This window comes from Streptomyces barringtoniae (assembly GCF_020819595.1).
GTDB lineage: Bacteria > Actinomycetota > Actinomycetes > Streptomycetales > Streptomycetaceae > Streptomyces > Streptomyces barringtoniae.
This window is the reverse complement of record NZ_JAJHNP010000011.1, coordinates 54,848-167,189: the sequence shown is the minus strand read 5'-3', so window position 1 is coordinate 167,189 and position 112,342 is coordinate 54,848. Positions and strand designations below refer to the sequence as shown.

Annotated in this window: 102 protein-coding genes, 1 tRNA gene and 3 pseudogenes (2 of these 106 cut by a window edge); 51 read left to right on the top strand and 55 right to left on the bottom strand. The window is 72.8% G+C overall.

The genetic code is table 11. The annotated features are described in order from the left end of the window. Window positions 1-228: the 5' portion of a DNA-binding protein gene (locus LMU33_RS21645; protein ID WP_228622157.1), read on the bottom strand. Its footprint begins 219 nt before the window's first position; only the first 228 of its 447 coding nucleotides appear in the window; its start codon is at window positions 226-228; its stop codon lies beyond the left edge, outside the window. A 77-nt stretch (window positions 229-305) separates the two neighbouring features. Beyond that, window positions 306-1,799 (bottom strand): long-chain-fatty-acid--CoA ligase, encoded by a 1,494-nt coding sequence (locus tag LMU33_RS21640; protein WP_228622156.1) that lies wholly within the window; start codon window positions 1,797-1,799, stop codon window positions 306-308. 160 nt (window positions 1,800-1,959) lie between these two features. On the opposite strand from LMU33_RS21640, the gene LMU33_RS21635 reads away from it, so the two are divergent. Beyond that, a complete protein-coding gene (locus LMU33_RS21635) occupies window positions 1,960-3,126 on the top strand; it encodes a PucR family transcriptional regulator (protein WP_228622155.1) in 1,167 nt (388 codons plus the stop codon). A gap of 76 nt (window positions 3,127-3,202) precedes the next feature. On the opposite strand, the gene LMU33_RS21630 is transcribed toward LMU33_RS21635, so the two are convergent. After that, window positions 3,203-3,946: a class I SAM-dependent methyltransferase gene (locus LMU33_RS21630; RefSeq protein WP_228622154.1), complete on the bottom strand. Its 744-nt coding sequence runs from the start codon at window positions 3,944-3,946 to the stop codon at window positions 3,203-3,205. 151 nt (window positions 3,947-4,097) lie between these two features. On the opposite strand from LMU33_RS21630, the gene LMU33_RS21625 reads away from it, so the two are divergent. From LMU33_RS21625 to LMU33_RS21610, 4 genes and pseudogenes are all read left to right on the top strand, one after another. Next, window positions 4,098-5,069 carry a TIGR01777 family oxidoreductase gene (locus LMU33_RS21625; RefSeq protein WP_228622153.1) on the top strand — a complete coding sequence of 324 codons (972 nt, stop codon included), beginning with the start codon at window positions 4,098-4,100 and terminating at the stop codon, window positions 5,067-5,069. Window positions 5,070-5,115: 46 nt separating this feature from the next. Then, window positions 5,116-5,958, top strand: a pseudogene (locus LMU33_RS21620) (TIGR01777 family oxidoreductase). Window positions 5,959-6,106: 148 nt separating this feature from the next. Then, entirely contained in the window at window positions 6,107-6,976 is an 870-nt protein-coding gene (locus LMU33_RS21615) for a class II glutamine amidotransferase (RefSeq protein WP_228622152.1), read from the top strand. 64 nt (window positions 6,977-7,040) lie between these two features. Beyond that, the gene (locus tag LMU33_RS21610; protein ID WP_228622151.1) at window positions 7,041-7,274 is read left to right on the top strand and encodes a hypothetical protein; all 234 of its coding nucleotides are present in this window, start codon (window positions 7,041-7,043) and stop codon (window positions 7,272-7,274) included. Between the two features lie 48 nt (window positions 7,275-7,322). Here the strand turns inward: LMU33_RS21610 and tatA are convergent, their stop codons facing one another. The 4 genes from tatA to LMU33_RS41450 all read right to left on the bottom strand — a co-directional run bounded on the left by tatA (window position 7,323) and on the right by LMU33_RS41450 (window position 11,317). Beyond that, the gene (tatA, locus tag LMU33_RS21605) at window positions 7,323-7,529 is read right to left on the bottom strand and encodes a Sec-independent protein translocase subunit TatA (protein ID WP_228622150.1); all 207 of its coding nucleotides are present in this window, start codon (window positions 7,527-7,529) and stop codon (window positions 7,323-7,325) included. Between the two features lie 70 nt (window positions 7,530-7,599). Then, window positions 7,600-9,297 carry an LCP family protein gene (locus LMU33_RS21600; protein ID WP_228622149.1) on the bottom strand — a complete coding sequence of 566 codons (1,698 nt, stop codon included), beginning with the start codon at window positions 9,295-9,297 and terminating at the stop codon, window positions 7,600-7,602. A gap of 346 nt (window positions 9,298-9,643) precedes the next feature. Next, entirely contained in the window at window positions 9,644-10,009 is a 366-nt protein-coding gene (locus LMU33_RS21595) for an ArsR/SmtB family transcription factor (protein ID WP_228622148.1), read from the bottom strand. Between the two features lie 195 nt (window positions 10,010-10,204). Beyond that, window positions 10,205-11,317 (bottom strand): TerD family protein, encoded by a 1,113-nt coding sequence (locus LMU33_RS41450; RefSeq protein WP_283844175.1) that lies wholly within the window; start codon window positions 11,315-11,317, stop codon window positions 10,205-10,207. Window positions 11,318-11,570: 253 nt separating this feature from the next. Between LMU33_RS41450 and LMU33_RS21585 the strand changes: the two genes are divergently transcribed. Beyond that, a complete protein-coding gene (locus tag LMU33_RS21585; protein ID WP_228622147.1) occupies window positions 11,571-11,837 on the top strand; it encodes a GlsB/YeaQ/YmgE family stress response membrane protein in 267 nt (88 codons plus the stop codon). A gap of 203 nt (window positions 11,838-12,040) precedes the next feature. On the opposite strand, the gene LMU33_RS21580 is transcribed toward LMU33_RS21585, so the two are convergent. Beyond that, window positions 12,041-12,913, bottom strand: a complete 873-nt coding sequence (locus LMU33_RS21580) for a trypsin-like serine protease (protein WP_228622146.1) — start codon at window positions 12,911-12,913, stop codon at window positions 12,041-12,043. A 99-nt stretch (window positions 12,914-13,012) separates the two neighbouring features. Continuing rightward, on the bottom strand, window positions 13,013-13,774 hold the full coding sequence (locus tag LMU33_RS21575) for a helix-turn-helix domain-containing protein (protein WP_228622145.1): 762 nt from the start codon (window positions 13,772-13,774) through the stop codon (window positions 13,013-13,015). 86 nt (window positions 13,775-13,860) lie between these two features. On the opposite strand from LMU33_RS21575, the gene LMU33_RS21570 reads away from it, so the two are divergent. Both LMU33_RS21570 and LMU33_RS21565 read left to right on the top strand, forming a co-directional pair. Further along, complete coding sequence (locus LMU33_RS21570) at window positions 13,861-14,859, top strand: LLM class flavin-dependent oxidoreductase (RefSeq protein ID WP_228622144.1); 999 nt, start codon at window positions 13,861-13,863, stop codon at window positions 14,857-14,859. A gap of 197 nt (window positions 14,860-15,056) precedes the next feature. Then, on the top strand, window positions 15,057-15,467 hold the full coding sequence (locus LMU33_RS21565; RefSeq protein ID WP_228622143.1) for a hypothetical protein: 411 nt from the start codon (window positions 15,057-15,059) through the stop codon (window positions 15,465-15,467). Window positions 15,468-15,855: 388 nt separating this feature from the next. Here LMU33_RS21565 and LMU33_RS21560 read toward each other — a convergent pair whose 3' ends face one another. Next, window positions 15,856-16,458, bottom strand: coding sequence for an Rv1733c family protein (locus tag LMU33_RS21560; protein WP_228622142.1), 603 nt, complete (start codon window positions 16,456-16,458; stop codon window positions 15,856-15,858). A gap of 394 nt (window positions 16,459-16,852) precedes the next feature. On the opposite strand from LMU33_RS21560, the gene LMU33_RS21555 reads away from it, so the two are divergent. Then, entirely contained in the window at window positions 16,853-17,356 is a 504-nt protein-coding gene (locus LMU33_RS21555; RefSeq protein ID WP_228622141.1) for a pyridoxamine 5'-phosphate oxidase family protein, read from the top strand. 85 nt (window positions 17,357-17,441) lie between these two features. On the opposite strand, the gene LMU33_RS21550 is transcribed toward LMU33_RS21555, so the two are convergent. Together LMU33_RS21550 and LMU33_RS21545 are read right to left on the bottom strand one after the other, a co-directional pair. Continuing rightward, complete coding sequence (locus LMU33_RS21550) at window positions 17,442-18,191, bottom strand: TIGR03943 family putative permease subunit (RefSeq protein WP_228622140.1); 750 nt, start codon at window positions 18,189-18,191, stop codon at window positions 17,442-17,444. Then, entirely contained in the window at window positions 18,188-19,228 is a 1,041-nt protein-coding gene (locus LMU33_RS21545; RefSeq protein WP_228622139.1) for a permease, read from the bottom strand. The genes LMU33_RS21550 and LMU33_RS21545 overlap by 4 nt, the downstream gene beginning before the upstream one ends. A 203-nt stretch (window positions 19,229-19,431) precedes the next feature. Between LMU33_RS21545 and LMU33_RS21540 the strand changes: the two genes are divergently transcribed. Continuing rightward, window positions 19,432-20,256 carry a serine hydrolase gene (locus LMU33_RS21540; RefSeq protein WP_228622138.1) on the top strand — a complete coding sequence of 275 codons (825 nt, stop codon included), beginning with the start codon at window positions 19,432-19,434 and terminating at the stop codon, window positions 20,254-20,256. A 4-nt stretch (window positions 20,257-20,260) separates the two neighbouring features. Here LMU33_RS21540 and LMU33_RS21535 read toward each other — a convergent pair whose 3' ends face one another. After that, window positions 20,261-21,799: a nitrilase-related carbon-nitrogen hydrolase gene (locus tag LMU33_RS21535; RefSeq protein ID WP_228622137.1), complete on the bottom strand. Its 1,539-nt coding sequence runs from the start codon at window positions 21,797-21,799 to the stop codon at window positions 20,261-20,263. 137 nt (window positions 21,800-21,936) lie between these two features. On the opposite strand from LMU33_RS21535, the gene LMU33_RS21530 reads away from it, so the two are divergent. The 3 genes from LMU33_RS21530 (at window position 21,937) to LMU33_RS21520 (ending at window position 24,267) form a co-directional block, all read left to right on the top strand. Further along, window positions 21,937-23,178, top strand: coding sequence for a sensor histidine kinase (locus LMU33_RS21530; RefSeq protein WP_228622136.1), 1,242 nt, complete (start codon window positions 21,937-21,939; stop codon window positions 23,176-23,178). Continuing rightward, window positions 23,175-23,846 carry a response regulator gene (locus LMU33_RS21525; RefSeq protein WP_228622135.1) on the top strand — a complete coding sequence of 224 codons (672 nt, stop codon included), beginning with the start codon at window positions 23,175-23,177 and terminating at the stop codon, window positions 23,844-23,846. Before LMU33_RS21530 ends, LMU33_RS21525 begins: the two co-directional genes overlap by 4 nt. A 190-nt stretch (window positions 23,847-24,036) precedes the next feature. After that, a complete protein-coding gene (locus tag LMU33_RS21520; RefSeq protein WP_228622134.1) occupies window positions 24,037-24,267 on the top strand; it encodes a response regulator transcription factor in 231 nt (76 codons plus the stop codon). Window positions 24,268-24,343: 76 nt separating this feature from the next. Here LMU33_RS21520 and LMU33_RS21515 read toward each other — a convergent pair whose 3' ends face one another. Then, window positions 24,344-26,149: an alkaline phosphatase family protein gene (locus LMU33_RS21515; protein WP_228622133.1), complete on the bottom strand. Its 1,806-nt coding sequence runs from the start codon at window positions 26,147-26,149 to the stop codon at window positions 24,344-24,346. Between the two features lie 244 nt (window positions 26,150-26,393). On the opposite strand from LMU33_RS21515, the gene LMU33_RS21510 reads away from it, so the two are divergent. Next, entirely contained in the window at window positions 26,394-26,807 is a 414-nt protein-coding gene (locus LMU33_RS21510; RefSeq protein WP_228622132.1) for an SRPBCC family protein, read from the top strand. A 165-nt stretch (window positions 26,808-26,972) separates the two neighbouring features. On the opposite strand, the gene LMU33_RS21505 is transcribed toward LMU33_RS21510, so the two are convergent. Next, complete coding sequence (locus LMU33_RS21505; RefSeq protein ID WP_228622131.1) at window positions 26,973-28,547, bottom strand: hypothetical protein; 1,575 nt, start codon at window positions 28,545-28,547, stop codon at window positions 26,973-26,975. A 249-nt stretch (window positions 28,548-28,796) separates the two neighbouring features. On the opposite strand from LMU33_RS21505, the gene LMU33_RS21500 reads away from it, so the two are divergent. From LMU33_RS21500 to hypA, 11 genes and pseudogenes are all read left to right on the top strand, one after another. Then, window positions 28,797-29,897: an FUSC family protein gene (locus LMU33_RS21500; protein WP_228622130.1), complete on the top strand. Its 1,101-nt coding sequence runs from the start codon at window positions 28,797-28,799 to the stop codon at window positions 29,895-29,897. After that, window positions 29,894-31,099: a PP2C family protein-serine/threonine phosphatase gene (locus LMU33_RS21495; RefSeq protein ID WP_228622129.1), complete on the top strand. Its 1,206-nt coding sequence runs from the start codon at window positions 29,894-29,896 to the stop codon at window positions 31,097-31,099. The genes LMU33_RS21500 and LMU33_RS21495 overlap by 4 nt, the downstream gene beginning before the upstream one ends. A gap of 106 nt (window positions 31,100-31,205) precedes the next feature. Then, a pseudogene (locus tag LMU33_RS21490) lies at window positions 31,206-31,448 on the top strand (LysR substrate-binding domain-containing protein); the annotation flags it as partial. A gap of 218 nt (window positions 31,449-31,666) precedes the next feature. Beyond that, entirely contained in the window at window positions 31,667-33,229 is a 1,563-nt protein-coding gene (locus LMU33_RS21485) for a hypothetical protein (protein WP_228622128.1), read from the top strand. A gap of 144 nt (window positions 33,230-33,373) precedes the next feature. Then, window positions 33,374-34,462 (top strand): NADH-quinone oxidoreductase subunit B family protein, encoded by a 1,089-nt coding sequence (locus LMU33_RS21480; RefSeq protein WP_228622127.1) that lies wholly within the window; start codon window positions 33,374-33,376, stop codon window positions 34,460-34,462. A 63-nt stretch (window positions 34,463-34,525) separates the two neighbouring features. Further along, complete coding sequence (locus tag LMU33_RS21475; RefSeq protein WP_228622126.1) at window positions 34,526-36,319, top strand: nickel-dependent hydrogenase large subunit; 1,794 nt, start codon at window positions 34,526-34,528, stop codon at window positions 36,317-36,319. Further along, entirely contained in the window at window positions 36,312-36,872 is a 561-nt protein-coding gene (locus LMU33_RS21470) for a NifU-related iron-sulfur-binding protein (RefSeq protein WP_228622125.1), read from the top strand. Before LMU33_RS21475 ends, LMU33_RS21470 begins: the two co-directional genes overlap by 8 nt. After that, window positions 36,869-37,465 carry a DUF5947 family protein gene (locus tag LMU33_RS21465; RefSeq protein ID WP_228622124.1) on the top strand — a complete coding sequence of 199 codons (597 nt, stop codon included), beginning with the start codon at window positions 36,869-36,871 and terminating at the stop codon, window positions 37,463-37,465. The genes LMU33_RS21470 and LMU33_RS21465 overlap by 4 nt, the downstream gene beginning before the upstream one ends. A gap of 21 nt (window positions 37,466-37,486) precedes the next feature. Next, window positions 37,487-37,693, top strand: a complete 207-nt coding sequence (locus tag LMU33_RS21460) for a hypothetical protein (protein WP_228622123.1) — start codon at window positions 37,487-37,489, stop codon at window positions 37,691-37,693. Between the two features lie 59 nt (window positions 37,694-37,752). Next, entirely contained in the window at window positions 37,753-37,902 is a 150-nt protein-coding gene (locus tag LMU33_RS21455; RefSeq protein WP_228622122.1) for a hypothetical protein, read from the top strand. Window positions 37,903-37,909: 7 nt separating this feature from the next. Next, window positions 37,910-38,266, top strand: a complete 357-nt coding sequence (hypA, locus tag LMU33_RS21450) for a hydrogenase maturation nickel metallochaperone HypA (RefSeq protein ID WP_228622121.1) — start codon at window positions 37,910-37,912, stop codon at window positions 38,264-38,266. 19 nt (window positions 38,267-38,285) lie between these two features. Here the strand turns inward: hypA and hypE are convergent, their stop codons facing one another. From hypE to LMU33_RS21400, 10 genes are all read right to left on the bottom strand, one after another. Beyond that, window positions 38,286-39,365: a hydrogenase expression/formation protein HypE gene (gene hypE / locus LMU33_RS21445; RefSeq protein ID WP_283844174.1), complete on the bottom strand. Its 1,080-nt coding sequence runs from the start codon at window positions 39,363-39,365 to the stop codon at window positions 38,286-38,288. Then, entirely contained in the window at window positions 39,358-40,527 is a 1,170-nt protein-coding gene (gene hypD, locus LMU33_RS21440; RefSeq protein WP_228622120.1) for a hydrogenase formation protein HypD, read from the bottom strand. The genes hypE and hypD overlap by 8 nt, the downstream gene beginning before the upstream one ends. Further along, the gene (locus tag LMU33_RS21435; protein ID WP_228622119.1) at window positions 40,524-40,814 is read right to left on the bottom strand and encodes a HypC/HybG/HupF family hydrogenase formation chaperone; all 291 of its coding nucleotides are present in this window, start codon (window positions 40,812-40,814) and stop codon (window positions 40,524-40,526) included. The genes hypD and LMU33_RS21435 overlap by 4 nt, the downstream gene beginning before the upstream one ends. Before the next feature lie 3 nt (window positions 40,815-40,817). Beyond that, window positions 40,818-43,163: a carbamoyltransferase HypF gene (gene hypF, locus LMU33_RS21430; protein ID WP_228622118.1), complete on the bottom strand. Its 2,346-nt coding sequence runs from the start codon at window positions 43,161-43,163 to the stop codon at window positions 40,818-40,820. Further along, window positions 43,160-43,882 (bottom strand): hydrogenase nickel incorporation protein HypB, encoded by a 723-nt coding sequence (gene hypB / locus LMU33_RS21425; protein WP_228622117.1) that lies wholly within the window; start codon window positions 43,880-43,882, stop codon window positions 43,160-43,162. The genes hypF and hypB overlap by 4 nt, the downstream gene beginning before the upstream one ends. Window positions 43,883-43,955: 73 nt before the next feature. After that, window positions 43,956-44,522 carry a hydrogenase maturation protease gene (locus LMU33_RS21420; protein WP_228622116.1) on the bottom strand — a complete coding sequence of 189 codons (567 nt, stop codon included), beginning with the start codon at window positions 44,520-44,522 and terminating at the stop codon, window positions 43,956-43,958. Next, on the bottom strand, window positions 44,519-46,225 hold the full coding sequence (locus tag LMU33_RS21415; protein ID WP_228622115.1) for a hydrogenase maturation protein: 1,707 nt from the start codon (window positions 46,223-46,225) through the stop codon (window positions 44,519-44,521). Before LMU33_RS21415 ends, LMU33_RS21420 begins: the two co-directional genes overlap by 4 nt. 66 nt (window positions 46,226-46,291) lie before the next feature. Further along, window positions 46,292-46,660, bottom strand: coding sequence for a hypothetical protein (locus LMU33_RS21410; RefSeq protein ID WP_228622114.1), 369 nt, complete (start codon window positions 46,658-46,660; stop codon window positions 46,292-46,294). Between the two features lie 55 nt (window positions 46,661-46,715). After that, on the bottom strand, window positions 46,716-47,063 hold the full coding sequence (locus LMU33_RS21405; RefSeq protein WP_228622113.1) for a hypothetical protein: 348 nt from the start codon (window positions 47,061-47,063) through the stop codon (window positions 46,716-46,718). A 757-nt stretch (window positions 47,064-47,820) separates the two neighbouring features. Then, window positions 47,821-48,351, bottom strand: a complete 531-nt coding sequence (locus tag LMU33_RS21400) for a hypothetical protein (protein WP_228622112.1) — start codon at window positions 48,349-48,351, stop codon at window positions 47,821-47,823. Between the two features lie 240 nt (window positions 48,352-48,591). Here LMU33_RS21400 and LMU33_RS21395 point away from each other — a divergent pair, with 240 nt between their 5' ends. After that, window positions 48,592-49,083 (top strand): DUF1360 domain-containing protein, encoded by a 492-nt coding sequence (locus LMU33_RS21395; RefSeq protein ID WP_228622111.1) that lies wholly within the window; start codon window positions 48,592-48,594, stop codon window positions 49,081-49,083. Window positions 49,084-49,124: 41 nt separating this feature from the next. Here LMU33_RS21395 and LMU33_RS21390 read toward each other — a convergent pair whose 3' ends face one another. Continuing rightward, the gene (locus tag LMU33_RS21390; protein ID WP_228622110.1) at window positions 49,125-49,862 is read right to left on the bottom strand and encodes an MgtC/SapB family protein; all 738 of its coding nucleotides are present in this window, start codon (window positions 49,860-49,862) and stop codon (window positions 49,125-49,127) included. Between the two features lie 248 nt (window positions 49,863-50,110). On the opposite strand from LMU33_RS21390, the gene LMU33_RS21385 reads away from it, so the two are divergent. Further along, complete coding sequence (locus tag LMU33_RS21385) at window positions 50,111-50,554, top strand: DUF2267 domain-containing protein (RefSeq protein WP_228622109.1); 444 nt, start codon at window positions 50,111-50,113, stop codon at window positions 50,552-50,554. A 196-nt stretch (window positions 50,555-50,750) separates the two neighbouring features. After that, entirely contained in the window at window positions 50,751-51,116 is a 366-nt protein-coding gene (locus LMU33_RS21380) for an ANTAR domain-containing protein (protein ID WP_228622108.1), read from the top strand. A 22-nt stretch (window positions 51,117-51,138) separates the two neighbouring features. Here the strand turns inward: LMU33_RS21380 and LMU33_RS21375 are convergent, their stop codons facing one another. Beyond that, on the bottom strand, window positions 51,139-51,285 hold the full coding sequence (locus tag LMU33_RS21375) for a hypothetical protein (protein WP_228622107.1): 147 nt from the start codon (window positions 51,283-51,285) through the stop codon (window positions 51,139-51,141). Window positions 51,286-51,588: 303 nt separating this feature from the next. On the opposite strand from LMU33_RS21375, the gene LMU33_RS21370 reads away from it, so the two are divergent. Together LMU33_RS21370 and LMU33_RS21365 are read left to right on the top strand one after the other, a co-directional pair. Continuing rightward, on the top strand, window positions 51,589-52,266 hold the full coding sequence (locus LMU33_RS21370) for a nitroreductase (protein ID WP_228622106.1): 678 nt from the start codon (window positions 51,589-51,591) through the stop codon (window positions 52,264-52,266). Between the two features lie 266 nt (window positions 52,267-52,532). Next, complete coding sequence (locus tag LMU33_RS21365) at window positions 52,533-53,648, top strand: AI-2E family transporter (protein WP_228622290.1); 1,116 nt, start codon at window positions 52,533-52,535, stop codon at window positions 53,646-53,648. Between the two features lie 90 nt (window positions 53,649-53,738). Here LMU33_RS21365 and LMU33_RS21360 read toward each other — a convergent pair whose 3' ends face one another. Next, window positions 53,739-54,296: a TetR/AcrR family transcriptional regulator gene (locus LMU33_RS21360; protein ID WP_228622105.1), complete on the bottom strand. Its 558-nt coding sequence runs from the start codon at window positions 54,294-54,296 to the stop codon at window positions 53,739-53,741. A gap of 113 nt (window positions 54,297-54,409) precedes the next feature. On the opposite strand from LMU33_RS21360, the gene LMU33_RS21355 reads away from it, so the two are divergent. Then, window positions 54,410-55,567, top strand: coding sequence for an FAD-dependent monooxygenase (locus LMU33_RS21355; protein ID WP_228622104.1), 1,158 nt, complete (start codon window positions 54,410-54,412; stop codon window positions 55,565-55,567). A 194-nt stretch (window positions 55,568-55,761) separates the two neighbouring features. Then, window positions 55,762-56,910, top strand: coding sequence for an FUSC family protein (locus LMU33_RS21350; RefSeq protein ID WP_372478040.1), 1,149 nt, complete (start codon window positions 55,762-55,764; stop codon window positions 56,908-56,910). Between the two features lie 130 nt (window positions 56,911-57,040). On the opposite strand, the gene LMU33_RS21345 is transcribed toward LMU33_RS21350, so the two are convergent. Both LMU33_RS21345 and LMU33_RS21340 read right to left on the bottom strand, forming a co-directional pair. Continuing rightward, window positions 57,041-57,835, bottom strand: a complete 795-nt coding sequence (locus LMU33_RS21345) for an SDR family NAD(P)-dependent oxidoreductase (RefSeq protein WP_228622102.1) — start codon at window positions 57,833-57,835, stop codon at window positions 57,041-57,043. A 60-nt stretch (window positions 57,836-57,895) separates the two neighbouring features. Then, complete coding sequence (locus LMU33_RS21340) at window positions 57,896-58,300, bottom strand: molybdenum cofactor biosysynthesis protein (RefSeq protein ID WP_228622101.1); 405 nt, start codon at window positions 58,298-58,300, stop codon at window positions 57,896-57,898. 109 nt (window positions 58,301-58,409) lie between these two features. Between LMU33_RS21340 and LMU33_RS21335 the strand changes: the two genes are divergently transcribed. Together LMU33_RS21335 and LMU33_RS21330 are read left to right on the top strand one after the other, a co-directional pair. Continuing rightward, the gene (locus tag LMU33_RS21335) at window positions 58,410-58,664 is read left to right on the top strand and encodes an SDR family oxidoreductase (protein WP_228622289.1); all 255 of its coding nucleotides are present in this window, start codon (window positions 58,410-58,412) and stop codon (window positions 58,662-58,664) included. 181 nt (window positions 58,665-58,845) lie between these two features. Continuing rightward, on the top strand, window positions 58,846-59,781 hold the full coding sequence (locus LMU33_RS21330) for an alpha/beta hydrolase (RefSeq protein WP_228622100.1): 936 nt from the start codon (window positions 58,846-58,848) through the stop codon (window positions 59,779-59,781). 32 nt (window positions 59,782-59,813) lie between these two features. Here the strand turns inward: LMU33_RS21330 and LMU33_RS21325 are convergent, their stop codons facing one another. Next, complete coding sequence (locus LMU33_RS21325; RefSeq protein ID WP_228622099.1) at window positions 59,814-60,815, bottom strand: LacI family DNA-binding transcriptional regulator; 1,002 nt, start codon at window positions 60,813-60,815, stop codon at window positions 59,814-59,816. A 186-nt stretch (window positions 60,816-61,001) separates the two neighbouring features. On the opposite strand from LMU33_RS21325, the gene LMU33_RS21320 reads away from it, so the two are divergent. Both LMU33_RS21320 and LMU33_RS21315 read left to right on the top strand, forming a co-directional pair. Further along, on the top strand, window positions 61,002-62,258 hold the full coding sequence (locus tag LMU33_RS21320; RefSeq protein ID WP_228622098.1) for an MFS transporter: 1,257 nt from the start codon (window positions 61,002-61,004) through the stop codon (window positions 62,256-62,258). 464 nt (window positions 62,259-62,722) lie between these two features. Then, the gene (locus LMU33_RS21315) at window positions 62,723-63,358 is read left to right on the top strand and encodes a LysE family transporter (protein WP_228622097.1); all 636 of its coding nucleotides are present in this window, start codon (window positions 62,723-62,725) and stop codon (window positions 63,356-63,358) included. Window positions 63,359-63,598: 240 nt separating this feature from the next. Here LMU33_RS21315 and LMU33_RS21310 read toward each other — a convergent pair whose 3' ends face one another. From LMU33_RS21310 to LMU33_RS21295, 4 genes are all read right to left on the bottom strand, one after another. Further along, window positions 63,599-64,438: a lysozyme gene (locus LMU33_RS21310; RefSeq protein ID WP_228622096.1), complete on the bottom strand. Its 840-nt coding sequence runs from the start codon at window positions 64,436-64,438 to the stop codon at window positions 63,599-63,601. Window positions 64,439-64,525: 87 nt separating this feature from the next. Next, window positions 64,526-66,382, bottom strand: coding sequence for a M1 family aminopeptidase (locus LMU33_RS21305; protein WP_228622095.1), 1,857 nt, complete (start codon window positions 66,380-66,382; stop codon window positions 64,526-64,528). 253 nt (window positions 66,383-66,635) lie between these two features. After that, window positions 66,636-67,322, bottom strand: a complete 687-nt coding sequence (locus tag LMU33_RS21300) for a maltokinase N-terminal cap-like domain-containing protein (protein WP_228622094.1) — start codon at window positions 67,320-67,322, stop codon at window positions 66,636-66,638. A 286-nt stretch (window positions 67,323-67,608) separates the two neighbouring features. Further along, window positions 67,609-68,826: a hypothetical protein gene (locus LMU33_RS21295; protein ID WP_228622093.1), complete on the bottom strand. Its 1,218-nt coding sequence runs from the start codon at window positions 68,824-68,826 to the stop codon at window positions 67,609-67,611. Between the two features lie 497 nt (window positions 68,827-69,323). Between LMU33_RS21295 and LMU33_RS21290 the strand changes: the two genes are divergently transcribed. Beyond that, window positions 69,324-70,241 carry an SGNH/GDSL hydrolase family protein gene (locus LMU33_RS21290; protein WP_228622092.1) on the top strand — a complete coding sequence of 306 codons (918 nt, stop codon included), beginning with the start codon at window positions 69,324-69,326 and terminating at the stop codon, window positions 70,239-70,241. Window positions 70,242-70,501: 260 nt separating this feature from the next. On the opposite strand, the gene pgm is transcribed toward LMU33_RS21290, so the two are convergent. Next, window positions 70,502-72,142 carry a phosphoglucomutase (alpha-D-glucose-1,6-bisphosphate-dependent) gene (pgm, locus tag LMU33_RS21285; protein WP_228622091.1) on the bottom strand — a complete coding sequence of 547 codons (1,641 nt, stop codon included), beginning with the start codon at window positions 72,140-72,142 and terminating at the stop codon, window positions 70,502-70,504. A gap of 159 nt (window positions 72,143-72,301) precedes the next feature. On the opposite strand from pgm, the gene LMU33_RS21280 reads away from it, so the two are divergent. Continuing rightward, the gene (locus tag LMU33_RS21280; RefSeq protein WP_228622090.1) at window positions 72,302-72,922 is read left to right on the top strand and encodes a DUF4328 domain-containing protein; all 621 of its coding nucleotides are present in this window, start codon (window positions 72,302-72,304) and stop codon (window positions 72,920-72,922) included. 10 nt (window positions 72,923-72,932) lie between these two features. Here the strand turns inward: LMU33_RS21280 and LMU33_RS21275 are convergent, their stop codons facing one another. Further along, window positions 72,933-73,775, bottom strand: coding sequence for a chitosanase (locus LMU33_RS21275; protein WP_228622089.1), 843 nt, complete (start codon window positions 73,773-73,775; stop codon window positions 72,933-72,935). Between the two features lie 156 nt (window positions 73,776-73,931). Continuing rightward, complete coding sequence (locus LMU33_RS21270) at window positions 73,932-75,476, bottom strand: MFS transporter (RefSeq protein ID WP_372478039.1); 1,545 nt, start codon at window positions 75,474-75,476, stop codon at window positions 73,932-73,934. A gap of 178 nt (window positions 75,477-75,654) precedes the next feature. Between LMU33_RS21270 and mgrA the strand changes: the two genes are divergently transcribed. Next, on the top strand, window positions 75,655-76,698 hold the full coding sequence (gene mgrA, locus LMU33_RS21265; RefSeq protein WP_228622088.1) for an L-glyceraldehyde 3-phosphate reductase: 1,044 nt from the start codon (window positions 75,655-75,657) through the stop codon (window positions 76,696-76,698). Between the two features lie 160 nt (window positions 76,699-76,858). Then, entirely contained in the window at window positions 76,859-77,038 is a 180-nt protein-coding gene (locus tag LMU33_RS21260; protein ID WP_228622087.1) for a hypothetical protein, read from the top strand. 313 nt (window positions 77,039-77,351) lie between these two features. Here LMU33_RS21260 and LMU33_RS41710 read toward each other — a convergent pair whose 3' ends face one another. From LMU33_RS41710 to LMU33_RS21245, 3 genes are all read right to left on the bottom strand, one after another. Beyond that, entirely contained in the window at window positions 77,352-78,539 is a 1,188-nt protein-coding gene (locus LMU33_RS41710; protein WP_228622086.1) for an ANTAR domain-containing protein, read from the bottom strand. A gap of 291 nt (window positions 78,540-78,830) precedes the next feature. Beyond that, window positions 78,831-80,483: an MFS transporter gene (locus tag LMU33_RS21250; protein ID WP_249814081.1), complete on the bottom strand. Its 1,653-nt coding sequence runs from the start codon at window positions 80,481-80,483 to the stop codon at window positions 78,831-78,833. Window positions 80,484-80,617: 134 nt separating this feature from the next. Beyond that, window positions 80,618-81,040, bottom strand: a complete 423-nt coding sequence (locus LMU33_RS21245; RefSeq protein WP_228622084.1) for a MarR family winged helix-turn-helix transcriptional regulator — start codon at window positions 81,038-81,040, stop codon at window positions 80,618-80,620. A 157-nt stretch (window positions 81,041-81,197) separates the two neighbouring features. On the opposite strand from LMU33_RS21245, the gene LMU33_RS21240 reads away from it, so the two are divergent. The 5 genes from LMU33_RS21240 to LMU33_RS21220 all read left to right on the top strand — a co-directional run bounded on the left by LMU33_RS21240 (window position 81,198) and on the right by LMU33_RS21220 (window position 87,081). Next, window positions 81,198-81,371: a CsbD family protein gene (locus tag LMU33_RS21240; RefSeq protein ID WP_228622083.1), complete on the top strand. Its 174-nt coding sequence runs from the start codon at window positions 81,198-81,200 to the stop codon at window positions 81,369-81,371. A gap of 238 nt (window positions 81,372-81,609) precedes the next feature. Beyond that, entirely contained in the window at window positions 81,610-82,056 is a 447-nt protein-coding gene (locus tag LMU33_RS21235) for an ATP-binding protein (RefSeq protein ID WP_228622082.1), read from the top strand. Between the two features lie 1,301 nt (window positions 82,057-83,357). After that, on the top strand, window positions 83,358-84,374 hold the full coding sequence (locus LMU33_RS21230) for a 4Fe-4S dicluster domain-containing protein (protein ID WP_228622081.1): 1,017 nt from the start codon (window positions 83,358-83,360) through the stop codon (window positions 84,372-84,374). Next, entirely contained in the window at window positions 84,371-85,384 is a 1,014-nt protein-coding gene (gene nrfD / locus LMU33_RS21225; RefSeq protein ID WP_228622080.1) for an NrfD/PsrC family molybdoenzyme membrane anchor subunit, read from the top strand. Before LMU33_RS21230 ends, nrfD begins: the two co-directional genes overlap by 4 nt. A gap of 179 nt (window positions 85,385-85,563) precedes the next feature. Next, window positions 85,564-87,081, top strand: a complete 1,518-nt coding sequence (locus LMU33_RS21220; RefSeq protein WP_228622079.1) for an MFS transporter — start codon at window positions 85,564-85,566, stop codon at window positions 87,079-87,081. A gap of 313 nt (window positions 87,082-87,394) precedes the next feature. Here LMU33_RS21220 and LMU33_RS21215 read toward each other — a convergent pair whose 3' ends face one another. Further along, a complete protein-coding gene (locus LMU33_RS21215; protein WP_228622078.1) occupies window positions 87,395-88,075 on the bottom strand; it encodes a haloacid dehalogenase type II in 681 nt (226 codons plus the stop codon). Between the two features lie 376 nt (window positions 88,076-88,451). Here LMU33_RS21215 and fdh point away from each other — a divergent pair, with 376 nt between their 5' ends. Continuing rightward, window positions 88,452-91,712: a formate dehydrogenase gene (fdh, locus tag LMU33_RS21210; protein ID WP_228622077.1), complete on the top strand. Its 3,261-nt coding sequence runs from the start codon at window positions 88,452-88,454 to the stop codon at window positions 91,710-91,712. Window positions 91,713-91,717: 5 nt separating this feature from the next. Here fdh and selD read toward each other — a convergent pair whose 3' ends face one another. Further along, window positions 91,718-92,737 (bottom strand): selenide, water dikinase SelD, encoded by a 1,020-nt coding sequence (selD, locus tag LMU33_RS21205; RefSeq protein WP_228622076.1) that lies wholly within the window; start codon window positions 92,735-92,737, stop codon window positions 91,718-91,720. Window positions 92,738-92,774: 37 nt separating this feature from the next. Between selD and LMU33_RS21200 the strand changes: the two genes are divergently transcribed. After that, window positions 92,775-92,867: transfer RNA gene (locus LMU33_RS21200), tRNA-Sec, on the top strand. 35 nt (window positions 92,868-92,902) lie between these two features. Here LMU33_RS21200 and LMU33_RS21195 read toward each other — a convergent pair. Both LMU33_RS21195 and selA read right to left on the bottom strand, forming a co-directional pair. Beyond that, a pseudogene (locus LMU33_RS21195) lies at window positions 92,903-94,645 on the bottom strand (SelB domain-containing protein); the annotation flags it as partial. After that, complete coding sequence (gene selA / locus LMU33_RS21190; RefSeq protein WP_228622075.1) at window positions 94,645-95,991, bottom strand: L-seryl-tRNA(Sec) selenium transferase; 1,347 nt, start codon at window positions 95,989-95,991, stop codon at window positions 94,645-94,647. The pseudogene LMU33_RS21195 and the gene selA, both read right to left, overlap by 1 nt. A gap of 451 nt (window positions 95,992-96,442) precedes the next feature. Here selA and LMU33_RS21185 point away from each other — a divergent pair, with 451 nt between their 5' ends. After that, window positions 96,443-96,829 carry a hypothetical protein gene (locus tag LMU33_RS21185; RefSeq protein ID WP_228622074.1) on the top strand — a complete coding sequence of 129 codons (387 nt, stop codon included), beginning with the start codon at window positions 96,443-96,445 and terminating at the stop codon, window positions 96,827-96,829. Between the two features lie 10 nt (window positions 96,830-96,839). Here the strand turns inward: LMU33_RS21185 and LMU33_RS21180 are convergent, their stop codons facing one another. The 4 genes from LMU33_RS21180 to LMU33_RS21165 all read right to left on the bottom strand — a co-directional run bounded on the left by LMU33_RS21180 (window position 96,840) and on the right by LMU33_RS21165 (window position 100,746). Next, a complete protein-coding gene (locus LMU33_RS21180) occupies window positions 96,840-97,862 on the bottom strand; it encodes an MASE1 domain-containing protein (protein ID WP_228622073.1) in 1,023 nt (340 codons plus the stop codon). A 146-nt stretch (window positions 97,863-98,008) separates the two neighbouring features. Further along, window positions 98,009-98,839 (bottom strand): PP2C family protein-serine/threonine phosphatase, encoded by an 831-nt coding sequence (locus LMU33_RS21175; protein WP_228622072.1) that lies wholly within the window; start codon window positions 98,837-98,839, stop codon window positions 98,009-98,011. 122 nt (window positions 98,840-98,961) lie between these two features. Then, entirely contained in the window at window positions 98,962-99,282 is a 321-nt protein-coding gene (locus tag LMU33_RS21170; protein WP_228622071.1) for a hypothetical protein, read from the bottom strand. Between the two features lie 255 nt (window positions 99,283-99,537). Beyond that, entirely contained in the window at window positions 99,538-100,746 is a 1,209-nt protein-coding gene (locus tag LMU33_RS21165; RefSeq protein WP_228622070.1) for a putative hexosyltransferase, read from the bottom strand. 184 nt (window positions 100,747-100,930) lie between these two features. Between LMU33_RS21165 and LMU33_RS21160 the strand changes: the two genes are divergently transcribed. After that, window positions 100,931-102,376 (top strand): glyceraldehyde-3-phosphate dehydrogenase, encoded by a 1,446-nt coding sequence (locus tag LMU33_RS21160; protein ID WP_228622069.1) that lies wholly within the window; start codon window positions 100,931-100,933, stop codon window positions 102,374-102,376. 73 nt (window positions 102,377-102,449) lie between these two features. Here the strand turns inward: LMU33_RS21160 and LMU33_RS21155 are convergent, their stop codons facing one another. The 3 genes from LMU33_RS21155 to proS all read right to left on the bottom strand — a co-directional run bounded on the left by LMU33_RS21155 (window position 102,450) and on the right by proS (window position 107,695). After that, entirely contained in the window at window positions 102,450-104,411 is a 1,962-nt protein-coding gene (locus LMU33_RS21155) for a collagenase (protein ID WP_228622068.1), read from the bottom strand. Window positions 104,412-104,558: 147 nt separating this feature from the next. After that, window positions 104,559-105,512: a LysR family transcriptional regulator gene (locus LMU33_RS21150; RefSeq protein WP_228622067.1), complete on the bottom strand. Its 954-nt coding sequence runs from the start codon at window positions 105,510-105,512 to the stop codon at window positions 104,559-104,561. 770 nt (window positions 105,513-106,282) lie between these two features. After that, window positions 106,283-107,695, bottom strand: coding sequence for a proline--tRNA ligase (gene proS, locus LMU33_RS21145; RefSeq protein ID WP_228622066.1), 1,413 nt, complete (start codon window positions 107,693-107,695; stop codon window positions 106,283-106,285). Window positions 107,696-107,970: 275 nt separating this feature from the next. Here proS and LMU33_RS21140 point away from each other — a divergent pair, with 275 nt between their 5' ends. Continuing rightward, a complete protein-coding gene (locus LMU33_RS21140) occupies window positions 107,971-108,540 on the top strand; it encodes a TetR/AcrR family transcriptional regulator (protein WP_228622065.1) in 570 nt (189 codons plus the stop codon). Between the two features lie 24 nt (window positions 108,541-108,564). Continuing rightward, window positions 108,565-109,731: a GDSL-type esterase/lipase family protein gene (locus tag LMU33_RS21135; protein ID WP_228622064.1), complete on the top strand. Its 1,167-nt coding sequence runs from the start codon at window positions 108,565-108,567 to the stop codon at window positions 109,729-109,731. Between the two features lie 15 nt (window positions 109,732-109,746). Here the strand turns inward: LMU33_RS21135 and LMU33_RS21130 are convergent, their stop codons facing one another. The 3 genes from LMU33_RS21130 to LMU33_RS21120 all read right to left on the bottom strand — a co-directional run. Next, on the bottom strand, window positions 109,747-110,493 hold the full coding sequence (locus tag LMU33_RS21130) for a class F sortase (protein ID WP_228622063.1): 747 nt from the start codon (window positions 110,491-110,493) through the stop codon (window positions 109,747-109,749). A 214-nt stretch (window positions 110,494-110,707) separates the two neighbouring features. Continuing rightward, entirely contained in the window at window positions 110,708-111,538 is an 831-nt protein-coding gene (locus tag LMU33_RS21125) for a hypothetical protein (RefSeq protein WP_228622062.1), read from the bottom strand. A gap of 178 nt (window positions 111,539-111,716) precedes the next feature. After that, window positions 111,717-112,342, bottom strand: partial view of an aminoglycoside phosphotransferase family protein gene (locus tag LMU33_RS21120; protein WP_228622061.1) — the 3' portion only. 274 nt of this gene lie beyond the right edge of the window; the window shows 626 of its 900 coding nt (coding positions 275-900); the start codon falls outside the window, past its right edge; the stop codon is at window positions 111,717-111,719.

The following is a 112,342-nucleotide window of genomic DNA, read 5'->3' as shown; positions in this document are numbered from 1 at the left end:
CTCCGGCTCGCCCTCGTCGGGCAGCGCGGCGCCGCTCAGCAGGAACGTCACGAGCCGCACGGCCTCGTGCGGCGCGAGGACCGACGGGTTGATCTGGCGGCGCCGCTGGCCGTCCGTCGCCGCGTGCCGCTCGGCGATGCGGAACAGCGAGGCGTGGACCCGCTGGGCACGCGCCTGCTCCGGCTGCGGAGGGTTGAAGGGGTCGGTGTGATCGGCGGTTGACGACATACGAGAAGAGTTGCGTGCAACACGACATGACGTCAACTGCATATTGTGAACAGTCCGTTCATGCGGCGAGGGCTGCCTCAGGGCGTCGGCGCGGTGATCTCCCGCTTGAGGATCTTGCCGCTCGGCCCCATCGGCAGCGCCTCCGTCAGCCAGAGCCGGCGCGGGTACTTGTACGCGGCCACCCGGTCCCGGACGAACCGCTGCAACTCCTCGGTGTCCGCCCGGGCTCCCGGCCGCAGGACGACCGCGGCGGCCACCTCCTCGCCGAGCCGCTCGTCGGGCACGCCGAGGACCGCGGCGAGGGCGACGGCGGGATGCTCGTGCAGCACCTCCTCGATCTCGCGCGGGTAGACGTTGTAGCCGCCGCGGATGATGAGGTCCTTCTTCCGGTCGACGATGTACAGGTAGCCGTCCTCGTCCCGGCGGGCCAGGTCGCCGGTGCGCAGCCAGCCGTCGGGGATCGCGGCGGCCGTCTCCTCGGGGCGGTGCCAGTACTCCTTCATCAGGTTCGGCCCGCGCACGGCCAGTTCACCGACCTCCCCCGGTGCCACGTCCCGGCCGGAGTCGTCCAGCAGCCGGACCTCGACGTCGCGGATGGGGGTACCGATGGAGCCGGGCTTGCGCGGGCGGTCGGGGTGGTTGAAGGAGACGACCGGGCTGGTCTCGGACATGCCGAAGCCCTCCAGCACCATGCAGCCGAAGCGCCGCTCGAACCCGTGCAGGATCTCCACCGGCAGCGAGGCACCGCCCGAGACGCACATCCGCAGACTGGAGACGTCGGCCGCGTCGGCGCCCGGATGCTGGAGCAGCGCCGCGTACATGGTCGGGACGCCCTCGAAGACGGTCGCCCGGTCGCGTGCGACGGCGTCGAGCACGGTCTGCGGGTCGAAGCGGGGGACGAGGGTGAGGGACGCGCCGCTGCGGACGGCGACGTTCATGGTGCAGGTCTGCCCGAAGATGTGGAACAGCGGCAGGCAGCCCACGATCACGTCGTCGGAGGTCAGCCGCTGGACTTCGGTGACGTTGACCTCGGTGTTGTGGCGCAGCCCGGAGTGGGTGAGCGCGGCGCCCTTGGGCCGGCCGGTGGTGCCCGAGGTGTAGAGCAGCACGGCGATGTCGTCGCCGGCGGCGGCCGTCACCTCGTACTCCGGTTCCAGGCGGGCCAGTTCGGCGGCGAAGGCGGCCGGTTCGACCGTCAGGTGCCGTACGCCTGCGGCCCCCGCGCCCGCGGCGCCCTCGCCGGGCGCCTGATGCCACTCGAAGAGGACTACGGCGCCGGAGTCCCGCAGGTGGTACGCGGTCTCGCGCTCCTTGAGCAGCGGGTTCATCGGCACCACGATGCCGCCGGCGCGCAGGACGGCGTAGTACAGGACGACGAACTCGGGCACGTTCGGGAGCATCAGTGCTACCCGGTCACCGCTGCGCAGGCCCTCGGTGCGCAGCAGCGCGGCGGCCTGGGCGCTGAGCCGGTCGAGCTCGGCGTAGGTGGTGGTCGCGGTGCCGAGCCGCAGCGCCGGGCGCTCCGGCAGCCGTCGCGCCGTCTCCGCCAGGAATTCCGCCAGATTGGCCATGATGCCTCCTCGCACGCATGCTCCCGCCGCGCTCACGGGTCCCGCCGCGAGCGCTCCCGGCATGGTCGCGTGCACGGTCACGGGCGTCCATGGCGGCGCCCACAGTCCGACCGTGCCGGAGTTGTTCCCGGGAACAATCAGACCGCCGTACGCTGCGGGTATGGGTCTGTCGAATGTGGGCGCCGCCTTGCGTGTGCGCCTTCCGGAGCTGGGCGAGCGGATGGCCGAGCGCATCCGTGCGGAGGTCGAGTCGTACGCGGACGACTCGCTGATCCCGTTCGCGTCGCTCATGGAGTCCTGCCGGGGCAACGCCGATCTGCTCCTGGGGCGTTTCGCCTACGGCGCCGAACCCGATGTGGGGGCAGCTCAGCACACCGGACGGCTGCGCGCCGAGCAGGGCGTGCCGCTCGCGGACACGCTGCACGCCTACCGGGTCGGTTTCGAGCTGCTGTGGTCGGAGATGGTCGACGAGGCACGCAGGCATCCGGAGGTCACGGACGCGGAGCTGGTGGCCGGTTCCTCGGAGATCTGGGCGCTGTTCGGCCGGTACGCGGAGGCCGTCGCGGCCGCCTACCGCGAGGCGAGCGCGGAGCTGGCGCTGCAGCGCGAGGCTCGTCGATCGGCCCTGGCCGAGGCGTTGTTCACGGGCGCGCTCGCGGATCGTACGACGCCGTGGGAGGCGGCCCGGCAGCTCGGCCTGCCGGAGCGCGGCCCGTACGCGGTCGTGGCGGCGGCGGTGCCGGATCCCGGACAGGAGCCGCTGCCCGGGATCGAGGCGGCGCTGCGCCGTTCCGGCGTGCCGTCGGTGTGGCGGCTGCTGCCGGACCAGCAGATCGGGCTGGTCTCGCTGGGGCACCGGGACGCGGAGACGGTGAGCCTGCGCGCGCTGCGCCGCCGGCGGGCCCGGGTGGGTGTCAGCCCGCGGTTCGACTCGCTCCGGGACACGCCGCAGGCGCTGCGGTTCGCCCGGCTCGCCCTGGCCGGACGGCCCGGCGAGGGTCCGGGGGTCACGCGGTTCGACGACAGCCCGCTGGCGATGCTGGTGGCCGCGGCCCCGGCGGAGGCGAGCCGGCTGGTCGAGGTCGCATTGGGTCCGCTCCTCGAACTGCCGGAGGCGGAGCGGGCGCGGCTGCTGCAGACCCTCGGTCACTGGTTCGCCTCGGGCGGTGTGGCCGCCGGTGCCGCGGACGGGCTCTTCGTCCACCCCAACACCGTGCGCTACCGGCTGCGCCGCGTCGAGGAGCTGACCGGGCGACCGCTCACCGACCCCATGGCCCTCGCCGACCTGGGCGCCGCGCTGTACGCGCTGCGGCTGCTGCCTTCCTGAGCGTGCACGGCGACACGGTGGGGATCGGGGTTCACGACGCAGGCTCGACGAGGTACCGGGACGCGCCGTTCCTCGGCTATCGCGTCAGCGGCAGCCGGTACACCGAGACATGAGCACGCGACTCGGCGGAGAACTCGGTACCGGACCAGTCGGCGTGCCTGGACTCCAGCTCGAATCCGGCCAGTTGGCCCATGAGGTCGAGCTCGGAGGGCCAGATGTAGCGGTGTGGGGAGCGGTACAGCCGGGCTTCCTCGGTCTCGTCGAAGCGGAAGTGGTGCGATACGACACGCTGGTTGAGGATGTCGTAGGTGTCCAGCCCGATGTACCCGGCGTCGGTGCGCCACACGGTGGCCGCCTTGCCGGGGGGAAGCGTGCGCAGCTCCGGCACCCACAGCTCGATCACGAAGCGGCCGCCGGGCGTGAGGTGGCGGGCGGCGTTGCGGAAGCACTCGACCTGCTCGGCCTGGGTGAGCAGGTTGGAGATCGTGTTGTAGACGAGGTAGACGAGGCTGTACGTCCCCGGGGCGCGGGTCGTCGCCATGTCGCCCATGACCACGGGGATCGTGGCTTCGCCGGCCTTGGTGCGCAGTTGCTCCACCATCGGCCCGGACAGCTCGATGCCGGTGACGGGAACCCCTCGCCCGGCCAGCGGGACAGCGACCCGGCCGGTCCCGATCGCGAACTCCAGCGCCGCTCCGCCGTCCGCCAGCTCGGCGAGCCGTTCCACCGTTGGGGTCAGAACCTCGGGCGCGAACATGCCGGTACCGGGCGTGTCGTAGCGCCGGGCGACGGCCGCGCCCCAGATCTCCTCCTGCTCCATTGCATCAACACTGGTTCCCGGCAGGGGGAGTTGTCCATCGCATTATCGCCGTGCTCTCCGGCCTCCCGGGTGCACAAGTGACTGCACATCCCCGCTTTTGAACGTGTTCAAATTCAGGGCTACCCTGGAGGTACCGAACCGAGGGGGCTCGATGAAGGTAGTTCTGCCGGGGGGAACCGGACAGATCGGTGCGATTCTCGACCGTGCGCTCACGGCAGCCGGACACGAGGTCACCGTGGTGACCCGGCGCCCGACGCGAGAGCGGCAGATCGGCTGGGACGGGTCCACGCTCGGCCGCTGGGCCGAGGTGGTCGACGGCAGCGATGTCGTCATCAACCTGGCCGGACGCAGCGTGTCCTGCCGCTACACCGCCGAGAACCTGCGGGCCATGATGGACTCGCGGGTGAACTCGGCGCGTGCGGTCGGGCAGGCGATCGCCGCCGCCGCGCAACCACCGCGGGTGTGGCTGCAGATGAGTACGGCCACGATCTACGCCCACCGCTTCGACGCGGCGAACGACGAGGCCACCGGCGCAATCGGCGGCTCGGAGGCGGGAGTTCCGGACTACTGGGCCTACAGCGTCGACATCGCCAAGAACTGGGAGCGCGCCCAGGCCGAAGCGCCGACACCGGCGACACGGAAGGTGGCACTGCGCTCGGCGATGGTGATGAGCCCGGACCGGGGCGGGGTCTTCGACGTGCTGCTGGGCCTGGCCCGGCTGGGGCTGGGCGGGCCGGTCGCCGGTGGGGCGCAGTACGTCTCCTGGATCCATGACGAGGACTTCGTACGCGCGGTGGAGTTCCTGATCGAGCGGGACGACATCGACGGCCCGGTCAACTTGGCCTCCCCCGGCCCGCTCCCGCACCGGGAGTTCATGCGGACACTGCGCGCGGCCCGAGGCGTTCCCGTGGGACTGCCGGCGACCCGATGGATGGCGGAGCTGGGGGCCTTCGCGCTGCGCTCGGACACGGAGTTGCTGCTCAAGAGCCGCCGGGTGGTCCCGGGCCGGCTGTCGGCGGCCGGGTTCGACTTCGGCTATCCCGAGTGGCAGCCGGCCGCCGTGGACCTGGTGCGCCGGGCCAGGTCGTCACGGCCCCGGGCGGGTCGATCCCCGCTTACTTGAAACTGCAAATAATCATTTCCCTTCCCTCCTCGCGGACGGCCACCAGGTGGTCCGCCTGGTCCGCGACCGGTCCGCCGCCCCTCAGGACGGCAGCGAGTCCGCCCCGTGCGACCCGGGCGCGGGCCGAGTCGAGCCCGGTGCACTGGACGGCGTCGACGCCGTGGTCCACCTGGCCGGTGCGGGAGTCGGCGACAAGCGGTGGACCGCCGCCCGCAAGCGGGAGATCCGCGACAGCCGGGTGCGCGGCACCGACACCATCGCGCGAGCCTGCGCCGCGTCCGCCTGCCCGCCGCGCATCCTGGTGCCCGCGTCCGCGACCGGCTACTACGGCGACACGGGTGAACGGACCGTCGAGCAGAGCGAGGCGGCCGGGCACGACTCCCTGTCCTCCGTCTGCGTCGAACCAAGGCGAAGGGGAGGCGGCCGTCGAGCCGGCACGGCAGGCCGGCATCCGAGTGGTCCACCCGCGCACCGGGCTGGTCGTCGCCGCCCAGGGCGGCGCATTCGGCCGGCGCTTCCCGCTCTTCCGCCTCGGCCTGGGCGCCGGCTCGGTTCCGGCGACCAGTACTGGCCGTTCAGCTCCCTGACGGACCACGTCGCGGCTCTCCGTTTCACCCTCGACACCGAGGAGCTGTCCGGTCCGGTCAACTTCACGGCCCCCGAGCCGCTCACGAACCGCGAGGTGACCCAGGCACTGGGCCGCGCCCTGCACCGTCCGGCGCTCGCCGCCGTCCCGGCCTTCGTCCTGCGCCCGGCTCTCGGCGAGTTCGCCGCGGGCATCACGTGCAGCGCACGCGTCGTACCGGCCGCCCTGCGCAGGGCGGTTTTCACCTTCGCCCATCCGACGATCGACGCAGCGCTCGACTCGGTGTTGCGACCGGCCGCTTGACGAAGCCGTCGGCAGGACGAAGGCCCCTGGTGCGGGGCCGGATTCCGCCGGTGGCGCGCGTGCGCGAACGTCCGGCGCGCGGGACCATGGTCGTCCGTGCGGGGCACCGGACGACGGAGCCCGACGGAAGAGGGTGAAGGAGGATGCCGTGTGCCGACTGTTCGGACTGATCAGCTCCCCGCTGCGCACGCAGGCCACGTTCTGGCTGCTGGACGCCCCCGACAGTCTCAGCGTGCAGAGTCGGCGCGAGCCCGACGGCACCGGGCTCGGGTTCTTCGACGCGGACGCCACGCCGGAGGTGCACAAGGCGCCTATCGCCGCGTACGAGGACCGCGCCTTCGCCCGGGAGGCCCGGGAGGTCGAGTCGGCCACCTTCCTCGCGCACATCCGCTACGCCTCGACCGGAGGGCTGGACGTCCGCAACACCCACCCCTTCGACCAGGACAGGCGGCTGTTCGCGCACAACGGCGTGATCGAGGGGCTGGACAGACTGGACCGGCATCTCGGCGAGGACCGGTCACTGGTGCAGGGGGACACCGACTCCGAGCGTTTCTTCGCCCTGGTCACGCGGGAGACGGCGGCGCACGGCGGGGACGTGTCCGCCGGCATCACGTCCGCGGCCCTCTGGGTCGCCGGGAACCTGCCCCTGTACGCCCTCAACATCATCCTCGTCACCGCCCGAGAGCTGTGGGCCCTGCGCTATCCCGCCACCCACGAGCTGTACGTGCTGCGGCGCCCGGCCGGCGGTCACCACGGCACGCGGCATCTCGACCACGCCGGCCGGCACGGTCACATGCGTGTGCGCTCGGCGCATCTGGGTGATCGTCCGTCGGTCGTCGTGGCCAGCGAGCCGATGGACGAGAACCCGCACTGGCAGCTCATGGCGCCCGGCGAGCTGCTGCACGTCGACGCCGATCTGCAGGTGACCTCCCGCATCGCCGTGCCCGATCCCCCGGCCCGCCCGCTGACCCTCTCCGACCTGCGCCCCCAAGCGGCCGCCTCCCAACGGCACACATAGAGCGGCTTCCCGCCGTGACCCGGCTCACGGGCTCGAAACTTGCGCAACCCGTAAACTCTCCGGCGTGGAGACTACCGAGGTGACGGGTTGGGAGACCGCCGTTCTCGACGGCGGGCCGGCGGACGGGCTGCGGATGAAGGTCTCCGACCGGCCGCGGGTGATCCAGGTGACGTACCCCTGCCGGGTCGAGGCCGCACCGCCCGGCGGCGTACGCGCCGAGGCGGTGTACCTGTACCGCCGCGACTACACCGTCACCAGCGAGCCCCTGCGGTACGGCTTCGACATCGCCAGCCCCTGACCCGCGCGGTGGACGCGGTGGGTCGGCCGGCCGCGCGGTGGGCGCGGTTCAGTCCGCCGGCCCGCTCTCGACCGTGGGCGCGGTGGACGGCCGGGCGGCGTCGTCCTCCTTCATGGCCTTGGCCTCGCTCTTCAGGATGCGCATGGACTTGCCCAGTCCACGCGCGGCCTCGGGCAGCTTCTTCGAGCCGAACAGCACGATCACGACGATCGCCACGATCAGCAGGTGCCAGGGTTCCAGTCCGTTGCGGAGCATCGCGCCCACCCCTCCTTAACTTGCAGTCTTGCGCAACTGTACAACCGGGCCCCGGGCACGGTCGCCACGGTCAGGCGTCGGAGTCCGGCTTGCCGCGCGCCGCAGCGTACGCCTGGGCCGGTGTCATGGGGATGCCGTTGAGGCTGACCGTCCGGTACGGGCTGACCTTGGCGCAGGTCTTGGCCTGGTCGGCCGTGGAGGCGTGCGCGCCTCCGACGGCGGCCTTGGTGTCGGCGGGCGCCGGCGAGGAACTGCCACCCGGGTAACTGGTGCCGCTGGGCCAGTCGCTGCCGATGACCAGGGTCAGGCCGGTGCCGGTGCCCTGCTTCAGGTGCGCGGAGGACAGACCCAGCGCCTTGGCGACCGTCTGGGCCTCCGCCTTCTGACCTGTGCCGTAGGTCAGCGTGGTGGTGCTCGCCGGGCTCGGTGCGTTGGCCGTGGTCGTGCCGGAGCCGAAGCCCTGGTCGGTCAGTGCGGTCGCGATGTCCGAGGCACGGCCGGTGACGGTGGTGCCGTTCTCGACGGTGACGGCGATCTGCGAGGCGGGGACGGCCGAGGCCGTCGCGGTCACCGAGGCCGCCGCGGACTTCTTGCCCGAGCCGGTGGTCAGCGACTGGTCGTTGGCGATGGTCGAGAACAGGGTCTTCGCGCCCGGACCCACGACCACCCGGTCCTTGTTGTTCGGGTCGGGGGCCGTCTGCATCGTCGTGAAGGTCATCCGCTTCGTCGGCACCTTGTTCACGTCCGACGCGAGGGAGATCAGCTTCTTCACGCTGCCCAGGCCGTCGTCCACGGTCAGCGCCTTGGTGGCGGCGTCCGCCAGGCCGTAGACGGCGGTGGGGTCGGTGAGCGTGCCCGCGCTCTTGAACTTGCGGATCATCGCGCTGAGGAAGATGTGCTGCGAGATCGTACGGCCGAGGTCGCTGCCGTCGCCGAAGCCGTGCCGGGAGCGGACGAACTCCAGCGCCGCGTCGCCCTTGAGGGTGTGGGTGCCCTTGGACAGCTTCAGGTGGGAGTAGGTGTCGTACACGTTGTCGCTGACACAGACGGAGACACCGCCGATGGCGTCGGACATCTTCACGACGCCGGAGAAGTCGAGCTTGACGAAGTGGTCGATCGGGATGCCGGTGAGCTGGTGGACGGTGGCCACCTGGCAGGCGGGGCCGTACTGCAGAGCGCTGTTGATCTGGCCGTAGTAGCCGGACGTGGACCGGCCCGTCTCGCTGTCCTTGCAGGCCGGGACCTGGGTCATGGTGTCGCGCGGGATGCTCATGACCGTCGCGTTGGAGCGGTCGGCGGATATGTGCAGCACCATCTGCACGTCCGCGTTGCTGCCGGTCTGCACACCGGTCTTGGAGCAGCCGCCGCCGAGCTTGCAGTCGGCCTGACTGGTACGGCCGTCCGAGCCCATGACCAGGATGTCGATCGGGGTGCGGCCGAAGGCGTCGGCCTTCTCGGTGCCGCCCTTGCCGTCGAGGGCGACGCTGTGGATGTTGCCGTTCAGGTGCTGGTAGAACCACCAGCCCGCACCGGCCGTGACCACGATGATCACCGACAGGCCTATCCCGAGGACCTTCAGCACCCTCCTGCCGCGGCCCGCCGGACGGGCCCGGCGCCCCCGCCTGCCGCGGTCCCGGGCGGCGGCCCGCGCCGCGGCCCGGCCACCCGGCCGGTGCGCCCCGTCGGGCTCGGCGGTGCGCTGTCCGGGTACCCGCGCGCTATGGCTGCGCGTGGCCTGCCCGCTCGGCCCGTCCCACGGGTCGCTCATCTACCACTCCCATGAACGGTCGGGCCAGTCAGGCTGGGCCGTGGGGTGTACGGCCCGACCCGCGCGGCGGTGTACGGGCGGGCGGAGCACACCGCTCCACCTTTTGCTTGCGTGGTTGCGCAATCTAACAAATCTGCGGCCCGAACAGCACAGATGCACACATGATTCACAGGTGAGGCATCTCATGGAACAGCCGTGCGAACCCGGGACGGTGCCGGAGCGGGAGTCTACGCGCCTCATATAAGAGCGACATATAGACCTTGTTACAGAACTTCCAGCACGGAGCTTGCGAAGAGCGCCATACAGAGGAGACCGGTGCAGGGCCGGCCGGCTTCCCGCGGTGCTCTCAGCCGCCGATCCCGCGCAGGCCGTGGACCGGGGCGGAGGCGTGCGCCGACCGCACGGTCAGCTGCCCCACCATCACCCTGACCAAGGTCACCACGTCGGGGTCGTCGATGTAATAGACCTGCCGACGGCCCTCGCGGCGCGCGCGGACGAGTCCGGCGAGCTTGAGCTTCGCCAGGTGCTGGCTGACCGCGGGGAGTGCTCCGCCCACCCGGTCGGCGAGATGCGTGACATCGCTCTCCCCCTGCGACAGGGCCCACATCAGATGCAGCCGGGCGGAGGAGGCGAGCAGACCGAACGCCGCGGCGGCCTCGGCGAGCACCTCGGCGGGCGGGTCCTCAAAGCCGGCGGCGCTGCTGTCCGTCACAGTCCTCTCCCGTCCGCGCCCTCGTCACAGCCGACGCACATGCGCCCACCCAGTGTAGGCGTCCGGTTCCGGTGGTCCGGCGCCGCCGGGAGGGCCCGGCCGTCCACGCGGGGACCGGGCGCATGCTCGCGGGGCGGAAGGAAGGGAGAAGTCCGTTTCCTTCCCGGGGACTCAGTCCTCCTCCTTCTCGGGAACTCAGTCCTCGTAGAAGTTGTTGACCACCTCCGGCTCGTCGTCGTCGAACGCCTCGTTGAGCAGCGCGCCGCCGATGAGGCCTGCCGCGCCGGCGCCGATGAGCGCGCCCGCGCCGAAGCGCCGGCCGCCGCCCTGATGATGATGGTCGTGATCCTCGTACGGCTGCCCGTATCCCTGCTGGGGGTAACCCTGCTGCGGATAGCCCTGCTGCGGATAGCCCTGCGGCACGGGCTGCGGATAGCCCTGCTGGGGCGGGGTGTAGAACGGCGGCGCGGTGGTCTGTACGCGCTGCGCGCAGGCGCCGCAGGTCTGGACGGGCCGGGGCACGCCCCACTGCGGGGACCAGGTCACGGTCGTCACGCCAGGGCCGTGGTTGGGGTCGAAGAAGCAGGTCACGCTGGAACTCCCGGTTATTGGTTGCGGGGATGCGGGGAACGCCGGGGCCGGCGGAGCGGCGACCGGCGGCTTCGACGGGACGGGCGGCACTTGGCTCCCGCCATGGGTCTGCGGTGCGGGGACCGGGTCCGGAGCCGGGGTCGGGGAGGTGTCCCTCGGCACGGCCACGCCGTAGTCGGTGGCGATGCCGGCGAGGCCCGAGGCGTAACCCTGGCCGACCGCGCGGAACTTCCACTCCGCGCCGTGCCGGTACAACTCGCCGAAGACGAGCGCGGTCTCGGTCGACAGGGCGCCGGACGCGAGGCTGTAGCGGGCCAGTTCGGTGCCGCCTTCCCGGTCGAGGACACGGATGTGCGCGCGGTGCACCTGCCCGAAGGCCTGGCCGCGGCTCGCACCCTCGTACAGCGACACGGTGAAGACGACCTTCTCGATCTCGTCCGGGACTTTGGTCAGGTCGACCTCGATCCGCTGGTCGTCGCCGTCGACCGGACTGCCGCCGCCCAGGTGGCGGACCGAACCGTCGGGGCTGCTCAGGTTGTTGAAGAAGACGAAGTGCTCGTCGGACGGCACCTTGCCCGACGGGGCGCACAGCAGCGCGCCGGCGTCCGGTTCGTACCCGGCGTTCGCCTGCCAGCCCAGCCCGACCGTCACGGCAGTCAGACCGGGGGCCTGCTTGCTCAGCGACACATTGCCGCCCTTGGTCAGGGACACACTCATCCACGTCCTCCGCAGCCGCTCACACTTTCCGTGTCCATCATGATCGACGCCCCGGGGCCGCTCTGAGTTCCTCGATTGCGCAATGTCTTAATCATGTAGCAGAACCTCGACGGCTCATCACCAGAGGCCCGCCGCAGGCCAACACCACTTGTCCGGCCCCCTCGACCGGCCTCTAGGCTTGCGCAAAGGGGCAATCAAGTGTCGGTCTCCGCCGCACGCGGCGCGGATCCGACCCGACGGGAGGAACAACTCCATGGGCTTCATCGGCTGGATCATCCTGGGCCTGTTCGCCGGAGGCATCGCCAAGATACTGCTGCCCGGCCGCGATCCCGGCGGCGTGATCGGCACCACGCTCATCGGCGTCGCGGGCGCCTTCGTCGGCGGCTGGCTCTCCGCCCACTTCCTCCACCGTTCGGTGGAGAAGCACTTCTTCGACCTCTACACCTGGGGCGCGGCGATCGCCGGCTCCCTGGTGCTGCTCATCGGGTACCGCATCCTGTTCGGCAACTCACGGAACTGACCCGCCCCCTCCCGGACGACCCGCCCGCCCCGCACCGGGACGGAACTCCGTTCCGCGGCCCGGGCGCAGGAGCGCTGATGGTGCTCGGCACGCCCCCGCGAGAGCGAACCACCGCACGAGATCGTCCGCACCCGGGCCTCTCCCCCGGCGGAGCGCCGCGCTCCTCGCTCTGCCCCCGAACGTGCGGCGCGGTGTGTTCAGGGTCAGGGCAGTTTCGCGAACGGTGCCAGGAAGGCTCGGGCTTCGGGGGTGTCGAGGCGGTAGGTGACGTTGGTGGCGTAGCAGGGGGTGTCGCCGGTGATGGTCGTGGCGGCGAGGACGTTCCCGCCGTGGATGACCGCGAAGTTGGGTCCGCCGGAGTCGCCGTAGCAGGCGCCGCCGTTGCCCTGGGGAGCCGTCATGGCGAGCCGGACCCAGGCCGCGTTGAGGGCGTCGAAGGTCACGGGCGCCTTCATGCGGACGCCTCCGCCGGGATGGGTCTGGCCGCCGGGGCCGTTGGCGGCCTCCTGGGTGCCGTACCCGGCCACGAACCAGTCGGTGGAGTTCAGGCCCCGCGGGCCGAGCGCGCCCAGTTGGTTCTCGGTCGGCAGGGTGGCCGGGGTGAAGGACCAGCGGGAGGCGACCTTGCCGGCGGGCAGTTCGATCACCGCGATGTCGTGCGGGTCGGAGGCGGGGCCCGGATAGGCGGGGTGGGTGTGCGCGACACCTTCGACGGCCACGGCGTTCGCCTGGGCGGCCGGGTCGCCCGGGTACTTCTTCGCGGCGGCGTCCAGTCCGGCCTGGACGTCCTGGTCGAGCGAGACATAGAACCGGACGCCGGCCGGCCAGTCGCTGGTGCAGTGTGCCGCGGTCAGGAAGGTGTCGGCGTCGATCATCGTGCCGGAGCAGACCCAGTCGACCCGGTCCGGGGTCGCCGGATCGTTGTCGTCGTCCCAGGTGGCCACGAGCGCCCCGACCTCGGTGCGTTCGGGTGCGGGCGTGGCGTTGTAGGAGTTGATCGCGGAGGAGGGCAGCGCGACGGCGAGCACGGTGGCGCAGGCCGCTGCGGTGACGGCGGTGACGCGTAGGGCGGTCAAGAAGAACCCCTTCACTGGGTGTGTGGGACAGGTGTTCTCCTGTGGGAGGTAGGAGCATTGAAGTGGGTGGGGCGGTCCGGGACAAGACCGCGACAGGCTCTAGCGGGACCCCTGGACGTCCCGGTGTGCCGCGGCCGTTGCCAGGGCCCGCTGGGTCGCCGGGTCGGTCGGCAGGAACGCCTCCAGTTTCAGCTCGGCGAGGGTCACGTCGACGGCGGTGGCGAAGGTCGTGACGGTCGTCATCAGCCGTAGGTCGCCGTACGAGGAGCGCAGGTGCAGGGGGACCGCGAAGCCTAGGTGATCGGCGGACGGTTCCAACTCGGGTATGCAGGCGCGGAGTTCGTCCCGCAGGTCGGGCAGGTGGCCGAGGCGGGCCAGGATGTGCCGGGACCACTCGGCGAGATTGGCGATTCGCGGGGCCAGCCCCCTCGGATGCAGTGCGAGCCGGTAGACGTTCCTGCCCGGGCCGACCAGTTCCGGGGCCGCTCCCTCGGTGAGCACGTCGAACGCCTCGTTCGCGGCGATCAGATCACCGCCCCGGTCCACCACCAGCGCCGGATACGGCAGATGCCCGCGCAGGATGTTGTCGATCGCCGTACGCACCGGGGCCAGTTCGGGGCCGTCGAGGGAGCTCTCGGGGTAGGCGGGCGCGTACCCGGCCGCAAGCAGCAGCTCGTTGCGTTCGCGCAGCGGCAGTTCCAGCGACTCGGCCAGGCGTACGACCATGGTGCGGCCGGGCACGGATCGGCCGGACTCGATGAAGCTCAGGTGGCGCTGGGTGGTGCCCGCCCGCAGGGCCAGGTCGAGCTGGCTGAGGTGACGGCTGGTGCGGCGGGCGCGCAGGGCGCGGGGGAAGTCCACCCGCCCGTTCTAGCGCCCGGCGCGGCTTCCCGGCCATTCCCTGAGGGGAATTGTCGCGCCGCGGCCGCGGCCGGAGCATCGTCGGCATGGACATCGGCGTACTCATTCCGACCGGAACCACGCAGTGGGGTCCGGGCGACGGCCCGCGTGAGCTGCTGGCCTTCGGCCGCCGGGCCGAGCGCCTGGGCTTCTCCTCCGTCTTCGTCAACGACTCCCTGACGAGCCCGCGCATCGAGGCACTGACCATGCTGGCCGCGCTCGCCCCGGCGACCGGGACCGTGACCCTGGGCACGGCGGCCCTGTTGCCCTTCCTGCGCCGGCCGGTGCAGACCGCGCAGACCCTGGCCTCCCTCGACCTGCTGTCCGGCGGCCGGCTCACCGTGGCCGTCGGCGCGGGGTTCCCCGGCCGCTTCGGACGGCCCCTCTACGACCTGTCCGAGGTGCCGTGGACACGCCGCTTCGCCCGGCTGGACGAGACCGTCGCGCTGTGGCGGGCCCTGTGGAGCGGCGCGGACTCCTTCCACGGCGAGATCCTCCGGTTCGACGGCCTCCCGCCGGCGACCGCACCGCACCGTCCCGGCGGGCCGCCGGTCTGGCTCGGCGGCGGAACCCCGGCGGCGCAGGGCCGTACCGGCCGGCTGTACGACGGCTGGCTGCCGTACCCGCCAGACCCGGCCGACTACGCCTCCGGCCTGCTGAACGTGCGCGCGGCGGCGGCCGGCGCCGGGCGCCCTGCGCAGGACGTCACGCCGGCGCTCTTCGTCTCCGTACGGGTCGACGAAGCCGGCGAGGGCGGCGCCCGGCGCGACATGGAGGCGTACGCGCGGGCCGTCTACGGCATGCCGCTGGCGGAGCTGGAACAGATCCAGGCGGTGGTCGCCGGCACCGCTGCGCAGGTGCACGCCCAGCTCACCCGGTTCGTGGAAGCCGGGGCCCGGCACCTCGTCGTCCGCCCGGGCGCCCTCGGCCTGGCCTCCCAGCGCGACCAGCTCGAACGAGTCGCCGACCTGATCCCGGCGCTGAAGGCGTCGGCTGCGGCCGCCGCACCGGCTGTGCCGGGCGCCCAGCGGGACACGGTGGCCTGAGCGGCACGCTCCGCGCACTTCGGGCGCTGTCTTGCACCCTTCGGACGGCCCGTGGGACGGCCAGGCCACTTTTCATCCCTACGGGTGAATCGACGGATGGATGTTCCGGACTCCTCCCGCTCTGTGCGGTGTGCTGAGCCACGGGGCCCTGACGCCACGGCAGGGCCCGGCCGTATGGAGGACAGGGGGCGGGACGTATGGGTGTCTTCGTTCTGTGTGCGTGGCTGCTGACCGCCGGGCTCGGCGGATACCTCGCCACGGTGTGGGTCCGGCACGGCGGACTGCGGCAGCGCACGCCCGGTGTGACGCGGCTGCCGTTGTGGCTCGTGCTCGGACATGTGGCGCTCGCCGTGGCCGGGCTCGCCGCCTGGACCGCCTATGTGGTGGGAGGCGTGCGGCCTTCGGCCTGGGCCGCGTGCGCGGTCGTGCTGATCGTGGCCGCGTTCGGCTTCATGATGCTGTTGCGCTGGCTGCCCAGTTCCGGACGCCACTCCCACGGGGACGCCACGGCCGAGCGGCACTTCCCGCTCACGGCCGTGGTCGCCCACGGCACGACCGCCGGCGCCACCGTGCTGCTGGTGCTCCTCGTCGTCCTGCACAAGGCCTGAGCGGCAGTCCGGTGTCTCGTCGGCCCGGGTCCGGTCATGCCGCGGGGCACCGGCGAGGTGCGGGAACGGCCGCTTCGGGGACGGGCCGGGCCGGGAGTACGTCGGCGGAGGGCCACTGGGCCTGGTGGGACGGCGGTTTCCGTGGTGTGCTGGTAACGGCGGGAAGGACCGAGAACAGACGCGGAGAAGCGGCCCGAAGCCGTGCACCGCGCAATCCGGATCCGCGAGAAGTGGATGGCCCTTCCCGCCCTGTCGCGCAGGTGCCTGGGCGCAGCGGGGGATCGGCCCCGGAGCGAGGTCCGGGCACGGCGCCGTCCGTCCGCCGCGGCCCGGCGTCGGCGGTGAACCCCCGGGGTCGGAACACCGGGCAGTGGCCCGTGTCGCGTGCTCAGCCTCGTCCGCCGCTGAGGTTCCCCCAGCGGGGGCCGATCTGCTTCCACTCCTCGTCCCACTCGGCCATGCGCCGCCTGATGAGCCGGCTGCGCACCACCCAGCCCGCGCCCCAGAGCGCCGCGCCGGCCGACGGGGCGACGAGGACGCCGGTGAGAGCCGACTGCAGATCGGCGGCCGCGCCGGTGACGGGCGCGGAGACCACATGGCCCGCGCGGTTGGTCCACACGGTCACCTGGGATCCGGTGGGGGCGCCCGGGAGGACCTTCGCCCGGTCGGTGTGCACGGTGCCGTGGGTGTCCGTCCAGCGCACGGTGGCCCACACCCGCCCGTCGTCGTAGCCGGTGCCGTAGGCCGGGGTCCGCGCCGCGCCGTCGGTGACCACGGCGGACACGGCGTGCACCTGGGCCTGCCGTGCGGAGAAGGCCGCACCGGCGGTCTGGGCCGCCACGAAACCGGCGGCGGCTCCGCCGAGAACGGCGAGCACCCAGGTCACGAGGACGATCCAGGCCTCGATGACGTCGCTGTGCCGGCGCAGCGGATTGCGTCGCCACCGCCACAGCCGTACCTGGGTGACCGTCATGGGAGGTGTCCGGTTCATTGTCACGGCCTCCTCTCGCGCACCGGCGGCCTCGCCGCACCCCACTCCACGGCCCCCTCGCCGGGCGGGGGGCGGGCGGGCTCGGGGCGGTCACCCGGACCCGGCCGTCGAGTGTCACCACACCATCGTGCACCTCAATCCGGACCTCGGCGGGGTGAGTACGAAAGAGGCCCATGACGACTTCTCGCCCGGCCCCGCCCACCGGCGGAGTCGGGACGTCCGGCCCTGCCGCCGTGGGCCGAACGACACTGGGGGGACGGAGCGGGACGGGTGAGAGTGGGGATCAGGAGCGGCGCCGATTCCCCCGCGGTGTCGCTCCGCCCCCGGACTGCCGCCGTGCCGGCCGGGGGCCTGTGAAGGCGGGGAGAGTCACACACCCGCGAAGAAGCCAGCCATGATCCGTAACGGCAAGCCGAAACAGCGTCGCATCGAACTCGACCCGGTCGAAGCGCTGCGGCTGCTGGACAGCGTGTCCCTGGGGCGGATCGTCTTCACGCGGCAGGCGCTGCCCACCGTGCGCCCGGTCAACCACATCATCGACGGCGGCGACATCGTGATCCGCACCCACGAGGGCGCCGCGCTGACCGCGCACACGCAGCAGGGCGGAGGCGACGGCGTGGTGGTCGCCTACGAGGCCGACGCGATCGACCCGGACACGCATCTCGGCTGGAGCGTGGTGGTCACCGGCTACGCCCGGCTCGTCACCGACCCCGCCGATCTGGCCCGGGTCCGGACGCTGCTCACCCCGTGGGCACCTCAGGAGGGCACGGACCAGGCCGTGCGCATCCGCCCCTCCCTGGTGACGGGCGTGCTCCTCACCGACACTCCGGCCGTGTCCGCGAAGGGCGCCGTGCGGCCGGCGCCGTGGATGCCGGGGTCGTTGCGGTACGACGGCTAGGACCTGTCCGTCGGGCTTCCTCCCCCAGCCTTCGGCCGGCGACCCCGGGGACACCCGAGCACGTTGCCTGCGCCCACACCTGCGCCTAGGACGGTGTGAGCGGCAGGTCGTCGGTGTAGGCGTTCACCGGCTGGGCGACGGGGTGGGCGTCCCTGGCGTCGAGGGCGGCCTGTGCGGTCTTCGTACCGAGGGTGCCCCGGGGGTGCCAGGTGCCGGTCACCGCGAGCCAGGTGTTCGCGGGCGGGGCCTCGGTGCCGTACACGCGGATCTTGACGGTCTGGGAGTCCGCCGCGCAGCACGTGAAGATGATGCGGGTCAGGTACCAGCCGTCGCCGTTCTCGGCCGGGGAGACGAAGCCCGTGAGCTGGACGAGCCTGGTCCTGATGGCCCGGCCGGGGTCCTGTTGGACCCGCTTGGTGAAGTCGGTGAGGGTCAGGGGCAGCGGTGAGGTCGCGGGCAGCGGGGCGAATCCCTTCTGCACGCCGACCGGCTTGGCGTTCGAGCGTGCTGCGGTGTACGCGCCGAGGGCGGGCGGAGCGTAGAAGAGCAGGCTGATCGCCGGGAGGAACAGCAGCCAGGCGATCCGCGGGGCGCCGGAGTGGTCGTGGCCGTGTTCGTGGCTGTGTTCTTGGTCGTCGTCGGCGGCGGCGTGTTCCGGTCCGCTCCGTGCGGCCGCGGCGGCCAGGCCGAGGAGCAGGAGGACCACCCCGGAAGTGATCAGCAACGGCCGCAGACCGGCCTTGACGTAGCGCAGATAGGTGTCGGTGAAGAGGGCAGCGTGCAGCAGGCCGATGCCGGTCAGGGTCAGCAGCAGGGTCTGGACCGGGCGTTTCACAGCAGCGCGCCTCCGATCAGCACGCTCGCGGCGACCGCCACGAGGGTGGTGGCCGTGGAGAACCGCCAGGCGAAGGCCCGCCCGAAGGTGCCCGCCTGAAGGGCGATCAGCTTCAGGTCGACCATCGGCCCGACCACCATGAACGCGAGCCGGGCGACCGGGGAGAACCCCGAGAGCGAGGCGGCGACGAAGGCGTCGGCCTCCGAGCAGACCGCCAGCAGTACGGCGAGCCCGGCCAGGAAGAGCACCGAGAGCCAGGGTGAGCCGGAGAAGGCGTCGAGGACGGAGCGCGGCACCGCGACGTTGAAGGTGGCGGCGGCCATGGCGCCGAGGACGAGGAAGCCGCCGGCGTGCAGGAAGTCGTGCTGGAAGCCGAGCCGGAACTCGTGCAGGCGGCTGCGGCCGTGCCGGTGGCCGCTGTGCCGGTGCCGCAGGACCGGCCGCAGCCACTTCTCCTTGCCCAGCCAGAGCCAGAGCCAGCCCATCACGGCCGCAGTGGCGAGGGAGGCGAGCAGCCGGGCGGCGACCATCGCGGGGTCGCCCGGGAAGGCGACGGCGGTGGCGGTCAGCACGACGGGGTTGATGGCGGGCGCGGAGAGCAGGAAGGCGAAGGCGGCGGCCGGGGTCACGCCGCGCCGGATCAGGCTGTGGGCGACCGGGACGGAGGCGCACTCGCAGCCGGGCAGCACCGCGCCCGCGGCCCCGGCGACGGGCACGGCCAGGGCCGGCCGCTTCGGCAGGACCCTGGTGAACAGGTCGGCCGGCACGAAGGCGTTGATCGCGCCGGACAGGGCGGTGCCGAGCAGCAGGAAGGGGAGTGCCTGGACGGTGATGGCGAGGCACACCGTCCGCCAGGCCTGGACGGCGGGCCGGTTCAGTCCCTGGGTGCCGACGAGGGCGAGCACGGCGACGGCACCGAGCGCGATCACGAGGGCGGCAGCGAGCGGCCACGGCCGGATGCGCCGTACGGACGGCGTACCGACGGGGACGACCGTCACACCCTCGGCCACGCCAACCAGTTCATCCGTTTTTTCCATGATCACTCCGGATGTCGGTGTCCGGCCGACGTTAAGCGAGGCGCGTGGTCCGGCCGCGCGTACACGCCGCCGCATGCCCGAACCGGAGGTGGCAATGCGTCCCATCGGCGGCGCCGGTGGCTCTTCTCACAATTCGCCGTGAAAAGCCCCTGACGTGACCGCCGCCACGTCGCTCGCCGCACGTTTTGCCTACGTTCGACGCCATGCCGTCTCACCCCTCCCCCACCACCGCACGCACCCGGGCCGGAGCCCTTCTGACCTCGGTCGCGGCCCTCCTCTCCGTCGGCGCGCTGCACCCGGCACCGGCCGCGGCGGCCGCCGCTCCGGCCCCCTCCCCGCACGCCACGGCCGCCGTGCTCGACCTGGACGGAGCCGGCCGCACCCCGGTGCTGCACGGGCAGGACAGCGCGTACGACACCGCCAGCATCGTCAAGGTCGACATCCTCGCGGCGCTGCTGCTCCGGGCGCAGGACGCGGGACGGCAGCTCACCGCCGATGAGCGCGGTCACGCCGAGCCGATGATCGAGCGCAGCGACAACACCGCGGCCAACGCGCTCTGGCGGGAGATCGGCCAGGCCCCCGGCCTGGCGGCGGCCAACAAGCGGCTGGGGCTGACCTCGACCACGGGCGGACCGGGCGCGAAGTGGGGGCTGACCCGGACGACCGCGAGCGACCAGATACGACTGCTGCGGGCCGTGTTCGACGGCGACACGACGGCGCGGTCCGGCTCCTCCACCGCGAAGCCGGTCCTGAACGCGAAGTCCCGGACGTATGTCCGCACCCTCATGGGCAAGGTCATCCCCGAGCAGACCTGGGGCGTCTCGGCCGTCGGCGGCTCCGGCACCCCGCGGGCACTGAAGAACGGCTGGTTGCAGCGCAACACCTCGGGCCTCTGGGACGTCAACAGTGTCGGCCAGGTCACCGTGAAGGGGCACCGCTGCCTCGTGGCGGTGCTGTCGAACGGCAGCGCCTCGATGAGTGACGGGATCTCCCTGGTCGAGCGGACGGCACGCGTGGCTGTCGCCTAGCGCCTCAGCGGTCCCCGGGGCGCCGGGGCCGGACGACGGCGGTGACCGTGAGTGCGGCGAGCGCGGCCAGGCAGAGCCAGGCGAAGGTGTCGCCGATGCGGTCGTAGACCGTGGTGACGCCGTGCATGGGGACGTAGGCCACCATGGTCTGCCGGTCGGTCGTGAAGTAGTCCGAGGTGGCGAGGACGTGACCCTCGGCGTCGTAGGCGGCCGAGAACCCTTCCGCGTCCTGGCGGATCAGGGCGTAGCCGTTCTCGACGGCGCGCAGGCCCGCCTTGTCGGTGTGCGCGGCGCCGTACTCCTTCCAGTCGTGCGAGGGGACGAGCATGATGTCGGCCCGGGTGCGCATCAGGGCCGGGAAGTCGGCGTCGTAACAGATGACGCCCGCGAGACGGCCGTACGGCGTGCGGACGACGGGGACACGGCCGTCGCCCGGCGTGAAGCGCTCGGAACCGGGAATGGGATGGGCCTTCTGGTAGGTCCAGAGCACCTTGCCGCGGGGGTCGATGAGCAGTGCCTCGTCGCGCCCGTAGGCGGGCGGGGTGGTGCTGTAGACGCGGACTCCGATCTCCAGGTAGACGCCCGAGCGGCGGGCCTGCCGCTGTGCGGCGGCGATGGCGGCGGCCTCGTCCGGCTCCCGCGTGCGCACGGCGTTCTCCGGCCAGATCACGATCTTCGCGCCGGCGGCGGCCTCGCGGCGGGTGGCCGCGAGCAGGTCGTCCTCGACCGCGGTCATCGCGGGCCGCACCGCGGCGGCGGGGGCGGCGGCGACGCCTCCCGGCCCGCTGCCGAACCGGGCGAGCGTGGCCTTGAGCGTGTCGGTGACACCGCGAGCGGGCGTGACGCCCGCGATCCGTACGGTCGCGCCCTGCGGTGGGAAGAAGGCCGGCCGGGCACCGCCGGCGAGCAGCACGCCGAGCAGGACGGCCGTGCATGCCAGGCCGCTGCGCCAAGAGGCGCGTTCCCAGAGGCGGTTGACGGTGCTCGCGACGTAGGCGATCAGGAAGCCGATGCCCCACGGGCCGGTCACCGAGACGACCTGGAGCAGCGGGAGGTCTCCGTGCTGGGTGACGGCGAGGGAGCCGTACGCCGTGCCGAACGGGGACACCTGGGTGATCAGGAACTCCACGGCGGCCACACCGGCCGGGAAGACGAGGGACGCGGCCGTCGGGTGCAGGCGGACCTGCACCAGCCGGTCGGCGACGAACGGCAGCGTCTGCAGGGCGGCCAGGGCGAGGGCCCCCGCGAGCACCACGGGGTTGAAGCCGATCGCCGACTCCTGGATCCAGAAGACGACCGCCGCGAGGTGCGCCGCCCAGGTCCACAGGGCTCCCGGCCAGGCACGGCTCAGGCGGGTGAAGCGCAGCAGCAGCACGGGGAAGATCCAGGCGGCGGCCGCGACGTCCCACCGGCCGCCGACCGCAAAGAGCATCGCGGCGGTGCCGAGCGGCAGCAGGGGCCAGACGTGCTTGCGGGAAGGTGTTCGGAGCGGGGGCTGGTCCGTCGTCGGCTGGGGCGGGGGATGTACGGCTGTGTTCGACATGTCCGGGACGCTAGGGCGGGCCGGCCCGGCGGCGCCTCGGGCCCGGTGCCGATCCTGGGGGGTTCCGGCGCATCTTTCGATGCGCGCCCGGCGGAGGATCCGCCGGTCTGGCGTGTCGTCTAGCCTGACGGACCGAGATGAGTGCCCAGTTGATCGCCCTGCCCCGAGCCGCGCAACGCTGGCTCGCCGACCGACCGAGGCTGACCGACGCCGGGTGGGTCGGCGGGCTCACGCTGCTCGACATGGCCACGGTGCTGGACCGAACGCCCGCGCCGCCTGCGTGGGGCGTGGCGCTGTGGGGCGCGCAGACCGTGCCGCTGGTGTGGCGGCGGACGGCGCCGCGTGCGGTGCTCGTCGCGATGACCGCCCTGTACGTCCTGTTCCAGACGCTCGGACCGATCCCGTCGAAGGTGCCCGGACCGTTCCTGCTGATGCTCGGTGTCTACGCCGTGGCCCGGTACATGCCGGCCGCGGCGAGCGTGCCACTGACCCTGCTCAGCCTCGCCTCGGCCGCCGTCACGGACGCGCTGACCGGGCGCTGGGAACCGCCGCGGCTCGGTTCGCTGGAGCCCATCAGCCTCACCACGTTCGCGTTCTTCTTCGCCCTGGCCTGGCTGCTCGGGCACGGGCGGCGCCGGATCGACACCGACGCGGCCCGGCTGCGCGAGCTGAACCGGCGGCTCGCGGCCGAGCGGGAACTCAACGCACGCCAGGCCGTGCTCACCGAGCGCGCCCGTATCGCCCGCGATCTGCACGACGTCGTCGCCCACCACGTCAGCGCCATTGCCCTCCAGGCACGGGCCGCCGAGGACGTGCTCACCTCCGGTCCGCCGCAGCCGGAGGAGGCCGCGCACGGGGTCGGGGTGATCGCGCGGACCGCCGACACGGCGCTCGCCGAGATGCGACGCCTGCTCGGGCTGCTGTCCTTCGGCGAACGGGAACTCGCCCCCGAGCCGTCCCTCGCCCGTCTCGACCGGCTCGTGGGCGTCGCGACCTCCGCGGGGTGCCGGGTCACCTGCGCCGTCGAGGTGGACGGGCCGACGGCGCCGCCCGCCGGGATGCAGGTCTCGGCCTACCGGATCGTGCAGGAGGCACTGACGAACGTGGTCAAGCACGCCGGCCCGGTCGCCGTACGGATCGCCGTGCGCGGTGACGACGCCCGCCTCACGGTCGAGGTCGAGAACGATCCGCCGGCCCCGGGCCACCGGCCGGTGCCCGGCACCGGACGGGGGCTCGTCGGGATGCGGGAGCGTGTGGCGGCCTTCGACGGTGAGCTGGACGCCGGTCCGCGCCCGTACGGCGGCTGGCGGCTGCGCGCGGTGCTGTCCGCGCGGGCGGCCGACCCGGCACAGCCTCATGCGGCACAGACGGACCGATGACCGTACGCGTGCTGGTGGTGGACGACCAGGAGATCGTGCGGACCGCGCTGCGGCTCGTCATCGACCGGCGCGAGGGGCTGTCGGTCGTCGCTGAGGCGGGCGACGGCGAGGAGGCGGTCGCCCTGGCCGTGGCGTTCCGTCCGGACGTGGTCCTGATGGACGTACGCATGCCGGGCACGACCGGTGTGGAGGCGACCCGGCGGATCGTGCGGGAGTGGCCGGGGCCGGGGCCGGTACCGCGCGTGCTGGTGCTGACCACCTTCGACCTGGACGAGTACGTCCACGCGGCCCTGCGTGCCGGGGCCGTCGGCTTCCTGCTGAAGAACAGCCGGCCCGAACAGCTCGCCGAGGCCCTCCGCGCGGCGGCCGACGGCGAGTCCGTCCTCGCCCCGACCGTCACCCGGCGCCTCATCGACACCGTCACCGCGCTGCCGCCCGCGCTGCTGCCGACGGCGCCCGCGCCCGTGCCTGCGGGCGTCCCGCTGACCGAGCGCGAGATCCAGGTCCTGGTGCTCCTCGCGCGTGGGCTGTCAAACGCCAGGATCGCCGCGGACCTGGACCTGAGCGAGGCGACGGTGAAGAGCCGGGTCAACCGCATCCTGACCAGGCTGGGCCTGGAGAACCGGGTCCAGGCCGCCCTGTACGCCCACCGGGCCGGTCTCGCCTGACGCCGTCCACACGGGTTCCGGGTCGGCTGCCCCGCACGCCCGCCGCCGGCCCAGTGGTTCAAACCATTCCCCCTTCCCTGTGACGCGCCTGTGACAGTCGGCGGACACGGCCATGACGTCCGCCGAGCAACCTGGAGGAACAAGGGCAAATCGCCCTAAACGGCCAGATGTCTCGCCGGAGGACAGCACCATGAGCGCCACTCTCGTCACACCGCACACCGAAGCCCCCGCCCCCGCGCTGGCTCCGCGCGAGCGGGAGACGCTCCGGCACATCGCCGCCGGCCGCACCTATCTCCAGACCGCCCGCCACATGGGACTGTCCACCCACACCGTGGACGCCTACCTGCGCCGCATCCGCGCCAAGCTCAACATCACCAACACCGCCGAGCTGACCCGCATGGCCATCTCCCTGGGCCTGTGAGCCACGGGGCGTCGCCGCCGCTCTGCGGGCAGTGAGCGGCGGCGACGACATGCTCGTCGTCAGCCTGCGGTTCCGGTCAGCCGACGGTCAGGGGGAACGGGCCGGCCAGGACCGAGTAGCCGTCATTGGCGAGGTAGTACACGTCGTACTTGCCCGCTCCGTTCAGCTTGCCCGTCGAGAAGGTCAGGGCGCCGCTGGCGTTCGGGGCGTAGGACCAGCTCAGCGAGGACTGCTTGCCCGGGGTGACGCCCGCCGGGTAGATGCCGACCCAGTTCTTGGCGTTGGCCTGGGCCGCCGACGGCACCGAGTAGCGGAACGTGACGTTGCCGCCGTCGGAGACCTCGTTCAGGTCACCGGTGAGCGTCGGCGTGCTCGCGGTGGACGGGGCGAACGCGGCGTTGAGCGGGGTCGCGTAGGTGTCGTTGGCCGTGAGGCCGGGCAGGCCGAGGGCGGCCTCGATGGTGCGGCCGATGCCGTAGTGGTCGTAGTGGAGCGGGCTGCTGGTGCCGGCCGGGACGGTGCCCTGGGAGCCGACGACCGTGGTGACCACGTGGTTGTAGGCCTCGCCCGCGCTCTCGTCCCAGGTCAGGATGAGCAGCGAGCGCTCCTGCGTCCAGGCCGGGGAGGCGAGGACCGGGGCGAGGGTCTGCTTCAGCCAGCCGTCCTGGGTCTTCAGGCTGGTGGGGTTGCCGTTGCCGGAGGCCTCGCCGTCGTAGTAGTCGTCGGCGGCGATCCAGGAGAAGTTCGGGGTGGTCGAGGCCGACTTCAGGTCGGTGGTCAGCTGCGTGGTGTCGAACAGGTGGGCCGCGCAGCGGGAGGCGTTGCCGCTGATGTCGGTGTAGTTGATGAAGGGCGCGTCGTCGGGCTCGTAGTAACTGTCGTTGTTGTTCTTGGTGTTGCAGGGGGTGCCCATGCCCTGCTCGTAGGCCTTCCAGGTCTTGCCGGCCGCCTCCAGGGTGTCACCGAGGTTGCGCTGCGGTGAGTTGATGTTCGGGAAGTAGGTGGCGCCCTTGGCGTAGGTGTCGCCGCCGGCTATGGCGAGGTAGTTCTCGTCGCTCGGGTGGTAGACGCCGTGGTAGTCGGTGAGCGTGGCGCCCTGGGACATCAGGCTGTGCATGTACGGCGTGTCCGCCGGGTCGTTCATGACCTCGGAGTAGTCCGTGTTCTCCATCATGACCGTGAAGACGTGGTCGTAGCCCGGGACCTTGGAGACCGGCGGTGCCGGCGGAGCGGGGGCGGTGACCGGGGTGTCCAGGGTGAGGGAGAGGTTGTCCAGGTACCCGGTCTCGCTGCTCGTCGACAGGAACTGCACCTCGACCTGGATGGAACGGGTGCCGGCCGGGACCGCGCCGGTGGTGCTGCGCGAGAGGAACTTGGTGGCCAGGCCCCGGTCGCTCGCGGACACCGTGGGCAGCTTGGCGGGCGAGCCGACGGGACGGCCGCTCGCATCGTGGAAGTGCAGGCTGACCGCGACATGGCCGCTGTAGGTGGTCCAGCCGCCGAGCCAGCCGGAGAGGTTGTAGTGCACTCCCCCGCCGTCGATGGCCGGGGCGGCCGAGGAGACGTCGACGGTCTGCGTCATCGCTCCGTCGCCGAAGTTGCCGGGCCCGAAGAACGCCTTGCCCGGCGTCCGGCCGTCGCTCGGCAGCCCGAAGGAGGCGACCGAGTGGCACATGACGTCCGGGCCGCCTGCCTCGGTGGTCCAGCCGGGGACCGTGGTGGCGGCCGACCAGTCCTGGGTGCAGTAACCGCCGCTCTCGGCGTCGCCGTTGACGATCAGGTTGCCGCTGTTCCCGGCCGCTTGGGCAGGGGCGGGAGCGGCGACGATCAGTGCGCCGAGGAGGGCGGGCAGCCCGCTGAGAGATCTCCAGCGCAGTCGCATACGTGGTACCTCATCCCGTTGAGGAGAATGCCGTGACGGGCGGCACCCGCACGGCCTGACTGTGCGCAACGAACAGGACATGACTACTTGTCGTGGCTGTCGGGCGGAAGAACCGCGGCCAAACTTGACCAGACAAGTTCGCGGAGCATGCGGTCCGGCCGGGCGAGGCGGCCGTCGGCTTTTCGGTCGCCGCGGAAGGGGCACGCGGTCGGGGTAGGACTTCCGAGCGGAGGGCGGTGTCACCATGACCGAGTACGAATGGTCCCGAGCGATGCCCGCACAGCCCGAGCAGGTCTTCGACCAGGCCGCCAACGTCGGCCAGCTCGACGCATGGCTTCCGCGCGACCTCCATGTGGAGGCCGAGGAGCCGCCGTCCGTCACGGTCCACGAGGACCGCTCCGGGCAGGACATGGCCGCCCTGCTCCGGGCCCGGCCCGACCAGATGCGCCTGGAGTGGGGCACTCGGGAGCAGGGCAGCTACACCGGCTGGCTGCAGGTGTCCGGCATCGGCAGCGGGGCCAGCGAGGTGACCGTGCACCTGTCGTTCTTCGACCCCGGCCATGATCCCGGCGAGGAGGCGGTGTTCAACGCCCTGGACGGCAGTCTGCGGCGCCTGGAGGAGCAGGTGCGCATGCGCGTCGACAATACGGCCGGCTGAGGCGCCGGCCCCGCCCGACGTGCACGGGGCCTCCCCTGTCGCTCCGGGCAGTCGCCGTGCCGGACAGGCTGCCGGCAAAACAGTGCGGTCAGGCGCGGGAGCGCTCGGGGTCGTACGGCGCCGGGCTGGGCGGGAACAACCGGCCGGGGCTCTCCGGCCGGTCGGTCAGATACCTGACCCGAACGTCTGGGTCGTGTAGGCGCACTCCGTGTAGATGTAGCCGGGGCGCAGCTTGGCCGTGTCGGAGGCCGGGGACGCGGTGCTGCCGCCGTTCGGCTTGTGCACGAAGTAAGTGGTGCCCGCCGGGAGGCTGATGGTGCGCTGCGGGTAGTTCCTGCCGCTGTCGCTGCACGGCTTGAAGCCGGTCACCAGGGTGTCGGCGAGCGTGTACGCCTTGCAGTCGCCGCAGCCCTTGAGGGTGAAGCTGCCGGTGACCGGGCCGGTGTAGAGCACGGTGATGTCGTGCGGGCTGTCGTTCTTCACCGTGACGGAGATGCTGCCGCCGGAGGCGGTGGTGGGCAGGTTTCTGCCGGCCTTCGGGAGCGTCTGGGCGACCTCGGCGGCGATGGCGATCTTCTTGGCGCGGGCGCGGTTCTCGTCGTTGCCGTTGCCGGCGGCGAACTGCCCCATGGTCTTCTGGGCGGCCTCGAAGTCGCCGTCCTTGTACTGGTCGACGCCGCAGGCGTACTCCCCCGCGTCGCCGCTGCGGCCGGCGCGCCCGGCGGCCTTGGCGAGCGTGCCGTCCGCGTCGCCCGAGGACTTCGACAGTCCGCCGATCCGGGTGTCCAGGTCGCGCAACTGCGCCACGGCCGTGCAGGGTTGGCTCCCGCCGACGGCCTTCTCCGCCCGTTGCACGGCCGCGTCGAGGGCGGTCGGGACCTTGGTCGCCGCCGCGGACCGCGGGAAGGTGTTCAGCAGGTCGCCGAAGCGTGTGTCCCAGTCCGTCCCGCCGGCCGTGAGGCCCTGGGCCCCGCACTCGTACAGGGAGGCCGCGAGCCGGTCGTCCGGCCAGCGGGCCAGAGATCCGAGCTGGTCCTTGGGCATGGTGTCGGGCACCGTGCGCAGGTACTTCAGCGGCTCGATGGCGTCGCAGTACTCCTGGTGGCCGTAGGCCGCGCCGACGGTCGTGTAGTAGGTATGCAGGCTGTCGGGGAGCCGCCGGGCCGCGCGGGAGCCCGAGTGGTGCTCAGCGAGGTCGCGGTAGACCTCCAGCGCCGACCGGTAGTCCGACTCGGCGGCGGTGAACGACTTGTGGCCGCTCGTCGCCACCAGGTGGTCGGCCTTGTCGAGGCGGTCGAGCAGCGCCTGTTCCACGGCCTCGTGGTGGGCGTTCCGGTACCAGAGGGCGCCACCCGCCGGTACGGCGAGCAGCAGCACGCCCAGCAGCAGGGCGAGCGGCGCTCCGGCCGGCCGGGCGAGCCGGGTGCGCAGTCCGGCGAGGGCGCCGTGGAGGGCGGCGAGCAGCAGGACCGCGGCGTAGCCGGCGAGGGCGGCGCCCGGGACGCCGTCGGCGTCGGCGGGCACCGCCACGAGCAGCAGCACGGCGGTCGCCGTCCAGCACAGGGCCATGAGCACCCAGCGCCGCAGCAGCGCGTACCCGAGGCCGAGACCGCTGAGGTTGAGCAGGGCGACCGCGGTGGCGCGCCAGGCGTCCGGGGGTGCGGGTGGCGGGCTCGACGGCATGGGCGGCAGCGGCGGCCCCGCGAATCCCTGGCTCGGGCCGTACGGACTTCCGGACATGACCGCTCCCCCCGTCAGCAGCGCCCCCATGGCTGCGGACCCGCAGTTTACGGGTCGTGAGGCCCGCCTGACAGAGGGTCGAACAAGGCCCGGTTCATTGAGACTTGAACAGGCCACGGATAAGGCACACCACGATCATCTCCACATATCCCTTATTTGCCTCCCGCCCCATTTGTCCGATTATCCTGGGCGGCCTTGCCCGGCCGACGGGATCCGAGCGCGACAGACGGGAATGGGGACGCACGAGGCATGCACAGATCACGGCTGTCCACGCTCTTGGCGCGGATCGGACGGGCCGGCGGCGCCGAGGCCGCACGCGCGACCGTCGCGGCGGGCCTGACCTGGCAGACCTGCGCGCGACTGCTGCACATCCCCGACCCCTACGCGGGCGCCGTCGCCGCTGTCCTCATCGTGGAGACGACGGCGGCGGCCACGGTCTCCGCCGCCACCCGCTACGCCGCCGGATGCCTGATGGGCGTCCTCCTCGCCGTACCCGGCGCGCTGTACGCCGAGCCCGGCATGGCGGGCCTGGCGGTCGTCGTCTTCGCCTCCGTGCTGCTGGCGCGGCACGGATTCCTCGGTCACCACGGCCTGCACGTCCCCACGACCGCGCTGATCGCCTTCGCCCTGGTCCGTGGCCGGCACCCCGATGAGCTCGCCGCCCATCTCGCGGAGATGGTGCTGGGCCTCGCCTTCGGGCTGGCGTGCAGCGTGCTGCTGTTCCCCGCCGTCCGCGTGCGCTCCGCCGAGCGGGCGCTGGAGGAGCTGCGCCTGCTGGTCGCCCGGTCCCTCGACGGCCTGGCCGACGCGGTCGTACGGCAGGAGCGGCCGCGGACCGTACTCGGCCCGGCCTGGGAGGACGACCTCGGCAGGGCGCTGACCCGTGCCCGCACCGCCGTGGGCGAAGCGCACGAGAGCCTGCGCTGGAACGTCCGGCCGACGGCCCGGCGCCGCCGATGGCATCTGGACGACCGGGTGCTGGGCACGCTGACGGACGTGGCCGGGCAGGTGACTGCGACCGGCCGGCTCCTCGACGTGCACCCCGACGCGGCCGAGGACTCCCGCTCCGGCCCGGCGTTCACGCAGCCGTACGCCCGCCTGCTGCGGACGACCGCCCTGTGCGCCTACTCGTGCCGGGGCGGCCGGCCGCACCCCGCCCTGCCCGCCGCACGCCAGGCCCTGGCCCGGCTCGGCGCCCCCGGCTGCGATCCCCCGGACCGGGCCGCCACGGACCGGCCCCTCCTGCGCCCCCTGGAGTCGGCCCTGACGTGCCTGTCGTCGCCCGCGCCCGCTCCGCCCGCCCGATCCCACCGGCTCCTCGACCCGCTACGGCCCTCACCGCGACGATGACCTCTCACACCAGCGATCTCCAGGACCCCACCACCGAGCACCACGCCGAGCCCGCGCACCGGCAGCCGACGCGACGCCCGCCGTCGCCCTGGAGCCGCGCCACCGGTTCCCGCGCCCTGCCGGCCGCGGCCCCCGTGCTGCTCATGGTGGTCGTCGCCCTCACCGATCTGCTCACCCCCGACTGGCTGCACGTCTCACCGGTGATGGCCGCCGTCCCGGTGCTGGCCGCCGCGCTGCTCCCGTGCCGCGCGACGGCGGCGCTCGGCTGCGCCGCGATCGTGATCACGGCGCTGCTCCAGTGGGACGCCGGCAGTTACGGACACCCGGACGCGGGCGTCACCCTCGGCAGCCTGTTCGTGGTCGGACTCACCTCGCTGGCCGCGTGCTCCCTGCGACAGCGCAGGGAACGGCAGCTCAGCCGGGTCCGCTCCGTCGCCGAGACCGCGCAGCGCGCCCTGATGCACCCACTCCCCCTCCGCATCGGCTCGCTCGCGCTGAGCGGTGTGTATCTGCCGGCCGAGTCGGAGGCGCACATCGGCGGCGACTTCTACGAGGCACTGCCCACGCCGTACGGCACCCGGCTCGTGATCGGCGACGTACGGGGCAAGGGTCTGGAGGCCGTCGGCGCCTCGGCGACCCTGCTCGGCGCGTTCCGTGAACTCGCCCACCAGGAGCCCTCGTTGACGAAGGTGGCGGAGCGACTGGACGAACGGGCACGCCGGCACATCGCCGCGCTGGACGGCACACCGGAGGGCGGCAGGACAGGTGGCCCCGGCACGGCCGCCCTGTTCGCGGAGCGGTTCGCGACGGCGCTCCTGGTGGAGTTCCCGCCCGGCGAGACCGTGGCCCGGATCGTGCACTGCGGCCACCCGGAGCCGTACGTCGTCCACTCCGGCGAGGTACGGCCGTACGAGCCCGACCAGCCCGGTGCGCCGCTCGGCCTCGGCGACCTGCTGGCCGTGCCACCCGTGGCCCGGACCGTGCCGTTCGTGCCGGGCGACCGTCTCGTGCTGTACACCGACGGCTTCATCGAGGCCCGCGACCGGAGCGGGCGCTTCCACGACCTGACCGCACACCTGCGTGCGCACGCCGGCCGGCCGCTGGAGGCGATGGTGGCCGCCCTCCGCCGCGACCTGCTGCACCACGTCCGCGGCGACCTCGGCGACGACGCGGCCTTGGTCGCACTGGAGTGGTTGCCGTGACGTCGCCGCCCGCCGGTCACCGGACGGCCGCGAGTGCCGGCGCTCCTGCCGCCGGCGCGAGGAACAGGCCGGGGAAGCCGATGTCGCGGAAGGCCCGCGCCCGCACATGCGTGCCGGGGCGGTCACCGGACAGCCCGACGACTGGCCGAGTGCCGTCGCCGACGGGTACGGCATCGCCCTCGCCCCCGAGTCCGCCGCGCGGTTCCACTCCCGCCCCGGTGTGGTGTACCGGCCGGTCACGGGAGTGAGCCCGACGCGGGTGGGCGTGGCCCGGGCCCCGGCCGACGACCGCAATCCGGCCGTACAGGACTTCGTCCGCTGCTGCCTGGACCTCGCGCGACGGGCGTGACAGGCCAGGGAAGCCTCCCCTGACCGACTTGGTGCGCAGGCGGCCCGACTGGCGGCAGCGGCCGGAGCGCACGGAGTCCCCGTGCCGGAAAGCCCTCTCGGACCCTCGTCGTCCCCCGCGCGGCGCAATCGGCGTGCGCCGGAGGGGCGAGGCTCCGTGACCGGTGTGACGGTGGTGGAAGGAGTGCGCGCAGGAGAGCCCTGCGATGAGGAGGCGGCATGTCCGAGGAAACCGGCGGGGGCGGAGCGGCGAGCCCCGCCGTGCTGGACTGCCGTGGCGCAGAGGTGCCGTTCGGCACGGCCGACGGCGCCTTCGCACAGGTCGGTGCGGTCGCGGACGCCGTGCTCTACGAGGGGTACCTGCTCTACCCGTACCGCCGGTCCTCGCCGAAGAACCGGGTCCGCTGGCAGTTCGGCGTGCTGCTGCCCCGCGACTGGGTGGAGCGGGACGGGCCGGTCGTGCCGGGGATCTCCGGCTCCGCGGACTCCTGGTACCAGCAGACCGAGTGTCTGTTGCGAACGGCGCGCGCCGACGCGGTCGTACGGGTGCGGGTGCGTTTTCTGCAGATGCAGGACAAGCGGGTCGAGGCGGCCGGACCGGACGGACGCTACCACCCGGTCGAGTCGTTGCGGACGGCCGACGGTGCCGCGCATCTGTCGTTCGAGGAGGCGGTGCCGCGCGAGAGCGAACTGGTGCTGCCGCTGCGGGAGTTGCTGCTCGGCGGCCGTACGGCCTCGGTGGGTGCGGCCGCCGGCACGGATGCCGAGGCCCTGCCGGACGGGGCCGGGCGGACGGTACGTCGGCGCGGGGAGGTGCGGGCGGTGACGACGGTCGAGGCCGAACCGCTCGCGCCGGAGCTGTACCGGTTGCGGGTGCGCACCGAGAACACCGGCGAGGCGACGGACCCGCGCGCCCCGCGCACCGAGGCTCTGCGGCAGGCGCTTCTCGCCACGCACACCCTCGTCGGCGGTGACGGCGTGGAGTTCGCCTCACTGATCGATCCGCCCGGTGGTCTGGCACGGCACTCGCGGGGCTGCCGGAACGCGTTCACGTTCCCCGTGCTCGCCGGCCCGCCCCAGCAGGGCACGACGGGCGCCGTCATGCTCTCCGCACCGATCATCCTCCCGGACTGGCCCCAGGTGGCGCCGGAGAGTCCGGGAGATCTGCACGACGCGGCGGAGATCGACGAGATCCTCACCCTGCGCACGATGCTGCTGACCGACGAGGAGAAGGCCGAGGCGCGGGCCACCGATCCACGGGCGGCGCAGATCCTCGACCGGGTCGACACCATGCCCCGGGAGGTCTTCGCCCGGCTGCACGGCACCATCCGGTCCCTGACCCCGGCCGGGACCCGGTCCGGCGCGGAGCGGCCCGCCTGGTGGCGGGAGGACGGCGACGAAGGCCTGTCCCCGGCGACCGACACGGTGCTCGTGGACGGCGTGCCCGTCGGCGGCGGCAGCCGGGTCCGGTTGCGTCCGCGCGTCCGGGGCGCCGACGCCCAGGACATGTTCCTGACGGGACGGACCGCGCAGGTCGCCGCCGTCTTCCACGACGTGGACGGCAGCGTGCACCTGGCCGTCACCGTGGACGACGACCCGGCGGCCGAACTGCACGGCTGGTACGGCCGTTTCCACTACTTCCGGCCCGACGAGCTGGAGCCGCTCACCCCCGCGGACGTGCCCGTTCCGGGTCCGGTGCGATCACCCCGGCCGCAGTCCCCGCGGCCCCCCGAGCGTCCGGCCGACCGGCCGGAGGAGGGACGGTGCGATGGATGCCCCTGAGGCGCCGCGGCAGGACCACCCGACGGTCGAGCGGTTCGTCCGCGATCACGCCGCCGCCCCTGGCCGCCCCCGGGCCCGGACCCCCGTGGTCCCGGCCGTCCCCTACGACCGACTCCCAGACCGGCAGCGACGGAGGCCGCAGCGATGACCACACAGAGCGGTACCACCGATGTCCGCGGCGAGCCCAGCAGGGCCGAGGCGCGGAAGGGATTCGACGAGATCACCATCCTCTGGATCTCGGAGGGCATGAGCTGCGACGGCGACACCGTGTCGCTGACCGCGGCCGGCCAGCCGTCCATCGAGGACGTCGTGCTGGGCCTCATCCCGGGCCTGCCGAAGGTCAACCTCGTCAACAAGGTGCTCTCACCGAGCCTGGGCGGCGAGGACTTCCTCGCTCCCTACCGTGCCGCGGCACGGGGCGAGCTGGAGCCTTTCATCCTCGTCATCGAGGGTTCGATCCCAAACCAGAACATCATTCAGGGCGACGGCTACTGGACGTCGTTCGGCAACGACCCCGACACCGGCGAACCGCAGACCCTGAACTGGTGGATCGACCAGCTCGCGCCCAAAGCCTGGGCGGTGGTGGCCGCCGGGACCTGCGCCACGTTCGGCGGCATCCACGCCATGGCCGGCAACCCGACCGGCTGCATGGGCCTCGCGGACTACCTGGGCTGGGAGTTCAAGGCGCGGTCGGGGCTCCCGATCGTCAACGTACCGGGCTGCCCCATCCAGCCGGAGAACTTCATGGAGACCCTCGTCTGGGTCCTCCAGCACGCGGCAGGCGCCGCTCCCCCGCCGCCGCTGGACCACATGCTGCGCCCGCAGTGGCTGTTCGGGAAGACCGTGCACGAGGGCTGCGACCGGGCCGCGTACTACGAGCAGGCCGACTTCTCGAAGGACTACAACTCCCCCAAGTGCCAGGTGAAGGTCGGCTGCTGGGGCCCGGTCGTCAACTGCAACGTGCCCAAGCGCGGCTGGATGGCCGGCATCGGCGGCTGCCCCAACGTCGGCGGCATCTGCATCGGCTGCACGATGCCCAGCTTCCCCGACGCCTTCATGCCGTTCATGGACGAACCCCCGGGCGGCACGCTGTCGACCATGCTCGTCAAGCCGTACGGAGCCGTCGTCCGCCGGCTGCGCGGCCTGACCAACGACGTGGTGAACCACGAGCCCAAGTGGCGTCACAACAAGCGCAAGCTGACCAGCGGTTACGACCCGCACTGGCGTGCGTGACGCCGTCCGACCCCAACCCGCCACCGATCCGCCCGACCCCAACAGCGAGGGGCAGTACCGCAGATGACCACCACCGAGTCCCGGCCCACGGAGCGCAAACCCGCCCAGATCGTCGACATGTCCTGGGATCCGATCACCCGGATCATCGGCAACCTGGGCATCTACACGAAGATCGACTTCGCCAACCAGGAGGTCGTCGAGTGCCACAGCACCTCGTCGCTCTTCCGCGGCTATTCGGTGTTCATGAAGGGAAAGGACCCGCGTGACGCCGGTTTCATCACCTCGCGCATCTGCGGGATCTGCGGCGACAACCACACCACCTGCTCCAACTACGCCCAGCAGATGGCCTACGGCGTCAAGCCGCCGAAGCTGGCCGAGCACATCACCAACCTGGGCGAGGCGGCGGAGTACATCTTCGACCACACGATCTTCCAGGACAACCTGGTCTTCGTGGACTTCTGCGAGGCCATGGTCAAGGCCACCAACCCCGGTGTCCTGGCCCGCGCCGAGCGCACCGACGCACCCCGCGGGGACGTCCACGGCTACCGGACCGTCGCCGACATCATGAAGGCCTTCAACCCCTTCGAGGGCGAGGTCTACAAGGAGGCGCTGAAGGTCAGCCGGATCACCCGGGAGATGTTCTGCCTGATGGAGGGGCGGCACGTGCACCCCTCCACGATGTACCCGGGCGGCGTCGGCACGATGCCGCAGCCGAACACCTTCACCGACTACCTCAGCCGCCTGATGCGCGTCATCGACTTCATCAAGAAGGCGGTGGCGATGAACGACGACGTCTTCGACTTCTTCTACGAGGCCCTGCCGGGCTACGAGGAGGTCGGCAGGCGCCGCATCCTGCTGGGCTGCTGGGGCGCCTTCCAGAACCCGGACGTCGTCGACTACCGCTACGCGACGATGAACGAGTGGGGCCGGGCGATGTACGTCACCCCGGGCGTCGTCGTGGACGGCAAGCTGGTCACCAACAACCTGATCGACATCAACCTCGGGCTGCGCATCATGCTGGGCAGCTCCTTCTACGAGGACTGGGTGAACGAGGATCCGTTCGTCACCCACGACCCGCTCGGCAACCCCGTCGACATGCGCCACCCGTGGAACCAGACCACTGTGCCGGTGCCGCAGAAGCGGGACTTCGACGGCAACTACAGCTGGGTGATGAGCCCGCGCTGGCACCACCCGGGTACCGGCGAGTATCTCGCCCTGGACACGGGTGGCGGTCCGCTGGCCCGGCTGTGGTCCACCGCGCTCAGCGGCCTGGTCGACACGCCGTACGTCAAGGCGACCGGCGGCGGCATCCGCATCACCCTGCCCAAGGGCGAGAAGCTGCCGGAGCAGACCCTGGAGTGGCGCATCCCGAAGTGGAGCAACACCCTCGAACGGGACCGCGCCCGGCCGTACTTCATCGCCTACGCCGCCGCCATGGCCCTGCAGTTCCTGGAGGAGGCCATGGGGATGCTCAGGAGCGGCGACACCAAGGTGTTCGAGAACTTCGAGGTGCCCGACGAGTCGATCGGCTGCGGCTTCCACGAGGCGGTGCGCGGGGTCCTCTCCCACCACCTGGTGATCCGGGACAAGAAGATCGCCAACTACCACCCGTACCCGCCGACGCCGTGGAACGCCAGCCCCCGCGACAGCTACGGCACGCCGGGCCCGTACGAGGACGCCGTCCAGGGCCAGCCGATCTTCGAGGAGAACGGGCCCGACGACTTCAAGGGCGTCGACATCATGCGCACCGTGCGCAGCTTCGACCCCTGTCTGCCGTGTGGTGTCCACATGTACATGGGCAAGGGCAAGACCCTGACCACCGTGCACTCGCCGACGTACGGGGCCAACCATGGCTGACACCGCCGTACGGCTCTCCGACCCGGCGGTGGAAGCGCGGCTCGCCCGGCTCGACGAGGTGCTGGCCGGGCTGGAATCCGCGCCCGGCCCGGCGCTCGAGGCGGTACGGCTGCTGACCGAGGTCTACGGCGAAGCGCTCGCCCGCGTGCTGGACGGCGCGGACGAGCGGCTGCGGGAGAAGCTCGCCGACGACGACCTGCTCGGTCATCTCCTGGTCCTGCACGAGATCCATCCGGAGTCCCCGGAGCGCAGGGCCGCCCGCGCGGTCGAGAAGCTGCGGCCGGCAGTGCGCGAGCGCGGCGGCGACCTGGAGTGGGCCGGAGTCGACGGGCAGGTGGCGCGGGTGCGGCTGACCTCCGGCGGCGGGTGCGGGTCGGGGTGCGGCGGCGGCTCGGCGGAGGTCATCGAGGCGGTCCGCGACACGGTGCTGGCCGTCGCTCCCGAGCTGACCTCGGTGGAGACGGTGCCCGCCACCGCCGAGCGGAAGCCGGCACCCGCGTTCGTACCGCTGAGCACGATCAAGCGACGGGCCCTGCCCGAGGGGGCGCGGTGAGGGTGGACGGAGCACTCGCCCGGGTCATCCGCTCCGCGGCCGACCGCGCGGCCACGGCCGAGGCCGAGGTCTGCGAGCTGTGCGCCGCCCGCCTGGCCGAGGAACATCCCCACCTGTACGACACGAGCGCCGCCGAGGTCCGCTGCGTGTGCCGCCCCTGCTCGGTGCTGTTCGCCGACGACGGGGCGGGCGAGGGCCGCTACCGGCTCGTGCCCAGGCGACGGCTGCGGCTGCCGCCGGTCGACACGGCCGTGCTGGGCGTCCCGGTGGGGCTGGTGTTCTTCGTGCCGCGCTCCGACGGCACGGTCACCGCGCAGGGGCCGAGCCCGGCCGGGGCCATGCGGTGGGAGGTGGACGCGGCGGCCTGGCAGCGGCTCGCCGCCACGGTTCCGCAGCTCGCCGCCATGGCACCCGATGTGGAGGCCCTGCTGGTGAACACCGTGCGGGGCCTCGACGAGCACTGGATCGTGCCGGTCGACGACTGCTACCGGATGATCGCCCTGGTCCGCCACGAGTGGCGGGGCCTCTCCGGTGGCGGCCGGGTCTGGCCGGCCGTAGAACAGTTCTTCAGGGAGCTGACCGAACGGTCCTGAGGACCCGGAAGGAGAACCGACATGGGCAGCATCCGAGTGGGCCGCCCCCAGGCGAAGCCCGACACACCGAGCCATGTGCGCGGACTGCACCAGGGCAACCTGGGCCCCTACAAGCACCAGACCGGACACCACAAGGACGGCAGCTCCGACGCGCGCCGCTCCACCGGTATCCACTGGAAACGGCATGACGCCCTGGTGCAGGACATGCCGAACATCTCGCCCGGATGAGAGAGCGGAAAGAGAGCGTCATGAAGGTTGGCATGAGAAGAAGGACCACGCGGTCCGGCATGTCCGGACGTCAGCTGCTCGTCATGCAGGCGGCCATGATCGGCGGCCTGGCCATGACACTGTTCGTCAAGGAACTCCCGGGGATCGTACGTGAGTTGCGCATCTACCGGATGACCGGTGGCATGCGGGCCAACCGCCGGTACCCCTGAGCCGGCCGTGCACGAGCTGTCGATCGCGACCGCGATCGTGGAGCAGGCCGGCGAACTCGCGCGCGCGGACGGAGCGGACGCCGTCTCGGCGGTCACCGTCCGCGTGGGCGAACTGGCGGGCGTCGTGCCCGACGCGCTGCACTTCGCCTTCGAGGTGGCCCGGGACGGTACGGCGCTGGCGACGGCCGAGCTGGTCGTCGAGCAGGTCACGGCGCATGCCTACTGTGCGCCGTGCGCGGAGGAGTTCGCGGTGGGCATGCCGCCGTTCTTCTGGTGCCCGCGCTGCGACCGGCCTTCGCAGGAGCTGCGCAGCGGGCGGGAACTGGAGATCACCCGGGTCGAACCGGTCCCGGCCCCGCGCTGACGGCGGGGCCGGGGGCCGGTCAGCAGATGCGGGGCAGCTGCTCCCCCAGCGGCAGGTCCACCACCCGGGTGCCGCCGAGGCCGGTGGCGACGACGACCATGCCCGGGTGCTCGGCCACGCACTCGCCGATGAGGGCGGCCCCGGTGCCCTGCGGGTGTGCCCGCATCGCCGCCAGGACGGCCTCCGCGTGTTCCGGGGGCACGAAGGCGACCAGTCGGCCCTCGTTGGCGACGTACAGCGGGTCCAGGCCGAGGAAGCCACAGGCGTTCGCGACCTCGTCCGGGACCGGGATGGACCGGTCCCGCAGCCGGACGCCGGTGCCGGAGGCGCGGGCGATCTCGTTCAGGGAGGCGCCGAGGCCGCCCCGGGTCGGGTCGCGCAGGACGTGGATGTCCCGCGTGACCGCCAGCATGGCCGCCACGAGGTCCGCGAGCGGTGCGGTGTCGGAGGCGATCTCGACGCCGAACTCCAGGCCTTCGCGCACGCTCATGATCGCCACGCCGTGCAGGCCGATCGGGCCGCTGACGATCACGGCGTCGCCGGGCCGGGCGCGCTGCGGGCGGATGTCGACGCCGTCGGGGACGAGGCCGACGCCGGCGGTGGTGACGTAGACGCCGTCGCCGTGTCCGGACTCCACCACCTTGGTGTCGCCGGTGGCGACGATGACGCCCGCTGCCTCGGCCGCCGCGCCGATGGCCCGCGCGACCCGGCCGACGACGTCGAGTTCCACGCCCTCCTCCAGCACGAAGGCCGTGGACAGGTAGGCGGGCCGGGCGCCGCTCATCGCCAGGTCGTTCACCGTGCCGTTGACGGCGAGGTCGCCGAGGCTGCCGCCGGGGAAGAACAGCGGCCGTACGACGTAGGAGTCGGTGGAGAAGGCCAGCCGGGCACCGCCCAGGTCGAGGACGGCCGAGTCGGTGAGGGTGGCCAGGGTGGGGTTGCCGTAGGCGGGGGCGAAGACCTGCTCGATGAGCTCGGCGGACAGGGCGCCGCCTCCGCCGTGCCCCATGACGACGACCGGCTGGTCGCGCAGGGGGGCGGGGCAGGTCCAGTTCGCGGGGTCGACGGCGGCCGTCCCGGGTGTGGCGAGGTCAGCCAACGGGGTTCATCTCCTCCGGCGAGTCCTGCGAATGCTGCGGGTTCTGCGGGATGCGGGATCCCTGCGCTGCCGGGGTGTTCATCCGGCGGTACAGGTAGTAGGCCGCGCAGGCGCCCTCGCTGGAGACCATGGTGGCGCCGAGCGGGGTGCGCGGGGTGCAGGCCGTGCCGAAGGCCTCGCACTCGGTCGGCTTGATCAGCCCCTGCAGCACCTCCCCGGCGCGGCACACGGCGGGCTCCTCGGTGCGGATGCCGGTGACGTCGAAGCGGTGTTCGGCGTCGTAGGCACGGTAGGCGTCGGACAGCCGCCAGCCGCTGGCGGGGATGCGTCCGATGCCGCGCCAGTTGCGGTCGGTGACCTCGAAGACCTCCTCCAGCATGCGCAGGGCCGCCGGGTTGCCCTGCTCGCGCACGGCGCGCCGGTAGGCGTTCTCCACCCGGTGCTCACCGCGCTCCAGTTGGTGGACGGCGCGGCGGATGCCCTCGAGGATGTCCAGCGGCTCGAAGCCGGTGACGACGATGGGTACACGGTGCTTCCCAGCCAGGTCCGGGTACTCGGCGGTGCCCATCACGCTGCACACGTGACCGGCGGCCAGGAAGCCCTGGACCCGGCATTCGGGTGCCGCCATGATGGCCTCGATCGCGGGTGGCACCCGGACGTGGGAGACCAGCAGGCTGAAGTTGGCGATGCCCAGGCGGTGGGCCTGGTGGACGGCCATGGCGTTGGCCGGGGCGGTCGTCTCGAAGCCGATGGCGAAGAACACGACCTGGCGGCCCGGGTTCCTGCGGGCGAGGTCGAGGGCGTCCAGCGGTGAGTACACCACGCGTACGTCGCCTCCCCCGCCCTTCACCCGGAACAGGTCCCGGTCGGTGCCCGGCACGCGCAGCATGTCGCCGAAGGAACAGAAGATCACCTCGGGGCGGGAGGCGATCTCCAGGGCCTTGTCGATGACGTCGAGCGGCGTGACGCACACCGGACAGCCGGGTCCGTGGATCAACTCGACCTCCTCCGGCAGGAGTTGGTCGATGCCGTGGCGGATGATGGAGTGGGTCTGGCCGCCGCAGACCTCCATCAGCGCCCAGGGCCGGGTGACCGTGGCGCGGATCTCGTCCAGCAGCCGGCGCGCCAGGCCGGGATCGTTGAACTCCTCGATGTACTTCACCGGGCCTCGCTCCCGTTCTCCTGCCGGGCCGCCTGCTCCCAGGCGTCCCCGAACTCCTCCTCCAGCAGCCCCAGTTGCTCGAAGAGCTCCAGGGACGCCCGGGCCGACTCCTCGTCCAGTCGCTGCAGGGCGAAGCCGACGTGGACGATGACGTACTCCCCCACCCGGACGTCGGGCAGGTACTCCAGACACGCCTGTTTGCGCACTCCGCCGAAGTCGATCAGCCCGGTCAGGGGGTCGGCACTCCGGTCGATGGACACGACCTTGCCGGGCACTGCCAGACACATGGGTCACTCCGTCCCGTGGTGGGTTGCTGTTCCCGCGACCATGAGCTGGCCGAGCGCCAGCCCTCCGTCGTTCGGGGGTACTTCGCCGTGCCGGAGCACCGTGAAGCCGTCGCCGGCCAGCAGCGCGGTGCACTCCTCCTCCAGCAGGCCGTTGGCGAAGACGCCTCCGGTGAGGGCGACCGTGGTCAGGCCGGTCTCCGCGCGGGCACGGTGGCAGATCTCTGCGACGGCCCGTGCGACACCCCGGTGGAAGCGGGCCGCGAGGACGGGGGCGGGGGTGCCGAGCCGCCGGTCCTCCAGGAGCGCGCGCAGCATCGGCGCCGGGTCGATCTCCCGCTGCCGGGCGACACCGAAGGGATACGCCGCCGCGTCCGCGTCCCGCGCCTCGGCCGCCGCCGCCTCCAGCTCCATCGCGGCCTGTGCCTCGTACTCCGCGCGATGGCACACACCGGCCAGGGACGACACCGCGTCGAACAACCGGCCCATGCTGGACGTCGGCACGCAGGCCACCTGCCGGTCCAACTGTCTTCGCAGCACCGCGAGTTCGCCCTCGGTGCATGCCCGCACGCTCGGCAGGTCCGGCGCCCAGTCGAGCCCGGCCGCCCACAACCGAGCCAGTGCCAGCCGGCAGGGGTTGGCCACGCCGGCGTCTCCGCCGGGCAGCGGGGCCGGCGTGAGGTGGGCGAAGCGCCGGTGGCCGGCGTAGTCGGCGAGCAGGATCTCGCCGCCCCACACGGTGCCGTCCTCGCCGTACCCGGTGCCGTCGAACGCGACGCCGATCACCGGCGTGGTGCCGTCCAGCCCGTGTTCGGCCATCGCGGAGGCGACGTGGGCGTGGTGGTGCTGGACCAGCCGCAGGGAGCCGCCGGCGAGGCGGGAGGCACGGCGCCGGGCCCAGCCGGCCGAGTGGTAGCCGGGGTGCCGGTCGGCCGCGACCAGGACCGGGGTGACTCCGGTCAGGCGGGTCAGGTGCCGCTCGGCACGCTCGGCGGCCTCCAGGGTGGCCAGCTCGCCCATGTCGCCGATGTGCGGCCCGAACCAGGCCTGGTCGCCCTCGCCGAGGCACAGGACGTTCTTCAGGTCGCCGCCGACCGCGAGCACGGGCGGTACGGGCACCGGGAGCCGCAGCGAGCGGGGGACGTAGCCGCGGGACCGTCTGAGGACCTGTGCGGTGCCGTCGGGGCGGACCCGCAGCAGGGAGTCGTCGCACGGCGAGGCGATGGGCCGGTCGTGGGCGAGCCAGGCGTCGGCCAGTCCGGCGAGCCGGGTCAGGGCCTCGGTGTCGTCGGTGACGATGGGCTCGCCGGAGCGGTTGCCGCTGGTCATGACCAGCACCCGGGGGCCGGGCGGATCGCCGGGCAGCCCGAACAGCAGGGCGTGGACCGGGGTGTAGGGCAGCATCACGCCCACGTGCGGGCTGCCCGGGCAGACCTGGTCCGCGAGGCGGAGGCCGTCCGGCGGAGTGCGCCTGCGCAGCAGGACGATGGGGCGCCGGGCGCTGGTCAGCGCGGCCCGTTCGGCATCGGAGAGGACCGCGATCCGCCCGGCGGTGGCGAGGTCGGCGCACATCACCGCGAAGGCCTTGCCGCCGCGTTCCTTGCGGTCGCGCAACGTGGCCACGGCCCGGTCGTGGGTGGCGTCGCAGGCCAGGTGGTAGCCGCCGACGCCCTTGACGGCGACGATCCGTCCGGCGGCCAGCAGCGCCCGTGCCGTGGCGAGGGCGTGCGCGTCCCGGGCCGGGCGGAGGCCGCCGAAGGCCGGGGTCAGGGTGAGCCGTGGCCCGCAGCCGGGGCAGGCGACCGGCTGGGCGTGGAAGCGCCGGTCGAGGGGGTCGCCGTACTCGCGGGCGCAGGAGGGGCACATCGGGAAGCCGGCCATCGTCGTGGCCACCCGGTCGTAGGGCATCCCGGTGGCGATGGTGAAGCGGGGGCCGCAGTGGGTGCAGGTGACGAACGGGTGCCGGTGCCGGCGATCGGCCGGATCGGCCAGTTCACGCAGGCAGTCGGCGCAGGTCGCGGTGTCGGGCGGCAGCTGGGTGCGGCCGCCTGCGCGCTCGGTGGAGCGGATGGTGAAGGGGCCGGCGTCGCCGGTGGCGGGCAGGTCCTCGCCGGCGATGCCGCTCACGGTGGCCAGGGGCGGCGGCTTTTCGGCCAGCACGGCGCAGAAGCGGTCGACCTCGTCCGCCGGGCCCTCGACCTCCACGATCACGCCGTCGCCGGTGTTGCCGACGAACCCGGCGAGGCCGAGGCCGGCGGCCAGTCGGTGCACGTACGGCCGGAAGCCGACCCCCTGCACGGTGCCGCGCACCGTGAGCCGGCGGCGGACCAGGCCGGTCGCCGGGGCCGTCATACGGCGGGGGCGGGCGCGCTGTGGTGGTGGCCGTGCGGATGCGGCGCGAGCGGTGGCCGGTGGAGGGTGCCGTCCCGGGCGGCCAGGGCGCGGTCCAGGAGGGTGCCGACCCCGACGCCGGTGCGGGCACAGGACCGTACGATCTCCACGCCCGGATTGACCCGGTGCACGTTCGCCCGGAAGGCGGTCTCGTCGAAGCCGGCCGGCTCGGCGAGGTCCGTCTTGGTGATCACGACCAGATGGGCGGAGCCGAACGCGGTCGGGTACTTCAGCGGCTTGTCCTCGCCCTCCGTGACCGCCATCAGCACCACCCGCAGGGTCTCGCCGAGGTCGTACGCGGCCGGGCAGACGAGGTTGCCGACGTTCTCCACGAAGAGCACGGAGGTGTCCGCGGGCAGCCAGCCCGCCAGTCGGGCCCGCACCTGACGGGCCTCCAGGTGGCACAGCCCGTCGGTCAGCACCTGCTGGACGGGAACGCCGGACCGGGCGAGCCGGACGGCGTCGTTCTCGGTGGCCAGGTCCGCGGTCAGCGCCGCCACCGGCACCTCCCGCTGCACCGCGCGGGCCAGGACCCGGCCAAGGAGTTCGGTCTTGCCGCTGCCGGGGCTGGACAGCAGGTTGACGACGGTCACGCCCTGCCGGGCGAGATCGCCGCGCAGCTCCGCGGCCAGGTCGTCGTTCTTCGCCAGGACTGCCTGCTTGACGTCGGACCGGCACATGGGCGCTGCTCCTCGGATACGGCGGTGGAGCCCGGTCCGCGTCCTTGCGGCCCGGGCTCCACCGATGTTCCGCTCAGCCGCCCGCCGTTCCCGGCAGCGCAGCCGGGCAGGGGGGCCCGGATTCCACCGGGCGGCCCAACGGGGGCGCGGGCGCGCCGGGATCGGCGAGCAGGGCCGGGATCAGCGTGTGCAGCGCGTCCACGGCCCGGCCGACGGCCTCCCGGACCGGTGTGCTGAGCCCCGGCAGGAGGTCCTCGTCGCCGCTGGGAAGCAGCTCGGGCTCGCAGGCCAGGACGAGAACGCGGGGCAGGGGCTCCTCGCCGAGGTGCGTGGCGAGGGCGAGCACCTTCGCGGGGTCCATGCCGTGGGCCTCGGGCACGACGCTGCCGTCGGGCGGTTCGGCCTCGATCAGGGACAGGGTGCCCGGGTGGTGGCCGCGGCGCGCGGTGTCCACCAGGACGGCCGTGTCGTACCCGTCGAGCAGGTCGTAGGCGAGGTCCATGCCCCGGATGCCGTAGTCGTGGACCCGCACCTCGGGCGGCAGCGGGCGCGGGCCGAGGGCACGGATCACCTCGGGGCCGAAGGCGTCGTCGGCGAGGAAGATGTTGCCGACGCCGGCCACCAGCAGCCGCGGCGTCAACGGAGGTCTCCGGCGGGCGCGGTCAGGGGCCGGGGCGAGCCGGAGGGCGTCTTGCGGACGAAGGCGGAGCGCAGGGCGTGGTAGGGGGCGGCGGGGTCGAAGAAGATGGCGCGCATACGGTCGAGTTCGGCCTCGCGGTACGCGGCGAGAGGGCGTTCGCGCTCGTCCGCCGCGCGGGCCGCCTTGGCGGCGATCCGCGCGTCCAGGAAGGGTGAGGAGGCCAGTTCGGCCGCCAGTTGCTCGACCTCGGCCGGGAAGTCGCCGGGCGCGGCGGGTACGAGTCGGTCCACGAGCCGCATCCGCTCGGCGGACGCGGCGCTCACGGGCAGGGCCTCGGTGGTCAGGCGCTGGGCGTTCTCCGCTCCGACGCGGCGGGGCAGGGTGTACGTCCAGAACTCCGAGCCGTACAGGCCCATGCGCCGGTAGTGCGGGTTGAGGACGACACCGGTGCGGCACCACACCTCGTCGGCGGCGAGGGCGAGCATCGCGCCGCCGGCCGCCGCGTTGCCGGCGAGGGCGGCCACCACCAGCCGGTCGGTGGTGCGCAGTACCGCCTCGACCAGGTCGTCCATGGCGTTGAGGTTGGTCCACGACTCCTGGGCCGGGTCGGGGGCCGCCTCGATGACGTTCAGATGGATGCCGTTGGAGAAGAAGTCGCGGGCCCCGCCGAGCACGAGGACGCGGGTGGGCCGGGAGAGGGCGTGCTCGTAGGCGGCGAGCAGCCGGCGGCACTGGTCGGTGCTCATCGCGCCGCCCGGGAAGGAGAAGCGCAGGAAGCCGGTGTCGCCGCGCTGCCGGTAGCGGATGTCGGTCCAGGTCCGCCGGTCGGGCGGCAGCTCCAACGGGACGGATGCTTCCGGGAGTTCGAGGGAGGGTTCCCAGGCGGCGAGCACGGAGGCGGCGGGGCGGCGGAAGGGGGCGGGATCACCTGAGTTCCGGCGGGGGCGGAGTTCCGGGATCCAGACGGCGCCGTCGCGGGTGGCCCGGCAGACGGCGCCCGCCCGCCGCGCGAGGAGTTCGCCGGGACGGCCGCGCAGCCGGTCCTCGGGGTGCCCGCCGTGCAGGAACACCTCCCGGCCGTGGAGTTCGTCCAGGACGCCCGGCTGCGAGTCGGCACCGCGGAGTTTGCGCAGGACCGTTTCGGTGTCGTCCCGCTCCCAGTCGATGCGCCGCCGGTCCTGCCGGAAGGCGTCGCGCCAGACCACCGTGACCGAGTCGTCGGTCTGCGGCCGGGGCTTGTAGGCGCCTTCGGCGTAGTGCCGTACGGCGGTGAGGACGGCGGTGACGGCGGCGTCGGAGGCCTCGTTGCGGTACAGGTCGCTCTTGCCGACCGGCGACAGGGGGAACGGCTCGGCCGCCCAGATCGGTCCCGCGTCCATCGCCGCCTCGGCCTGCAGGACCGTCACGCCCCACTCCCGCGCCCCCTCGGCGATGGCCCAGTCGAGCGAGGACGGGCCGCGGTCACCGGGCGGACCCGGATGGACGATCAGGCAGGTGTGGTCACGCCACACATCCTCCGGGATGGCCGACTTGAGCATCGGCGCGACGACCAGTTCCGGCCGCAGTTCGTGGAGGGCGGCCCGGACGGGGTCGGCGCCGTGCGAGGCGAGTACGACGTCCACGTGGTGCCCGAGGTCCGACAGTTCGGCGTACACGCGCTGCGTGAGGCTGTTGAACGCGCTGGCGACGAGCAAAATGTCCATGACATGGCATGGTCGACCCTGACCGGCGCCCCGTGAAGAACCGCCGCGCCGTTTTGTCCGCCTCCGTCAGGTCTCTTCCTCCATCCGGATCGCATTGCGCAGTTCCTCGAAGGCCTGGCTCGTGTCCTCGGCGTGGGCCTCCAGCAGGGCGCCGGCGATCGCGTCGAGCTTGCGCTGGATCGCGTGCTCGGCGCGCATCTCGGCGTTCTTCAGCAGGGCGAGGAGCAGCAGGGTGACCGCGGTCATCGACTCGCCCGCGAGGAGCAGCAGTTCGAGGCGCAGATGCGCGACGTGCGCGGCGACGAAGAAGCCCACGAGGAGCAGGCAGAAGAGGAAGAACACCGGGGAGCTGGTGAAGTTGGAGGCGTACTCCGCGAACTGCTCGAACCGGCCGCGGTGGGCCCCGCCGCGGTCCACGGGATTCTTGAAGGTCATGGCCTGGGCTTCCCTCATGTCCGGCGGCACCGGAACACCGGCCGCCGCCGGACCGTCATACGGCGGCCCGGGCCGCCGCGCGTATCCGGTCGCGGGCCGCCGTCGCCGGGCCCACGGCCCCTGCGGTGCACGCGCCGCTCGGTGCGGCCGCGGCCGTGCGCTCCGGCATGACCGAGCCGGGGGGACGTGGCAGGGTCGGGTGCCCGGCCGCGAGGGCGAGCATCTGGCAGGTGCCGGCTCCGGCGAGCAGTTCGCCCGCCCCCCGTCGCCTCGGCGCGGCCGTGATCTCGTTCCGGACGGCGCCGATCTCCCTGCGGGCCGGTTCGCCGGTGTCCTGGGCCTGCCGGGCCGCCGCGTCCCCGACACCGCCGGCGGCCGGTGCCTCGTCGCCTTGCGCGCGCATCGCCTTCTCCTGCCTGCCGTCGCTGGGGGCCGGCCTCCGTCGGCGAACGACCCACGGATCAGCTCCGCAGTACCCCTGCGGGGGCGTACGACACCGGGCCCCGGGCCGGCGCCGCCCTGCGCACGGAGGTGGAGCATGGCCGCGCCGGTGTCGACGGGTTCCGCACCACCGGCGGCGTGCGCCAGGGCGAGCAGCGTGAAGGCGGCCGGGCGGTCGGCTTCTGCCCGCTGCGGGCCGCGGGCCGCTTCGGTGCCGGCGATCGCCCACCTTGACCCGCACCCGGGCTCAGCCGCCCGCCTGGCGGGACGAGCTGCTATGCGGCCGGGCTGTCGGCTTCTGCCCACTGCGGGCCGCGGCCCGCTTCTGTGCCGCCGAGGGCCGCACGGCCGACCCGCATTCCCAGGGTCAGCCCGCCCGTCAAGGCGCCCGCAAGACCGAGGACGACGACCGCGGGCGGGGCGAGCTGCTGCGCGGCCAGCCGGCCGGGCGATCGGCTCCTGCCCACTGCGGGCCGCAGCCCGCAGCGGCGCCGACGACGGCCGCACGGCCGACCCGCACTCCCGGTCAGCCCGCCCATCAGGGCACCCGCAAGACCGAGGACAACGACCGCGGGCGGGGCGAGCTGCTGCGCGGCCAGCCGGCCGGGCGATCGGCTCCTGCCCACTCCGGGCCACGGCCCGCAGCGGCGCCGGCGATCGCCCACCTTGACCCGCACCCGGGCTCAGCCGCCCGCCGGGCGGGGCGGGCTGCTGTGCGGTCAGGCGGCGAGGGCGCGGCCCGGCCCGAGCCGGTCCACCAGCTGGTCGAGGTGGAGCTCGGCCACCGGGGCGAGGAGGTCGGGGTGGCGCAGCAGTGCGGCGGCGCTCCGGTCACCGTCGTCGGGGGCGAGCAGCCGCCGGAACTCGATCTGGACGTCCGAGGCGTGCTCGCCGTCCGCGAGCGCGGCGACGGCCAGTCCGGCCAGCTCCGGATCAGTGAGCAGGGCGGCCGCCCAGCTGGCCACGACCTCGTCCACCCAGGTGCGCCAGGCCCAGTCGTCGTCCGGGCCGTCCTCGGCCGCCCGCTCGGCACCGGTCATCCAGTCGAGCCGGGCAGCACCGCCGGGGCCGGCCATGGTGACGAGGCCCGCGTCGATGTCGGTGGGGTAGCGCAGCCACGCGGCGACGGTCACCGCCTGCCGGGCCTGTGCCTCGCACAGGGCGGAGGCAAGCGCGCCGCCGCTGGGCGGATAGGCGACCGTCAGCCAGCGCGCCGTCGCGGCGATGAGGGGGGACAGATCAGTGGGCACAGCAGGGCCGTCCGAGACGCACAGGGAAACAGGGGTTCGACGCAACGGTAGTCTCCCGGCAGGCCCGCGGGGAGGGGGTGCGAACCAGGTCATATGTGGCATCGCCCACGTCGACCCGGCCGTCCCCAGAGGCGGCCCACCGGCTCCCCCGGCCCCCGGTGCCGCGCGAGCCCGTGTCACGCCCGGGCCGCGGGGAACTCGTTGCGGGCCACGGCACGCACAGCCACCGGAGGTCAGGGCATGAGGTCGGTTGCCGAGCAGTACGACGACCGGGGCGACGTCCCTCTCGCCGGGTATGCCGCCCTCGCCTCCGTCTTCGCGGCGGGCGCCGGGGCGTACGCGGTACTGGCCCGGCGCCGGGGCGTGCGGCTGCCGCGGGAGGTACCGCCGTGGGACGTCGTGCTGCTGGGCGCGGCGACGTACAAGGCCTCCAGGCTGCTGGCCCGGGACAGGATCACCAGCTTTCTGCGGGCGCCCTTCACCCGCCGGGCGGACGAGGGCGAGGCGAACGAGGTCGTCGACGAACCGCGCGGCGACGGGATCCAGCGGGCCGTCGGTGACCTGCTGTCCTGCCCGTTCTGCATCTCGGCCTGGAGCGCCGGCGCCCTGGTGTGCTCGTACGCGGCCGCACCCCGGTTCACCCGTCTGGTCTCGGGGGGCCTCGGCGCGCTGACGGTCGCGGACGGGCTGCAGTACGCCTGGACGTGGACACAGCGGACGACCGGGGGCTGAGCGGACCGGCGGGCCGGCTGCCGTACCCGCTGGTCGTCGCCCTATTCGTCGTCCGAGGCGGCACTCACCTCCACGTCGAGCACGCCCTCGTCCTGGAACAGTTCGGAGGCCAGCCCCGTCGGATCCGCGGCGCCCTCCAGTTCCAGAGCCACGCGGGCCGCGTCGTCCGTGCGGCCGGGCAGCCGTTCGACCTTGACCTGCACGATCCGGAAGCCGCGCCGGGTGCAGGTCTCCATCAGACGCGGCAGCAGCGCCGACCCCGTGCGATAGGTCAGGCGTGCTTCGAAAGCGGCGGCGGCCGTGCCGGGGATCAGCCGGGAGGTGAATAGCGGATAGCCGCGCACCACCAGGAAGTGCAGGGCCGTCACGGCCAGCGCGAGGATGGGCAGCCCGCCGCCGCAGGCCATGCCGACCGCGCAGGTCAGCCAGATGGTGGCGGCCGTGGTCAGGCCCCGTACGGCATCGCGCCGTACGAAGATCAGGCCGCCGCCGATGAAGCCGATGCCGGAGACGATCTGTGCCGCGACGCGGGAGGGGTCGAAGGAGACGTTCTCCAGCCCGAGCACCGCGGTGAACCCGTGCTGGGACACCTCCATCATCAGCGCGCTGGCGACACCGACCAGTGTGTGCGTGCGCAGTCCGGCGCTCTTCTGCTGCGCCGCCCGCTCCCAGCCGATCAGGCTGGACAGCAGCAGCGCCAGCGCCAGCTCGGTCAGCTGCCGCAACCCCTGGCCGTTGTCGACGTCCCACAACGGCGCCGCCCACCCCATTCCCGCCATGCACACCTCGCAGTCGGTTCCGTCGATGTCCGGCGTCCTTCGCCGGTCCGCCGACCACGCCTACCCCGTGACGGCGCCGCGACTCCACCGGGCCGGGTACCGGCGGCGGCGACCGGGGTACTCGGCCGGGGCCGCGGAAGACCCGGCCCACCCCTGGTGACGGCGCCGAGGGCCGGGGCACGGCTGCTGCCCGCCCCGCGGCGGGGGCGTCGCACCGTCAGGGGCTTCGTCAGGAAGGAGGCGGCCTCATGCACCACGACGAGATGATCGGAAAGGTACAGGCGCTGGCCCAACTGCCGGACCGGGGTTCGGCCGAACGGGCCGTGCACGCCGTCGTGAGCACGCTGTCGGAGCGGCTGCCGTCCGGGCTGGCCCGGCATGTGGCCGCACAGCTGCCGGCGGACATGGCGGCGGCGATGCGGGAGGCGGCCGACGCGTCGGCCGGGACGGACTCCGGCGCGTCGGGCGAGCGGTTCGGACTGACCGTCTTCGCCGGACGCATCGCCGACCGGGCGGGCACCGACGAGGACACGGCCCTGCGGGAGGCCGCCGCGGTGATGGAGGTGCTCGACGCCGCGCTGGCCCCGGAACTGACCGAGCGGATGGCCGGCGCCCTGCCCGCGGACATCCGCGACCTGCTGCCGGTGGGCCGGGCGACCGAGAGCGCCGGCGGCATGGGCCGCAATGCCTGACAGCGGGACGGCAGGGCCGGGCCCGGCGGACCGGGGAGCGGGACGGCAGGGCCGGGTCCGGCGCACGGATGTTCGCGCTTTGCGGCACGGCCCGTGCGGCGTGACGGTGCCGGGCGCTGCTGGTTCAATCGGGTGTGCAAGCGCCCATTGAGGGCAAGCGTGGCAGTGACGCCTCCCACCCCCGCAAAGGTGCTCCATGGCCTTCTTCGCGCTCTCCCGGCGGCAGCCGCTGGTGTTGCTCTCCTCGACGGAACTCGCCGCGGCGTACGACCGGCTGGCGACCGAGAACGAGCAGTTGCGGCGCGCCGTGTCCTCGCACGCGGTGATCGACCAGGCCATCGGGGCCGTGCTCGTCCTCGGGCAGATCGCCCCGGAAGAGGCCTGGCGGGCGCTGCGGGACGTCTCCCAGCGCACCAACATCAAGCTGCGGACGGTGGCCGAGCACATCCTGGAGTACGCCCAGGGCGGCACCCTCCCCGAACCGGAGCGGATCGAACTCGGCAAGGCGATCGACCGCTACCGGCGGTGCGCCGGTCTGGGCGAGGACACGACGGACCGCTGACAGCCTGCCGGCAGACATGGGATCAGCGGCGGCCCAGCTTGACACGACGGTGCCGGTGGGGCCTGGTCTGGCTCGTCGGGCGATGCAGGATCCAGCGGTCCTCGACCTGGTCGAGACCGAAGAGCAGGATGGCGAGGACGGGGAGCAGCAGAACGGCGATAGCGATCACTGGAGGATCCCCTCTGCCGACGATACTCCCCGGGTGCCCCGCCCCGGCCGGGCCACCCGCAGCGGTTGTGAAAGTCCTGTGAGCGCCTTCTGCCGCCCCCGGCCCACGCCGAAGAGCTGTTGCGTGAGCGCGCAGGTGGGGCCACCGTGCCGAGCGGGCGTGCGGAGTGGGAGATGTGGAGGCCGGGCTCGCCCGGCCGGCGGCGGACCCGGCCCTTCACGCGCCGCTGGACGCCCCCGGTCACATCCGCCTGCCGACGTCCGTCAGTACAGCGGACTGCGGAACGGACCCGGAGGTCGTGCGGTGGATGTGTACGAGGCGGTGGCGAGCCGGCGGGCGGTGCGGGCCTTCACGGACGAGCCGGTCCCGCGTGCGGCGCTGGAGCGGGTGCTGACCGCCGCCGCTCGCTCGCCCTCGGGCGGCAATCTCCAGCCGTGGCACATCCATGTGCTCACCGGTGCCCCGCTGGCGGAGCTGAAGAAGCGCACCCTCGAACGTGCCGCGTCCGGCGATCCCGGGGACGAGCGGCAGTACCGGATGTATCCACCGGAGCCGAGGTCCCCCTACCGGGAGCGGAGGTCGGCGGCGGCCGCCCAGCGTTTCCGGGCACTTGGGATCCGGCACGGGGACGCGGAGGCCCGCCGGGCGGCCGTCGCCGCGAACTGGCGCTGCTTCGGGGCCCCGTGTCTCCTGCTGTGCTACATCGACCGGGACATGGGCCCGGCGCAGTGGGCCGACCTCGGGATGTACCTGCAGACGGTGATGCTGCTGCTGCGTGCCGAGGGCCTGCACAGCTGTGCGCAGATGGCCTGGTCGGTCTACCACCGGACCGTCGCGGAGGTCGTCGGGCCGCCGAGGGAGGCGATCCTGTACGCCGGTGTGTCCATCGGCTTCGCGGACCCGTCTGCCGCGTTCGCCCGGATCGACCGCGCGCCGCTCGGGGAGACCGTCACGTTCCTCGATGACGGGGAGACGGGATGACGGGAGATCGGATGGCGGGGTCGGACGGCGGGGTCGGACGGATGACAGTGAGATCGTCCAGGTCTCCCGATGACGGTGGCGCGCCGGGCGAAACGCCGCCGTCGGGGGGAGACCGCACGCGGGTGCACTGCGCGCGCCCCTCTCGCGACGTGCGTCTACGGTTCTAGGTGTGACCGACCGTCATCAGGGGTGACGGAGAGGAGCCGGAAGCGGTGGTGGGCGATGCGCGTCGGCGGGCGGCCGGGCCGGGCGGCCTGCGCCGCAGGATGCGGGTGCTGGGCAGCCGGCCGGCGTACACCGTGCGGCTCCCGGCCGTCCCGCGCACCGAGCCGGTGCCGGCGGCCGAGCGGACGGTGCCGTGGCTGCGGGTCGGGGCGGCCTACGCCTGGCGGCTCATCCTCGTCGGGATCGTCGTCTACGGCGTCTTCAGCATCCTCGGCAGCTTTCAGCTCGTGGCCGTGGCCCTGTTCCTCGCGCTGGTCGTCACCTCCGTCCTGCGCCCGCTGACGGACCTGCTCGCGAGGGTCCTGCCGCGGCCGCTGTCCGTCGCCGTGGCGCTGGTCGGCAGCATCCTGCTCCTGCTGGCCCTGCTCGCCCTCGTCGGCAACGCCGTGGCGGGCGAGTCGGCCAGGCTGACGGGTGAGTTCCGGGGCGGCGTCCACCGCATCGAGCAGTGGCTCCAGCGGCCGCCGTTCCGGCTGAGTCCCAGCCGGCTGTCCGAGCTGGAGAACCAGGTGACGCACTACCTGGCCGCGCACCGGTCCAGCCTGCTCAGCCGTGCCGTCAGCGGGCTGAGCCGCGTGGTCGAGCTGGTCACCGGCGGCGCGCTCGCGCTGTTCGCCTCGGTGTTCTTCATCCACTCCGGTGAACGCCAGTGGCGCTGGATCCGCGACCAGCTGCTGCCGGCCGGCGCCCGTCCGGCGTGGGACCGGGCGGGGTGGGCAGCCTGGCGGGCCTTCGCCGGGTACACGCGCGGCATCATCATCGTGGCCGCGACCAACGCCGTACTCGTCGGAATCGCGCTGCTCGTGCTGCGCGTGCCGCTCGCGCTGCCGCTGACGCTGCTGGAGTTCTTCGCCGCGTTCGTGCCACTGGTGGGCTCGCCGGTCGCGCTCGCCGTCGCCACCATCGTCGCGCTCGCCGGGCGGGGACCGCTGACGGCACTGGCCGTGCTGGCGTTGATCGTCGTGATCGGCCAGCTGGAAGGGCATGTGCTGCATCCGCTGGTCATGAGCTGGGCGGTACGGCTGCACCCGCTCGTCGTGGCGGTGTCGGTGATCGCCGGCAGCATCCTCGCCGGGGTGATCGGTGCCGTGGTGGCCGTGCCGCTGGTGTCGGTGATCTGGGCGGTGCTGCGCGCACTGCGTGCGGTGCCGCCGTGAGCCCTGACCACCGTCAACTGCCGTGCATCCCAAGGGACACGGCGCCGATGGGAACAGGTACGCACCACCGGCGCCCCGTCGTCGTACCGCTCAGCGCAGGGCCGCCGTCACCAGTCCGCGGAGCTCCTCCTCCGCCACGCTCCCGCCGTTCACCAGCCGGTCGAAGACCAGGCCGTCCACGCAGGTCAGCAGCGTCACCGTGCGTTCCTCCGGGTCGGCCACGCCCTGCGCGGCGAGGAAGTCGCACAACGCCTGCCGCGCCAGGTTCTCGCGCGGCACCAGGATCTCGCGCAGTTCGGGATGACGGGCGCTCTCGACGGCGCACGCGTAGCGCGCCAGGGAGCGTCTGCGTCCGTCCCCGGTGAGTCTCGCCGCCGTGAACGCGACGAGCCCGCGGACCACTTCACCGGCGGACCGCAACGGCGGCGTCCGCGCCCCGATCTCCTGCAGCTCGGCCTGGTCGAGCGCCACCAGGCGCCGGACCAGCGCGGTGAGCAGGGCCTGACGGGTGCGGTAGTAGGCGGACGTGGTGCCGGGCGGCAGCTGTGCCGCCCGGTCCACCGCGCGATGGGTCAGCCCCCGCATTCCGGCGTCGGCGAGGACGCCGATGGCCGCGTCGGCGAGGAGAGTACGTCGGTCTGTGGACACCCTCACTTTCTACACCCCTGCTTCTACAGCCGTAGAACGCCGCTGTAGGGTCTTCGCCGGTACTTCTACACCTGTAGAAGTACCGTGCGAACCGAGGTCGAAGGGGGTCCGACATGGGCGGTACGGCGGTGGTGGTCGGCGGTGGCATCGGCGGGCTGGCGGCGGCGATCGGCCTCAGCCGGATCGGCTGGGACGTACGGGTCGTGGAGCGGGCCGGCACCCTCGCCGACGCGGGGGCGGGCATCTCGCTGCACGCCAACGGCCTGCGCGCCCTGGACGCCCTCGGCGTCGGCACTGCCGTACGCGACGCGGCACGCCCGCAGTACACCGGCGGCACCCGCGCCCCCGACGGCCGATGGCTGGCGCGGATGGACGGTGCCGCCCTCGAACGCGCGCTGGGCACGCCGATCGTCGGGATCCGGCGCGCGGTCCTGCACCGCCTGGTGCGCGAGGCCCTGCCGGCCGAGAGCCTGCTGGTCGGCGTCACCGTGCCCGCGCTGGACCGCTCGGCCCCCGGCCGGGTGGGAGTGCCGGCCGGGGCCCGGGTTCTGGACGCCGACCTGGTCGTCGCGGCCGACGGGGTGGGCAGCCGGCTGCGCGGACTGCTGTTCCCCGATCATCCCGGCCCGGTGTACGCCGGCTCGGCGGTCCTGCGGGCCGTGACCGACGGGCCGCTGGATCTGCCCACCGACTTCGAACTGACCTGGGGCGAGGGGGCGGAGTTCGGCCACATCGGCTTCCGCGACGGCCGGGCCGAATGGCACGCGGTGCTCACCGCTGCACCCGGGGTGCGCCACGCCGACCCGCTCGGCATGCTGCGCCGCCGCTTCGACGGCTGGCACGAACCGATCCCCGCCCTTCTGGACGCGACCCGGCCGGAGGCCGTGCTCCACCACGACATCCACGAACTGGCAACTCCCCTGCGGTCGTTCGTCGCGGGCCGGGTGGCGCTCCTCGGCGACGCCGCGCACGCCATGACACCGAATCTCGGCCAGGGCGCCTGCCAGGCCCTGGAGGACGCGGTCACGCTCGCCGCCGCGCTCACCGCGGAGCCCTCCGTAGCCTCCGCCCTGGCCCGGTACGACGCCGAGCGCCGCCCGCGCTCGCAGGCGGTCTCCCGCGCGGCCCGGCAGGCGGGCCGGATGGGCCAGCGACTGTCCCATCCACTGGCCGTGGCCCTGCGCAACACCGCGCTGCGGGTCGTCCCGTCCCGGCTGACGACACGAGCGATCCTCCGGCACGCCGACTGGACACCACCTCACCTGGGCTGACCAACGGCCCATCCTCTAACGCACCTCCCCCAGCCCGCGTACCGCCCGCTGCGGCGCGGGCGGACCGCGGCCGTCGCGCCTGTGGCCAGGGCCTATGGGCGGGGAAGGCGCGTAGGGGATGGGCCGTTGGTCACCCGGGTGGTATGCGATGCAGGCGAACGGTGCGCAGCCGTGTCCGGGGCGGTGCGCGGAGCATGCGCGTGACGTGGCAGGCACTGTGGCATGAGGTGACGGTCGCGGCGCGCGGTGTGGCCCGGGCCTGGGCCGGACCGTGCCGGGAGCGCGATCTGGCCGCCCAGGCGGTGAAGGCGGCCCTGGCCGCGTGGCTGGCCTGGGCGGTGGCGGGCTGGTGGCTGCACGCTCCGATGGCGTTCGTCGCGCCCTGGGTGGCGGTGGTCCTGGTGGAGTCGACCGTGTTCCGGTCCATCGCGCACGGGCTGCAGCAGCTCGCGGCGATCGCGGCCGGCACGGTCGTGGCCACCGCGGTGGCGCTGCCGCTGCGCGACTCGATGGCCGCGATGGCCGTCGTCCTGCCCCTGGCGATGCTGCTCGGCCAGTGGCGGCGCCTGGGCAGCCAGGGCATCTACGCGGCCACCGGCGCCCTCTTCGTCCTGACCGGCGGCTCCGTCACCGTCGCCACCTCCGCGGCCCGGCTCGCCGAGGCCCTGTTCGGAGCCGTGGTCGGCATCGCCGTCAACGCGCTGGTGCGGCCACCGCTGTACCTGCGGGACAGCCGGGCCGTGCTGAAGGGCGCGACCGAGGAGGCCCACGACATCCTGCGGGACGTCGCCGAGGGGCTGACCGAGGGACGCTGGGACGCCGAGGAGGCCGGCGCCCGGCACGAGCGGGCCCTGCGGCTGCGCCGGCTCGTGGAGCAGGCCCGCTCCTCGGTCGAGTGGAGCCGGGAGAGCCTGCGCGGCAACCTGCGCCGCCGGCGCACCGGCGCCGGGCCACCGCCCGGCAAGGGGTACGACGACGCGCTCCTGGTGCTGGACTACGCGGCCGTGCACACGGCGGGCGTGACCCGCACGGTGCTGGAGGCCGCCACGGCGGACCGGGCGGCACCCCGGCCGCATCCCGAACTCGCCCACCGCTACGCCGAGTTCCTGCGCCGCACGGCACACGCGCTGCGGCTCTACAGCCACAGCCGGTTCGGCGACGAGTCCGACGGGCACGAGGACCGGCTGCGCGCGGCCGTGGCCCGGTTGCGCGCGACGCTGGACGATCTGCGCCGGCACCTGGTCGGTGGCACGAGGGACGACCCCGACGAGCTCGCCACGTACGGCGCCCTGCTCGCCCAGGCCCACCGGCTGGCCGATCAGCTGGTCGTCTCCGGCACCTGACCGGGCCCGGTCACCGAACGGCGAGGCCGCCCGCCGGGCGCCGGGCCGGGTGGGCGGGCCGGTCGGCCGGGTGGGCGGGCCGGTCGGCCGGGGTGGGCGGGCCGGTCGGCCGGGTGGGCGGAAACGGGGATCACACCGTCTTGACCTGGCCGCCGTCGATGGTGAACTCGGCTCCCGTGATGTTGCCCGCCAGTGGGGAGGCGAGGAAGAGAGCCAGGTCGGCGACTTCGTGCGCTTCGGTGACCCGCCCGGTGGAGATGCCCATGCTCTGCGGCACGACGACATCGATCGCTTCCTGCGCGGTGGTGCCGGCCTGGGCCGCCATGGCGTCGGCGAAGCCACCCGGGGCGGTCCAGAACGGAGTGCGAACCGGCCCCGGGGCGATCGCGTTGACCCGGACGCCCCGCGGTGCGAACTCCTCGGACAGCGACTTGGTCAGGCTGGTCAGCCCGGCCTTCGCCGCGGAGTAGTCCACGACTGCGGGAAAGGGCAGGCGCGCGTTGATGGAGCTGATGTTGATGATGGAACCGCCGTCCGCGTCCAGCAGGTGGGGAAGCGCCGCGCGGCTGGTCCGGACCGCGCTGAACAGGGTGAGGTCGAAGATGCGTTGCCATTCGGCGTCGTCGATGTCCAGGAAGCTCTGCCGGGGCGTAGCGGCACCCAGGTTGTTGACCAGGATGCCGATCCTGCCGTACTGCTCCACCGCGAGCCGGACGAGTGTGTGGGGTCCGTCCGCGGTGGCCAGGTCGACCGGGACCGCGGTGACGCCGTACTTCTCGTGCAGCCCTTCGAGTTCCGGGGTGATGCCCCGGCTGCCGGCGACGACGTGTACGCCCTCGCGGGCGAAGGCGTCGGCGATGGCGAGGCCGATGCCCTTGCTCGCGCCCGTGACGACAGCGACATTGTCCGTGAGCTGGAGGTCCATAACGTTCCTTGTCCGAGTCGGCCCCCTGTCCTCACGGTAGGCGGTTCGGGCACCGCCGGCTCAGCAGGCAGCGGTGCGGCCCGGATCGCGCACCCCGAACAGGGCCGGGCCGACGGTGAGGGTGCCGTCGGTCAGCGGCCGGCAGCGCACTCCCCCGCCGCCGGGCAGCGCGCGCTGCGCCCCGGGGCCGAGGGTGGTGTCCAGCCGGGCGCAGGGCCGGGCGGTGCTGCGCACCGCGAGGTCCACGGGGCCGGTGCCGGTGCCGCAGTCGAGGAAGACGGTCGCGCCGGTGTAGGCGTCGACGTCGGTCCCGCGCAGCAGGACGTGGCGCCGGGTGCACAGCAGGTCCGCCGGGTGCGTACCCGGCCGCGGAAGCCGTTCGACGGCCATGAGGGTGATCGAGGCGTTGCGGTGGGCGGGCCGGTTGAAGTAGCGGTCGCCGACGAGCCCCAGCCCGGCGCGCACCTCGCACGGCCCTCGCGGCCGGACTGCCCGACGCGGTTCACGTGCAGGGCGATGTCGCCGACCCGGCGTACGCCCGGCGGGTCCGTGAGCAAGGCCACCCTCCAACCACCTGCCCCGTCTGCTCGCCACCCAGCTGGGCCCGGAGATCCGGGTGAACGCGGTCGCGCCGGGCCTCATCGAGACACCCTGGTACGACCGGGCCGAGGAGGTGTGGGAGAACTCCTGTGCCTGGATCAGCGCCAACGCCCCGCTGCGCGGCGTCGGTTCACCGCTGGACGTGGCCGAGGCCGTGGCCAGTCCGGCCCGGGCCGCGTACACGACCGGCGACGCGCCGACCCTGGAGGGCGGACGACACGTGGCCTGACCCGGTGGACACCTGACCCGTCCCCGACACTCGGCCCCGACCTCCCCCTCAGGCCCCGGCACGCCGCGCCGCGCGGCCGTCGAGAACCCTCGCCAGTGGGTGGTTACACGTGTAACATCTCGCTGCGCCGACGACTCCGCGCCCCGGCGCACCGTTCCGGCCGACGACGGAAGGCCCCGCCATGACCTCGACCGCCCCCGCCCAGCTCGACACGGGCTGGCCGCCGCCCCCGTTCCACGCCCCCACCCCCGCTGTGACCGGCGCCGACGGTGTGCGCCGTTTCCACGGGCTGACCTACGCGACCTCGCCGGGCTACCGGCCGCGCCTGCTGGACGTCCATGTACCGCACACCGCAGGGCCCGTACCGGCCGTCGTGTGGATCCACGGCGGCGGCTGGCTGGAGGGCGACCGGCGCTATCCGCCGCCGACGGTGCCGGTGGAGCTGCTGCACGGGGCTGTCCTCGGGGCCGGTCTGGCACTGGTGGGCATCGACTACCGGCACAGCCTCGAGGCGCCCTTCCCCGCCCAGTTGCACGACGTCAAGGCCGCCATCCGGTACGTACGGCACCACGCCGCGGCCCTCGGCATCGACCCCGAACGGATCGGCGCCTGGGGCGAGTCCGCCGGTGGACACCTCGCCGCACTGGCCGGACTGGTCCGCGCCGACGCACACGGCACCGGCCTCGAAGGCGTGGAGGGCGTGCCGGAGGGGGACAGCCGGGTGCGGGCCGTCGTCGACTGGTACGGCGTCTCCGACCTCGAACCGCTCCTGGCGCACTCCATGCCGTCCCTGCCCGGCGAACCGCCGTACCCGAACCCCGTCCACACCCTGCTCGGCGGGCCGGAGACCGAACGCCGGGAGCGGGCGCGCCTCGCGAGCCCCGTGACGTACGCGGCGGAGCGCGGCGCACCCCCGTTCCTGCTGATCCACGGCCGCGAGGACCAGGTCGTGCCCTACGGCCAGAGCGAGGCGCTGGCGCGGGCGCTCCGGGACGCGGGCGGTGACGTCACGCTGCGGCCGGTCGAGGGTGCCGACCACATCTTCCTCGGCTCCACGGAGGTGCCTGCGATCGTGGCGCACAGCGTGGACTTCCTGCACGGCCACCTGACCGCCTGACTTCCTCAGGTCCTCCCCGAAGGCCGCTGCCGTCAGGCCGACTCGCGGCGCACGAGCACCGGCTCGACCGCCGGCAGGGGTGCCGCGGTGCCGGTCTCGATCAAGTCGTGCAGCGCCGCGGCCACCCGCGCGGCGGAGGGCACCTCCAGCCGGATCGTCGTGAGCGCGGGGCGCTGCAGGGCCGCTGTCACGAGGTCGTCGCAGCCTACGACGGCGACGTCACCGGGAACGCCGACCCCCGCGTCCCGCAGCACGGCCAGCAGCAGCGCCGCGTACTCGTCGTTGTAGGCGAAGACGCCGTCCAGACCGCGCTCCGCCCAGCCGTTCGCCAGTTCGGCGGCGGACGCGTGCGTGTACTCCATGTCCACCCGCGCCACGGTCGCCGTCGTCCGGGCGGCCACGCTCCGCGCACCGGCCAGGCGGGGCTCGGCGAAGGCGGCGAGGCCGCGTTCGCGGGGCATGACGACGCCGATGCGCCGCCGCCCCTGCGCGACGAGGTGTTCGGCCGCCAGCACGCCCACCCGTCGGTCGTCGAACACGACCGTGCACACGCCCTCGACCGGCTGCGGCGCGAGGGCCATCAGGGCCCGGACACCGGCGCGCCGCAGCACGTTCACGGCGGCCCCGTCGAGGCTCGTGCCGTCCAGCGCCAGTACCGCGCCGGGGCGCAGTTCGGCCCAGGCGCGGGCCGCGGTGCCGGGGTCGGAGAACCGGCCGGCGTGCAGGACCGCCGTGTAGCCGTACCGCTCCAGCTCCGTGTGCAGGTCGTCCGTCCAGCCGCTGACCAGGCGGCCCATCGCGGACACTGCGGCCGGGATCAGCACCAGGTTGTTGCGGCCCGCGCGCAGGGAGCGGGCCGCCGCGTGCGGCACGTAGCCGAGGGTGTCCGCGGCGGCGAGGACCTTCGCGCGGGTCGCCTCGCTGACGCGGTGCGCCTGGGTGTTGTTCAGCACGAAGGAGACCGTGGCCCGCGAGACGCCCGCCAGCCGGGCGACATCGGCGCTGGTGACGGCCGCGGCCGCTTTCCTCGCCATGGTTCCCTTCCACTCCCGTTTCGCGTGCCTTCAGGTTACACGCGTCAAGTGACGAACCGGCTTGCCTGACTCAGACCCCTGTTCAACCCCGCAACCGGCTGCTACACAAGGACCACCCTTCTTGGTTACTCGTGTAAGTAACCCGGTCCCGCTTCCCCGCTGCTTGCCTTCCTCCCAGGAGTCGCCATGCCTGTGCCGACCGAAGACCTCCCGCCCGCCACCGTGCCGACCGCACCCGAGTCCCGGCAGCGGGGGCTGATGACGCTGCTGCTCGTCGCCAACGCGTCGATGTACGCGGTGTATCTGGGGGTGGGGTCCGTCCTGTTGCCCACCCAGGTCGCCGCGATCGACGCGCACCACAAAGTGGCGCTGCTGGGCCTGATCGGCGGGGTCGGCTCGGTGTTCGCGACCGCCTGCAATCCGGTCGCCGGCGCGCTCTCGGACCGTTCGGGGCGGCGCAACCCCTGGGTGCTCGGCGGAGCGCTGGCCTCACTGGCCGGGCTCGCCTTCCTCGGCAACGTGCGCACGGCGCTGCTGGCGGGCATCGGTTGGTGCCTGGTCCAGGCGACCATGAACGTCTACCAGGCCGCCGTCACCGCCATCGTGCCCGACCGGATCCCGCCGGCCCGGCGCGGCACGGCCTCCGCCCTGGTGGGGCTGGCCCTGCCGGTGGGCGGCACGCTGGGCGTCCTCATCGCCTCGAGGACCGCCGGGCATCTCTCCGCGGGCTACCTGGCACTGGGACTCGTGGCGGCAACGGCGGCAGTGCTGCTGACGGCGCTGTGCCGGGACGTGCCGCGGGACCAGGATGCCGAACCCGCACCGGCTCTGCCCCGGCGCCGGCGCGCGGCGGTCTTCCTGTCGGCGCTGAGCAGCCGTGACTTCCGCTGGGCCTTCGTCGGCCGCGCCCTGATGGTGCTGGGCTACTTCTCCGTCGTCGGCTACCAGTTGTACATCCTCGACGACCACATCACGCTGCCGAGGGGACTGAGCGCGGCGGACGCCATGGCCGTCCTCACTCCGGTGTCGATGGCGGCGATGGCCGTCTCCACGCTGGTCGGCGGGCTGCTGTCGGACCGCTGGAACCGGCGCAAGGTGTTCGTCGGCGTCTCGGCGGCGCTGGCGGGCGTCGTCATGGCGGTGCCCGTGGTCGCACCGACCTGGCCGGGCATGCTCGTCTTCAGCGCCCTCAACGGGCTGGCGTTCGGGTGCTTCATGGCCGTGGACACCGCCGTCGTCACCCTCGTGCTCCCCCGCGCCGAGGACGCCGCACGTGATCTGGGCGTGCTGAACATCGCCAACGCCGGGCCGCAGATCGTAGCGCCGTTCGTCGCCTCGGCCGTGGTCACCGCGCTCGGCGGCTACACCCCGCTGTTCCTGTTCGGCGGCGCGCTGTCGCTGCTCGGCGCCCTCGCCATCCTGCCCATCCGCGGTGTGCGCTGAGCCGCCGTCACGCCCCCTCCCAAGGAGTAACCGTGCCTTAGGGACGTCTCCTCCCGCTCCTCGGAGTCCCCGCATCTCCAGTGCGCGGTGGCCTTCGGCCTCTCCGCCGTGTCCGACCGGCACGCCCCCGACCTGGTGATCCCCGGCTGGAACCCGGCCCCGGGCGAGTACGACCGGACGGCGGCCCTCGTGGCGGGGCTGCGGCCCCCTGGTCGCGGCCGGCGCCATGGCCCGGGCCCACGACGACAGGCCGGCCGCCAACGGCATGCCCCGCCACGCCGCACCGCGGCCGGCACGAGGCGGTCGCAGCGGGGCGGCGAAAAGGAGTTGTCCGGGCGGCCGCGCTGGCGTCACGATCAGCACATGACCTCGCTGACCGCCTTCCTGCCGTGGACCGCCGCCGACCGACCGGTGCGCGGTCGACAGCAGCGCGGCCGCCGGAGAAGGCCTGCGCCCGTGCACGCATGAGCGCGGCGCTGGTCGCGGGGCTTCTCGCGGGCTACGGCATCGCCGTGCCGGTGGGGGCCGTCGGGACGTATCTGGTGGCGCTGACCGCCCGGACCTCGTTGCGGATCGGCGCGTGTGCCGCGCTGGGGGTCGCGGCGGCGGACGGCCTCTACGCGCTGATCGCCGTGATCGGAGGTTCCGCGCTGACGCACGCCGTCGCGCCGATCGCGCATTCCCTGCGCTGGGTCGCCGGCGCGGTGCTCGTCGTGCTGGCGGTGCGCGGCGCGGCAACGGCGATCACCCACTACCGCACGGCCCGGACGGCCTTCCGGACCGACGCGACTCCCCTGCGCCCTTCCCGGGCCTTCCTGGGTCTGTGGGGCGTCACGATGCTGAACCCCGTGACCGTCATCTACTTCGCGGCCCTGGTGCTGGGCAGCCAGACCTCGGCGGCACCGGACCACCTCGAACGGGCCGTGTTCGTCCTGGCCGCCTTTACGGCATCGGCCAGTTGGCAGCTGCTCCTGGCCGGCGGCGGAGCCCTGCTCGGCCGGCTCCTGACCGGCAGCCGGGGGCGGCTCGTCACGGCCCTGGCGTCCAGCGGCGTGATGACGGCGCTCGCGCTGCGCATGCTCTTCGCGCACGGCCCGTAGAAACAAGGCCTGCCCGGCCCCTCCCTCCTCTCCCTCCTTTCGGAGCGAACGCGATTATTGCGGGCGCGGGCCGGGCCGGCGCCGTACGACGTGGATCTGCTGGTGTTCGCCTCCGCCACGCGCAACATGGCCTCCGCTGCGCAGCCGGGAGCCCTGGCGGGGCCCCAGATGGGGCCCCGCCGCTCAGCCGGCGGTTCGTCCGGCGCGCGGGAGGTGGCCGGAGTGGCGCCTGGCGCGGGGTCAGCCGGTCGCGAAGGTCTTCAGCCGGTCCGGGGCGCCGTTGAAGCGGTCGTGGTCACCGACGGTCTTGCCGGCGGACGTGTACTGCCACATCGTGTGGTACGACCAGCCGGCCGGCAGGGTCCCCGGGTCCGAGGCGTAGCGGGCGATCCACAGCGGAGTGGTCGCCGCGAAGCCGCTGTAGTTGCCGGTGCACTGGGTCCACCAGCTGGTTGCCGTGTAGATGACGGCGGCCCGGCCGGTGCGCGACTTGTAGCGGTTCAGGAAGTCGCGGATCCAGGCGACCATATTGCTCTTGGACTTGCCGTAGCAGGCGGCACCGTACGGATTCCACTCGATGTCGAGCACGCCGGGCAGGGTCTTGCCGTCCTTCGACCAGCCGCCGCCGTGCGCCAGGAAGTAGTCGGCCTGCGTGACGCCACTGGTGGTGTCCGGGGTGGCGAAGTGGTACGCACCGCGGATCATGCCCACCTTGTACGCGCCGTTGTACTGCTGGGTGAAGTAGGGGTTGGTGTAGTACGTCCCCTCGGTGGCCTTCGTGTACGCCCACTGTGTGCCGTCCTTCCACAGGGTCGGCCAGTCGACGTCGAGTTGGTGGCTGGCGACATCGACGCCCTCGGGCTGCGAGGCGCGGCCCGCCGGGGGACGGGCGCCGGTGTCTCCGTCATGGGCGAGGACGCCGATGCCCATGTAGGCGCCGCCGCGCACGCGTGCACCCCCGCCGGGTTCGGGCATGGCCGGGGGGCTGGACAGGAACAGGACAAGGGCGGCCAGGGCGCCGGTGAGGCACAGGCGGGACCGGCCGCGGAAAGGGACGATGAGGCTTCGCACGCAATCCATCTGACCCGTGGTCGGGTGGTCCCGCACTCCGGGTTCCGCCCCATGAAGCAATCCGCGGCCGGATTTTGAGCCATGCGGGTGGTCCGGTCAGCCTTCTATGCGGTGCTGGGACCAGAAGGAGGTGAGGTCGGTGCTCGTGGCGGCCTGGGCGGCGGCCTTGAACTCGGCCGTGGTCGAGACGCCGTACCAGTGCGCGGTCGCGTAGTCCTTCAGCAGCTTGGTCATGGCGGTGTCACCGAGGAGGCGGCGCAGGTCGTGCAGCGCGCACTTGCCGTAGCCGTAGACGACGGTGGAATAGCGGGAGGAATGCGCGTCCCAGTAGGCCATGGGGTTGGTGATCTTCTCGGCGCTGGAGGCCCAGGAGACGCTGTTCCAGCAGTTGGTGCCGGTCTTGCCGAGGGCGAGGTCGGTGGCGTAGTCCGTGAACGCCTCGTCCAGCCAGGGGCTGTTGTACTCGTCGTCGCCGACGATGCCGTACCACCACTGGTGGCCGATCTCGTGGGTGAGGGCGGTGGAGCTGACCACGTCCAGGACGAACCCGGGGTACTCCATGCCGCCGAACCAGTAGTTGTTGTCGAGCACGGCGTCCAGCTCGCCGTAGGGGTAGGCGCCGAAGCGGGCCGCGTGGGCGTCCACGGCGCTCTTGGCGGTGCTGAGCATGGACTGGGCACTGGAGGAGCTGATGCCCGAGACCGAGTAGACGTTCACCGCGACGCCGGCCGCCGAGGTGCCGGAGACCTTGGTGAAGGGCCCGGCGGCCCAGGCGAAGTCACGGACCTTCGACGCCGTCGCCGTCGTCACCGTACGGCCGCTGGAACCGGGCGTGTCGGTGGAGGTGCCACTGGCCGGGACCAGCAGGCCGCTGGGGTGGTCGAGAGTCACCTTGAAGTCGGCGGCCAGGGAGTAGAACGACTCGCCGTTGTCCGTGTACGGGTCGAGGTGCCAGCCGGCGCCGTCGCGGACCGCCAGGACGGGCAGGGCGTTGCCGATGAAGCTGTAGGCGCCGTCGTGGCCGAACCGGTCGGCGCCGCTGGGCACGGTGATGCCGAGGTCGAACCCGATGGTGGCGCTCTGGCCCTGGGCGAGCGGGGCCGGCAGGTCGATCTTCAGCGCGGTGCAGGCCACGGAGGGTGCCTCCGCGCTGCCGCCGGTGACGTTCGTGACCCGGATCGGCATGGCGTCACAGGTGCCGTGGTAGTTGTCCCACAGCCTCAGGTAGACCTCGTTCAGCGCGGTGGCGGAGGCGTTGCTGAAGGTCACGCTCTCGTGCCCGGTCCATCCGGTGCCGCTCGTGTCGCTGCTGAGGTTCACGGTGTACGAGGGCGCGGCCGGGGTGCGGGTGGAGTCGCCGGGCGGTGGCGAGGTGCCGCCCGAGGTGTCGAGCGCGATGTCGTCGAGGACGAAGCTCGTCTGGAGACTGGAGTCCTCGGTCCCGGTGAAGGACAGGGTGACGGTCTGCCCGGCGTACGCCGACACGTCGATCGACTTCCGGACGTACCCGGTGTTGTCGTCGAGGTTCGAGTAGGTGGCCAGCGTCGTGCTGCCGATCTTGGCGGTGAGCTTGTCGTACACGACGGAGGAGGTCGTCTCGTCCGTGTCGATGTGCAGCCAGAAGGTGAGGGTGGCCGCGTCGCAGCCGGAGGGGATGGTGACGCTCTGACCGAGGGTGTCGGTGTGGGTGCCGCCGACTCCGTCCAGCCAGGCGTAGGAACTGCCGCTGTGGGCGGTCTCGCCGGAGCGGCTGGTGATGACGGTGGAGGAGGACGCCGACCAGGGCGATGTCCCGCTCTCGAAGCCGCCGTTGCCGACGACCTGCGCCGGACTGCAGGCGGCGGGTGCCGCGGCCGGCCGGGCCGCGGCGGGCGTGCCGGGGAGCACGAGGGCGGCCACGGTGGCGACGGTGAGCGCACCGGCGCCGAGGACCTTGTGGGGGGTCGATCTCACACGCTACTCCTTTGCGGAGGCCGGGATTCCCGGCCTGCTCGATGGCCACCGGCGGCTGGGGTACGCCGGGGCGGCCGCTGACGGGGCTTGCGCGATCGCTGCACCGAGAGGTGCGCCGCGTCCTCAAGGGGCCAGGCGCGGACTGCCGAAAGAGTGACAGATTTGTCCTGACCATGCCAGATAGGCGGTGTGAGTCGATGAGCGGTGTGGGTCGAGCGGATGAGCGGTGTGGGTCGAGCGTGTGAAACGCCGGTCAGGCGGTGCGCAGCGTCACGAAGACCGCCGCCAGCGGGGTGCCCTGCGGGTCCTGCCAGGCGCGCGCCACATGACCGATCGCGCCCTCGGGGCGCAGCGGCGGGTTCTCGGGCACGGGGGCCAGGACCCGGTGGACGTGCAGGACCGTGCCGTGCGGCGCGGGGATGCGGGTGCCCTCCCGGTCGTCGGTCGGCTCCGGGGTGAAGCCGTCCAGGGTGAAGGGGGCGCCGGCGTAGGAGCGGACCACCTCGGGATCCAGGGCGCCGTCGACGCTCTGGGCGTGCGCCCGGGCCGTGCCCTCCATCAGCGACAGCAACTCGGCGACCAGCACCGGGTCGTGGCAGCCGTCGTAGACCCAGCGCTTGCCCAGCACCCCGTGCTCCATCGTGCCGACGAGCGCGTGCTCCGCCCCCGCCAGCGGCGCGCCGCGGTAGGTCAACGGGACCAGGTACGCGGTCGATTGGGCGGCGGGGATGTCCGTGGCGGTGCCGGCGTCGGTGTCGGTGTCGGTGGCCACCATGAACTCGATGCCGACCTCGCCCTCCGGGTCCTCCAGCCGGAAACCGCCGGACTTGGTCAGCACCGGGGTGTCCGGCCCCCCGCGGTACCAGGGGCGAGAGGGCAGCCAGTCGGTGAGCAGCTCCAGCTTCGTGGGCTTGAGCGTGGTGTGATGGATGACGGCCATACCGTCGATGTCCCTCCGTCGTCCGGACGTGCTGACCACCGCAGCTTCTCACACCGTTCCCGCAGGTCATCCGCCCGCCCCGGCTCGGATTGAGGGTTGACTCGGCCTGGCGGTCGGCCAGTTGACGGGCGAGACGGTGGTCATCAGGGCGAGGGGGCGGCCGTCGGTCCGGTGCCACCACGACGCCGGTCCCCTCCGCCGGCACACCGCTGGGCCGCCCGCAGCGGGCGGCCCAGCGATCTCCTGTGGGGGTCCCGGATCCCCTCAGCTGTCCTGTGTCAGCTGCTCACTCGTCCCGCGATTCGTGGTCGTGGTCCGACTTCTTGTGAGCATGATGCGGCTCCGACGGCTTCGACGGCCGAACGGGCTTCACCGGGTGCTCCGGATAGGTCGGCTTCACCGGGTGCACCGGCTTCTCCGGATAGGTCGGCTTGACCGGGTGCACCGGCTTCTCCGGGTAGACCGGCTTCACCGGGTGCTCCGGGTAGGTCGGCTTCACCGGGTGCTCCGGGTAGGTCGGCTTCACCGGGTGCTCCGGGTAGGTCGGCTTGACCGGGTGCACAGGCTTCTCCGGATAGACCGGCTTGACCGGCCGCTGCGGATACTCAGGCTTCACCGGCTTCTCCGGATAGACCGGCTTCACCGGGTGCTCCGGGTAGGTCGGCTTGACCGGGTGAACAGGCTTCTCCGGATAGACCGGCTTGACCGGCCGCTGCGGATACTCAGGCTTCACCGGCTGCACCGGCTTCTCCGGATAGACCGGCTTCACCGGCCGCTGCGGATACTCAGGCTTCACCGGATACTCAGGCTTCACCGGCCGCACGGGCTTCTCCGGATAGACCGGCTTCACCGGCCGCTGCGGATACTCAGGCTTCACCGGCTGCACCGGCTTCTCCGGATAGACCGGCTTCACCGGGTGCTCCGGGTAGGTCGGCTTGACCGGGTGAACAGGCTTCTCCGGATAGACCGGCTTCACCGGCCGCTGCGGATACTCAGGCTTCACCGGATACTCAGGCTTCACCGGGTGCACCGGCTTCACCGGATACTCAGGCTTCACCGGCCGCACCGGCTTCTCCGGATAGACCGGCTTCACCGGCCGCTGCGGATACTCAGGCTTCACCGGGTGCACCGGCTTCACCGGATACTCAGGCTTCACCGGCCGTACCGGCTTCTCCGGGTAGACCGGCTTCACCGGATAGACAGGCTTCTCAGGCCGCTGCGGATACTCAGGCTTCACCGGGTGCACCGGCTTCTCCGGATAGACCGGCTTCACCGGATGAACAGGCTGCTCGGGATGAACCGGCTTCTCGGGATGGACCGACTTGACCGGGTACTCCGGTCTCTCGGGATGAAGCGGGTAGCCGAGCCCCTTCGGGTAGGGCGGTTGCGGGGTGGTGTGATCCTGCGCATAAGCGGCACACGGGATCGCCAGCGCGCCTGCGGTGAGCGCAGCGATGGTGGCTGCTGACGCCAGAACGGATCGCCTTCGCGGCGATGTCGTCATTCTCTCCACTCTCCTCAACTTGGGTCAGAGTTTGCTGACGTCGGGTCAGTCCTGATGGGTCGTTAGTGGAATGATCTGGAAATCGGGGCCGTGAATAACGCTGACGCGACCAGAAGCCACCGGATGGTGTAGCGCACAGCACTCCGCAGTCGGCACCCCTGGGCAGTCACGCCCCGCCGCGTACTGCAGCCGCAATCACGACGAACTTGCAGGTGGCGCACACGATCTGCCGGCCAGCCAGCATCTGGGCGACTGACGCATCATCAGTTTGGGTGCGTGGCCGCCGCCACATCCGAAGGCGGAGCTGACGTGTCATCAGGCCCGCACGCTCGGCCAGCGCATCACCACTACGCCACTCGGCGGCCACGCGCCCGAACTCGTTGCTTCCCGCTTCTGGTCCGCACGACCTACCGGACGGTATACAGACTCAATCGAACGCGCGAGGGCCGCTCTCCGGTGCCGGCACCGCGCGATGAGCGGGCTCAGGGGGAGGATCCATGGCGAACGGCACAGGTGCGACGGGCGGGGCGAGAGGCCGGCGGGGAACCGCCGTCGTAGGGGCGGCGCTGGGCGGTTGCGTCCTCGTCGCGGCCGCCACGGCACCGGCCTCCGCGCACTCCACGGGACACGGCCACGGCATCGACTACGTCGCCCTCGGCGACTCCTACACCTCGGGCCCCGGAATCCCGCAGCAGGTGGACGCCAACTGCGCCCGCTCCGACCGGAATTACCCCTCGCTGGTGGCGGACGGGCGTCAGGTGAGCACCTTCAAGGACGTCAGCTGCGCCGGCGCGACGACGGCCGAGATGTGGCAGGCGCAGGGCACCAACGCGCCCCAGCTCGACGCCGTGCAACGGGACACGGACCTGGTGACGGTGCAGATCGGCGGCAACGACGTCGGCTTCGGCCCGATCATCAACACCTGCGCCCACCTGGCCGCCCAGGACCCGACGGGCAACCCCTGCGAGCGCTCGTACGAGGCGTCCGGATACGACCAGCTGGCCCTCGCGATCGTAGAGGCCGCGCCGAAGGTCGACCGGGTGCTGCGGGCCGTGCACGCGAGGGCGCCGCACGCGCGCGTGGTCGTCGTCGGTTATCCGGACCTGCTGCCCGACGACGGCAGCGGCTGCTTCCCGCAGGTGCCGTTCGCGCAGAAGGACTTCCCCTACCTCCGGGACACCGAGAAGCGGCTGAACCTGATGCTGCGCCTGGTGGCGGGGGTGAACCGGGCCGAGTACGTGAACACCTACGGCCCCACGGTCGGCCACGACATGTGCAAGGCGCCCGCGGACCGCTGGATCGAGCCTCTCCAGCCGTCCGCACCCGCAGCCCCCGCGCACCCCAACGCCAAGGGAGAGCAGGCCATGGCGCAGGCGGTGCTGAACAGGCTCGAACAGGGACGCGGCCGCGGCTGATCCGGCCGGGCCGGACTCCCCGGCAGGGTGGCTCTCGGTGGCCGGGCCGAACGCCGTGCCCGGCCCGGGTCTCCTGGCAGCGGCAGAGCTCGTAGCAGATCGGACCCCGTGCCGCGCGGGGCAGGCCGCGGGCCCCGCCGGCTGCGGCGCACCGCCAGGGTCACCGCGGCGTACCGCACCGCCGCCGGCCGCACCTGCCGTAGGTCCCGCCCGCCCGCCGGGCCCGTCCGGCCCGCCGCACAGGCCCGCCCGCCCGTCCCTCAGCCGCCGAGCGCCCCCAGCACCACCGCCTGGGCCTCCTGCTGCACCCGGGCGAGGTGGTCGGGGCCGAGGAAGGACTCGGCGTAGACCTTGTAGACGTCCTCGGTGCCCGAAGGACGGGCCGCGAACCAGGCGTTCTCCGTGGTGACCTTGATGCCGCCGATCGCGGCGCCGTTGCCGGGTGCCTCGGCCAACACCGCCGTGACGGCCTCTCCGGCGAGCGTGTCGGCGGTGACCTGGGCCGGTGACAACTTGCCGAGCAGCGCCTTCTGTTCGCGGGTCGCGGGCGCGTCGATACGGGCGTAGGCGGGTTCGCCGAAGCGGGCCGTCAGGTCGGCGTAGTGCTCCGACGGTGTCCGGTCCGTGACGGCCGTGATCTCGGAGGCGAGCAGGGCCAGGATGATGCCGTCCTTGTCGGTGGTCCACACGGAGCCGTCGCGGCGCAGGAAGGAGGCGCCGGCGGACTCCTCGCCGCCGAACCCGATGGCACCGTCGACCAGTCCGTCCACGAACCACTTGAACCCGACCGGGACCTCGACCAGTCGGCGGCCGAGGTCGGCGGCGACCCGGTCGATCATCGTGGAGGAGACCAGCGTCTTGCCGATGCCGGCGCCGGCGGGCCACTGGTCGCGGTGGCGGTACAGGTAGGAGATGGCGACCGCGAGGTAGTGGTTGGGGTTCATCAGGCCCGCGTCCGGGGTGACGATGCCGTGCCGGTCGGCGTCGGCGTCATTGCCGGTGGCGATCCGGAACCGGTCGCGCTGCTCGATGAGGGAGGCCATCGCGTACGGCGAGGAGCAGTCCATGCGGATCCGGCCGTCCCAGTCCAGCGTCATGAACCGCCAGGTGGGGTCGGTGTGCGGGTTGACCACGGTGAGGTCGATGCCGTGCTGTTCGGCGATGCGTCCCCAGTAGGCGACGGAGGCTCCGCCGAGCGGGTCGGCGCCGATGCGCACGCCGGCCGCGCGGACGGCGTCCAGGTCCAGCACGCTCGGCAGATCGCCGACGTAGACGCCGAGGAAGTCGTACCGCCCTGTCGTCTCCGCGGCGAGCGCCCGCTCGTACGGCATCCGGCGTACGTCCTTCAGGCCGCCGGTGATGATCTCGTTGGCCCGGTCCTGGATCCAGGAGGTGGCGTCGGAGGCCGCCGGGCCGCCGCTCGGCGGGTTGTACTTGAAACCGCCGTCGGCGGGCGGGTTGTGGGAGGGGGTGACGACCACGCCGTCGGCGAGACCGGAGGCGCGACCCCGGTTGTGGGCGAGGATCGCGTGCGAGACGGCGGGGGTGGGCGTGTAGCCGTCGGCGTTGTCGATGAGCACGCTGACGCCGTTGGCCGCGAACACCTCCAGCGCCGTGACCTTGGCGGGCTCGGACAGGGCGTGGGTGTCGGCACCGAGGAACAGGGGGCCGTCCGTGCCCTGGGCCGTGCGGTACTCGCAGATGGCCTGGCTGGTGGCGGCGATGTGGTCCTCGTTGAAGGCGGTCGCCAGGGACGAGCCCCGGTGCCCGGAGGTGCCGAACGCCACCCGCTGTGCCGGGTCGGCGGGGTCCGGGTGCAGTGCGTAGTACGCCGTGACCAGCCGGGCCACGTCGACAAGGTCCTCGGGACCGGCCGGCCGGCCGGCTCGCTCGTGCGGCATGAGTCCGCTCCTCCGCGTCATCCGATCGTTCGCTCACCGCCCATCTTTCCTCGTCAGGGCCCTGACACGCGAGTGCGCCCCGCCTTATGATCCGGTCCTTCGATCTTCGTGCCGCCCCGCCGGCCGTGCAGGGCGCCTTCCACAGACAGGTCTCCAACCGTGACCGGATCCGCCGCCCAGGCTCCTTGGTTCCTCGCTCGTTGCGCTCAGTTCGCCGTGGCAGTGGCGGCCGTCGCCGAACTGGTCCGGGCGCTGACGGTCCGTGCTCATCTGCTGCATCCGGCAACGACCACGGCCTCCGATTTCGCCCGGGTGTCGATGATCTTCGGGGACGTGGGAATCGCGACGATCGTGTTGTTCCTGGTGTGGTTCGCCCGCTGCCGGCGCAACGCCGAACTGCTCGCGCCCGGCCGGGTTCCCGGTTCCGTCACCTGGGCCGTCCTGGCCTGGCTGATACCGGTGTTCAACCTCTGGGTGCCTCGCGGGCTGGTGCAGGACGTCCACCGCGCGAGCGCGCCCGACGGCGCGGACGCGGGCCGCGGGGACCTCCTCGTGAACGTGTGGTGGGCGGCCTGGGTCGGGCACGCGGCGCTGACCCTGGCCGCCATGAACCTGGGCTACGGCACCTCACTGCCCCTGCTGGTGGCGGCCGAGGCCCTCGACCTCCTGGCCGCCGTCCTGGCGATCGCCGTGATCCAGCGCATCACGGTGCGGCAGGCCGCCGGGCTCGGCGCGGGGCCTCAGGTGCCCACGCCCGTCGACCTGCCGCACGCCTCGTGACACCGGCGCGTCAGCCGATGTGGTAACTGTCCCCGTACACCTTCCAGTCGAGCGGGGTGTTGAGGTCGAGGTTGCCCTTGCGCAGGAAGACCCGCTGCTCGGTGTCGACACGGGTGGTGTCGCTGTGCGCCTCCTCCTGCTTCATGGCCCACACCCGGGCGTCGAGGAAGGCGTTGAGGTACGTCGTCTCGTCGCCGCCCTGCGCCGGCGGCTTGGCACTGCGCAGGGCGCGCTTGCGGATGTTGCGGAAGCTGGTCGGGTCGTCGCCGTCGCCGTGCATGACGATGGCGTCGTAGTAGCAGAACTGGCCGAGGGTGCGCAGGCCGTCTGCCTTGCCCTGGGCGACCGCGGGGTTGAAGTAGACGCGGTCGCGCTCGTCGTTCTGGCACTGCTGGAACACGGCGTCCTGGGCGGCCTTGCGCCAGTCCTTGGGGTAGTTGGGGTCGAGGCCGCTGTGGGAGTCGCTGCCGTTGACCTTGCGCAGGGCGGGCAGGTACTTGGCGAGGACGTTGCCGGGCTTGCGGTCGGCGTAGAGCTGGACCAGGTCGAGCATGTCGCCGGTGCCGGAACAGAAGCCGATGATGCCGGCGGTGTAGCCGCGGCCGTCGCCGATGTCCTCGATGTACCTGTACTGGGCCTTCCAGTCGAGCGAGGAGTTCTCCGCGCTCGACACCAGTTCCATGGCGATCTCCTTCTTCGCCGGGTCGTCGAGGCCCGACGCCGCCGCCGGGGCGGCGGTCGCGCGCTGGGACACGAGCAGGGCACCGGAGGCGACGGTGGCGCCGAGGAGGGCGACGACGGTCCGGCGGGATATGGGCGCGGGGGCTGCTGTCTCGCGGTCTGTGTTCACCACAGGGCTCCAAGCGGGAGTGGGGGGTGGGTCGTTGGTCCGTGCTGGTCCGCACCGGACACTGGTAGGAAAGTTTCCTATCAAACACGGCCATGCTCGGTAACCAGGCTCGCGAGAAGTTCGTAGGATCGAACGAGGACTTTACCGGAGCGGCGCGCCTCAGATGCGCCGGACGCCGTCCCGCTGCTGCACGTACTTGTACAACTCCCGTGACACTGTGATCAGTTCGCGCTGCTCCTCCCGCGAACCGACCATCGGCCGCGAACCCTTGAGCGGCACCTGGGCGGTCTCGGGCAGGAACTTCACCGTCAGCAGTCCGATGACCCCGGCCAGCATCAGGTAGTAGGCCGGCATCAGGTCGTCGCCGGTGGCCGTGACCAGCGCGGCGGTCATCAGCGGAGTGGTGCCGCCGAACGCGGAGACGGCGACGTTGAAGCCGATGCCCATCGCGGCGTAGCGGACGGCGGTCGGGAACAGGGCGGGCAGCGTGGCCGCGCTCGGTGCGGCGAAGCACGCCAGCAGAGTGGCGAGCAGCAGGACGCCGAGGATCGGCGGCCAGGTGCCGTGCGCCTTGATCAGCAGGAAGGCGGGCACCGCCAGTACGATCATCGCGGCGGCCGCGACGGCGTAGACCGGCCGTCGGCCGACGCGGTCACTGAGCCGGCCGAGGAAGGTGATCAGCACGACGATCCACAGCATGCCGATGAGCACCAGGACGTCGGCGGAGCCGCTGGAGCGGTTCAGGACCTCGGTCTGATAGGTCGGCAGATAGCCGGTCACCATGTAGTTGGTGACGTTGTACAGCAGCACCAGCCCCATGCAGACGAGCAGCTCCCCCCAGTGGCTGCGGACGATGTCCTTGAACTCGCTGCGAGCCGATTTCTGCGCCAGGGCCTTCTCGTGTTCGTCCAGCTGCTGCTGGAAGGCCGGGGACTCCTCCAGCTTGAGCCGCATGTAGAGACCGATCACACCGAGCGGTCCGGCGATCAGGAACGGGATGCGCCAGCCCCAGGACAGCATCTGACCGTCGGTCAGGGCCAGGTTGAGCACGGTGACCAGGGCCGAGCCGAGGGCGTAGCCGACGAAGGTGCCGAAGTCGAGCCAGCTGGAGAGGTAGCCGCGCCTGCGGTCCGGCGAGTACTCGGAGACGAAGGTGGTCGCGCCGCCGTACTCCCCGCCGGTGGAGAAGCCCTGCACCATGCGGGCCAGCAGGAGGAGCACGGGAGCGGCGATACCTATCGTGCCGTAGCCGGGGATGACACCGATGGCGAAGGTGCCGACCGCCATCATGATCATGGTGGTGGCGAGCACCTTCTGCCGGCCGATCCGGTCGCCGAGCGGCCCGAAGACCAGGCCGCCGAGCGGCCGGACGACGAAGGCGGCGGCGAAGGTCGCGAAGGAGGAGATGACCTGCGCGCCCGGGGAGGCGCCGGGGAAGAACACCTTGCCGATGGTGGCGGCGAGGTAGCTGTAGACACCGAAGTCGAACCACTCCATGCAGTTCCCGAGCGCGGAGGCACCCACGGCACGCCGGAGCAGCGGTGGTTCGACGACCTCGACGTCGCCCCTGCCGAACGCCCGCCGGTTGCGGCGAAGCCTGCGGGTCAGTTCCTCGCTGACCTGGCGGGGCAGCTGTGCCACGGCCTGCGGCGTCCGCGGGCCGCCTCGACTCTCCCGCCGGCCCTGCGAACCGGCACCGCTCACGAGCGCCTCCTTCTGTCGCGTCACCGGTCACCGCCTGCCCCCCTGGCCGATTCAGAAACGGAACCGCTCAATCCCATCCGGTACGGCGGTTGGACTTGCGCGGCGCGCGGGCGCAGGGTGGACGAGCCCGTCCGTACACGGAGGGGCGACCCGAACAGCACCACCCGGAGAGGACCCGATGACCCACGTCGCGGACCCCGCACGCTACGACGGCACCATGCACTACCGGCGCACCGGCCGCTCGGGGCTGGACCTGCCCGTCCTGTCCCTGGGCTACTGGCACAACTTCGGCGACGACCGACCCTTCGAGACCCAGCGCGAGATCGCGCTGCGCGCCTTCGACCTCGGGATCACGCACCACGACCTGGCGAACAACTACGGCCCGCCGTACGGCGCGGCCGAGCTGAACTTCGGGCAGCTGCTGAAGCGGGACCTCGCTCCGTACCGCGACGAGCTGGTGATCTCCACCAAGGCCGGCTGGGACATGTGGCCCGGCCCCTACGGGCAGGGCGGCGGCTCCCGGAAGTACGTGCTGGCCTCGCTGGACCAGTCGCTGCGCCGCATGGGCGTGGACTACGTGGACATCTTCTACTCCCACCGGCTGGACGCGACCACGCCGCTGGAGGAGACGATGGGGGCGCTCGACACCGCCGTACGCCAGGGCAAGGCGCTGTACGTCGGCATCTCCTCCTACGACGCCGAGCGCACCCGGCAGGCGACGGCGATCCTGCGGGAGCTGGGTACCCCGCTACTGATCCACCAGCCGTCGTACAGCATGCTCAACCGCTGGATCGAGACGGAGGGCCTGCTGGACGTGGCCGAGGAGGAGGGCTTCGGGGTCATCGGCTTCACCGCCCTCGCCCAGGGCCTGCTGACCGGCCGCTACCTGGACGGCGTGCCGCAGGACTCGCGGGCGGCCCGCGGCACGTCCTTCGACGCCTCCTGGCTGACGGACGACATGCTGCGGCGGCTGCGCGCCCTGAACGACATCGCGGCGCGGCGCGGTCAGACGCTGGCACAGATGGCGCTGGCCTGGGCGCTGCGCGACGAGCGGGTGACGTCGCTCGTCATCGGGGCCTCGCGCACCGAGCAGCTGGAGCAGAACGTCGCCGCGCTGGAGAACCTCCGGTTCGGCGCCGAGGAACTGGCCGAGATCGACAAGTACGCGACGGACGGCGGCGTGGACCTGTGGCGTGAGGCGCGGCTGGGCCAGTTGGGGTGACCCGGCCGGGGCGATCCCGGGTGAGAGGTGGGCTCTCGGTGACATCCATCACTGACAGAGGGAATAAAGCGGACATAATGGATGTCGTACGGACAGCGTTGTCAGAGCGGATTACAGCGCCTTCGTGTTCAACCGCGACTTTCAAGGAGCCGCTCGTCCTATGGCATACGGAGCCCACCGCAGCACGCTCCCTCCCCGTCCCGACTTGAGCCTCGCCCACGACTGCGAGGTGTGCCTCGGCTGGGGCACCGTCGTCACCCGCGACGGCGACCACGAACTGTGCCACATGTGCCAGGGCGTGCCCCCAGACGACGAGGGCATCGTCCGCGCCGACTCCTAACTCCCCCACCTCCCGCCCCACCCGGGCTCGCCCGGCCCCGCAGCGCCCTTGCACTACGGGGCCGTGGGGGCGGTACGTCTTCTGCACGCCGAAGCGGTTCCACGCGGCCGGTTCTCCGGCCGGCACGGCGGCATGATCGTGACCGTGGGCCGGTTCATCGAGGGCACCGCCAGGCCGACGGCATCATCGCCGGCACCAGGGGCGTGCACGTGGCGCTGCTTGCTCGCTGCTTGCTCCTTCGGCATGCTGACCGCCGCCCTCGTCGTACGGCAGGTCGTACGGCGGCGCCGCGAGCGCTGCCCCGACGGACGGCTCAGCCGCCCCCGGCAGCCTGGAGGTGCAGGTACTCGAGGGCGTCCTGCACCACGGTGCGCCCGTACCAGGACCGCCACATGGCCAGGCCGTGGGCCATGACGTCCAGATCGGCCTCCTGCCCTGGGTGCAGCCACGCACCGGGGTCGACACGGTGCAGCGAGATCACTCCGTTGCAGTCGCCGGCGTCCGTCACCATCGGCACGGCGTGCAGCGCGCGGCTGCCCACGGCGAGCGCCGCCCGGCCCACCGGATGACCGGCCAGTTCCGGATTCGCGGCCACGTCCGCCACGGTCACCGGCCGGCCGGCGATCCTTGCCAGGGCACACACCGCGGGCGGTCCGGCCACCAGCGCCAGGCAGTCGCGGTAGGCGGCGTCCAGCCCGTGATGAGCCTCGAGCACGAGCGCCTCGTCCTGCACCGAGTCGGTCAGATGGATCTCGGCCGCGTCGGCGTCCGCCAGCGTCACCGCCGCGTACAGGGCCGCCCTCAGCACCTGCCGTCGGTCCCGCGGGTCCACGGCGTCTGCCTGCGGCAGTCCGAGGCCGGGCGGCGGGGCGTGCCGGCGCCCGGGGAACCACTCCCGTTCCGTCAGCGGCGGCGGTGCGGCCACCACGGCCGAGGCCACTACGCGCAGCGGCACGTTGTGGTGCTGGGAGGCCGCGCGCAGCAGGGCGAAGGCGTCAGCGGGTCCGGGCAGGGAGTAACGGGCGATGAGGATGCCCTGGGCAATGCCGATGATCCCGCTGGTGCGGGCCTTGGCACGCAGGCCGAAGACCTCACCGGGGACGTCCCCGGCCGGGGAGAGCCAGGTCCGCGCGTTCCGGCTCGCCCGCCTACTGCTCACGGCGGCGAGCGCGCCCTCCAGACTCGGGTACAGACGGATGCCCGGCAGCGGCGTCGTCGTGAGCAGCCGGTGCACCTGAGGGGTGGCCCCGGTGACCAGGACGGGGTCGGCGGCGCGGTGCCGGGTGTGGAGGTCGAGGGTGTGCACCGCCGTGCTGCTCACGTGTCGCACACCGGACATGTCCAGGACGAGTCGCAGGCCCCGCTCGTCGGCCCGCCGCAGCCGCAGGTCCAGCTCGCGTCCCAGCACTCCGGCGCCGTGGGCGTCGAGAGTCCCCGACAGGCGCAGCACCACCGCCTGCTCGGTCACCGGCTGCACGGTGACCGTGGCCTCTCCCGTCACAGAGCCTCACCCACCGACATCGGCTCGCAGCCCCTCGCCGCCTGTTGAGCGCTGCTTCCTCCACCTTGTTCCCTCGCACGACGAAAAGGCAAGCAGCCCACCCGGCACCCTGATGCCTCGCCCCGCCCGGGTGCGGTGCACGGTGGTGTGCGCCTGTGCCCTCGGCGCACACTGGAACAAAGACCGCGGCCCGTGGTCGGTGGTCCGGGGCTCCCCCGGTTCGGAACAGTGCTGGGGGAGCTTCGACGTGCCCCAGACTCCGCGACTCCGGACGGGCTCCCGCCGCGGCTTCTAGGGCGAGGTGCGCGTGGGCCGGGCCTGCGCCGTGTGGTCCGCCCCCGCCTGCGGGGTGTCGTCGTCGGCGCGCACGTGGCCGCCGCGCAGGGCGGAGGCGAGCGCGGAGACCAGGGCCATGCCCGCGGCGACGCCGAAGACGATGGTCAGGCCGTGGTGGAAGGGCCCGGAGACCAGCTCCGGGAAGAAGGTGTGGCCGGTCAGGGCGGCCCGCTGGGCGGCGGTCAGCTGGTCCAGGGTGCCGCCGCCGAGCAGATGGCCGATCGGGTTGTCGCCGAGGAACGTGGCGAACAGGGTGCTGACGGGCGGCAGCGAGGCCGCCTGGTGCGCGGTCGCGGCGGGCACGCCGTGCGCCTGGAGTCCGCTGCCGAGCGTCTTCGGCAGGGTGCTCGCGAGGCCGGAGACCATCAGCGAGAAGAAGACGCCGATGGACAGGGCCGTGCCGGAGTTCTGGAAGGTGGAGCGCATCCCGGAGGCCACACCCCGGTCACGGGCCGGCACGCTGCCCATGATGGAGGAGGTGTTGGGCGAGGAGAACATGCCCTGGCCGAGGCCGTTGAGCAGCAGCAGCGTCGCGAAGACGCCGTAGTCGAAGTCCACCGGGAGGGCCAGCAGGCCGAGGAAGGAACCGGCGACGACGACCAGTCCCGCCGTGGAGAACAGGCGGGCGCCGAAGCGGTCGGAGAGGTAGCCGGAGACCGGGCCGGCGACCAGGAAGCCGAGGGTGAGCGGCAGCATGAAGATGCCGGCCCACAGCGGGGTGTCCTCGAAGTCGTAGCCGTGCAGCGGCAGCCAGATGCCCTGCAGCCAGATGATCAGCATGAACTGCAGCCCGCCGCGGGCGATCGCGGTGAGCAGGGCGGCCAGGTTGCCGGCGGCGAACGCCCGCACCCGGAACAGCGACAGCCGGAACATGGGCTCGGCGGCCCGTGACTCGACGCGGGCGAACACCAGCAGCAGGAGCACGCCGCCGATCAGGCCCGCCAGGACCCAGGGGTCGGTCCAGCCCGTGGAGTGGCCGCCGTAGGGCTGGATGCCGTAGGTGATACCCGCGAGCAGGATGCCCGCGCCGGAGGCGAAGGTGAGGTTGCCGAGCCAGTCGATCCGGCCGCGTCCGCCGGCCGAGGTCTCGCGCAGGCTCAGGTACGACCAGACGGTGCCGGTGACGCTGACCGGGACGCTCACCCAGAACACCGCCCGCCAGTCGACCGCGGCCAGCAGGCCGCCGGCGAGCAGGCCGAGGAACTGCCCGGCGAGCGCGGTGATCTGGTTGATGCCGAGCGCCATGCCACGCTGCCGGGCCGGGAAGGCGTCGGTGAGGATGGCGGCCGAGTTGGCGGTGAGCATGGAGCCGCCGAAGGCCTGCACGATCCGCCACAGGATCAGCCACAGCGCGCCCGCCCCGGCCCGGAACGGGTCGAGGGACAGGGCGACGGAGGCGCAGGCGAAGACCAGGAAGCCCAGGTTGTAGATGCGGACCCGGCCGAACATGTCGCCGAGCCTGCCGAGCACGACCACCAGGACGGCCGAGACCAGCAGATAGCCGAGGATCATCCACAGCAGGTAGCCGATGTTGCCGGCCGCGAGCGGGTCCAGGCCGATGCCGCGGAAGATCGCCGGCAGCGAGATGATCACGATGGAGGCGTCCATCGTGGCGATCAGGACGCCGAGGGTGGTGTTGGACAGCGCGACCCACTTGTAGCCGGGACCCGGTGGTGTGTCCCTGAGGCGGGCCGAGCGGGCGAGGAGCCGGCCGCGTATGCCCGCGGCGGGCGTACGGCCGGTCACAGTCGTTCCGCCAGCCGGTCGAGCAGGGGCAGGACGTCGTACAGGGCCTGCCGCTCCTGCGGGGTCAGCTCGTCGAGAGCGTGGGCGAGGCGGGCCACGGACTCGGAGCGGCGCTGCTCCAGCATGGTCCGCCCGTCGTCGGTGATCGAGACGATGGCGCGGCGGCCGTCGGCGGTGTCGGGCGTACGGCTCACCAGTCCGCGTTGTTCGAGTCCGGCGAGGGTGCTGGCCATCGCCTGCGGCCGGACGCGTTCGAGTTCGGCGAGCGAGCCGGGCGAGTCCGGACCGGTGCGGGCCAGCCGGGCCAGCACCGAGACGCCGGACAACGTCACGTCGCCGACCGCGTGCGCCTGGCGCAGTCGGCGGACGATCCGGCCCATGGCCAGCCGCAGTGAGGCGGCGAGTGCAACCGTGTCCACGATTACTAACGATAGGTTTATCAGTCTGGACTGTTCAACCAAGCGTAAGTAATCAGACTTTCGACAGAGGTATGTTCCTGATTTCCTGTTTGGGTGGCGGCTTCACGGCAATCCGACTGGGGACCGGACCCCGCACAATGTTGGGATGTGACACCCGATGGCAGGCAACCAGAAGGCGAAGGCCAAGAAGGAGCAGGCCAAGGGCAGGGCGAAGGAGGCCATGGGCCGCGCCGTCGGCAACGAGCGGCTGGAGGCCGAGGGCCGTGCGGAAGGTGCGCGCGGTGACGCCCGGCAGGCCAAGGAGAAGGCCAAGGACACCTTCAAGCACTGAGGCGGCGCCTCCGATACCGAACGGGGCCGGGACGTCCAGCGGTGCTGGTCTCCCGGGCCCGTCCGGCCGTGCGCAAGACCCGGTCCGTGGCCTGCGGCCTGGGGCTCGTGGGCAACCGGAGGATTCGCGGCGTACGTCCCCCTTGATCGTCGGCCCAGCGGGTATCCGCGCACAGGACGGGACGTTCCCGCATGCAACAGGAAGGGCTCCTGGCGCCGCACGAAAAGGGCAATGACGTATGGACATCCCGCCCGGGACGCACACAAGGACGCAGACCCGCGCCGCGCTCCTGCGCTGCAGTCGCACCTGGGACGACGCCATGGCCGGCATCGGCGATGCGAGGGACGCCGTCGCCGCGCTGCTCGCCGAGGTACGACCCGCACCCCCACGGCGCTCGGTGCAGGACGCCCGGCTCGTCGCCAGCGAGCTCGTCACGAACGTGGCCAAGCACGCCCCCGGCCCGTGCACCCTGAGCCTGGAAGTGCTGCCCGGCGCCGGCGCCCTGCGCATCGCGGTGTCGGACACCTCGCCCGACCCGCCCCTGATGCGCCCTCCCGATCCCCGCCGGGTCGGCGGGCACGGGCTGCACCTCGTCGCGATGCTCTCCCGCGCTCTCGAGGTGGCCCGGCTGCCCCACGGCAAACGGATCACCGCCACCGTGCCGCTCGCCGCCGAGCCGGAGTGAGCGTCCAGCCGTTCGCGGTCCACGGTGACGATCCGGCAGTCGTGCGGCTTGGGGCAGGAGGGCGGGGGCCGGGTCCTTCGCGCCCGCGAGGAGCAGCGTGTCGCAGCCCCGCAGCAGCGCGGACGCCGCCTCGCTGCCGAGGGGCCCGCCACGCCCGTGGCGCAGGGAAGGCCGTCGGGCAGGGGGTCGCGGGCGAGGGCCGTGGTGGCGACACCGGCACCGAGGAGTGATGCGAGGCCCGCGGCCTGCGCGGAGGCGGCGCGGCCGGCGTTGCCCACGAGCACGGCCGGTTTCCCGGCACCGTCGACCACCTCGGCCGCGCGCCGCACGTCCCGCTCGTCCTGCATGAGCACCGGCGGGCTGAAGTCGACGCGTACGGCGTCGTCCAGCCCGCTGGGCGCCGTCGCCTCGAGGCCATGGCGGGGTACGACGAGGCTCGCGACGCCGCGGTCGGTGGGCGCGGCCGGTGCGGCCGGTGCCGGATGGTTCGGGGCGTCGCGGATCGGCTCCGGCCCGGAGACCTCTTCGCAGAAGACGGAGATCTCCGCCGGACGGCGCACGGTCCCCTCCGCCGATCCGCCCAGGGATGGCTTCCCCGCCCACAAGGCGGGCACCGGCGTCCGGTCCGCCGCCACGCCGTACCCGCCCAGCAGCCGCGGCACACCCGCGCCGGCTGGAGCGGGACAGCAGCCGGGGCGGCCGGTGAGCTTGGCGTCGGCGCACGCCGTGCGGACTCCGCAACGCACGCCTGGACGAACCACGGCGCCTCCGGCGCGCCGGCCACGGCGCCGGCCGGCGCGTCGACCTCCGGGTCCCCGCACACCGTCCGCGGCACCAGGTAGCCCCGCAGCCCCGCCGGGTGGCCCCGGACCGGTCCGGCGAACGAGCCCGGCGGCCGTTTCGGGCGCGCGGGCCCGGGGCACCCGTGCCAGGCTCGAAAGAGAGCACCGAGAGTGAGGGACCCAGCACGGGCGGAAGGCGAGCACACGTGGCGGTGTCCGAGGAGCGGCGGTCGGCCCCGGGCCAGGGGCGCGGCGGACGCCTCGTGTCCGCGCTGGACCATCGGCTGCCGGTCTCCGCGGCCAGGTCGAGCGGGAGCGAGTCTGCGCATTCGTGCTGCCGTTCCCGCCCTGTCACGCCAGGAAACGGGCCTGCCTCAGGTCTGGCGAACAAGGATGCGCACACCCTGCTGTCCCACGAGGAGGAAAACCGCTTCCTCGTGCGCGACACGCCCCGGCACCCTGAAGCGCCTGGCGAGGTACCCGAGGGGGCCGAGAAGTCATGAGCGAGGAGGCAGGGCGATGAGGGACGGCGACGAGGACCGCGGTCGTCTGTGGTACGGCCCGCAGCCGGACGTGGCCGGGGACTCCGGCTACCCGGACGCCCCGCCGAGGATGGGCTTCTTCACCGACACCTCGGTGTGCATCGGCTGCAAGGCGTGCGAGGTGGCGTGCAAGGAGTGGAACGCCATCCCGGAGGACGGTCTCGTCTGGACCGGTATGTCGTACGACAACACCCAAGGCCTGGGCGCCGACACCTGGCGGCATGTGGCCTTCATCGAACAGCGCAAGCCGTTCGGCGGGCAGGAACCCGGGGTCGCGCACGAGGACGTCGATGTGTTCGCCGCCGCAGCCCGCCTCGGCACCGACGCCTCCTCCCCCGGCCCGGGTGCCACCGCTCCCCCGCCCGGGCGGGCCCCCGAGGGCGCGCCCGCCGGGCAGATCTCCCCCCTCTCCCCGGACGGCCGCACCGAGTTGCGCTGGCTGATGTCCTCCGACGTGTGCAAGCACTGCACGCACGCCGCCTGTCTGGACGTGTGCCCCACGGGAGCGCTGTTCCGGACCGAGTTCGGCACGGTCGTCGTCCAGGAGGACATCTGCAACGGCTGCGGCTACTGCGTGCCCGCCTGCCCCTACGGCGTCATCGACCAGCGCGAGGACGACGGCCGGGTGTGGAAGTGCACGCTGTGCTACGACCGGCTCGGTGTCGGCATGGAGCCCGCCTGCGCCAAGTCCTGCCCCACGGACTCCATCCAGTTCGGCCCGCTGGACGAACTGCGGGAGCGGGCACAGGCCCGGGTGGCGCAGTTGCACGCGGCCGGCGTGCCCGACGCGCGGCTGTACGGCGAGAGCCCGGAGGACGGGGTCGGCGGCGACGGCGCGTTCTTCCTGCTGCTCGACGAGCCGGAGGTCTACGGCCTCCCGCCCGACCCGGTGGTCACCACCCGGGACCTGCCCGCCATGTGGCGGCACGCGGCGCTGGCCGCCGGCTCGCTGCTGGCCCTGGCCCTGGGCAGTTTCGCGAGGAGGCCACGATGAGCGAGTCGGGCGTCACCGGGGACGGCGTGCGGGGCGTACGGCCCGGCAGGCAGGCTCCGACGGGCGCCGGCGGGGGCCGCCGGAGGCACCGGCGCGGGCGGGGCGAGCAGCCGATGGTTCCGGACGCCGCGTTCTCGTCGTACTACGGCAAACCCGTGCTGAAGAAGCCGACGTGGAAGCCGCTGGACATCGCCGGTTACCTGTATCTCGGCGGGCTGGCCGGGGCGTCCTCGCTGCTCGCGGCCGGGGGCCAGGTCACCGGGCGGCCGGGGCTCGCAGCTCCCGCCAAGTTGGGGGCCGCCGGCGCCATCTCCCTGTCGCTGGCCGCGCTCGTCCACGACCTGGGCAGACCGGCCCGGTTTCTGAACATGCTGCGCGTCTTCAAGCCCACGTCCCCCATGAGCGTGGGTTCGTGGCTGCTGGCGGGGTACGCGCCGCTGACGCTGACCGCCGCGGCGACGGAGGTGGCGGGCCGGTACCGGCTGCTGGGCTCGGCCGCCACCGTGGCGTCCGCCGTCCTCGGCCCGGCCGTCGCCACCTACACGGCGGTGCTGCTCTCCGACACGGCGGTGCCGTCCTGGCACGAGGGCCACCGCGAGCTGCCGTTCGTCTTCGCGGGCTCCGCCGCCACCGCGGCCTCCGGCCTGGCCCTGGCCGCGGCCCCGCCCGCCCAGGCGGGGCCGGCCCGCCGGCTGGCCGTACTCGGGGCGGCCCTGGAGCTGGGCGCGTTCCGGGTGATGAAGCGGCGCATGGGCCTGACCGCTGAGCCCTTCGAACAGGGCAGGCCGCATCTGCTGCTGCGCGCGGCGGAGGCGCTGACGGCGGGCGGCGCGGCGCTCGCCCTGTGCTGCGGGCGGGACCGGCGCCTGGCGCTGGCGGCCGGAGCGGCGCTGCTCACCGGCTCGGCGGCCCTGCGCTTCGGTGTGTTCCACGCCGGGGTTGCCTCCGCGGAGGATCCGAAGTACACGGTCGTACCGCAGCGGGAGCGGCTGGAGCGGCGCGGCCGCTGACGGTGTGAGCACCGGACGGGCGGCGTCGGCCGCGCCAGAGGTGCCGGTGTCGCGCGCGTCCACGGCGGTCGCGGCCTGCCGTTGGCACGGTGCGGTGTGTGTTCCGTGCCGCGTGGGGAACTTGGTCCGGCCCGGGCGACGCTGGTGAGCCGGGTCCGGGCCTGGCGAGAGGAGCCCCTGTGACAGCGTCGGCGTCAGCGGCGGACGGTCGGCACGCGGGCGATCAGGAGGCCGGATACGAGCCGGATCCGCGCCGGTGGCGGGCCCTGTGGGTCACCTTGGTGGCCGGCTTCATGAGCCTGCTGGACGTGACGATCGTGGCGGTCGCCCTGCCCACGATCCAGCGCGATCTGCACGCCTCCCCCGCGCAGGTGCAGTGGGTGGTGTCCGGATACGCGCTCGCCTTCGCCCTCGCGCTCGTCACGGCCGGCCGCCTCGGCGACGCGCTGGACCGGCGCCGCATCTTCCTGCTGGCCCTCAGCTGTTTCGTGGTCTTCAGCGCGGCCTGCGGAGCGGCTCCCGGCATCACGCTGCTGGTGGCGGCCCGGCTCGCCCAGGGACTGGCGGCGGGCTTCATGGCGCCGCAGAACTCCGCGCTGATCCAGCAGATGTTCCGCGGCGCCGAGCGCGGCCGCGCCTTCGGCTTCTTCGGCGCCACCGTCGGCATATCGTCCGCGACCGGACCCATCACCGGCGGCGCCATCCTCGCCCTGGCCTCGGGCGCCCAGGGCTGGCGGTGGATCTTCTACGTCAACGTCCCCATCGGCATCCTGGCCGTCCTGCTCGGCCGCCGGCTGCTGCCCCGCACCCGCCGGTCCGGACGGGGGCGCGTGGACCTGCCCGGCGTGGTGCTGCTCGGTCTCGGCGTGCTCGCGGTGATGTACCCGCTGGTCCAGGCGGACTCCGGCGGCATCGGACGCGTGTGGTGGCTGTTCCTCGTCGGCCTGGCGATCCTCGCCGTCTTCGCCCGGTGGCAGCGCCGCCTCGTCGCGCGGGGTGCCCAGCCGCTGCTCGACCCGCGTCTGTTCACCACCGTGCGCGGATACGCCGTCGGCGCCGGAGTCGGCACGCTGTACTTCGTCGGGTTCAGCGGTGTGTGGCTGGTCTTCGCGCTCTTCTACCAGCACGGTCTGGGCTTCTCCCCGCTCCGGTCCGGCCTCGCCGTGACGCCCTTCGCCCTGGGCTCGGCCGGCGCGGCGGTGGTCGCCGGCCGGCTGGTGGACCGCTTCGGCCGCCTACTGACCGTGTGCGGGCTGACGGGCGTGATCCTCGGCCTGGGCGGCACCGCGCTGCTGCTCCGCTTCGCACCCCTCGGCAGCGCGCCCTGGGCCGCCGCCCCGCTGCTGTTCCTCGGCGGCGTCGGCAGCGGCTGCGTGGTCTCCCCCAACATCACGATGACGCTGCGGGACGTGCCCGTACGCATGGCGGGTGCGGCGGGCGGCGCCCTGCAGACCGGTCAGCGGCTGGGTGCCGCGGTGGGCACCGCGGCCCTGCCCGGCTTCTTCTACCTCGTGCTCGGCAGGAGTCACGACTACCGCGGTGCCGTCGTCACCGCGCTGGGCGCCGCCCTCGTCGGCATGGTCGCCTCGCTCGCGCTCGCGTCGTCCGACTGGCGGCGCGACCGGCGCATGCGCCCACCGCACCGGAAATGCCCGGACGAGGTCGCCAACAGCCCCATGCACGCCCGACAGACCTGACCAAGTCCCCTCGTCCTCCGGTGACGACGGCTGCCGGGACCGGCTCGTACCTCGTCGGAGCTGCCCGACGGAGCAGGGGGCAGAAGCAGGCATGACCGGCAGACGCAGCCCACGACGGCCACCGGAAAGCGCCGCTCAGCCGACCGCGAGCCGCGCCGCCAGGTCCGACACGGCGGTGACGGCCAGGTCGGCGGGGCGCGCCCTCACAGGGCAGGGGAACCTACACCCCCATGCACGCCCGGCAGACATGACCCAATCCCCCTCCCCGATGACAGCAGACGCGCAGCCCACGACGGCCACCGGAAAGCGCCGCTCAGCCGGCCGCGAGCCGCGCCGCCAGGTCCGACACGGCGGTGACGGTCAGGTCGGCGGGGCGTGCCGTCGAGGGGTAGGGGCGTGGGGTCCGGCGCAGCCAGGCGGTGGGCAGGCCTGCGCGGGCGGCGCCGTCGACGTCCCACGGGTGCACCGAGACCAGCAGGACCGCACCGGCCGGCACGCCCATGGCCTTCAGCGCGTGGGCGTAGGCCTCCCGTGCGGGCTTCCAGCGGCCCGGTGCCTCGACGTCCAGGTGGGACTCGAAGCAGTCGGTCAGTCCGGCCCTGTCGAGCACCGCGCGGGTGGTGCCGGCGCTGCCGTTCGTCAGGGTCGCCAGCCGGTACCCGGCCGCACGCAGCGACCGTACTCCGCCGGGCACGTCCGGGTGCACGGGCAGCTCGGGCAGTCCGGCGAGGACATGTGCCGCGGCCTGTTCCGGGTCGGTGGCGCCCTCCGCTCCTGCTGCCAGCGCCCGCAGTCCGTCCCCGGCGACGGCCGCGAAGGAAGCGTGGCCTCCGGCGAGGGTGAGCGCCACGCCGTCGCGCAGCACCCCCGCGAACCAGGCGGACAGCAGGTGGCCGGGCAGACCGACGTGTTCCAGGCGGTCGGCGAGCGGAGTCATGTCGGTGAGCGTTTCGTTGACGTCGAAGACCAGGACGCGTGGGCGGTCAGCGGGCAAGGTGATCACCTCCGGACGCGGGCGGGCCGAGCCCCTGCGCCGATCACCGGGGACACACAGCCCGCGACGAGCGACTCCAGCGCGAAGGCGACCCCGAGGATGTGAGGCTGCCTCACCGCCCCGCCGTCCCCGGCGCTCATGCGATCACTCCCGTCACCTCACTCGGGACCGCGACGACCCGGTCCCTGCCGGCGGCACCCGGTACGGTCCGTGCGCCGACACACCGCAGCGGCGGAGTCCCCCGGATCGGCCCCCTCACACCTGCCGGTTCCGTTTGACCGCCCCCGGCCGGGGTACCCCGCCGCGCACCGGGAGCTGGAGATGCCCCGGCCGCGCGGATGCGGGAAAATCCAGGGAACCGGCGGGAGGAGTGGCTGTGGGCGTGCGCACCTGGATCGACTCCTGGCCGGTCTACCGGCAGTTGACGGGCACCGATCCGCTGGGCCGGGGCGCCGCGGCGAAGAGCGGGCAGAGCGAGCGGCTTCAGGCCCGGGTGGCCACGGCCGACCGGGTGGTGAAGTCCGTCTGCCCGTACTGCGCGGTGGGCTGCGGCCAGAACGTGTACGTCCAGGGCGGGAAGGTCACCCAGATCGAGGGCGACCCCGACTCCCCGATCTCGCGCGGGCGGCTGTGCCCCAAGGGCGCGGCGAGCCTGCAGCTGACCACCGGGGACGCCCGTGAGCACCAGGTCCTCTACCGGCGCCCGCACGGCACCGAGTGGGAGCGGCTGGACCTCGACACGGCGATGGACATGATCGCCGACCGGGTGATCGCGGCGCGCCGGGCGGGCTGGCAGTGGGAGGTCGACGAGACCCGCACCCGGCGCACCCTCGGCATCGCGAGCCTCGGCGGGGCCACGCTCGACAACGAAGAGAACTACCTGATCAAGAAGTTGTTCACGGCGCTCGGTGCGATCCAGATCGAGAACCAGGCGCGTGTTTGACACTCTTCCACCGTTCCCAGTCTGGGAACCTCGTTCGGACGCGGCGGCGCGACCACCTTCCAGCAGGACCTGCAGAACGCGGACTGCATCGTCATCGAGGGCTCGAACATGGCCGAGTGCCATCCGGTCGGGTTCCAGTGGGTGATGGAGGCCAAGGCGCGGGGCGCGAAGCTGGTCCACGTCGACCCGCGGTTCACCCGCACCAGCGCACTGGCCGATGTGCATGTGCCGCTGCGCGCGGGCACGGACATCGCCTTCCTCGGCGGGATCATCAACTATGTGCTGGAGCACGAGAAGTACTTCCGCGACTACATCGTGGCCTACAGCAACGCCCCGGTGATCCTCCGGGAGGACTTCCGCGACACCGAGGACCTCGCGGGTGTGTTCTCCGGCCTGGATGCGAAGAACCACTCCTACGACAACGCCAGTTGGCAGTACGAGGGCGCCGAGATCCAGGCGGCCTCCGGGGAGCGCGACCAGGAGTACGAGAAGCGCACCCGCGGCGGCAGTTCGGTGACCGAGGCGGCACGCGGCGAGGCGCACGGGGCGGGCGGCGCGGTGATCGGCGAGGGCGAACCCGAGCGCGACGAGACGCTGGCCCATCCGCGCTGTGTCTTCCAGGTCCTCAAGCGGCACTACGCCCGCTACACGCCGGAGATGGTCGAGGAGGTGTGCGGGGTGCCGCGGGACCTGTTCCGGCAGGTGTGCGAGCTGGTCACGGAGAACTCCGGGCGCGACCGGACCACCGCCTTCGCCTACGCGGTCGGCTGGACCCAGCACACGGTGGGCGTGCAGTACATCCGGGCGGCCTGTGTCCTGCAGACCCTGCTCGGCAACATCGGCCGGCCGGGCGGGGGCATCCTCGCGCTGCGCGGACACGCCTCCATCCAGGGCTCCACGGACATCCCGACCCTGTTCAACCTGCTGCCGGGCTACATCCCGATGCCGCACGCCCACCAGAACCAGGACCTGGACGCCTTCGTGCAGGCCGACGCGGCCCACAAGGGCTACTGGGGCAACATGCGCTCGTACCTGGTGAGCCTGCTCAAGGCCTACTGGGGTGACGCGGCGCGGGCCGACAACGACTTCTGCTTCGACTACCTGCCCCGGCTGACCGGCAGCCACTCGGCGTACGAGACGGCCATGGCCCAGCTGGAGGGCACCTGCAAGGGCTACTTCCTGTACGGCGAGAACCCGGCGGTCGGCAACGCCAACTCCAAGGTGATGCGGCTCGGCATGGCGAACCTGGACTGGCTGGTCGTCCGGGACTTCTCGCTGATCGAGTCGGCCACCTGGTGGCAGGACGGGCCCGAGATCGAGACCGGTGAGCTGCGCACGGAGGACATCCGCACCGAGGTGTTCTTCCTGCCGGCCGCCGCGCACACGGAGAAGGACGGCAGCTTCACCAACACCCAGCGGCTGCTGCAGTGGCACCACCAGGCGGTCGAGCCGCCCGGCGAGGCGCGCAGCGACCTGTGGTTCACCTATCACCTGGGGCGGATCATCCGGGAGAAGCTCGCCGGGTCCTCCGACGAGATGGACCGGCCGCTGCTCGACCTGGCCTGGGACTATCCGACGAGGGGCCGGCTCGCCGAACCGGACGCGGAGGCCGTCCTCGCCGAGATCAACGGCCACGACGGCGAGGGGAACCCGCTGTCCTCCTACGAGCAGCTGAAGCCGGACGGCTCGACGTCCTGCGGCTGCTGGATCTACTGCGGTGTCCGCGCCGACGGCGTCAACCAGGCCGCCCGCCGCAGGCCCGGCCGGGAGCAGGACTGGGTGGCCGCCGAATGGGCGTGGGCCTGGCCCGCCAACCGGCGGATCCTCTACAACCGCGCCTCCGCCGACCCGCAGGGCAGGCCCTGGAGCGAGCGGAAGGCACTGGTGTGGTGGGACCCGGAGAAGGGCGAGTGGTCCGGGCACGACGTACCCGACTTCAAGAAGGACAAGGCACCCGATCACCAGCCGCCCGAGGACGCGACCGGTCCGGCGGCGCTGTCCGGCACGGACCCGTTCATCATGCAGGCCGACGGCAAGGCCTGGCTGTACGTGCCGTCCGGACTCACCGACGGCCCGCTGCCGGCCCACTACGAGCCGCAGGACTCTCCGTTCCCGAATTTGCTCTACGACCAACAACGCAATCCCGTACGGCAGTTGATGCCGACGATCCCCGACAACCGCTACCAGCCGAGCGGTGACGAGCGCGGTTCCCAGGTGTTCCCGTACGTGGCCACCACCTACCGGCTCACCGAGCACCACACGGCGGGCGGCATGTCCCGCTGGCAGCCGTATCTGGCCGAGCTGCAGCCGGAGTTCTTCTGCGAGGTCTCCCCGGAGCTCGCCGCCGAGCGGGGCCTGGAACACACCGGGTGGGCGACGATCGTCAGCGCCCGCGCGGTGATCGAGGCGCGGGTGCTGGTGACCGACCGGATCGCGCCGCTGACGGTGCAGGGGCGCAGGCTGCACCAGGTGGGGCTGCCGTACCACTGGGGTCCCAACGGCTACAGCACCGGGGACGCGGCCAACGAACTGCTGCACCTGTCCCTCGACCCCAACACGCACATCCAGGAGTCGAAGGCCTTCGCCGTGGACATCCGCCCGGGGCGGCGGCCGCGCGGTCCGGCCTCGGTGGAACTGGTGCGGGCGTACCGGGCCCGGGCAGGCATCGACGAGCACACGGGAACGCAGCCGTAGCGGCCCTATCGGAGGACGATCGAGTGGGAGCCGCGCGGCACGAGTTCCCCCACGACCGGCGCCCCGGGCACCTCGCCGGCGACCAGCAGACCACCGGAGGTCTGGGCGTCGGCCAGCAGCAGCCGGGTGTCGGCGTCGGTGTCCCCGAAGTCGGTGTGCGGGGCGACCCATTCGAGGTTGCGCCGGGTGCCGCCGCTGACGTATCCGCCCCGGACGGCCTCCCGGGCCCCGTCCAGGTACGGGACGGCGGCGGTGTCGACCACGGCGGTCACTTCCGAGGCCCGCGCCAGCTTGTGGAGGTGGCCGAGGAAGCCGAACCCCGTGACGTCGGTGGCACAGGTGGCCCCGGCGGCGAGGGCGGCCTCGGCGGCGTCCCGGTTGAGTGCCGTCATGGCGGCGACGGCCTGCTCGAACCGCTCGCCGGTGACCTTGTGCCGGTTGTTGAGCACGCCCACGCCGAGCGGCTTGGTCAGCGACAGCGGCTGCCCCGGCCGGCCGGCGTCGTTGCGCAGCAGCCGCCCCGGGTCCGCGAGGCCGGTGACGGCCATGCCGTACTTGGGTTCCGGGTCGTCGACGCTGTGTCCGCCGCCGACATGGCAGCCGGCCTCGGTGGCGATGTCCAGGCCGCCGCGCAGTACCTCGCGGGCCAGGTCGAAGGGGAGCCGGTCGCGCGGCCAGGCCAGCAGGTTCACGGCGAGCACCGGCCGGCCGCCCATCGCGTACACGTCGGACAGGGCGTTGGCGGCGGCGATGCGGCCCCAGTCGTAGGGGTCGTCCACGACCGGGGTGAAGAAGTCGGCCGTACAGACGACGGCGGTGCCCCGGTGTGTGACCACGGCGGCGTCGTCGCCGGTGGCGAGCCCGACGAGCAGCGGCGTGTCGCCCCCGGCGAGCTGGGGCACGGTCAGCCCGGCGACCACCTCCTCCAGTTCCCCGGGCGGGATCTTGCAGGCACAGCCGCCGCCGTGCGCGTACTGGGTGAGCCGGACGGGCGCCGGGTGGATCGGTGGGGATGTCGATGTCATGGCGGCGGTCTCCTGGGGCAGTAGCCTGACGAGCGGTGGAGGCGTGTGGGTGCCTGGTGGCCCTCCCGGTCTTCAAAACCGAGGGGCCCGAGGATCTCGGGCCGGCGGGTTCGATTCCCGTCCGCCTCCGTTCACGGCGTCGGTACGGCAGCGCCGGCGCTGGTCGTCGACGCGCTCGGTGTGCCCCCGGGCGTCCAGGAACTCCAGCAGAGGTACGGCGACCCGCCGGGTGGTGTCCAGCGCACGGCGGGCCTCTTGAAGCGTGAACGGCTGGGGCAGGGTGCGCAGCACGGCGGCGGCCTCGGCGTCGGCGCCGGGCAGCAGCACGATTCCGTCGGCGATCCGCAGCAGCGCGCCGGCCGTGACGGCGGCCGCCAACGCCCTGCGGTCCAGTCCGAGTTCGGCGAGCCAGCCGGCCTCGGGGGCGCGGAACGGCGTACGGGCGAGGTCCTCGCGCACGGCGTCCACGGCCGCGCGGACGGGTGGCGGCAGGGCGGGGCGAAGGCCGTCCGGGTGGTACAGCCGGCCTTGCTCGCTGCGGAGTCGGGGCGTGGTCTCGGCCAGGGCGTCCACGAGGGCGCGATCCGGCAGGCCGAGCAGCCGGCGGGCCGCCTCGGCGGGCAGGCCCGGCTCCAGCGGGTGTTCCCTCGCGTACCGCTCCACCTCGCCGGCCAGCCGGTCCTTCAGGGCGGTCCAGTAGGCGCCGTCCGCCAGCCAGTCCCGCGTGACGGGTTCGGCGGGGGCCGGGAAGCCCATCGCCAGCAGGTCGGCGCGCCGGATCAGTTTGCGGCGGCGCAGTTCGGCGGCGCCGTCGGGGCGGCCGGTCAGGGCGTCGAGTTCGGCGGCACGGGCCCGCCCCGCGCCACGCCGGGTCAGCCGGGGCGGCCGTACGTCGAGGACGGTGGCCCCGCAGGGCATACGGCTGCCGCCCGGCTCGCGCAGCACCGCGCGGTCGCCGACCCGCAGCGGCAGGCCCCGGGCGAGGGTGAGCCGGGCGGTGTCCGCACCGAGCGGGCGGAGGGTGACGGGCACGGCGGCCGTGCCGATGTGCAGGGTGACCGAACGGGGCAGGTCACGGACCGGCTCGCCGGTGACCCGTACGTCGAGCACCGCGCTGCTCAGCCAGCGGTCCGGGGTCAGCAGCACCTGTCCCCGGCGCAGTCCGTCGGCCCCCCGGCCGTGCACATTGACCGCGACCCGGGCCACCCCGCTGACCGCCGTCCGCTCCTCGTGCAGGGTCTGCAGCCCGCGCACCCGGAGCACGGCCGAACCGTCGCCGGTGACGAGCCGGTCGCCGATGCGCAGGGTGCCCGCGCCGAGCGTGCCGGTCACGACGGTGCCGTGGCCGCGCACGGTGAAGGCGCGGTCGAGCCACAGCCGTACGTCGGCGTCGGGGTCGGGGTCGGTCAACTCACCTGCCAGCCGCGCCAGTTCACCGCGCAGCTCGTCCAGTCCCGCACCGGTGACGGCGCTCACCGCGACCGCGGGGACCTTGCCGAGACAGGTCCGGGCCAGCCGCTCGACGGCGTCGATGCCTACGGCCCCGGGGTCGGCGAGGTCGCTGCGGGTCACGGCGAGGACGGCGTGCCGGACGCCGAGCGCGTCGAGAACGGCCAGGTGCTCCTCGGACTGGGGCTGCCAGCCCTGGTCGGCGGCGACCACGAACAGCACGGCGGGCACCGGACCGACTCCGGCCAGCATGGTCGGCACGAAGCGTTCGTGCCCGGGCACGTCGACGAAGGCGAGGTGGTCCCCGTCCGCGCCGAGCCGCGTCCACACGAACCCCAGGTCGAGGGTGAGCCCCCGGCGCCGCTCCTCCTCGTAGCGGTCGGGCTCCATGCCGGTGAGGGCCCGTACCAGGGCGGACTTGCCGTGGTCGACATGGCCGGCGGTGGCGAGCACCCGCATCAGGACCGCCTCTCCTGTCCCGGCCGGGCGCGGCGCACGGCATCGGCCAGCCGTGCGTCGTCCTGCTCGGGCACCGCACGCAGGTCCAGCAGGCAGCGGCCCGCCTCCAGCCGTCCGACGACGGGGACCGGGCCGGTGCGCAGCGCGGCGGCGTACGGCTCGGGCAGGGAGAGGGCCGCGCTGGGCAGGGTGACTCCGGGGGCGCCGCCGCCGCCGACGGTGGCGAAGGAGTCGACGGCCCGTACGTCGATGCCGTCGGCGGCGAGTCCGCCCGCGAGCCGCTCGGCGCGGGCGCGCAGGCCGGCCGGGTCGGCGGTGAGGGCGAGGGCGGTCGGGGTGGGCGGGCCGCTGAGGGTGGCCTCCAGGGCGGCCAGGGTCAGCTTGTCGACGCGCAGGGCGCGGGCCAGCGGGTGCCGGGCAAGGGCGCGGACCAGGTCGCTCTCGCCCAGCAGCAGCCCGCACTGGGGGCCGCCGAGGAGCTTGTCGCCGCTCGCGGTGACGAGGGCGGCGCCCGCGCGGAGTTCGGTGTCTGCGTCGGGTTCCTCGGGCAGCGCGGGATGCGGGGCGAGCAGTCCGGAGCCGATGTCGACGACGACCGGGACGCCGAGAGCGGCGAGTTCGGCGGTCCCGGCGGACCGGGTGAAGCCGGTGATGCGGAAGTTGGACGGATGCACCTTGAGCACGAACCCGGTGTCCGGGCCGACCACGGCGGCGTAGTCGGCCGCCGCCGTGCGGTTGGTCGTGCCGACCTCGCGGAGCCGGGCGCCGGTCGAGACGAGCAGGTCCGGCAGCCGGAAGCCGTCCCCGATCTCCACCATCTCGCCCCGGCTGACGACGATCTCCTTGCCCGCCGCGAGGGCGGTGGCGGCGAGCACGAGCGCGGCGGCGCCGTTGTTGACGACGTGCGCGGCCCCGGCGGACGGCACGCGCTGGTGCAGGGCGGCGAGGGCGGAACGGCCACGGCGGGCGCGTACCCCGGTCGCCAGGTCCAGTTCGACGTCCGTGGGTCCGGCGGCCTCCTGGACGGCCTGCCGGGCGGCGGGCGACAGCGGGGCCCGGCCGAGGTTGGTGTGCAGCAGCACCCCGGTGGCGTTGATCACCGGCCGCAGTCCGCTCGCCGTACCGGGCAGCAGGGCCACGGCCGTTTCCGGTACCTGCTCGGGCGGGATGCGGCCCTCCCGGGCCCGCGTCTGCGCCTCGCGTACGGCGGCCTTCACCACAACGGCACCGAGCCGCTCCACCGCCGCCGACAGCCGGGGATCGCGCAGCAGGTGGTCGGTGCGCGGGATGTGACGGCGGGCGTCGGTGCCGTCCGGTGGCCGTACGGAGTGTTCTGCCGACCGCACCGCGTGGTCCGCCGACCGTTCGGCCGTGCCGCCGCGCGGTTCGAATGGGCTGTCGTACCGTTCGGGCGTGCCGTCGCAATTCCGGGATGTGGCGTCGCGCCCTTCACCGGTGCCGTCGCGCGATGCGGATGTGCCAGCGCGCCGTTCGGATGTGCCGCCGCGTGGTTCGGACGTGCCGTCGCGCCCTTCACCGGTGCCGTCGCAACGTTCGGATGTGCCGCCGCGCCGTCCGAAAGTGCCGCCGCGCCGTTCCGCACCGCCGGAGCTTCGTCGGGCCGCCCCGGGCCGCTGCTCCGCCCCGCTCGCCGTCCGCTGCTCCATGCCGTGCCTGTCCCTCCGGTCCGGCCCGGGCCCGTCCGGGCACCGCCCATCGTCTCCCAGTGCCCCCGGCCGGCCGTTCGACACGCCGGGAGGCGTTGGCGCCGGCCACCGCCCGGGTACTCGGCCGCGCATGAAGGACAAGGACCGTACGCACGACAAGGGCCGTCCGCACGGCGAGGACCGCGGCCGGCAGGGTGAGGGCGCGACGGCCGCCGATCGGGCCGCACGCCGGCAGCGCGAGGCGGAGCGCGAGCGCGCCTCCGCCGAGCCGTTCGACTACCCGTACCCGGAGCGCCGGGCCGGGGTCAGGGCCCGGCGTCATGTGAGCGAGGCCGAGGCCGCCGCGGACATGCCACCCGGCATCCCGGGCGGCTACGGCACGACCGGCGGCGGTCAGCCCGGCGCCACCGGTGCCGCGCACCCGCCGACGCCCACGCCCCGGGACGTCAGGTCGCGCAAGGGCTCCGCGGCGCCGGGCAGCGACGACGAGGGGCCGGTGAACCGGTCCGGCCGGTGACGCCGGACCGTTACGGGGGTCGGGTCGGCCGGGGCGTGGCGGGCCCACCGTCGCCGCCCTCGCTGCCCGGCTGGGTCCGGGGCGGCGGTGGTTCGCCGGCGGTGAGGTGTTCCAGGACCTCGACCAGTTCCTGGCAGGCCTTCTCCACCGAGCGCCGGGTGTTGCGCTGCTCGGTGATCAGGGCGGACAGCAGCAGCGCGGTCAGGGCCATCGCGCCGTTGAACGCCTGGAGCTTCGCCATGATCTCGATCCGGCTCAGCCCCGCGAAGGCCCCGGCACCGTCCGTCGCCGCGACCGTGGCCACGACGGACGTCAGCAGCGCGCACAGCATGCTGCCCAGGAGCTGGAAGCGCAGGGCGGCCCAGATGAGCAGCGGGTAGACGAGGTAGAGCACGCTGATCGAGCTGTAGACGGCCGCCGGTACGAGAGCACAGGCGACAACGGCCAGCGCGGTCGCCTCCTTCCAGCGGGCCAGGGTCGGCGGCCAGCGCGCGCGGTGCAGCATCAGCAGCAGCGGGGTGACGAGCAGCACTCCCATGGCGTCGCCCACCCACCAGGCCAGCCAGACGGGCCAGAAGCTGTGCACGTTCAGCTTGCCCATGAGGACGAGGAGGCCGATGCCGACGGTCGCGCTGATCAGCATGGCGGTCAGCGCGCCCAGGAAAACCAGGGCGACGCCGTCCCGCAACCGGCCGAGATCGGTGTGGAAGCGGGCCCGGCGCAGCAGCAGCGCCGCGCACACCGGTGCGAGGGTCTGGCCGGCGAGGGTGCCGAGCACGTCGAGGCGGAAGGTGGTCACGGACATCACGGCGAAGAAGGCACCGATCGTGATGCCGGGCCAGCAGCCGAGGCCGAGGATCAGCAGGGCGGCGAGGGCCACGCCGGTCGGCGGCCAGACGGGGGTGACCACGGCGCCCTCGACGGTGAGTTCGCGCAGGAGTCCGAGCCGGGCCGCGCCGTAGTAGCAGGCCGCGACGGCCACCACCTGGACGGCGTAGCCGCCCGGCCGGCGCAGATCGTCGATACCCACCACAGCAGCAATCCCACACCGATGGCCCGGCGTCGGCGAGGCGAGAGCCGGTGCGGTCCGGCCCTATGGCTGAATCACGCGGCGGCTTCGCGTGGCCGTCCGGCGAGGGGCGCCGGATCCAGGTCCGTACCCGTGGCCGGCCGCTGCGGTCACAGGTGGTTTCCGGGGCCGTCCAGGCCCACGACGAGGACGGCCGCGTCGTCCTCGTGGCCGACGCTCTCGGCGCCCTTGATCACGGCGGCGGCGAGGGCGTGAGCCTCCAGGCCGGCGACGGCGGCGATGCCGGCGAGGCGGACCACCTGCTCGAGGCCGTCCTCGATGTTCAGCGAGGGGCCCTCCACCACGCCGTCGGTGAGCAGCACGAACACGCCGCCCGTGGTGAGCCGGTGCCTGCTCACCGGGAACTCCATGCCCCTGTCGATCCCGAGCGGTGGCCCGCCCTCGTCGTCGACGACGCCGGACTTGCCGTCCGCCGTGGCCCACACGAACGGGATGTGGCCGGCCCGGGCGCTCTCCAGCACTCCGGTGGCCGGGTCGAGGCGCATGAAGATGCAGGTGGCGAACAGTTCGCTGCCCAGGGCCAGCAGCAGTTCGTTGGTGCGGGTGAGGAGGTCGCCGGGCTCACCGGTCACGGAGGCGAGGGCGCGGAGCCCGGCGCGCACCTGGCCCATGAACGCGGCGGCCTCGATGTTGTGCCCCTGGACGTCGCCGATGGCCAGCCCGATCCGCCCGTCGGGCAGGGCGAACGCGTCGTACCAGTCGCCGCCCACGTTCAGGCCGAGGTTGGCCGGCGTGTAGCGGACGGCGAGGTGCAGGCCCGGTGCGGTGGGCAGGTCACGGGGCAGCATGCCGCGCTGCAGGGCGAGGGCCAGCTCCACCTGGGTGCGCTGCAGCTCCGCGCGCTCCCGTGCCTGGGCGGTGAGCGAGCCGAGTCTGGCCAGCAGCTCATCGCCTTCGTCCGTGGAGCGCTTGCGGGGCATCGGTCACTTCCGGCGGGGCGGCGGTCGTCAACGACCATCGCCTGAATTTTCGGCAAACGTCTAGATTTTACCTACACCGGATGATCTCGCCCCGCGAGCGGCCACGGCGGTACGACTCCCGGTCAGCGCACCTCGGAGTCGATCCCGGTGACGACGGCGGGCCCCAGCGCTGCGCTCCGCTCGTCCAGTCCCGCGTCCTGGAGGGCGGAGCCGGCGAGCCGGCGGGCCTCCTGCTCTGCGTGCGGGCCGGTGTCCGCCTCGACGGACAGCCGGAGGGTGAAGGTGTTGTCCTCGTTGACACTGAGCACGTCCAGGCCCTCGGCGCTGCCCATCCGGGTGCCGTGCGGATCGGCGGGCCTGAGCGCCCTGGCCAGGCGGGTCCGGGCGTCCGTCCCGATGTCGGCGGTGAAGGTGCCGGGGACGCTGATCACGTAGGTCGTCATGACGGTCCTTTCCTCGGGCGTCCCCCCGCCTACCCCGATTCGCGGCCTTCGCACAAGCTCCTGCGCGGACCGGCGACGGCCGTCCGCACCCGAAACGGAACACGGACGGCACGTTCGCCGCGGACATGGCCGTGGCCGCCCTGCTGCTCGTCGCGATGCAGCCGGGCGCCGCCCGGTTCCGTCCTGGGCGGCGCCGCGGTCGGCGGTGGGCTCGGCGGTCACGCGCCGGTCGAGGGCGGTGCCGAGCCGGGTGGATCACAGGGGGGAGTGGGCCACCACCGTCACGAAGGCACCGAACAGCAGGGACGCCGCGGTGAGGCCGGCGTACACGACCACCGCGTGGGCCGGCCGGACCCGCCAGGTCCGGGTCAGTGCCCGGGCCATGGGGATGAGCAGCGGGAAGGCCGGCAGCAGGAACCGGGGCTTGGAGGAGAAGGAGCCGGAGCCGCCGACGACGAGCAGGACCAGCACCCCGGCGAAGACGACCAGGGCCAGCGGGGCGCGTTCCAGGCACAGCAGCGCGAACAGCAGCACGCCCGCCGCGACGATCACCACGGCCGCCGGATAGACGGCGCCGCCCCCGTGCAGCAGCAGGGCCTTGAGGAAGCGTGCCGAGCCGACACCGAAGTCGAAGCGCGAGTCCCAGGCGCTCTGCACCTTGAAGTAGCCGCCGAGCAGGTCTCCCGTCTGGCTGCCCACCCACAGCACGTAGCCGAGCCAGCCCAGCGGGGCCAGCACGGCACCGGCCCACACGCTCGCCGGAGCCCGGCCGCGCTGCCGGACGACCTCGTACGCGGCCGCGATGCAGACGGCCCCCGCCACCGCGAAACCGCTCGGCCGCGAAAGGCCCGCCAGCGCGGCCAGCGCACCGGCCCACAGCCAGCGGCCCTTGAGGACGCAGTACAGGGACCAGATGGCGAGTGCCGCGAACAGCGACTCGGTGTAGGCGATGGTCAGTTCGACGGAGTGCGGCATCGCGGCCCACAGGGCGACCAGCGCGGTGGCGACCCCGCGGCCGTAGAGCAGGTGGCCGATGGCGTACACGCCGTACGCCGCCACGCCCGCGGCGATCCAGGAGATCAGCAGCGCGGCCTGGCCGGGGGTGAACGGCAGGACCGTGGTCAGCGCCCTGATCAGCCCCGGGTACAACGGGAAGAACGCCCAGTCGCTCTGGACGGCACCCTGCGGGGTGATCCAGATCTTGTGGCCGTAACCCTGGGCGGCGATGTGCAGGTACCAGCGGGAGTCCCATGAGTGGGCGAGGTTTTTGACGAGCGGATGTCCCCTGACGGCGTTGGTGAGTATCACCAGGAGGATCCCGGCGAGCCGTACGGCCGCGAACAGGCCGAGGGCCGGGAGCGCCCCCTCGGGGATCCCGCGCCGGGTGATCCACGGGAGCGTCGGCGGGCGAAGGGGTCGGGACGGGGCGGCCGACTCGGGCCGCGGTACTGAGGAGGTGCTCACTCTCTTGACCTTGGGCACGCCAGGTAAGACGGGCAATCCGCGACTCGGGTTTCTTACGGACTTCCACCCTGATTCAGGAATCGGTCAAGGAAAGGGTGCAAATCCCTTACTCCGCCACCCCCGGAAGGAGCACTTGAGGGGTGTGGTTACCATATGAGCGCTCCCTAGCTCGAAAGATGGATCCGTGACTGTCAACGACGACTCGTTCACCAACTGGAAGATCCGCGAGGAGATCGCGGAGGCCATGATCCCGCTCATCGGGAAGCTGCAGCGCGAGCGGGACGTGACCGTCCTGCTGCACAGCCGCTCCTTGGTGAACAAGTCGGTGGTCGGCATCCTCAAGACGCACCGCTTCGCCCGGCAGATCGACGGCGCGGAGCTGTCGGTCACCGAGACCATGCCGTTCCTCGAGGCCCTGACCACCCTCGACCTCGGCCCCTCCCAGATCGACCTCGGCATGCTCGCCACGATGTACAAGGCCGACGAGCGCGGCCTGAGCGTCGGGCAGTTCACCGCCGAGGCCGTCGCCGGTGCCACCGGCGCCAACAAGATCGAGCGCCGTGAGCCCCGCGACGTCGTCCTGTACGGCTTCGGCCGCATCGGCCGGCTCGTCGCCCGCCTGCTGGTCGAGAAGGCCGGCTCCGGCAACGGCCTGCGTCTGCGCGCCATCGTGGTGCGCGGCGGCGGCGCCCAGGACATCGTCAAGCGCGCCTCGCTGCTGCGCCGCGACTCCATCCACGGCCAGTTCCAGGGCACGATCACCGTGGACGAGGACGCCAGCACGATCGTGGCCAACGGCAACGAGATCAAGGTGATCTACGCCGACGACCCGTCGCACGTGGACTACACCGAGTACGGCATCCGGGACGCCATCCTCATCGACAACACCGGCAAGTGGCGCGACCGCGAGGGCCTGTCCAAGCACCTGCGCCCCGGCATCGAGAAGGTCGTGCTGACCGCGCCGGGCAAGGGCGACGTCCCGAACATCGTGCACGGCGTCAACCACGACACCATCAAGCCGGACGAGCAGATCCTGTCCTGCGCCTCCTGCACCACCAACGCCATCGTGCCGCCGCTGAAGGCGATGGACGACGAGTACGGTGTGCTGCGCGGCCACGTGGAGACGGTCCACTCCTTCACCAACGACCAGAACCTGCTGGACAACTACCACAAGTCCGAGCGCCGTGGCCGCTCCGCGCCGCTCAACATGGTGATCACCGAGACCGGTGCGGCCTCCGCCGTCGCCAAGGCGCTGCCGGACCTCAAGGCGAAGATCAGCGGCAGCTCGATCCGCGTCCCGGTGCCGGACGTTTCTATCGCGATCCTCAACTTGCAGCTGGCCCGCGAGACGACCCGCGAGGAGGTCCACGACTACCTGCGCGAGGTGTCGCTGACCTCGCCGCTCAAGCGCCAGATCGACTTCATCACGGCGCCCGACGCGGTCTCCAGCGACTTCATCGGCTCGCGCCACGCCTCGATCGTGGACGCCGGCGCCCTGAAGGTCGACGGCGACAACGCGATCCTCTACCTCTGGTACGACAACGAGTTCGGCTACTCCTGCCAGGTGGTCCGGGTCGTCCAGCACGTCTCGGGCGTGGAGTACCCGACGTACCCGGCGACGGCGGTCTGATCCCTTCCGTCGAGGCGCGTACGGCTGCCGACCGGGGTTCCGGTCGGCGGCCGTTGTGCCGGGGCGCTTGCGGTCAGGCCTTGCCGGGCTTGGCGCAGGCTCCCGCGGCACACGCACTCAGCCACTGGTCGAAGTCGGCGTCGTAGCGGGTGCCGATGCCGTCGTGGTAGACGGCGTATCCGCCGGCGTAGTCACCGACGCGGAAGCGGGCGAGCATGCGCTGGAGGTCGTCGGTGTGGTTCTCGGCCATGTAGCGCACGGCGAGGTAGCCCCACGGGTAGGTACGGATCACATCGCTGTTGTCATAGGTGTTCTCGAACAGGGTGCTCAGCTTGTACGTGTGCTTGCCGGCCTCCTGGATCGCCTGGTCGTCGGCGAGGCCGCGGTAGCTGTAGGACACGTACTCGGCCACGCCCTCGATCCACCACACGTCCGGCACGGTGATCTCCTGGGCGAAGTCGCCCTTCATGTCGTCGCGGCCGTCGAGGAAGTGCGTGTACTCGTGGTTGAGGTTCCAGATCCGGGCCGTGAAACCGTCGTCCGTGGGTTTCTGGTACATGATCGACGTGACGTGGTTCGCCGGGTCGGACGGGTCGCCGTCCAGGGTCATGCCGCCGTTGTCGGTGCTGATGCCGTAGATCGGGGCGGCGTAGGTCTGGTAGTCGGCGCGGCTGGCGAAGACCACGAGCTGGATGGTGGAGACGTACTGGCCGGGTATCGCTGCGTCGGCCTTCACCACGCCGCGGAAGTAGGCGCTCTGGGCCAGGACGCTCGCGCAGGCCGCGTCGAGGTCGGCGGCGGTCAGCGACTGGGCGAGGATGCTGACGTTCGCGTCGCACCTGCGGTTGACCGGCAGCACGGCCCTGGTCAGCTTTGCGGGCAGGTCGCAGACGTCGTAGTAGGCGCAGTCGGTGCTGTCGTAGGCGTTCGCCTGGGTGGCCACGGCGACCCAGAGCCCGGCCGTGGGGCCGGTCATCGCGGTCGCGTCCAGCAGGCCCTTGGTCAACGGGCGGACGGTGTCCTGCAGTTCGGTGTGCTCGACGTAACGGGCCAGGTTCATCCCGGCGTTGGAGTCCAGGAACGCCTGGTCGGTGCCGAGCAGGTCGGTGTTGGCGAGCGCGAAGTCGTACAGGGTGTCGATGATGCCCGGGTCGGCCTCGACGGCCTTGACGTAGTCGGGGTTCCAGTTGCCGCGCCACAGCGGTGTGTAGACGTCGTTGACGGCCCTGACCATGCTGTCCACTGAGTCGTAGGAGCTGTCGTAGTCGTTCAGCAGCCGCTGGTAGACGGAGAGGTAGCGGCCCTGCTGGTCGGCACTGTCGGTGAGGATGACGGTCTCGCCGAGGATGTCGCCGTTGACCGCGGTCACATCACGCGAGTGCGCCCGGGCGAAGAAGGCGTCCAGGCCGGCCGTGACGGCCGTGGTCAGGCGGGGGGTGTACGGGCCGACGTCCGCGGAGTGGTTGAACTGGACGTAGTAGCCGGCCCGCAGGAAGAGGACCAGCTGTTCCAGGCCGCCGGAGTTGTCGCCGCGGTACAGCTTGGCGGTGCGGGTGTAGGCGGCCGCGACGCTGAGCATCTGGGCCTGCCGGAAGACGTCGTGCGCGTCCTTGCCGGTCACCGAGAAGAGGGTGTTGACGCAGTCCGTGGACGAGGCCTTCACGAAGGACACGAGGGCGGAGCCGCTACGGCTGCCGAAGTCACCCGGAGCGCAGGAGGCCGCCCTGGCCGTCCTTCGGGCCGGATGGGCCGAGAGGGGCTGCAGGGGCGGGAGTTGAGCCGGGCTGAGCCGCCGGGCCTGGCTCGCGGGACGCTCGGTGACGGGGGTGGTCGCGCCGGCCGGCGACGGCTGGGACGCGTGCTGCCGGGGCGTGGTGGCGGCGCGGGTGTGCGGCTGCAGGGGTGCCGCCAGGGCCGGGGCGGACAGCAGACCTGCCACGGTGACACAGACGACCGCGGCGCCGGCCATGCGTGCGGCCGTACGAGGACGGCTGTGGCCGGGCATGCGTCTGGGCAGCGCGAAGCGATAGCGCATCTGGATTCCTCCACGAAGGGATGCGCCTCTGTGGGGTGTTGAGGCGTGTGAGGCACTGTCTCAGCGGGCCACCCGCCCCAACAATGCCGTGTGACATAGCACATGCCACTGCCCGCTCATAACATCGCGGTGCGCCTTTGACCGCCGCTACGCCCCGGCGACGCTCCAGGTGCGCGAGGCCCAGGCACGCAGATGGGGTGCCTGGGCGACGAGGTCGCGGTAGGCGGCGGTGGCGGACTGGGACAGTGCCTCCACGGCCTCGTCGGTGACGGTGTCCGGCCGCCATGCCAGCACATAGCGGCACCACAGCGGGGACCCGGCCAACGGTTTGACCACGACGTGCGGGATCGGCCGGAGCGTCGGCTGTACCAGGGACACCCCGAGACCGTCGGCGATCATGCTCTGCAGCTGGGTCTGGTCACCGAGGAACTCGTGCACGGTGACCGGAGTGAACCCGGCCGCCGCACAGGCGTCGTAGAACACCCCGGGCCAGCCGGCGCCGTCGTCCGGCGTCACGAACCAGGCGTCCTCGGCCAGGTCGGCGAGCTGCACCTGGGCGCACTGCCGCAGCCGATGCCGGGCGGGCAGGGCCACGAACGTCGGCTCGGTGACGATCCCCCGGTGCCGCACCGCGCCCGAGTGGCGCAGCTCCATGCCCGGATAGTCGGCGGCGATGGCCGCGTCCACCGCACCCTCCTCCAGCAGCTCCACGATCCGCGAGGAGGCGTAGACGCTGGTGACGGCCAGGGACAGCTCCGGCAGCCGGGTGCGGAAGCGGGAGACCGTGCCGGACAGCATGGGCGAGTTGGTCGCCGCCACGCGCAGGGTACGGCTCCCTCGCCCGGCGGCCGGGCGGTGGCCGATGGCGTCGGCGCGGGTCAGCACGTCACGGGCCTGGGCGACGACCTCGGCACCGTAACGGGTGGGCCGCACTCCGCTCGTGCCGCGCTCGAAGAGGGGCTCGCCGAGGTGGCGCTCGATGCGCCGCAGCTGGGTGCTCACGGCGGGCTGCGAGTAGCCGAGCTGTGCCGCGGCGCGCCCCACACTTCCCGCGTCGGCGATCGCGCACAGCACCCGCAGGTGCCGCAGCTCCAGCTCCATCGCTCCACTCCCCGTTCCCGTCCACGGCCGGCCCCGGGAGATCCGTCCGCCGCTCCCGGTGCAACCGGTGCTCACCGCCACCGCCGACCGTGGTCGCGACCGGCGGACCGAAGCGTCGCACCCCGCCACGCCGAGACACAAGTCGCAGGTCAGCCGACCTCAGGGCCCGGCCGATGCCGAGCACGAGCGCCCTGGGCACCGCCGGGGCACCGGCGCACATCCGTCCCCCGCACGGCCCCGCCACCCAACAGAGGCCGCCGAGTCCATGGACAGGCTCCACACCAGTGGCGCCCCTGTGTCTCCACCGGGCTCATCAGCCCGGGCATGGCACTCCTGGATTTCGGCCCGGCTCGACAGCCCGGGCGACACACACCACCGCACGGCCGGACCAGCCCGGCGGGGCCCCCGCGTCCTGACGCACCGCCACCGCCACCTCCTCTCGCACTGCCGACCGGCCCCTGACCTCGCGAAACAGGCTCTCCCGTCCGGGCTCCGGCCGCCAAGTACGCACAAATAAGGTGGGTGTGCGACGGCACGTTCTCGGATGTGCGGCAGTTCGTGGACGGACATCGGTACCGCGCCGTCGGGTGAAGTCGCCGGTGGCGGCGCTCAGACGAGACGACCCGGCGGCGGCCGGTACCGGCAGAGACTGGCAGCACCGTCGCCGACCGGCGCGTCGCAACTGCCGCCCGGTGCCCGTACATCTGCCGTCCGGGGCCCGTGCAGGCGTACGAGCGCGCTGCAACCTCCTCCGGCGCGCCCGCTCCCCGTCAGTAGGCCCGCCCCACCACCGCCACGTTCCCCGGCTGGTCCTCGCTCGCCGGCACCGAACCGTCCGCCGCGACCAGGCACCGCACGGACACGCCGCGTTCGGCGAGCCTGGCCTCGCCCTCCGGGCCCAGCGCGGCCCAGGGGATGCGCGCCCAGCCGCTGCCGGCGGCCTCCGCGGCCTCCTCGATGGTGGTCACTTCGACCGTGCGGTCCTCGCGGCGCCGGCGGGACTGCTCCAGCAGCAGTGCCTGGTCGTCCTCCAGCACCCCGGGCAGGAGTGCGGACAGCGCCTCGGCCGCGACCGGCTCCTTGGTGCACGGGATACGGCGGACCAGCACGGCGGTACCGTGCTCCAGGTCGCGGGGTCCCACCTCGATCCGCACGGGCACGCCCTTGAGCTCCCAGTCGACGGCGCGCCGGCCGTACGGCACGTCCGTGCGGTCGTCGACGTGGACGCGTACGCCCGCCTGACTCAGCCGGTCGCCGATCGCGCGGACGCCGGCCAGCACCTCCTCGTCACCCTTGACGGCGAGGACGACCGCCTGGACCGGGGCCAGGCGGGGCGGGACGCGCAGTCCGTCGTCGTCACCGTGCGTCATCACCAGCGCTCCGATCATGCGGGTGGTGGAGCCCCAGGAGGTCTGCCAGACGTGCTCCTGCCGGCCGTCCCGGGTCACGAACTGCGTGCGGAAGGCCTTGGCGAAGTTCTGGCCCAGCTCGTGGCTGGTGACCATCTGCAGGGCCTTGCCGTCGCCCATCATGCTCTCGAGCGTGAGGGTGTTGATCGCTCCGGCGAACCGTTCCCTGGCCGTCTTGCGTCCGGAGACGAAGTCCATGGCGAGGACGCCGCGCAGGAACGCGCCGTAGACCTCGCTCTGGACGCGGGCCGCGAAGGCGCGCGCCTCCTCGTACGTGGCGTGCGCGGTGTGGCCCTCCTGCCACAGGAACTCGGTCGTGCGCAGGAACAGACGCGGGCGCAGCTCCCAACGCACCACGTTCGCCCACTGGTTGATCAGCAGGGGCAGGTCGCGGTGGCTCTGCACCCACTTGGCGAAGTACTCGTTGACGATCGTCTCGGAGGTGGGGCGGACCACGACGGGCTCCTCCAGCTCCTTGCCGCCCGCATGGGTGACGACAGCGAGCTCGGGCGCGAAGCCCTCGACGTGCTCGGCCTCCCTCGTCAGGTACGACTCCGGAATGAGCAGCGGGAAGTACGCGTTCTGGGCGCCGGTCGCCTTGATCCGGGCGTCCATCTCCTGCTGCATCCGCTCCCACAGGCCGTACCCGTACGGTCGGATGACCATGGTGCCGCGCACCGGGCCGTTGTCGGCCAGCTCCGCCTTGGTGATCAGGTCCTGGTACCAGCGCGGGAAGTCGTCCGCCCTGGGTGTGAGAACGGGTGCCTTTGCCATGCCGGGCAGAGTAGGTCCCGGTTCCTGCCGTCTGCGAACCGATTTCGGCCCCTGCCGACACCTTTCGCCGGTCCCCCGCCACCCCCTTGACCCTCTCTGCGCCCATTTGTCTTGCGCAGGACGGCGTACCTCTTGCCTGGGAGGACACCCGGTAGGAGTGAGCGTGGCGACGCACCGGGACGTGACGAAGGCCCCTTACTGGCTACAGCACTCCCATACTTGCCTATAGGCTTTAGGAAACTCCATAATCCTATGCGGCAGGAAAGAGAGTTCTCATGGTTCGCGTTGGTCTGACGACCGACCGCCTGGTCCGTGCCGGCGCGGAGCTGGCCGACGAGGTCGGCTTCGACCAGGTGACCGTGTCGGCGCTGGCCCGGCGGTTCGACGTCAAGGTCGCGAGTCTGTACTCGCATCTGAAGAACTCCCAGGATCTGAAGACGCGGATCGCGCTTCTCGCCCTGGAGGAGCTGGCCGCCCGCGCCGCCGACGCGCTCGCCGGCCGGGCCGGCAAGGATGCCCTCGTCGCGTTCGCCGACGTGTACCGCGACTACGCCCGCGCACACCCCGGCCGCTATGCGGCGACCCGCCACCCGCTGGACCCCGAGGCGGCGGCCGCGAGCGCGGGCGGCCGGCACGCGCAGATGACCCGGGCGATCCTGCGCGGCTACGACCTCGCCGAGCCCGACCAGACCCACGCGGTCCGTCTCCTCGGCAGCGTCTTCCACGGCTACGTCAGCCTCGAGACGGCCGGCGGATTCAGCCACAGCGCCCCCGACCCGCAGGAGTCCTGGACCCGGATCCTCGACGCCCTCGACTCCCTGCTGCGCAACTGGCCCACCCCCTGACCCCCGGAAACGCAGGCCGACACCATGCACACCACCCCGCTCACCCCCGACCTCGTGCGCGGCGCCCTCGATCTGGAACGCACCGCCAACGGACTGCTGCCGCACCGGCTGCCGGCCCGCGCCCGCGCGCAGTGCGCCGATCCCCAGCTGGCCATGGCGGAGTCCCAGCCCTCCGGTGTGCGGCTGGTCTTCCGCACCCGCGCGACCACCGTCGAGCTGGACACCCTGCCGACCAAACAGGTCTACGTCGGCGCACCGCCGCGCCCGGACGGCGTGTACGACCTGCTCGTCGACGGACGTCCGGCCGGCAGCGGCCGGGCCGCCGGCGGCAACACGCTCACCATCGACATGACCACCGGTACGGCCGAGCAGCGGCCCGGCCCGGTCGCCACCGTGCGCTTCTGCGGGCTGCCCGGCAGCGTCAAGGTCGTGGAGATCTGGCTGCCGCACAACGAGACGACCGAGCTCGTCGCCCTGCGCACCGACGCGCCCGTGGAAGCCGTACCGCCCCCGGACCGCAAGGTGTGGCTGCATCACGGCAGTTCCATCAGCCACGGCTCGGACGCCGCGAGCCCGAGCACCACCTGGCCGGCGCTCGCCGCGTCCCTGGGCGGGGTGGAGCTGATCAATCTGGGGCTCGGCGGCAGTGCCCTGCTGGACCCGTTCACCGCTCGCGCGCTGCGCGACACGCCGGCCGACCTGATCAGCGTCAAGCTCGGCATCAACGTGGTCAACGCCGATCTGATGCGGCTGCGCGCGTTCTCTCCCGCCGTCCACGGCTTCCTCGACACCATCCGCGACGGACATCCCGACACGCCGCTGCTCGTCGTCTCTCCGATCCTGTGCCCCATACATGAGGACACGCCGGGCCCCAGCCTCCCGGACCTCTCCGCGCTGAGCGAGGGCCGGCTGCGGGTCCGGGCCGCCGGGGACCCGGCGGAGACGGCGAGCGGGAAACTCACCCTGAGAATCATCCGGGAGGAACTGGCCCGGATCGTGCGCGAACGGTCGGCGCAGGACCCACGGCTGCACTACCTCGACGGCCGGGAGCTGTACGGCGAGGCCGACTTCGGCGAGCTGCCGCTGCCGGACGACCTGCACCCCGACGCCGCCGCGCACCGCCGGATCGGCGAACGGTTCGCGGCGCTGGCCTTCGCGCCCGGTGGTCCCTTCTGGGACGGAGCCGCCTGACCGCTACGGGCCGGCTCACACCAGGTGGGCGAAGACCACGAGGTTGTCCTTGTAGTCCTTCGCATCGTGGTCGTAATCCCCCGCGCAGGTGATCAGCCGGACCTCGGGGCGCCGGGTGTCGGCGTAGACGCGCTTGCTGGGGAAGTCGTCCTTGGCGAAGGTCTCGGTGTCGTCCACGACGAATTCGGCATCGCGTCCGTCGGCGCGCTCCACGGTGAAACGGTCGCCGCGGCGCAGGTCGTCGAGGTGGGCGAAGACGGCCGGGGAGGTGGCCGTGTCGACGTGCCCGGCGATGACCGCGGTGCCCTTCTCACCCGGCGAGGCGCCCTTGGCGTACCAGCCGACGAGGTTGGTGTCGCCCGCCGGCGGCGGCTCGAGCTGCCCCGAGGAGCCGATGGACAGGGTGGTGAAGGGGGCGTCCACGGAGATCTTCGGGATGCGCAGACGGGTCGGTGCGGACCTGGGCAGCTCCGGGTCGGCCTGCTCCGGGTCGCCCTGCTGCGGATCGGCCTGCTTCGGGTCGGTGGGCGGTGGATCGACCTGCTGAGTGTCGGTCTGCTGCGGGGCGGTCTGAGTGGCGGCGCTCGCGCCCGCGGCGCGGGACGCCGGCGGGGAGCCGTCCGAGGTGTGGGGGCCGCCGAACACGCTGACGGCGACGAGGACGATCGCCACGCCCCACAGCGTCAGCCGCCCGCCACGGGCGGAACTCCGCCCGTCCGCCTGCGGTTCCGCGGAGGTCGGGGAGGAGGGATCTGCTGCCATCGGACACCACCTCACTCGGGCACGGCAGCACGGGGGATCTGGACTAGGGCGCCGGAACACGCCCCGGCGCGCGGGAAGGGACGTACAGGGGGGCCTGCGCAAGGGGACCGGGTGCGCACCGACGTGACAGACGCAGGGGAAGGCCAGCGGGTGCGGGCCGCCGACACGGTGGGCGCGTCGGCGGCGGCCGCAGCCTCTGGACCGGGTCGTTCCGTCAGGACGCCGGCTGGCCGGCCTTCTTGCGCCGCAGCATGTACATGCCGCCGGCGCCTACGGCCAGCACGGCCAGGCCGCCCGCGGTGACGCCCGGAGTGGCAAGCGCGCCGCCGCCGGTGTGCATGCCACCGCGCGGCTTCTCGTGCTCGCCCCGCTCGTCGTTGTCACGCCCCCCGTCACGACCGCCCTCTTCGCCGCCGTCCCGACCGCCGTCCCGACCGCCGTCCCGACCGCTTTCACGACCCTCGTCCCGGCCGCCGTCCTGGTAGTTGTCGTCGCCACCCGAGCCCCCGTCGTCACTGTGCAGCGCGGCGAGCGCACCGCCACCCGCGTGCACACCGCCACGCGGCCCGTCGTGTCCGCGGCCCTTGCCGTGGCCGCCGCGACCCTCGTCGTGGTCGCCCCAGCCGCCGTGATCGTCGCCCCGGCCATGGCCGCCCTCGCGACCCTCATCCTGGTCCCGACCATGGCCGTCATCGTCGCCCCGGTCGTCGCCCCCTCCGTCACCGCGCACCGCGGACAGCGCTCCGCCACCCGTGTGGATTCCGCCGCGCGGCCCACCGTGTCCGCGGCCCTTGTCGTTGTCGTCTCCGTGATCATTGTCGTGACCGCGGCCCGAGTCGTTGTCGCGCCCCTGGTCGTTGTCTCCGCCGTGGTCGTTGTTTCCGCCGTGGTCCTCGTCGGACCCCTGGTCGTGGTCCTGGCTGTAAGAGGAGTCGTCGCGGCCTCCGTCGTCTCCCGCGGAGGCGGCGAAGGCGGCACTGGGTGCGCCGAAGGTCAGTGCGGCCGTGGTGGCCGCCGTGGCCAAAAGCATGCGGGCAGAACGCATAGCGATGTCCTTCCGCCGTGGCCGGGCAGCGGATCCCACATCAGCTGGACAGACCCGGCCTCGACATGAACCACCGTCAGGGAGTACGCAAACTCCCACCATCCGAGCCACCCAGCCGGGTCACCGTGCCACCCGTCTGCCCCAGCGATCACGCCACGCGACTCCCCGTCCGGGCGAATCACCCGGCGCGTCGCGCCGCTCCCAGCCGGTCGAGCGCCGCACGCCCCGCTCTGTCCCACCCCGGCTGCCCGCCGGGCAGCCCCCGCTCGTAGGCCCTGCCGATCGCCAGCAGTGACAGGGCCCGCAGCACGGCCCAGCCCCGGGCGCGGCGAAGAGTCGCCTCGCCGACCGGCTCGTACGACCGGAAGAACCACGGAACCGCCACCGACGGCAACAGCAGCCACACGGCCGCGAGATCGGTCGCCGGATCACCCGCACAGACGTCGCCGAAATCGAGCACACCGGCGAGGGTGCCGTCCGCGACGACGACGTTGGCCGGATGAAGATCGCCGTGCAGCCAGACCGCTGCTCCGGTCCACTCGGGCGCCGCGAGGGCCTGCTGCCAGAGGGAGCACACGTCGGACAGCTCCGCGTCGGTCAGCAGGTCCGCGACGGCCCCGAGATGCTCCTCGAACTCGGTCCCACGGCCGGAGAGCAGTCCTCCGCGCACGTCGTTGACCGGTGCCTCGGCGGGCGCGGCCTCGTGCAGCGCGGCAAGGAAGCCTGCCAGCCGGACCGCGGCATCGTCGCCGCGCGTGAGGGTCGCCCGATCGCCGGGTTCTCCGGGGACCCAGGTCACGACGG

What these genes read in the sequence shown, in the direction of transcription:
- LMU33_RS21500 (WP_228622130.1), top strand. Translation starts at nt 28,797, where the DNA reads ATGCACAGATCACGGCTGTCCACGCTCTTGGCGCGGATCGGACGGGCC.
- LMU33_RS21395 (WP_228622111.1), top strand. Translation starts at nt 48,592, where the DNA reads ATGAGGTCGGTTGCCGAGCAGTACGACGACCGGGGCGACGTCCCTCTC.
- LMU33_RS21185 (WP_228622074.1), top strand. Translation starts at nt 96,443, where the DNA reads ATGAAGGACAAGGACCGTACGCACGACAAGGGCCGTCCGCACGGCGAG.
- LMU33_RS21435 (WP_228622119.1), bottom strand. Translation starts at nt 40,814, where the DNA reads ATGTGTCTGGCAGTGCCCGGCAAGGTCGTGTCCATCGACCGGAGTGCC.
- LMU33_RS21250 (WP_249814081.1), bottom strand. Translation starts at nt 80,483, where the DNA reads ATGGACGCCTCCATCGTGATCATCTCGCTGCCGGCGATCTTCCGCGGC.
- LMU33_RS21505 (WP_228622131.1), bottom strand. Translation starts at nt 28,547, where the DNA reads ATGTCCGGAAGTCCGTACGGCCCGAGCCAGGGATTCGCGGGGCCGCCG.
- LMU33_RS21540 (WP_228622138.1), top strand. Translation starts at nt 19,432, where the DNA reads ATGCCGTCTCACCCCTCCCCCACCACCGCACGCACCCGGGCCGGAGCC.
- LMU33_RS21535 (WP_228622137.1), bottom strand. Translation starts at nt 21,799, where the DNA reads ATGTCGAACACAGCCGTACATCCCCCGCCCCAGCCGACGACGGACCAG.
- LMU33_RS21290 (WP_228622092.1), top strand. Translation starts at nt 69,324, where the DNA reads ATGGCGAACGGCACAGGTGCGACGGGCGGGGCGAGAGGCCGGCGGGGA.
- LMU33_RS21525 (WP_228622135.1), top strand. Translation starts at nt 23,175, where the DNA reads ATGACCGTACGCGTGCTGGTGGTGGACGACCAGGAGATCGTGCGGACC.
- LMU33_RS21555 (WP_228622141.1), top strand. Translation starts at nt 16,853, where the DNA reads ATGATCCGTAACGGCAAGCCGAAACAGCGTCGCATCGAACTCGACCCG.
- LMU33_RS21170 (WP_228622071.1), bottom strand. Translation starts at nt 99,282, where the DNA reads ATGACGACCTACGTGATCAGCGTCCCCGGCACCTTCACCGCCGACATC.
- LMU33_RS21510 (WP_228622132.1), top strand. Translation starts at nt 26,394, where the DNA reads ATGACCGAGTACGAATGGTCCCGAGCGATGCCCGCACAGCCCGAGCAG.
- LMU33_RS21630 (WP_228622154.1), bottom strand. Translation starts at nt 3,946, where the DNA reads ATGGAGCAGGAGGAGATCTGGGGCGCGGCCGTCGCCCGGCGCTACGAC.
- pgm (WP_228622091.1), bottom strand. Translation starts at nt 72,142, where the DNA reads ATGCCGCACGAGCGAGCCGGCCGGCCGGCCGGTCCCGAGGACCTTGTC.
- LMU33_RS21175 (WP_228622072.1), bottom strand. Translation starts at nt 98,839, where the DNA reads ATGCCCCGCAAGCGCTCCACGGACGAAGGCGATGAGCTGCTGGCCAGA.
- selD (WP_228622076.1), bottom strand. Translation starts at nt 92,737, where the DNA reads ATGACATCGACATCCCCACCGATCCACCCGGCGCCCGTCCGGCTCACC.
- hypB (WP_228622117.1), bottom strand. Translation starts at nt 43,882, where the DNA reads ATGTGCCGGTCCGACGTCAAGCAGGCAGTCCTGGCGAAGAACGACGAC.
- LMU33_RS21150 (WP_228622067.1), bottom strand. Translation starts at nt 105,512, where the DNA reads ATGGAGCTGGAGCTGCGGCACCTGCGGGTGCTGTGCGCGATCGCCGAC.
- LMU33_RS21585 (WP_228622147.1), top strand. Translation starts at nt 11,571, where the DNA reads ATGGGCTTCATCGGCTGGATCATCCTGGGCCTGTTCGCCGGAGGCATC.
- LMU33_RS21405 (WP_228622113.1), bottom strand. Translation starts at nt 47,063, where the DNA reads ATGCGCGCGCAAGGCGACGAGGCACCGGCCGCCGGCGGTGTCGGGGAC.
- hypF (WP_228622118.1), bottom strand. Translation starts at nt 43,163, where the DNA reads ATGACGGCCCCGGCGACCGGCCTGGTCCGCCGCCGGCTCACGGTGCGC.
- LMU33_RS21320 (WP_228622098.1), top strand. Translation starts at nt 61,002, where the DNA reads ATGCCTGTGCCGACCGAAGACCTCCCGCCCGCCACCGTGCCGACCGCA.
- LMU33_RS21480 (WP_228622127.1), top strand. Translation starts at nt 33,374, where the DNA reads ATGACCACACAGAGCGGTACCACCGATGTCCGCGGCGAGCCCAGCAGG.
- LMU33_RS21125 (WP_228622062.1), bottom strand. Translation starts at nt 111,538, where the DNA reads ATGCGTTCTGCCCGCATGCTTTTGGCCACGGCGGCCACCACGGCCGCA.
- proS (WP_228622066.1), bottom strand. Translation starts at nt 107,695, where the DNA reads ATGGCAAAGGCACCCGTTCTCACACCCAGGGCGGACGACTTCCCGCGC.
- LMU33_RS21230 (WP_228622081.1), top strand. Translation starts at nt 83,358, where the DNA reads ATGAGGGACGGCGACGAGGACCGCGGTCGTCTGTGGTACGGCCCGCAG.
- LMU33_RS21380 (WP_228622108.1), top strand. Translation starts at nt 50,751, where the DNA reads ATGGCCTTCTTCGCGCTCTCCCGGCGGCAGCCGCTGGTGTTGCTCTCC.
- tatA (WP_228622150.1), bottom strand. Translation starts at nt 7,529, where the DNA reads ATGCTCCGCAACGGACTGGAACCCTGGCACCTGCTGATCGTGGCGATC.
- LMU33_RS21460 (WP_228622123.1), top strand. Translation starts at nt 37,487, where the DNA reads ATGGGCAGCATCCGAGTGGGCCGCCCCCAGGCGAAGCCCGACACACCG.
- LMU33_RS21345 (WP_228622102.1), bottom strand. Translation starts at nt 57,835, where the DNA reads ATGGACCTCCAGCTCACGGACAATGTCGCTGTCGTCACGGGCGCGAGC.
- LMU33_RS21155 (WP_228622068.1), bottom strand. Translation starts at nt 104,411, where the DNA reads ATGCGCTATCGCTTCGCGCTGCCCAGACGCATGCCCGGCCACAGCCGT.
- LMU33_RS21635 (WP_228622155.1), top strand. Translation starts at nt 1,960, where the DNA reads ATGGGTCTGTCGAATGTGGGCGCCGCCTTGCGTGTGCGCCTTCCGGAG.
- LMU33_RS21390 (WP_228622110.1), bottom strand. Translation starts at nt 49,862, where the DNA reads ATGGCGGGAATGGGGTGGGCGGCGCCGTTGTGGGACGTCGACAACGGC.
- LMU33_RS21485 (WP_228622128.1), top strand. Translation starts at nt 31,667, where the DNA reads ATGTCCGAGGAAACCGGCGGGGGCGGAGCGGCGAGCCCCGCCGTGCTG.
- LMU33_RS21315 (WP_228622097.1), top strand. Translation starts at nt 62,723, where the DNA reads ATGAGCGCGGCGCTGGTCGCGGGGCTTCTCGCGGGCTACGGCATCGCC.
- LMU33_RS21325 (WP_228622099.1), bottom strand. Translation starts at nt 60,815, where the DNA reads ATGGCGAGGAAAGCGGCCGCGGCCGTCACCAGCGCCGATGTCGCCCGG.
- LMU33_RS21560 (WP_228622142.1), bottom strand. Translation starts at nt 16,458, where the DNA reads ATGAACCGGACACCTCCCATGACGGTCACCCAGGTACGGCTGTGGCGG.
- LMU33_RS21140 (WP_228622065.1), top strand. Translation starts at nt 107,971, where the DNA reads ATGGTTCGCGTTGGTCTGACGACCGACCGCCTGGTCCGTGCCGGCGCG.
- LMU33_RS21600 (WP_228622149.1), bottom strand. Translation starts at nt 9,297, where the DNA reads ATGAGCGACCCGTGGGACGGGCCGAGCGGGCAGGCCACGCGCAGCCAT.
- LMU33_RS21135 (WP_228622064.1), top strand. Translation starts at nt 108,565, where the DNA reads ATGCACACCACCCCGCTCACCCCCGACCTCGTGCGCGGCGCCCTCGAT.
- LMU33_RS21300 (WP_228622094.1), bottom strand. Translation starts at nt 67,322, where the DNA reads ATGGCCGTCATCCATCACACCACGCTCAAGCCCACGAAGCTGGAGCTG.
- LMU33_RS21640 (WP_228622156.1), bottom strand. Translation starts at nt 1,799, where the DNA reads ATGGCCAATCTGGCGGAATTCCTGGCGGAGACGGCGCGACGGCTGCCG.
- mgrA (WP_228622088.1), top strand. Translation starts at nt 75,655, where the DNA reads ATGACCCACGTCGCGGACCCCGCACGCTACGACGGCACCATGCACTAC.
- LMU33_RS21520 (WP_228622134.1), top strand. Translation starts at nt 24,037, where the DNA reads ATGAGCGCCACTCTCGTCACACCGCACACCGAAGCCCCCGCCCCCGCG.
- LMU33_RS21130 (WP_228622063.1), bottom strand. Translation starts at nt 110,493, where the DNA reads ATGGCAGCAGATCCCTCCTCCCCGACCTCCGCGGAACCGCAGGCGGAC.
- LMU33_RS21260 (WP_228622087.1), top strand. Translation starts at nt 76,859, where the DNA reads ATGGCATACGGAGCCCACCGCAGCACGCTCCCTCCCCGTCCCGACTTG.
- LMU33_RS21410 (WP_228622114.1), bottom strand. Translation starts at nt 46,660, where the DNA reads ATGACCTTCAAGAATCCCGTGGACCGCGGCGGGGCCCACCGCGGCCGG.
- LMU33_RS21625 (WP_228622153.1), top strand. Translation starts at nt 4,098, where the DNA reads ATGAAGGTAGTTCTGCCGGGGGGAACCGGACAGATCGGTGCGATTCTC.
- LMU33_RS21455 (WP_228622122.1), top strand. Translation starts at nt 37,753, where the DNA reads ATGTCCGGACGTCAGCTGCTCGTCATGCAGGCGGCCATGATCGGCGGC.
- LMU33_RS21570 (WP_228622144.1), top strand. Translation starts at nt 13,861, where the DNA reads ATGGACATCGGCGTACTCATTCCGACCGGAACCACGCAGTGGGGTCCG.
- LMU33_RS21240 (WP_228622083.1), top strand. Translation starts at nt 81,198, where the DNA reads ATGGCAGGCAACCAGAAGGCGAAGGCCAAGAAGGAGCAGGCCAAGGGC.
- LMU33_RS21470 (WP_228622125.1), top strand. Translation starts at nt 36,312, where the DNA reads ATGGCTGACACCGCCGTACGGCTCTCCGACCCGGCGGTGGAAGCGCGG.
- nrfD (WP_228622080.1), top strand. Translation starts at nt 84,371, where the DNA reads ATGAGCGAGTCGGGCGTCACCGGGGACGGCGTGCGGGGCGTACGGCCC.
- LMU33_RS21415 (WP_228622115.1), bottom strand. Translation starts at nt 46,225, where the DNA reads ATGGACATTTTGCTCGTCGCCAGCGCGTTCAACAGCCTCACGCAGCGC.
- LMU33_RS21475 (WP_228622126.1), top strand. Translation starts at nt 34,526, where the DNA reads ATGACCACCACCGAGTCCCGGCCCACGGAGCGCAAACCCGCCCAGATC.
- LMU33_RS21515 (WP_228622133.1), bottom strand. Translation starts at nt 26,149, where the DNA reads ATGCGACTGCGCTGGAGATCTCTCAGCGGGCTGCCCGCCCTCCTCGGC.
- LMU33_RS21355 (WP_228622104.1), top strand. Translation starts at nt 54,410, where the DNA reads ATGGGCGGTACGGCGGTGGTGGTCGGCGGTGGCATCGGCGGGCTGGCG.
- LMU33_RS21235 (WP_228622082.1), top strand. Translation starts at nt 81,610, where the DNA reads ATGGACATCCCGCCCGGGACGCACACAAGGACGCAGACCCGCGCCGCG.
- LMU33_RS21530 (WP_228622136.1), top strand. Translation starts at nt 21,937, where the DNA reads ATGAGTGCCCAGTTGATCGCCCTGCCCCGAGCCGCGCAACGCTGGCTC.
- LMU33_RS21545 (WP_228622139.1), bottom strand. Translation starts at nt 19,228, where the DNA reads ATGGAAAAAACGGATGAACTGGTTGGCGTGGCCGAGGGTGTGACGGTC.
- LMU33_RS21365 (WP_228622290.1), top strand. Translation starts at nt 52,533, where the DNA reads ATGCGGGTGCTGGGCAGCCGGCCGGCGTACACCGTGCGGCTCCCGGCC.
- LMU33_RS21495 (WP_228622129.1), top strand. Translation starts at nt 29,894, where the DNA reads ATGACCTCTCACACCAGCGATCTCCAGGACCCCACCACCGAGCACCAC.
- LMU33_RS21330 (WP_228622100.1), top strand. Translation starts at nt 58,846, where the DNA reads ATGACCTCGACCGCCCCCGCCCAGCTCGACACGGGCTGGCCGCCGCCC.
- LMU33_RS21565 (WP_228622143.1), top strand. Translation starts at nt 15,057, where the DNA reads ATGGGTGTCTTCGTTCTGTGTGCGTGGCTGCTGACCGCCGGGCTCGGC.
- LMU33_RS21350 (WP_372478040.1), top strand. Translation starts at nt 55,762, where the DNA reads ATGCGCGTGACGTGGCAGGCACTGTGGCATGAGGTGACGGTCGCGGCG.
- LMU33_RS21295 (WP_228622093.1), bottom strand. Translation starts at nt 68,826, where the DNA reads ATGACGACATCGCCGCGAAGGCGATCCGTTCTGGCGTCAGCAGCCACC.
- LMU33_RS41450 (WP_283844175.1), bottom strand. Translation starts at nt 11,317, where the DNA reads ATGAGTGTGTCCCTGACCAAGGGCGGCAATGTGTCGCTGAGCAAGCAG.
- LMU33_RS21385 (WP_228622109.1), top strand. Translation starts at nt 50,111, where the DNA reads ATGCACCACGACGAGATGATCGGAAAGGTACAGGCGCTGGCCCAACTG.
- LMU33_RS21310 (WP_228622096.1), bottom strand. Translation starts at nt 64,438, where the DNA reads ATGGATTGCGTGCGAAGCCTCATCGTCCCTTTCCGCGGCCGGTCCCGC.